At 36.5% G+C, this 114,372-nt stretch carries 134 protein-coding genes and 11 pseudogenes (2 of these 145 running past the window's edge); 111 read left to right on the top strand and 34 right to left on the bottom strand.

Annotation, left to right across the window (positions count from 1 at the left end):
* On the top strand, positions 1-121 hold the 3' portion of the coding sequence (locus CJ483_RS03550) for a hypothetical protein (RefSeq protein ID WP_120031992.1). 62 nt of this gene lie to the left of the window's left edge; 121 of the gene's 183 nt are visible here — the last part of the coding sequence; its start codon lies beyond the left edge, outside the window; its stop codon occupies positions 119-121.
* Positions 122-185: 64 nt separating this feature from the next.
* Here the strand turns inward: CJ483_RS03550 and CJ483_RS03545 are convergent, their stop codons facing one another.
* Entirely contained in the window at positions 186-1,004 is an 819-nt protein-coding gene (locus tag CJ483_RS03545) for an STAS domain-containing protein (RefSeq protein ID WP_120031990.1), read from the bottom strand.
* Between the two features lie 1,241 nt (positions 1,005-2,245).
* On the opposite strand from CJ483_RS03545, the gene CJ483_RS03540 reads away from it, so the two are divergent.
* Together CJ483_RS03540 and CJ483_RS03535 are read left to right on the top strand one after the other, a co-directional pair.
* Positions 2,246-3,814, top strand: coding sequence for an S-layer homology domain-containing protein (locus tag CJ483_RS03540; protein ID WP_120031988.1), 1,569 nt, complete (start codon positions 2,246-2,248; stop codon positions 3,812-3,814).
* Positions 3,811-4,059 carry a DUF3006 family protein gene (locus CJ483_RS03535; RefSeq protein ID WP_120031986.1) on the top strand — a complete coding sequence of 83 codons (249 nt, stop codon included), beginning with the start codon at positions 3,811-3,813 and terminating at the stop codon, positions 4,057-4,059. Before CJ483_RS03540 ends, CJ483_RS03535 begins: the two co-directional genes overlap by 4 nt.
* Positions 4,060-4,482: 423 nt before the next feature.
* Here CJ483_RS03535 and CJ483_RS03530 read toward each other — a convergent pair whose 3' ends face one another.
* Complete coding sequence (locus tag CJ483_RS03530) at positions 4,483-5,343, bottom strand: TetR/AcrR family transcriptional regulator (RefSeq protein WP_182916953.1); 861 nt, start codon at positions 5,341-5,343, stop codon at positions 4,483-4,485.
* Positions 5,344-5,466: 123 nt separating this feature from the next.
* Between CJ483_RS03530 and CJ483_RS03525 the strand changes: the two genes are divergently transcribed.
* The 6 genes from CJ483_RS03525 to CJ483_RS03500 all read left to right on the top strand — a co-directional run bounded on the left by CJ483_RS03525 (position 5,467) and on the right by CJ483_RS03500 (position 10,842).
* Positions 5,467-6,915: an MDR family MFS transporter gene (locus tag CJ483_RS03525; RefSeq protein ID WP_120031982.1), complete on the top strand. Its 1,449-nt coding sequence runs from the start codon at positions 5,467-5,469 to the stop codon at positions 6,913-6,915.
* A gap of 433 nt (positions 6,916-7,348) precedes the next feature.
* Positions 7,349-8,086 carry a hypothetical protein gene (locus tag CJ483_RS03520; RefSeq protein WP_120031980.1) on the top strand — a complete coding sequence of 246 codons (738 nt, stop codon included), beginning with the start codon at positions 7,349-7,351 and terminating at the stop codon, positions 8,084-8,086.
* Positions 8,087-8,484: 398 nt separating this feature from the next.
* Positions 8,485-9,753, top strand: a complete 1,269-nt coding sequence (locus tag CJ483_RS03515) for a hypothetical protein (protein WP_120037773.1) — start codon at positions 8,485-8,487, stop codon at positions 9,751-9,753.
* A 111-nt stretch (positions 9,754-9,864) separates the two neighbouring features.
* Positions 9,865-10,128, top strand: coding sequence for a hypothetical protein (locus tag CJ483_RS03510; RefSeq protein ID WP_120031978.1), 264 nt, complete (start codon positions 9,865-9,867; stop codon positions 10,126-10,128).
* Between the two features lie 150 nt (positions 10,129-10,278).
* Positions 10,279-10,572, top strand: coding sequence for a hypothetical protein (locus tag CJ483_RS03505; RefSeq protein WP_120031976.1), 294 nt, complete (start codon positions 10,279-10,281; stop codon positions 10,570-10,572).
* A gap of 54 nt (positions 10,573-10,626) precedes the next feature.
* Complete coding sequence (locus CJ483_RS03500) at positions 10,627-10,842, top strand: hypothetical protein (RefSeq protein ID WP_120031974.1); 216 nt, start codon at positions 10,627-10,629, stop codon at positions 10,840-10,842.
* A gap of 104 nt (positions 10,843-10,946) precedes the next feature.
* Here the strand turns inward: CJ483_RS03500 and CJ483_RS03495 are convergent, their stop codons facing one another.
* Positions 10,947-11,225, bottom strand: a complete 279-nt coding sequence (locus CJ483_RS03495) for a hypothetical protein (protein ID WP_120031972.1) — start codon at positions 11,223-11,225, stop codon at positions 10,947-10,949.
* A gap of 202 nt (positions 11,226-11,427) precedes the next feature.
* On the opposite strand from CJ483_RS03495, the gene CJ483_RS03490 reads away from it, so the two are divergent.
* From CJ483_RS03490 to CJ483_RS24360, 3 genes are all read left to right on the top strand, one after another.
* Positions 11,428-11,637: a hypothetical protein gene (locus CJ483_RS03490; protein ID WP_120031970.1), complete on the top strand. Its 210-nt coding sequence runs from the start codon at positions 11,428-11,430 to the stop codon at positions 11,635-11,637.
* Between the two features lie 230 nt (positions 11,638-11,867).
* On the top strand, positions 11,868-12,065 hold the full coding sequence (locus CJ483_RS03485) for a hypothetical protein (protein ID WP_120031968.1): 198 nt from the start codon (positions 11,868-11,870) through the stop codon (positions 12,063-12,065).
* Positions 12,066-12,413: 348 nt separating this feature from the next.
* Positions 12,414-12,578 (top strand): hypothetical protein, encoded by a 165-nt coding sequence (locus tag CJ483_RS24360; RefSeq protein WP_182916952.1) that lies wholly within the window; start codon positions 12,414-12,416, stop codon positions 12,576-12,578.
* A 229-nt stretch (positions 12,579-12,807) separates the two neighbouring features.
* Here CJ483_RS24360 and CJ483_RS03480 read toward each other — a convergent pair whose 3' ends face one another.
* Complete coding sequence (locus CJ483_RS03480) at positions 12,808-13,500, bottom strand: hypothetical protein (protein WP_120031966.1); 693 nt, start codon at positions 13,498-13,500, stop codon at positions 12,808-12,810.
* Between the two features lie 126 nt (positions 13,501-13,626).
* Here CJ483_RS03480 and CJ483_RS24920 point away from each other — a divergent pair.
* The 6 genes and pseudogenes from CJ483_RS24920 to CJ483_RS03455 all read left to right on the top strand — a co-directional run.
* A pseudogene (locus CJ483_RS24920) lies at positions 13,627-13,845 on the top strand (IS1595 family transposase); the annotation flags it as partial.
* Positions 13,846-13,871: 26 nt separating this feature from the next.
* Positions 13,872-14,324 carry a DUF5063 domain-containing protein gene (locus CJ483_RS03475; RefSeq protein ID WP_120031964.1) on the top strand — a complete coding sequence of 151 codons (453 nt, stop codon included), beginning with the start codon at positions 13,872-13,874 and terminating at the stop codon, positions 14,322-14,324.
* 159 nt (positions 14,325-14,483) lie between these two features.
* Positions 14,484-15,236 carry an alpha/beta fold hydrolase gene (locus CJ483_RS03470; RefSeq protein ID WP_120031962.1) on the top strand — a complete coding sequence of 251 codons (753 nt, stop codon included), beginning with the start codon at positions 14,484-14,486 and terminating at the stop codon, positions 15,234-15,236.
* A 7-nt stretch (positions 15,237-15,243) separates the two neighbouring features.
* Positions 15,244-15,828: a TetR/AcrR family transcriptional regulator gene (locus CJ483_RS03465; protein WP_120031959.1), complete on the top strand. Its 585-nt coding sequence runs from the start codon at positions 15,244-15,246 to the stop codon at positions 15,826-15,828.
* 179 nt (positions 15,829-16,007) lie between these two features.
* Positions 16,008-16,460, top strand: a complete 453-nt coding sequence (locus tag CJ483_RS03460; protein WP_120031957.1) for a hypothetical protein — start codon at positions 16,008-16,010, stop codon at positions 16,458-16,460.
* Positions 16,461-16,855: 395 nt separating this feature from the next.
* A complete protein-coding gene (locus CJ483_RS03455) occupies positions 16,856-17,038 on the top strand; it encodes a YfhD family protein (protein WP_120031955.1) in 183 nt (60 codons plus the stop codon).
* Between the two features lie 581 nt (positions 17,039-17,619).
* Here the strand turns inward: CJ483_RS03455 and CJ483_RS03450 are convergent.
* Positions 17,620-17,967: a hypothetical protein gene (locus CJ483_RS03450; protein ID WP_120031953.1), complete on the bottom strand. Its 348-nt coding sequence runs from the start codon at positions 17,965-17,967 to the stop codon at positions 17,620-17,622.
* A 510-nt stretch (positions 17,968-18,477) separates the two neighbouring features.
* Between CJ483_RS03450 and CJ483_RS03445 the strand changes: the two genes are divergently transcribed.
* The 3 genes and pseudogenes from CJ483_RS03445 to CJ483_RS25650 all read left to right on the top strand — a co-directional run bounded on the left by CJ483_RS03445 (position 18,478) and on the right by CJ483_RS25650 (position 20,200).
* The gene (locus CJ483_RS03445) at positions 18,478-19,266 is read left to right on the top strand and encodes a hypothetical protein (RefSeq protein WP_120031951.1); all 789 of its coding nucleotides are present in this window, start codon (positions 18,478-18,480) and stop codon (positions 19,264-19,266) included.
* Between the two features lie 5 nt (positions 19,267-19,271).
* A pseudogene (locus CJ483_RS03440) lies at positions 19,272-19,735 on the top strand (hypothetical protein).
* A 90-nt stretch (positions 19,736-19,825) separates the two neighbouring features.
* Positions 19,826-20,200, top strand: a complete 375-nt coding sequence (locus tag CJ483_RS25650) for a CBO0543 family protein (protein ID WP_481747732.1) — start codon at positions 19,826-19,828, stop codon at positions 20,198-20,200.
* Between the two features lie 290 nt (positions 20,201-20,490).
* Here CJ483_RS25650 and CJ483_RS03430 read toward each other — a convergent pair whose 3' ends face one another.
* Positions 20,491-20,763 (bottom strand): hypothetical protein, encoded by a 273-nt coding sequence (locus tag CJ483_RS03430; protein ID WP_120031947.1) that lies wholly within the window; start codon positions 20,761-20,763, stop codon positions 20,491-20,493.
* 1,284 nt (positions 20,764-22,047) lie between these two features.
* On the opposite strand from CJ483_RS03430, the gene CJ483_RS03420 reads away from it, so the two are divergent.
* From CJ483_RS03420 to CJ483_RS03405, 3 genes are all read left to right on the top strand, one after another.
* The gene (locus CJ483_RS03420; protein ID WP_120031945.1) at positions 22,048-23,583 is read left to right on the top strand and encodes a serine hydrolase domain-containing protein; all 1,536 of its coding nucleotides are present in this window, start codon (positions 22,048-22,050) and stop codon (positions 23,581-23,583) included.
* A 995-nt stretch (positions 23,584-24,578) separates the two neighbouring features.
* Positions 24,579-25,040: a CarD family transcriptional regulator gene (locus CJ483_RS03410; protein WP_120031941.1), complete on the top strand. Its 462-nt coding sequence runs from the start codon at positions 24,579-24,581 to the stop codon at positions 25,038-25,040.
* Positions 25,041-25,565: 525 nt separating this feature from the next.
* Positions 25,566-25,730, top strand: a complete 165-nt coding sequence (locus CJ483_RS03405; RefSeq protein WP_120031939.1) for a BC1881 family protein — start codon at positions 25,566-25,568, stop codon at positions 25,728-25,730.
* 420 nt (positions 25,731-26,150) lie between these two features.
* Here CJ483_RS03405 and cspC read toward each other — a convergent pair whose 3' ends face one another.
* A complete protein-coding gene (cspC, locus tag CJ483_RS03400) occupies positions 26,151-26,354 on the bottom strand; it encodes a cold shock protein CspC (RefSeq protein WP_120031937.1) in 204 nt (67 codons plus the stop codon).
* A gap of 1,303 nt (positions 26,355-27,657) precedes the next feature.
* Between cspC and CJ483_RS03385 the strand changes: the two genes are divergently transcribed.
* Positions 27,658-28,863 carry a DUF3221 domain-containing protein gene (locus CJ483_RS03385; RefSeq protein WP_120031931.1) on the top strand — a complete coding sequence of 402 codons (1,206 nt, stop codon included), beginning with the start codon at positions 27,658-27,660 and terminating at the stop codon, positions 28,861-28,863.
* Between the two features lie 105 nt (positions 28,864-28,968).
* Positions 28,969-29,490, top strand: coding sequence for a streptothricin N-acetyltransferase SatA (satA, locus tag CJ483_RS03380; RefSeq protein WP_120031929.1), 522 nt, complete (start codon positions 28,969-28,971; stop codon positions 29,488-29,490).
* Positions 29,491-30,119: 629 nt separating this feature from the next.
* On the opposite strand, the gene CJ483_RS03370 is transcribed toward satA, so the two are convergent.
* Both CJ483_RS03370 and CJ483_RS25645 read right to left on the bottom strand, forming a co-directional pair.
* The gene (locus CJ483_RS03370) at positions 30,120-31,598 is read right to left on the bottom strand and encodes an Lsa family ABC-F type ribosomal protection protein (protein ID WP_120031927.1); all 1,479 of its coding nucleotides are present in this window, start codon (positions 31,596-31,598) and stop codon (positions 30,120-30,122) included.
* 474 nt (positions 31,599-32,072) lie between these two features.
* Positions 32,073-32,219 (bottom strand): annotated as a pseudogene (locus CJ483_RS25645) (23S rRNA (adenine(2503)-C(8))-methyltransferase ClbB); the annotation flags it as partial.
* A 465-nt stretch (positions 32,220-32,684) separates the two neighbouring features.
* Here CJ483_RS25645 and CJ483_RS03360 point away from each other — a divergent pair.
* Together CJ483_RS03360 and CJ483_RS24355 are read left to right on the top strand one after the other, a co-directional pair.
* Positions 32,685-32,864: a DUF6440 family protein gene (locus tag CJ483_RS03360; protein WP_120031922.1), complete on the top strand. Its 180-nt coding sequence runs from the start codon at positions 32,685-32,687 to the stop codon at positions 32,862-32,864.
* 383 nt (positions 32,865-33,247) lie between these two features.
* Positions 33,248-33,469, top strand: coding sequence for a hypothetical protein (locus CJ483_RS24355; protein ID WP_120031920.1), 222 nt, complete (start codon positions 33,248-33,250; stop codon positions 33,467-33,469).
* 124 nt (positions 33,470-33,593) lie between these two features.
* Here the strand turns inward: CJ483_RS24355 and CJ483_RS03350 are convergent, their stop codons facing one another.
* Positions 33,594-34,058 carry a hypothetical protein gene (locus tag CJ483_RS03350; protein ID WP_120031918.1) on the bottom strand — a complete coding sequence of 155 codons (465 nt, stop codon included), beginning with the start codon at positions 34,056-34,058 and terminating at the stop codon, positions 33,594-33,596.
* A 283-nt stretch (positions 34,059-34,341) separates the two neighbouring features.
* Between CJ483_RS03350 and CJ483_RS03345 the strand changes: the two genes are divergently transcribed.
* From CJ483_RS03345 to CJ483_RS03320, 7 genes and pseudogenes are all read left to right on the top strand, one after another.
* Positions 34,342-34,554 (top strand): helix-turn-helix transcriptional regulator, encoded by a 213-nt coding sequence (locus CJ483_RS03345; RefSeq protein ID WP_220702323.1) that lies wholly within the window; start codon positions 34,342-34,344, stop codon positions 34,552-34,554.
* A 382-nt stretch (positions 34,555-34,936) separates the two neighbouring features.
* Positions 34,937-35,215: a DUF3784 domain-containing protein gene (locus CJ483_RS03335; RefSeq protein WP_120031914.1), complete on the top strand. Its 279-nt coding sequence runs from the start codon at positions 34,937-34,939 to the stop codon at positions 35,213-35,215.
* 117 nt (positions 35,216-35,332) lie between these two features.
* A pseudogene (locus CJ483_RS03330) lies at positions 35,333-35,568 on the top strand (IS1595 family transposase); the annotation flags it as partial.
* Between the two features lie 15 nt (positions 35,569-35,583).
* Entirely contained in the window at positions 35,584-35,871 is a 288-nt protein-coding gene (locus CJ483_RS24350) for a hypothetical protein (RefSeq protein ID WP_182917181.1), read from the top strand.
* A gap of 551 nt (positions 35,872-36,422) precedes the next feature.
* Positions 36,423-36,563 (top strand): hypothetical protein, encoded by a 141-nt coding sequence (locus CJ483_RS24910; protein ID WP_259455555.1) that lies wholly within the window; start codon positions 36,423-36,425, stop codon positions 36,561-36,563.
* Between the two features lie 8 nt (positions 36,564-36,571).
* Complete coding sequence (locus CJ483_RS24905; protein ID WP_342753629.1) at positions 36,572-36,892, top strand: GNAT family N-acetyltransferase; 321 nt, start codon at positions 36,572-36,574, stop codon at positions 36,890-36,892.
* A 58-nt stretch (positions 36,893-36,950) separates the two neighbouring features.
* Positions 36,951-37,850: a DMT family transporter gene (locus CJ483_RS03320; protein WP_120031912.1), complete on the top strand. Its 900-nt coding sequence runs from the start codon at positions 36,951-36,953 to the stop codon at positions 37,848-37,850.
* A gap of 527 nt (positions 37,851-38,377) precedes the next feature.
* Here CJ483_RS03320 and CJ483_RS03315 read toward each other — a convergent pair.
* A complete protein-coding gene (locus CJ483_RS03315) occupies positions 38,378-39,565 on the bottom strand; it encodes an MFS transporter (RefSeq protein WP_120031910.1) in 1,188 nt (395 codons plus the stop codon).
* A 3-nt stretch (positions 39,566-39,568) separates the two neighbouring features.
* Positions 39,569-40,057 (bottom strand): MarR family transcriptional regulator, encoded by a 489-nt coding sequence (locus CJ483_RS03310; protein WP_120031908.1) that lies wholly within the window; start codon positions 40,055-40,057, stop codon positions 39,569-39,571.
* A gap of 360 nt (positions 40,058-40,417) precedes the next feature.
* On the opposite strand from CJ483_RS03310, the gene CJ483_RS03305 reads away from it, so the two are divergent.
* Positions 40,418-40,876 carry a hypothetical protein gene (locus tag CJ483_RS03305; RefSeq protein ID WP_120031906.1) on the top strand — a complete coding sequence of 153 codons (459 nt, stop codon included), beginning with the start codon at positions 40,418-40,420 and terminating at the stop codon, positions 40,874-40,876.
* Between the two features lie 197 nt (positions 40,877-41,073).
* On the opposite strand, the gene CJ483_RS03300 is transcribed toward CJ483_RS03305, so the two are convergent.
* On the bottom strand, positions 41,074-41,685 hold the full coding sequence (locus CJ483_RS03300; RefSeq protein WP_120031904.1) for a hypothetical protein: 612 nt from the start codon (positions 41,683-41,685) through the stop codon (positions 41,074-41,076).
* Between the two features lie 941 nt (positions 41,686-42,626).
* On the opposite strand from CJ483_RS03300, the pseudogene CJ483_RS03295 reads away from it, so the two are divergent.
* The 10 genes and pseudogenes from CJ483_RS03295 to CJ483_RS03245 all read left to right on the top strand — a co-directional run.
* Positions 42,627-43,065 (top strand): annotated as a pseudogene (locus tag CJ483_RS03295) (ankyrin repeat domain-containing protein); the annotation flags it as partial.
* Positions 43,066-43,701 carry a hypothetical protein gene (locus CJ483_RS03290; protein WP_120031902.1) on the top strand — a complete coding sequence of 212 codons (636 nt, stop codon included), beginning with the start codon at positions 43,066-43,068 and terminating at the stop codon, positions 43,699-43,701. It abuts the pseudogene before it with no gap.
* Positions 43,702-43,889: 188 nt separating this feature from the next.
* Positions 43,890-44,345, top strand: coding sequence for a hypothetical protein (locus CJ483_RS03285; protein WP_120031900.1), 456 nt, complete (start codon positions 43,890-43,892; stop codon positions 44,343-44,345).
* Positions 44,346-44,384: 39 nt separating this feature from the next.
* Positions 44,385-44,615, top strand: a complete 231-nt coding sequence (locus CJ483_RS03280) for an aminoglycoside adenylyltransferase domain-containing protein (RefSeq protein WP_120031898.1) — start codon at positions 44,385-44,387, stop codon at positions 44,613-44,615.
* A gap of 727 nt (positions 44,616-45,342) precedes the next feature.
* A complete protein-coding gene (locus CJ483_RS03275; protein ID WP_120031896.1) occupies positions 45,343-45,846 on the top strand; it encodes a DinB family protein in 504 nt (167 codons plus the stop codon).
* Between the two features lie 68 nt (positions 45,847-45,914).
* Positions 45,915-46,100 carry a hypothetical protein gene (locus CJ483_RS03270; protein WP_120031894.1) on the top strand — a complete coding sequence of 62 codons (186 nt, stop codon included), beginning with the start codon at positions 45,915-45,917 and terminating at the stop codon, positions 46,098-46,100.
* A 748-nt stretch (positions 46,101-46,848) separates the two neighbouring features.
* Positions 46,849-47,376 carry a GNAT family N-acetyltransferase gene (locus CJ483_RS03265; protein WP_120031892.1) on the top strand — a complete coding sequence of 176 codons (528 nt, stop codon included), beginning with the start codon at positions 46,849-46,851 and terminating at the stop codon, positions 47,374-47,376.
* A gap of 502 nt (positions 47,377-47,878) precedes the next feature.
* Positions 47,879-48,490, top strand: a complete 612-nt coding sequence (locus CJ483_RS03260; protein WP_120031890.1) for a class I SAM-dependent methyltransferase — start codon at positions 47,879-47,881, stop codon at positions 48,488-48,490.
* Positions 48,491-49,046: 556 nt separating this feature from the next.
* Positions 49,047-49,112 (top strand): annotated as a pseudogene (locus CJ483_RS25640) (helix-turn-helix domain-containing protein); the annotation flags it as partial.
* A gap of 232 nt (positions 49,113-49,344) precedes the next feature.
* Positions 49,345-49,809 carry a GNAT family N-acetyltransferase gene (locus CJ483_RS03245; RefSeq protein WP_120031888.1) on the top strand — a complete coding sequence of 155 codons (465 nt, stop codon included), beginning with the start codon at positions 49,345-49,347 and terminating at the stop codon, positions 49,807-49,809.
* Positions 49,810-49,993: 184 nt separating this feature from the next.
* Here the strand turns inward: CJ483_RS03245 and CJ483_RS03240 are convergent, their stop codons facing one another.
* The gene (locus tag CJ483_RS03240) at positions 49,994-50,245 is read right to left on the bottom strand and encodes a hypothetical protein (RefSeq protein ID WP_142927208.1); all 252 of its coding nucleotides are present in this window, start codon (positions 50,243-50,245) and stop codon (positions 49,994-49,996) included.
* On the opposite strand from CJ483_RS03240, the pseudogene CJ483_RS24900 reads away from it, so the two are divergent.
* Positions 50,236-50,349: pseudogene (locus CJ483_RS24900) on the top strand (DUF1064 domain-containing protein); the annotation flags it as partial. The gene CJ483_RS03240 and the pseudogene CJ483_RS24900 sit on opposite strands and share 10 nt — an antisense overlap.
* Before the next feature lie 207 nt (positions 50,350-50,556).
* Here CJ483_RS24900 and CJ483_RS24895 read toward each other — a convergent pair.
* Positions 50,557-50,840: pseudogene (locus CJ483_RS24895) on the bottom strand (hypothetical protein).
* 131 nt (positions 50,841-50,971) lie between these two features.
* Positions 50,972-51,307: a L,D-transpeptidase gene (locus tag CJ483_RS03225; protein WP_120031882.1), complete on the bottom strand. Its 336-nt coding sequence runs from the start codon at positions 51,305-51,307 to the stop codon at positions 50,972-50,974.
* Between the two features lie 342 nt (positions 51,308-51,649).
* Between CJ483_RS03225 and CJ483_RS24890 the strand changes: the two genes are divergently transcribed.
* Positions 51,650-51,775 (top strand): hypothetical protein, encoded by a 126-nt coding sequence (locus CJ483_RS24890; protein WP_259455554.1) that lies wholly within the window; start codon positions 51,650-51,652, stop codon positions 51,773-51,775.
* 48 nt (positions 51,776-51,823) lie between these two features.
* On the opposite strand, the gene CJ483_RS03220 is transcribed toward CJ483_RS24890, so the two are convergent.
* Positions 51,824-52,015, bottom strand: a complete 192-nt coding sequence (locus tag CJ483_RS03220) for an aspartyl-phosphate phosphatase Spo0E family protein (RefSeq protein WP_120031880.1) — start codon at positions 52,013-52,015, stop codon at positions 51,824-51,826.
* A gap of 306 nt (positions 52,016-52,321) precedes the next feature.
* Here CJ483_RS03220 and CJ483_RS24345 point away from each other — a divergent pair, with 306 nt between their 5' ends.
* From CJ483_RS24345 to CJ483_RS03210, 3 genes are all read left to right on the top strand, one after another.
* Positions 52,322-52,462, top strand: coding sequence for a hypothetical protein (locus CJ483_RS24345; protein WP_182916951.1), 141 nt, complete (start codon positions 52,322-52,324; stop codon positions 52,460-52,462).
* 889 nt (positions 52,463-53,351) lie between these two features.
* Positions 53,352-53,648: a hypothetical protein gene (locus CJ483_RS03215; protein ID WP_120031878.1), complete on the top strand. Its 297-nt coding sequence runs from the start codon at positions 53,352-53,354 to the stop codon at positions 53,646-53,648.
* An 86-nt stretch (positions 53,649-53,734) separates the two neighbouring features.
* On the top strand, positions 53,735-54,052 hold the full coding sequence (locus CJ483_RS03210) for an SPOR domain-containing protein (RefSeq protein WP_120031876.1): 318 nt from the start codon (positions 53,735-53,737) through the stop codon (positions 54,050-54,052).
* 33 nt (positions 54,053-54,085) lie between these two features.
* Here the strand turns inward: CJ483_RS03210 and CJ483_RS03205 are convergent, their stop codons facing one another.
* Positions 54,086-54,766, bottom strand: a complete 681-nt coding sequence (locus tag CJ483_RS03205) for a hypothetical protein (protein ID WP_120031874.1) — start codon at positions 54,764-54,766, stop codon at positions 54,086-54,088.
* Positions 54,767-54,985: 219 nt separating this feature from the next.
* Between CJ483_RS03205 and CJ483_RS24885 the strand changes: the two genes are divergently transcribed.
* Positions 54,986-55,114, top strand: coding sequence for a hypothetical protein (locus tag CJ483_RS24885; protein WP_259455553.1), 129 nt, complete (start codon positions 54,986-54,988; stop codon positions 55,112-55,114).
* A gap of 256 nt (positions 55,115-55,370) precedes the next feature.
* On the opposite strand, the gene CJ483_RS03195 is transcribed toward CJ483_RS24885, so the two are convergent.
* Both CJ483_RS03195 and CJ483_RS03190 read right to left on the bottom strand, forming a co-directional pair.
* Complete coding sequence (locus tag CJ483_RS03195) at positions 55,371-56,606, bottom strand: tyrosine-type recombinase/integrase (protein WP_120031871.1); 1,236 nt, start codon at positions 56,604-56,606, stop codon at positions 55,371-55,373.
* A gap of 60 nt (positions 56,607-56,666) precedes the next feature.
* Positions 56,667-57,179: an ImmA/IrrE family metallo-endopeptidase gene (locus CJ483_RS03190; RefSeq protein ID WP_120031869.1), complete on the bottom strand. Its 513-nt coding sequence runs from the start codon at positions 57,177-57,179 to the stop codon at positions 56,667-56,669.
* A gap of 351 nt (positions 57,180-57,530) precedes the next feature.
* On the opposite strand from CJ483_RS03190, the gene CJ483_RS03185 reads away from it, so the two are divergent.
* Both CJ483_RS03185 and CJ483_RS03180 read left to right on the top strand, forming a co-directional pair.
* Entirely contained in the window at positions 57,531-57,989 is a 459-nt protein-coding gene (locus tag CJ483_RS03185) for a DUF2691 family protein (RefSeq protein ID WP_120031867.1), read from the top strand.
* A 115-nt stretch (positions 57,990-58,104) separates the two neighbouring features.
* A complete protein-coding gene (locus tag CJ483_RS03180) occupies positions 58,105-58,839 on the top strand; it encodes a hypothetical protein (RefSeq protein WP_120031865.1) in 735 nt (244 codons plus the stop codon).
* A gap of 283 nt (positions 58,840-59,122) precedes the next feature.
* Here CJ483_RS03180 and CJ483_RS03175 read toward each other — a convergent pair whose 3' ends face one another.
* Together CJ483_RS03175 and CJ483_RS03170 are read right to left on the bottom strand one after the other, a co-directional pair.
* Positions 59,123-59,785, bottom strand: a complete 663-nt coding sequence (locus CJ483_RS03175) for a GRAM domain-containing protein (RefSeq protein ID WP_120031863.1) — start codon at positions 59,783-59,785, stop codon at positions 59,123-59,125.
* Between the two features lie 15 nt (positions 59,786-59,800).
* The gene (locus CJ483_RS03170) at positions 59,801-60,868 is read right to left on the bottom strand and encodes a YHYH domain-containing protein (RefSeq protein WP_182916950.1); all 1,068 of its coding nucleotides are present in this window, start codon (positions 60,866-60,868) and stop codon (positions 59,801-59,803) included.
* A gap of 421 nt (positions 60,869-61,289) precedes the next feature.
* Here CJ483_RS03170 and CJ483_RS03165 point away from each other — a divergent pair, with 421 nt between their 5' ends.
* Complete coding sequence (locus CJ483_RS03165; protein ID WP_259455552.1) at positions 61,290-61,583, top strand: colicin immunity domain-containing protein; 294 nt, start codon at positions 61,290-61,292, stop codon at positions 61,581-61,583.
* A 450-nt stretch (positions 61,584-62,033) separates the two neighbouring features.
* Here the strand turns inward: CJ483_RS03165 and CJ483_RS03160 are convergent, their stop codons facing one another.
* Together CJ483_RS03160 and CJ483_RS03155 are read right to left on the bottom strand one after the other, a co-directional pair.
* Positions 62,034-62,237 (bottom strand): cold-shock protein, encoded by a 204-nt coding sequence (locus CJ483_RS03160; protein ID WP_041096439.1) that lies wholly within the window; start codon positions 62,235-62,237, stop codon positions 62,034-62,036.
* 446 nt (positions 62,238-62,683) lie between these two features.
* Positions 62,684-62,998: a hypothetical protein gene (locus tag CJ483_RS03155; protein WP_120031859.1), complete on the bottom strand. Its 315-nt coding sequence runs from the start codon at positions 62,996-62,998 to the stop codon at positions 62,684-62,686.
* 299 nt (positions 62,999-63,297) lie between these two features.
* Between CJ483_RS03155 and desA the strand changes: the two genes are divergently transcribed.
* The 3 genes from desA to CJ483_RS03140 all read left to right on the top strand — a co-directional run bounded on the left by desA (position 63,298) and on the right by CJ483_RS03140 (position 66,770).
* Positions 63,298-64,326: a Delta(5) desaturase DesA gene (gene desA / locus CJ483_RS03150; RefSeq protein WP_120031857.1), complete on the top strand. Its 1,029-nt coding sequence runs from the start codon at positions 63,298-63,300 to the stop codon at positions 64,324-64,326.
* 1,083 nt (positions 64,327-65,409) lie between these two features.
* Entirely contained in the window at positions 65,410-66,291 is an 882-nt protein-coding gene (locus CJ483_RS03145; protein WP_259455774.1) for a DNA/RNA non-specific endonuclease, read from the top strand.
* Between the two features lie 119 nt (positions 66,292-66,410).
* Positions 66,411-66,770 carry a DUF7674 family protein gene (locus CJ483_RS03140; protein ID WP_120031855.1) on the top strand — a complete coding sequence of 120 codons (360 nt, stop codon included), beginning with the start codon at positions 66,411-66,413 and terminating at the stop codon, positions 66,768-66,770.
* A 157-nt stretch (positions 66,771-66,927) separates the two neighbouring features.
* On the opposite strand, the gene CJ483_RS03135 is transcribed toward CJ483_RS03140, so the two are convergent.
* The 3 genes from CJ483_RS03135 to tcmP all read right to left on the bottom strand — a co-directional run bounded on the left by CJ483_RS03135 (position 66,928) and on the right by tcmP (position 69,377).
* On the bottom strand, positions 66,928-67,539 hold the full coding sequence (locus tag CJ483_RS03135) for a hypothetical protein (protein WP_120031853.1): 612 nt from the start codon (positions 67,537-67,539) through the stop codon (positions 66,928-66,930).
* 232 nt (positions 67,540-67,771) lie between these two features.
* Positions 67,772-68,497 (bottom strand): DUF5131 family protein, encoded by a 726-nt coding sequence (locus CJ483_RS03130; protein ID WP_120031851.1) that lies wholly within the window; start codon positions 68,495-68,497, stop codon positions 67,772-67,774.
* An 82-nt stretch (positions 68,498-68,579) separates the two neighbouring features.
* Positions 68,580-69,377, bottom strand: a complete 798-nt coding sequence (gene tcmP / locus CJ483_RS03125; protein WP_120031849.1) for a three-Cys-motif partner protein TcmP — start codon at positions 69,375-69,377, stop codon at positions 68,580-68,582.
* A gap of 435 nt (positions 69,378-69,812) precedes the next feature.
* Here tcmP and CJ483_RS03120 point away from each other — a divergent pair, with 435 nt between their 5' ends.
* The 4 genes from CJ483_RS03120 to CJ483_RS03105 all read left to right on the top strand — a co-directional run bounded on the left by CJ483_RS03120 (position 69,813) and on the right by CJ483_RS03105 (position 75,118).
* A complete protein-coding gene (locus CJ483_RS03120; RefSeq protein WP_120031847.1) occupies positions 69,813-70,316 on the top strand; it encodes an HAD family hydrolase in 504 nt (167 codons plus the stop codon).
* 26 nt (positions 70,317-70,342) lie between these two features.
* Positions 70,343-71,605, top strand: a complete 1,263-nt coding sequence (locus CJ483_RS03115) for a ComF family protein (RefSeq protein ID WP_120031845.1) — start codon at positions 70,343-70,345, stop codon at positions 71,603-71,605.
* Between the two features lie 69 nt (positions 71,606-71,674).
* Complete coding sequence (locus CJ483_RS03110) at positions 71,675-72,808, top strand: DNA-processing protein DprA (protein WP_120031843.1); 1,134 nt, start codon at positions 71,675-71,677, stop codon at positions 72,806-72,808.
* Positions 72,809-73,315: 507 nt separating this feature from the next.
* A complete protein-coding gene (locus CJ483_RS03105) occupies positions 73,316-75,118 on the top strand; it encodes a hypothetical protein (protein ID WP_120031841.1) in 1,803 nt (600 codons plus the stop codon).
* A 185-nt stretch (positions 75,119-75,303) separates the two neighbouring features.
* On the opposite strand, the gene CJ483_RS03100 is transcribed toward CJ483_RS03105, so the two are convergent.
* Positions 75,304-75,663: a helix-turn-helix domain-containing protein gene (locus tag CJ483_RS03100; protein ID WP_182916949.1), complete on the bottom strand. Its 360-nt coding sequence runs from the start codon at positions 75,661-75,663 to the stop codon at positions 75,304-75,306.
* A 144-nt stretch (positions 75,664-75,807) separates the two neighbouring features.
* Here CJ483_RS03100 and CJ483_RS03095 point away from each other — a divergent pair, with 144 nt between their 5' ends.
* The 12 genes from CJ483_RS03095 to CJ483_RS03045 all read left to right on the top strand — a co-directional run bounded on the left by CJ483_RS03095 (position 75,808) and on the right by CJ483_RS03045 (position 81,656).
* Positions 75,808-76,041 carry a helix-turn-helix transcriptional regulator gene (locus tag CJ483_RS03095; RefSeq protein WP_120031837.1) on the top strand — a complete coding sequence of 78 codons (234 nt, stop codon included), beginning with the start codon at positions 75,808-75,810 and terminating at the stop codon, positions 76,039-76,041.
* On the top strand, positions 76,041-76,223 hold the full coding sequence (locus CJ483_RS03090; RefSeq protein ID WP_065411224.1) for a helix-turn-helix domain-containing protein: 183 nt from the start codon (positions 76,041-76,043) through the stop codon (positions 76,221-76,223). Before CJ483_RS03095 ends, CJ483_RS03090 begins: the two co-directional genes overlap by 1 nt.
* A 64-nt stretch (positions 76,224-76,287) precedes the next feature.
* On the top strand, positions 76,288-76,821 hold the full coding sequence (locus CJ483_RS03085) for a helix-turn-helix domain-containing protein (protein WP_120031835.1): 534 nt from the start codon (positions 76,288-76,290) through the stop codon (positions 76,819-76,821).
* Positions 76,809-77,030: a hypothetical protein gene (locus tag CJ483_RS24220; protein ID WP_142927207.1), complete on the top strand. Its 222-nt coding sequence runs from the start codon at positions 76,809-76,811 to the stop codon at positions 77,028-77,030. Before CJ483_RS03085 ends, CJ483_RS24220 begins: the two co-directional genes overlap by 13 nt.
* Before the next feature lie 99 nt (positions 77,031-77,129).
* A complete protein-coding gene (locus CJ483_RS03080; RefSeq protein ID WP_120031833.1) occupies positions 77,130-77,342 on the top strand; it encodes a YqaI family protein in 213 nt (70 codons plus the stop codon).
* Between the two features lie 99 nt (positions 77,343-77,441).
* The gene (locus tag CJ483_RS03075; RefSeq protein ID WP_120031831.1) at positions 77,442-77,636 is read left to right on the top strand and encodes a hypothetical protein; all 195 of its coding nucleotides are present in this window, start codon (positions 77,442-77,444) and stop codon (positions 77,634-77,636) included.
* Positions 77,636-78,553, top strand: a complete 918-nt coding sequence (locus tag CJ483_RS03070) for a hypothetical protein (protein WP_259455551.1) — start codon at positions 77,636-77,638, stop codon at positions 78,551-78,553. The genes CJ483_RS03075 and CJ483_RS03070 overlap by 1 nt, the downstream gene beginning before the upstream one ends.
* On the top strand, positions 78,507-79,310 hold the full coding sequence (locus CJ483_RS03065; RefSeq protein WP_259455550.1) for a PD-(D/E)XK nuclease-like domain-containing protein: 804 nt from the start codon (positions 78,507-78,509) through the stop codon (positions 79,308-79,310). Before CJ483_RS03070 ends, CJ483_RS03065 begins: the two co-directional genes overlap by 47 nt.
* Before the next feature lie 163 nt (positions 79,311-79,473).
* Positions 79,474-80,241, top strand: a complete 768-nt coding sequence (locus tag CJ483_RS03060; protein ID WP_120031825.1) for a DnaD domain protein — start codon at positions 79,474-79,476, stop codon at positions 80,239-80,241.
* Entirely contained in the window at positions 80,126-81,031 is a 906-nt protein-coding gene (locus CJ483_RS03055) for an ATP-binding protein (RefSeq protein WP_259455549.1), read from the top strand. Before CJ483_RS03060 ends, CJ483_RS03055 begins: the two co-directional genes overlap by 116 nt.
* Positions 81,028-81,216: a hypothetical protein gene (locus CJ483_RS03050; protein ID WP_120031821.1), complete on the top strand. Its 189-nt coding sequence runs from the start codon at positions 81,028-81,030 to the stop codon at positions 81,214-81,216. Before CJ483_RS03055 ends, CJ483_RS03050 begins: the two co-directional genes overlap by 4 nt.
* On the top strand, positions 81,213-81,656 hold the full coding sequence (locus tag CJ483_RS03045; RefSeq protein WP_120031819.1) for a DUF1064 domain-containing protein: 444 nt from the start codon (positions 81,213-81,215) through the stop codon (positions 81,654-81,656). Before CJ483_RS03050 ends, CJ483_RS03045 begins: the two co-directional genes overlap by 4 nt.
* Before the next feature lie 290 nt (positions 81,657-81,946).
* Here the strand turns inward: CJ483_RS03045 and CJ483_RS03040 are convergent, their stop codons facing one another.
* From CJ483_RS03040 to CJ483_RS03025, 4 genes are all read right to left on the bottom strand, one after another.
* Positions 81,947-82,636 carry a hypothetical protein gene (locus CJ483_RS03040; RefSeq protein ID WP_120031818.1) on the bottom strand — a complete coding sequence of 230 codons (690 nt, stop codon included), beginning with the start codon at positions 82,634-82,636 and terminating at the stop codon, positions 81,947-81,949.
* 471 nt (positions 82,637-83,107) lie between these two features.
* Positions 83,108-83,683, bottom strand: a complete 576-nt coding sequence (locus tag CJ483_RS03035; RefSeq protein ID WP_120031816.1) for a hypothetical protein — start codon at positions 83,681-83,683, stop codon at positions 83,108-83,110.
* Positions 83,684-84,086: 403 nt separating this feature from the next.
* Positions 84,087-84,278, bottom strand: coding sequence for a hypothetical protein (locus tag CJ483_RS03030; RefSeq protein ID WP_120031814.1), 192 nt, complete (start codon positions 84,276-84,278; stop codon positions 84,087-84,089).
* Between the two features lie 242 nt (positions 84,279-84,520).
* A complete protein-coding gene (locus CJ483_RS03025; protein WP_120031812.1) occupies positions 84,521-84,688 on the bottom strand; it encodes an aspartyl-phosphate phosphatase Spo0E family protein in 168 nt (55 codons plus the stop codon).
* Between the two features lie 202 nt (positions 84,689-84,890).
* Here CJ483_RS03025 and CJ483_RS03020 point away from each other — a divergent pair, with 202 nt between their 5' ends.
* From CJ483_RS03020 to CJ483_RS03010, 3 genes are all read left to right on the top strand, one after another.
* The gene (locus CJ483_RS03020) at positions 84,891-85,085 is read left to right on the top strand and encodes a DUF3954 domain-containing protein (protein ID WP_182916948.1); all 195 of its coding nucleotides are present in this window, start codon (positions 84,891-84,893) and stop codon (positions 85,083-85,085) included.
* Positions 85,086-85,403: 318 nt separating this feature from the next.
* Complete coding sequence (locus CJ483_RS03015; protein WP_120037763.1) at positions 85,404-85,862, top strand: LuxR C-terminal-related transcriptional regulator; 459 nt, start codon at positions 85,404-85,406, stop codon at positions 85,860-85,862.
* Between the two features lie 104 nt (positions 85,863-85,966).
* Positions 85,967-86,158: a hypothetical protein gene (locus tag CJ483_RS03010; RefSeq protein WP_120031810.1), complete on the top strand. Its 192-nt coding sequence runs from the start codon at positions 85,967-85,969 to the stop codon at positions 86,156-86,158.
* Positions 86,159-86,520: 362 nt separating this feature from the next.
* On the opposite strand, the gene CJ483_RS25635 is transcribed toward CJ483_RS03010, so the two are convergent.
* The gene (locus CJ483_RS25635; RefSeq protein WP_481747731.1) at positions 86,521-86,673 is read right to left on the bottom strand and encodes a DUF8096 family protein; all 153 of its coding nucleotides are present in this window, start codon (positions 86,671-86,673) and stop codon (positions 86,521-86,523) included.
* Positions 86,674-86,983: 310 nt separating this feature from the next.
* Between CJ483_RS25635 and CJ483_RS03005 the strand changes: the two genes are divergently transcribed.
* The 34 genes and pseudogenes from CJ483_RS03005 to CJ483_RS02850 all read left to right on the top strand — a co-directional run bounded on the left by CJ483_RS03005 (position 86,984) and on the right by CJ483_RS02850 (position 114,006).
* On the top strand, positions 86,984-87,898 hold the full coding sequence (locus CJ483_RS03005) for a bifunctional helix-turn-helix transcriptional regulator/GNAT family N-acetyltransferase (RefSeq protein WP_120031808.1): 915 nt from the start codon (positions 86,984-86,986) through the stop codon (positions 87,896-87,898).
* Positions 87,899-87,927: 29 nt separating this feature from the next.
* Positions 87,928-89,177 (top strand): annotated as a pseudogene (locus CJ483_RS03000) (MFS transporter).
* Between the two features lie 154 nt (positions 89,178-89,331).
* A complete protein-coding gene (gene terS / locus CJ483_RS02995; RefSeq protein WP_120031806.1) occupies positions 89,332-90,042 on the top strand; it encodes a phage terminase small subunit in 711 nt (236 codons plus the stop codon).
* Positions 90,039-91,334, top strand: coding sequence for a PBSX family phage terminase large subunit (locus CJ483_RS02990; protein WP_120031804.1), 1,296 nt, complete (start codon positions 90,039-90,041; stop codon positions 91,332-91,334). Before terS ends, CJ483_RS02990 begins: the two co-directional genes overlap by 4 nt.
* A 3-nt stretch (positions 91,335-91,337) precedes the next feature.
* Entirely contained in the window at positions 91,338-92,882 is a 1,545-nt protein-coding gene (locus CJ483_RS02985; protein ID WP_120031802.1) for a phage portal protein, read from the top strand.
* Positions 92,879-93,778, top strand: coding sequence for a phage minor head protein (locus tag CJ483_RS02980; RefSeq protein ID WP_120031800.1), 900 nt, complete (start codon positions 92,879-92,881; stop codon positions 93,776-93,778). Before CJ483_RS02985 ends, CJ483_RS02980 begins: the two co-directional genes overlap by 4 nt.
* Positions 93,779-93,820: 42 nt before the next feature.
* A complete protein-coding gene (locus tag CJ483_RS02975; RefSeq protein ID WP_120031798.1) occupies positions 93,821-94,189 on the top strand; it encodes a nuclear transport factor 2 family protein in 369 nt (122 codons plus the stop codon).
* A 153-nt stretch (positions 94,190-94,342) separates the two neighbouring features.
* Positions 94,343-95,317, top strand: a complete 975-nt coding sequence (locus CJ483_RS02970; RefSeq protein ID WP_120031796.1) for an XkdF-like putative serine protease domain-containing protein — start codon at positions 94,343-94,345, stop codon at positions 95,315-95,317.
* A gap of 18 nt (positions 95,318-95,335) precedes the next feature.
* The gene (locus tag CJ483_RS02965) at positions 95,336-96,265 is read left to right on the top strand and encodes a phage major capsid protein, P2 family (protein WP_120031794.1); all 930 of its coding nucleotides are present in this window, start codon (positions 95,336-95,338) and stop codon (positions 96,263-96,265) included.
* A gap of 13 nt (positions 96,266-96,278) precedes the next feature.
* Entirely contained in the window at positions 96,279-96,440 is a 162-nt protein-coding gene (locus tag CJ483_RS24340; protein ID WP_182916947.1) for a hypothetical protein, read from the top strand.
* A 6-nt stretch (positions 96,441-96,446) separates the two neighbouring features.
* Positions 96,447-96,827 (top strand): protein YqbG, encoded by a 381-nt coding sequence (gene yqbG / locus CJ483_RS02960; RefSeq protein ID WP_120031792.1) that lies wholly within the window; start codon positions 96,447-96,449, stop codon positions 96,825-96,827.
* A complete protein-coding gene (locus tag CJ483_RS02955) occupies positions 96,824-97,177 on the top strand; it encodes a DUF3599 family protein (RefSeq protein WP_120031790.1) in 354 nt (117 codons plus the stop codon). The genes yqbG and CJ483_RS02955 overlap by 4 nt, the downstream gene beginning before the upstream one ends.
* A gap of 2 nt (positions 97,178-97,179) precedes the next feature.
* Positions 97,180-97,659, top strand: coding sequence for an HK97 gp10 family phage protein (locus CJ483_RS02950; protein WP_120037761.1), 480 nt, complete (start codon positions 97,180-97,182; stop codon positions 97,657-97,659).
* Between the two features lie 11 nt (positions 97,660-97,670).
* The gene (locus tag CJ483_RS02945; protein WP_120031788.1) at positions 97,671-98,114 is read left to right on the top strand and encodes a phage tail terminator family protein; all 444 of its coding nucleotides are present in this window, start codon (positions 97,671-97,673) and stop codon (positions 98,112-98,114) included.
* Positions 98,111-98,323: a YqzN/YkzM domain-containing protein gene (locus CJ483_RS02940; RefSeq protein WP_120031786.1), complete on the top strand. Its 213-nt coding sequence runs from the start codon at positions 98,111-98,113 to the stop codon at positions 98,321-98,323. The genes CJ483_RS02945 and CJ483_RS02940 overlap by 4 nt, the downstream gene beginning before the upstream one ends.
* Positions 98,320-99,663, top strand: coding sequence for a phage tail sheath family protein (locus CJ483_RS02935; protein WP_120031785.1), 1,344 nt, complete (start codon positions 98,320-98,322; stop codon positions 99,661-99,663). Before CJ483_RS02940 ends, CJ483_RS02935 begins: the two co-directional genes overlap by 4 nt.
* A 73-nt stretch (positions 99,664-99,736) precedes the next feature.
* Positions 99,737-100,180, top strand: a complete 444-nt coding sequence (locus CJ483_RS02930) for a phage tail tube protein (protein ID WP_120031783.1) — start codon at positions 99,737-99,739, stop codon at positions 100,178-100,180.
* Between the two features lie 160 nt (positions 100,181-100,340).
* Positions 100,341-100,841: a DinB family protein gene (locus CJ483_RS02925; protein WP_182916946.1), complete on the top strand. Its 501-nt coding sequence runs from the start codon at positions 100,341-100,343 to the stop codon at positions 100,839-100,841.
* A 145-nt stretch (positions 100,842-100,986) separates the two neighbouring features.
* Positions 100,987-101,417 (top strand): annotated as a pseudogene (locus CJ483_RS02920) (phage tail assembly chaperone).
* A 172-nt stretch (positions 101,418-101,589) separates the two neighbouring features.
* A complete protein-coding gene (locus CJ483_RS02915) occupies positions 101,590-105,390 on the top strand; it encodes a phage tail tape measure protein (protein WP_120031779.1) in 3,801 nt (1,266 codons plus the stop codon).
* A complete protein-coding gene (locus CJ483_RS02910; RefSeq protein ID WP_120031777.1) occupies positions 105,383-106,150 on the top strand; it encodes a LysM peptidoglycan-binding domain-containing protein in 768 nt (255 codons plus the stop codon). The genes CJ483_RS02915 and CJ483_RS02910 overlap by 8 nt, the downstream gene beginning before the upstream one ends.
* Positions 106,151-106,162: 12 nt before the next feature.
* Positions 106,163-107,043 (top strand): annotated as a pseudogene (locus CJ483_RS02905) (XkdQ/YqbQ family protein); the annotation flags it as partial.
* Positions 107,041-107,574: a C40 family peptidase gene (locus CJ483_RS02900; protein ID WP_481747730.1), complete on the top strand. Its 534-nt coding sequence runs from the start codon at positions 107,041-107,043 to the stop codon at positions 107,572-107,574. The pseudogene CJ483_RS02905 and the gene CJ483_RS02900, both read left to right, overlap by 3 nt.
* Positions 107,575-107,586: 12 nt before the next feature.
* Positions 107,587-107,901: a DUF2577 domain-containing protein gene (locus tag CJ483_RS02895; protein WP_120031771.1), complete on the top strand. Its 315-nt coding sequence runs from the start codon at positions 107,587-107,589 to the stop codon at positions 107,899-107,901.
* Positions 107,902-107,913: 12 nt separating this feature from the next.
* The gene (locus CJ483_RS02890) at positions 107,914-108,336 is read left to right on the top strand and encodes a DUF2634 domain-containing protein (protein WP_120031769.1); all 423 of its coding nucleotides are present in this window, start codon (positions 107,914-107,916) and stop codon (positions 108,334-108,336) included.
* Positions 108,336-109,385, top strand: coding sequence for a baseplate J/gp47 family protein (locus CJ483_RS02885; protein ID WP_120031767.1), 1,050 nt, complete (start codon positions 108,336-108,338; stop codon positions 109,383-109,385). The genes CJ483_RS02890 and CJ483_RS02885 overlap by 1 nt, the downstream gene beginning before the upstream one ends.
* Positions 109,378-109,920: a putative phage tail protein gene (locus CJ483_RS02880; RefSeq protein ID WP_120031765.1), complete on the top strand. Its 543-nt coding sequence runs from the start codon at positions 109,378-109,380 to the stop codon at positions 109,918-109,920. Before CJ483_RS02885 ends, CJ483_RS02880 begins: the two co-directional genes overlap by 8 nt.
* Before the next feature lies 1 nt (position 109,921).
* Positions 109,922-110,506: a tail fiber protein gene (locus CJ483_RS24750; RefSeq protein ID WP_220702322.1), complete on the top strand. Its 585-nt coding sequence runs from the start codon at positions 109,922-109,924 to the stop codon at positions 110,504-110,506.
* Positions 110,503-111,732 (top strand): lactonase family protein, encoded by a 1,230-nt coding sequence (locus tag CJ483_RS02870; RefSeq protein ID WP_120031763.1) that lies wholly within the window; start codon positions 110,503-110,505, stop codon positions 111,730-111,732. The genes CJ483_RS24750 and CJ483_RS02870 overlap by 4 nt, the downstream gene beginning before the upstream one ends.
* A 12-nt stretch (positions 111,733-111,744) precedes the next feature.
* Complete coding sequence (locus tag CJ483_RS02865) at positions 111,745-112,110, top strand: hypothetical protein (RefSeq protein ID WP_120031761.1); 366 nt, start codon at positions 111,745-111,747, stop codon at positions 112,108-112,110.
* A complete protein-coding gene (locus CJ483_RS24335; RefSeq protein WP_182916945.1) occupies positions 112,110-112,250 on the top strand; it encodes a hypothetical protein in 141 nt (46 codons plus the stop codon). Before CJ483_RS02865 ends, CJ483_RS24335 begins: the two co-directional genes overlap by 1 nt.
* A 76-nt stretch (positions 112,251-112,326) precedes the next feature.
* Positions 112,327-112,617, top strand: a complete 291-nt coding sequence (locus CJ483_RS02860) for a hypothetical protein (RefSeq protein ID WP_120031758.1) — start codon at positions 112,327-112,329, stop codon at positions 112,615-112,617.
* 127 nt (positions 112,618-112,744) lie between these two features.
* Positions 112,745-113,197 carry a phage holin family protein gene (locus CJ483_RS02855; protein WP_120031756.1) on the top strand — a complete coding sequence of 151 codons (453 nt, stop codon included), beginning with the start codon at positions 112,745-112,747 and terminating at the stop codon, positions 113,195-113,197.
* Complete coding sequence (locus CJ483_RS02850; RefSeq protein ID WP_120031754.1) at positions 113,197-114,006, top strand: glycoside hydrolase family 25 protein; 810 nt, start codon at positions 113,197-113,199, stop codon at positions 114,004-114,006. Before CJ483_RS02855 ends, CJ483_RS02850 begins: the two co-directional genes overlap by 1 nt.
* Positions 114,007-114,349: 343 nt before the next feature.
* On the opposite strand, the gene CJ483_RS02845 is transcribed toward CJ483_RS02850, so the two are convergent.
* On the bottom strand, positions 114,350-114,372 hold the 3' portion of the coding sequence (locus tag CJ483_RS02845) for a metallophosphoesterase (protein ID WP_120031752.1). It continues 844 nt past the right edge of the window; only the last 23 of its 867 coding nucleotides appear in the window; its start codon lies off the right edge, out of view — the gene reads right to left on this strand; it ends in the stop codon at positions 114,350-114,352.

Raw genomic sequence — 114,372 nt, 5'->3', positions numbered from 1 at the left:
GAATTTCAGATACAATACCGAAGAAAGCTTAAAGAGCGGAATGACAGAGTGGAATAAGATTCTGAATGGGGCTTTGAGGCAACAGACTGTTACTAGCACAGGTCAAGAAGCTGCAGATTAGGTAAAGAAAAAAGCCCCTTAAAGGGGGCTTTAGCAGCGCTATTGCTGATACATTTAGGGTCTCTTTAGCTTATTAAGTACTCTTTTAATGCTTGTTGCAACGTACCCAGTGTTTTGGTCGTATGATCAAATGAGAGGTCCTGATGTATCATTTTTCTCACGACTTCTGCTCTTAATCCGGTAATGACCGTTTTACATCCCATGAGGGCAGCGCCATTGATAACTTTCGTTAAATGGTCAATGACCTCAGGTTCCATATCGGCGATGCCTGACAAATCCATGATTAAAGTTTGGATGCGGGATACACCAATTTCAGTTAGAACCTTTTCCTCAAGGACTGACGTTCGAAAAGTATCAACCGAACCAATCAAAGGCAAAATACAGATCGAGGCATTGATCGGAATAATGGGAACCGATAGATTTTCGACCAACTCTCTCTGAGCAGTAAGCAGGGAATCCTTATATGTAGAATAATTAATAAAAAAAGTATTTAAAAATGTATCAACCCGGTTATTAATTTCCTTTTCCAGACGGAAAAAGTTCAACGTCGTCTGTTTATCTGCTAACTCGTTATACTGCTCTATAAAATTCCACAGAGTTCTCCGGATGGCTTGTACCCACTCCAATTTGAATGATAAGGTGAGGGAGTGAGTAGCCCACGCTATTCCTTCTTGTTTCGCAAATAATTGAAGTTCTCTTTCTTTCCCTTCAATAATATAAACAACTAGGTTATGGGCATTTTTTATAAGGTCAATATTTCCGATTGCCAGAATTTCATCGATTTTATCCTTTACATTGACAGCCTCAGATAGTAACTTCTCTTCAAATTCCTTAGTGTTACTTTCGAAAAATTCTTTCAATTCAAACGATTGTAGAGACGTCACTTTATACTCCCCCTTTATATCTAACTCCACGTAAACTTCTACCACTTTTCTTTATTTATTAAACCACATTATTTAAAAAATAAAATTTTAGAATTTAATCGATTGGACGGTGATAGGAGGTATTTTTCGTATTCACTTGCCTAGTTATTAGGAACTTCTTCCGCCACATTTTCAGTATGAGTAACAGACTTCTTTGTCTTGTTATATTCTTTTGCGCCAAAGTATGCGGTGCAGCGGTAACAACAAAATAATATAGCAGGCACTCAAGGCACCCTTTAAATCCGAACCGTCTGTTTAGCTAAACCGCCTAGCGTTATTAGTGAAAATGAAAAAGAAGGCATTACTCAAATGATGGGCGAGCTGCTTGAGGCCATGGTGTTCATCGATAGCTTGAATACCACGCTAGAGAGATTATCGGAAGGGAGGGGCAGTCAACATGTATTTTGATTTATCGGCAAGTCGTTTAATGAAGGATTCTGAAGTGAGAAATCTGTTAGAGAGGTGAGGGATAATCCGGTTTTACTTTTATCAGCGGAGTTTGAAGCTAAAAACGTTATTTCGCTTCAAAAGAAAAAGCGGCAAGCTAATCGGAGTAGCTCACCGCCATATAGGCGAATTAAAATTATTATAACATATTTTACCTTTTATGGGAAGTGATACATTATCCGTAAGGAAGAAGGGGAATAGCTGGATATTGAACACCCAGTAATTACTCGCATGATGAAAACGGTTATGCAAATATGATCAATCAGATGGAACATGTTGGGGGATACTTTATACAATGAAATCTTTATAAGAGATGACATTATTGAGATCAACACAATACAAAAAGACCCGCTTGGCAAAGTGAGTCACAAACTTTAAACATATAGGAGGGTTTATGTTGTAACGAATTTTGAAAACTAAGTCAAAATGAGTGGTTTGGTTAAACAATAAGGTGTATTTAAAACGAATCAAAAAACAGAGAAGCAAGCCAACTTAATTGGCGGCAAATTAGATTATAAACATTTGCTAAAAAGAAAAGAACCGGTATGTTTGACACTGTAAAACCTGCAATGATCACCCAATAGAATCCTTGGCTTTTTAAACCACAAATAAGACAAGAGCCATAAGAAAGGTCCCGCTCGTATGAGTAGGGCTTAATTTTAGATAGATAGGTTGTTTTTATGGAAATATTTCCCTGATTTTAACATGGCATATTATGCTATAATCGAACAGTTATTAAAAGAGGGGGAAATAATTTGAAAAAGGCTATCGTATTTTTTTTGAGCTTTCTTCTTGCATTGAGTGTCCTCATACCGAGTGCAAGTGCAGCATCTTTTAAAGATGTCTCAGTGAATTACCGATTTTTCAATGAGATTAACTATCTATCAGGAAAAAGCATCATTTCAGGTTATTCAGATGGACGGTTTGGACCTGATGATAAGGTAACCCGGGCACAGGCGGCCATTATGATTGGAAGGTCACTTAAACTTGATGGTACAAAACGACAAACAACGTTTTCAGACGTTGACGCAAATAATGTAGCCTCTGGTTACATCGATTCTGCTGTAAAAACCGGAATTATCACTGGCTTTCCAGATGGATCTTATCGTCCAAATGAAACAGTAACCCGTGGTCAATTAGCTATCTTCTTGGCACGTGCTTTTAAACTCAGTGACTCAGCTGCAGTTAATTTTAAAGATGTTTCAAAAAATTCAGCTGCCTATCCATTTATCGGAAAAATCATAGCAGCTGGTATTACAGCAGGGTATCCAGATCATACATATCGTCCTAACATTGCAGTAACCCGTGGCCAGTTTGCAGCATTTATGTCACGCTCGTTAAACCCGGTGTTCATTGATAACACAAAGCGTCCAACCCTTAAAGTTGATTTTTTAAATGTTGGACAGGGAGATGCGATTCTCATTAAATTTCCTAATGGAAAAGCCATGCTAGTCGATGCTGGTCGTTCCGATGATGAGGTGAAAAGAGAATTAGCTTCACTTAATATTTCAGCGATTGATACGTTTGTAGCTACACACCCTGATGCTGATCATATTGGCGGAGCAAATTACGTGATTGAAAACTATAAGGTTAAGAATGTTGTAGATTCTGGTCAGGAGCATACCACTCAAATCTATCTTGATTATTTAAACGCTGTAAAAGCAACTGGCGCATCATTTAAAGTGGCACAAGTAGGGCAAAACATTACATTAGATTCTAGTGTTTCTGTGAAAGTACTTTATGTTAATAGCCATGCAAGTGATTCAAATGAAGGATCAATTGTACTTATGGTTAGTTATGGAGAGTCTGATTATCTTCTTACAGGTGATACAGATACAAGAGTAGAAGCCTTGTTAGTGGATCAGTACGATTTGGATGCAGAGGTCTTAAAAGCTTCTCATCATGGGTCGGACACTGGTACATCCCAAGCGTTGGTAAATGAAGTTAAGCCGGATTATGGTGTTCTGTCATATGGAGAGAACAATCAATATGGCCATCCGAAATCTGTTGTCGTGAACCGTTTAAAAAACATTGGGGCACACATCGTATCAACACCGAATGGTCAAATTCAAACTTGGACAGATGGCAGTTATGTTTTTATGAAGCAAGTGCCATCAGCGCCTGTTCAGAATTCGGTCCCGGCACCCGAGCCAAAACCAACGCCAGAACCAGTTCCGGCTCCAACACCAGCTCCAACTCCAACAAAGTTCCAAAATTGTACGGAGATGAGAAAGGTCTATCCGGATGGAGTAAAGAAAGGTCATCCAGCATATGAATCTAAACACGACCGTGACAATGATGGATGGGCTTGTGAAAGATCATGAGAACTGGAAAATATACCATTGATTCCATTGAAAAAGGGGTAGCCAAACTGCTATATCGTGAAGATGAATCCATTGAGGAATTAATTACTATCGAGACATTCTCTTTTGATGTTAAAGAAGGAGACCTCATTTCAATTGAAGAAGAGAGTGGAAAATTAAAGCTAGAATGTTTGGAGGATGAAAAAGAAGATATTCTCAAACAAGTTCGTGCTCTAAAAAAAGAATTGTTAGACCGAGATAATTAGTTTAAAACAAGCCCACTCTATAGGGGGAATAGACCCCATAATTGAGACAGGGACCAAAACGCCTTTAAGAAGCCAGTTGCCGATAGTGTATCGGGTGACTGGCTGTTTAGTTTGGATTGAATACGAATATTTTCTGGCTTTAGTGAGGCGTAAAACGATTTGATTGGGGACTATCGGCGGTTGTTCTGTTTCGTTATCTCTTCGTTGAGGTTTTAATAACTGATCCGGTCCTTCTCGTCTCTGCTGCCTTTAACTGGACTTCTGCCAGATAACTCACTCTTTTATTCACAAAAAACACCTCCAAGTTGTATTTAGGTATCCGACATCCTCATTTCAACTTAAAGGTGTTTTTACTTGTCCCATTTTAAGGGGGAATTCCAACTCAATATCTAATGCTCAATCTTTATTTTAATTAAACAATTTTTAACTGTTTTTATTTTGTCTATTTATAATATTAAACACTTCATTAAATATTTGCTCATTATTTGAATGAGAGGAGGATATTATTTTTAATTGTCGAATAGCTCCTTCACAAACACTCCATCTTACATATGAGTTTTGGGACTCATCCAAAATAAAATCAATCAATTCTTTTTCTTCTTTAGACACCTCATAATCATTTATTACTTTTTTAAGTAACTTTTGTATTTTATCGATAGCTATTTCTGGATTTTCAACTGAATCAGGTGACTTATATGGAAAGAGAACTTGATTAGATTCCTTTGTTATTTCAATGTTTTTTTCTAATCGCAAAATATTGTAGTCCAATATATCGGAACTATTAAGATTCAGCTTCATTTGATCAGAATATCTAAATTGATAACCTAATCCTCCAATAAAATGGGTAGATAAATCCATTGCACTTTCTTCTATTTCTCTACCATAAACTTCTATTAACCGTTTTGCCAGCCAATCAAGCTCTTTATAATGACTTTCCGCCATATATTTTTTTAATGACTCATCATTTTCCCCCAATGAGATATTATATAGCTCTGCAATCTTCTCAGTCCCATAGATGGAGTGTTTTACTCGCAGCTGAGAATAAAAAATTTGCTTATCAAAAGGGTTTCCTTCCAATAATAACAAGTTTTGTTGTTCTTCAACTTTTGCATCAACTTTTTGAATAATATAAAGAATTAATTGTGATTTCGTAGCAAAGTAATTATAAAATGTGCCTTTAGAAACTTTGGAATGTTCCAAGATATCTTGAATTGAAGTATCATGATAACCTTTTGTTCGAAACAATTGTTTTGCTGCTTCAATGATTTGCTCTTTTTTACTCATGCCGCATTCCCTCCCTAAAACAATTATTGACATTAGTATTACTATACCATATTATAATAAAAATGAACTTAAGTATAAAAAAATATACGTTAGTTCAAAAAGGGGTAAAGGAGCATAAATATTATGGAAAACATTCACACACAACCAGTTGATATAAATGGAAAACACTTTAAAAGAGCTGGCTTTGTACTGGTTTTAATGGTTGGAACTTTTTTAACCATTATTAATCAAACCTTATTGGTTACTGCTTTGCCAAAAATCATGATCGATTTAGATATCAATGCTAATCATGCACAATGGCTTATCACAGCATTTATGTTAATCAGTGGTATCATGATTCCTATTTCAGCATTTTTGCTAAATTTAATTACTAATAGAGGCTTATTTTTTGGAGCGATGGGAAGTTTTGCCGTAGGTACTGTCATTTGTGCATTAAGTACTACATTTAGCACGCTGCTTGTAGGGCGTGTTATTCAAGCTATTGGTTCGGGATTAATGATACCTTTAATGCAAACGTTAATATTTTTGGTGTTTCCAGCTAATCGACGTGGGGAAGCAATGGGGTTAGTAGGAATAGTAATCGCTTTTTCTCCTGCAATTGGCCCAACTCTATCCGGTTGGATTGTTGATAATTATGATTGGCATTACTTATTTTATATAATCCTTCCAATCGTCGGAATGAATATATTGCTAGCATTCTTGTATATGAAAAACATTATTAATGTAACAAAAGCAAAAATAGATATCTTTTCCATTATTCTTAGTAGCCTAGGCTTAGGTTCACTTCTCTATGGAATAAGCACTGCTGGAAACAGAGGATGGGAAAATAATGTTGTATTCACTTCTTGTGTAATCGGCCTTGTAGTAATAGCAATATTTTCTCATCGTCAATTAAAATTAGCACAACCAGTTTTGGAGTTAAGGGTATTTAAGAGTAGAACCTTTACTTTGTCTACAGTCATTGTTTCTATTATTTTTATGACAATGATTGGCTCAGAGATTCTTTTACCGATTTATACACAATCAATACAAGGGTATTCAGCATTTCAATCAGGTCTAATATTACTTCCTGGTGCGCTAGTATTAGGGATTATTTCACCGATTGCAGGGAAAATATTCGATAAATATGGGATTAAAAAAATATCTATGCTAGGAATGTTTATCCTATCCCTGGCCACGTTCCCTTTCCTGCTGCTGACTAAGGATACACCTATTTGGTGGATTATTTGTCTCTATTCTTTAAGGATGTTAGGCATGGGATTAGTTATGATGCCTTTGGCTACAGCAGGGATCAATGCTTTGCCAAATCGTTTAATAAGTCATGGTTCGGCAATTAATAATACTGTTCGTCAAGTGTTTGCATCACTTGGTGCAGCCATAATGGTAGGGGTAATGTCGGCTACCGTTGCTGGGTATTCTAGCAATCATCCAGAAAAGTCCGAAGATGTTTCTCTACTCGCATTATTGGATGGACTGAACCATGGTTTCCTGTCTGCTTTTATTCTAATCATTCTTGCATTTGTTCTATCCTTTTTCATAAAGCCACCAACAGATACAAGAAAAGAGGAATGATAAAATCAGCACCTATTTAGCAAATTGAATTAAACCTGGACGGTGCAGGTGCGAAAAAGCTGTTTCCACTGAGGAAGTTTGGGAAAGGAAGAAGGAGAAAGAATCAGGGTGGGGCAATAGACCCTGAAAGTGATCGTAATGTATAGGTTGAGAGAATCCATTGCGGCTTCGAAATAAAGTTAAACCATTTATAAAAAAGACAAGCCGGAATTTCCTCTCTTTATAGAGAAGGGTTTCGGTTTTTCTTATGAGCTAGGTCCTGTTTAAGTGATAGCTCAATTAAAACCGCGTATCGAAAGGATAATTAACTACTAGAAATAATATTTCACGTTAAAAACAGTGAACTATTAAAATTCAATGCTTTTCCTAGTTATGTAGAGCATCAGTTATAATATCGATAGCTACACAAAGATAATCAATGAGAGGGGTCTTCATGGATAATTTCGACTTAAAATTAAAGGAAATCTTTACGTCCACTATGTTAACAAAAAGTCAAAAAATTTCACATGCAGAAAAAATGTTAACAGAAAAGATAGGCCAAGAGACTACTAATTCAGAGTTATATTTCAAATTAGCTGTAGTGGTATTAGAAGAACCGGAAGTAGATTTTATTAAGAGCATAAAATGTATGAGAAAAATCCTTCATTATGATAAAACAAACACAGAGGCAGCTATATTCCTGTCATGGCTTCAATACTTCCATCAAGGGTATATCCATCCAAGCACATTAATTTTATTGGATAATTTATTAGAGAATGCAGAGATGGATTCACTTTCTACATCTCTTATCTATTTAGCGAAATCTTGGAGCGACGAAATCGATGAACAACAACATTATTACTTTTTGGAACAGTCTGTTGAAAGCAATAACCAGTATGTTGATAATTGCCTTGAGCTGTCAAAATGCTATCGCCATAAAGGTGAGATGGACAAAGAACGATACTTCCTGCTTAAAGCTTTGAAGAATATAGAAGAGATCTATCTAATGGATGACTTGTTTAACTTAGCAGCTGCAGAACCGTACTTGAGTGATCGCTTTAGAGGAGTTATCAATATTCCTACTTACGAGGTGCCTGAGTATAATACACTTAAAAGAGAGTCTATATTAAGAACTGTAATTGACAGTCATACGGTGAGCAATATCTTAAAAATATTAAAAGCTTCTAATTAACTAATTTATACATAATTCTTTCTTATCAAGGGCTTCTTATTTGTAAGTAATAGGAGATCAAAGCGAAACCCAACTGAATTCACGTATCTTCAGTGGGAGTTATCCGTTTGCTCCTGATTCATTCTAACCTTATGACTATTTACACCACTCACCCCTCTATAGATATACTTTGTGTGCTGCTAAAAATTAAAGGTGATTAGTGTGTTATCTTATACTTGTTCGTAAATAGTTAATTAAGAACGATTGAAGGGCCTATTTTTTGATTTTCTTTTTAAACTAATGGGGCAGTAATGATGAAGAAGAATATAGTAAAATTGTGTTGGTTTACCATGAAAAGTATAATAACATTCTCAAATGGCAGACGTTATTCACAATACAAAAAGTATAAGGGGATGAAAATGGATAAGAGAATAAAAGAATTAGTTGATTATACAAGAGAAAAATACGGCTTACACGAATATCATTTACATACATTTCACATTAACCGTAGTACCACAATTTTCAATGAAACGGTTTATACACTAAGCATGGAATGGTTTCCCAATGATATTAAAGATTGGGGGGATGAGACTTGTAATCCGGAGGGAACAGCGTGTATCGAGATAGACCTCCATTCCAGGAAGGTCAGAAGTGTGATTTATGTTGGGGGAAGGTCCTACACTGATAGCATGACGTTTGATTTGAATAACAAGGACGGAATCATCAAGTGGATTGAAAAGGAAACAGGTCTGAATTACAAAAAGCAGTTTGAGTTCTGGAAGGAAGAAGAAAGAGAGCTTCATTTCAAGGAATGTATAGATGGTTTTGCCGTTTCTCCTTCAGGTTACATTGAATGTAAACTTGATGAGGAAGGAAAACTTATATTATTTTCTGTGATTGGACAGTTTCCTTCTAAGAAACTCGTAAAACAAGACATGTATACACTTTCATTTGAACAATTAGAAGAGTTGGTTAAGGAACAATTGAAGTTGGTCGAATTTCCAATCATGCAGCAGCACAAGCTCGTTCCTGCTTTCGCCATAGAGGAGATTTATATAAAAAATGATTGTTCATCTACTTTGCCTTTTGAGTTTTTGGTAGACGATAAATCTCGCTTGCAAATGGACAAAGTGGTAGAGTGGAATTATCAAATTCAACAACCTTTTCACAGGAAAATAATTTCTCTCATTGAGAATGTCACACCTGAACAAGCGTTTCGATGTGAACCACATCCAGATTTGCAGCCCATCACAGAGGAAGAAGTTAAAAAGTGTATCAGTGCTGTACAAAAATTTTTAAGTCAAGAGTACGCTAATGATTCAGGAAAATGGGTATTAAAGTCATTGCATCGGGATAAGGGATACATCCATGCAACTCTAAGGGCAAAAGAACAAGAAGAACGTGTATTTAAAAGAAAAATGAAGCTATTCATTGACTCGAAGACTTATGAAGTGTTGAATCTCATGGATAATAAGTCTTTTTTAGAAATGTATATAGAATTAAAAGAAGTCGATGAAATAAAAGTCACAAAAGAGAAAGCATTTGAGCAACTCAAAGACTTTATTCAGTTGACACCATATTATGTATATGATTTTGAGGAAGGCTACTATGTTTTATGTGGAAAGTTGGATTGTCAATATGCAGTAAAAGCGTGTAATGGGGAAATAGTTGAATTGAGTGAATTGTAATATAGACCGATGGTTTATTCATACTTCTAAGCCGTATGAGAGTTAAGGCGACATCTGTCCCTAGTTTTTATGCCAAAATCGTTGGGACACATCAAGAATGGAGGCTTAACAATGGGTATTGATGTGAGTTTGATTGCATCCCTAATTTTAAATGTGACATTTTTAATTATAATATTTGGACAATTTAAGAAAATCAATGTTTTAAGGGAAGAGAATAAAAGATTAACTCCTATTGAAAACAATGATGAATGGATGGCCTTAGCAAGTGAGAAAATGAAAACCCTAGGTGACATTAAAACCATAAAGTATCTAAGAGAAGAAGAAGGAATGTCAATGATAGATGCTAAACAATTGGTGAGTGCCTTAAAAGAATAAACTTGGTTTTTCATTAACAGGTGCTTTAGTGCGATAGGATTTATCAAACTTTTCTATAGAAATCCTAATAATAATTTGAAAAAATGCTTCAGCTCTTCTTACTAGGGTGGTCATCATCCATTGATACCAGGTAACTAAAGCAGAAACCCATTGAATTCAAGTACCTTCAGTGGGTTTCTTTCATTTATTCAATACATCTTCGCCAAAGCCCTATCCTCTTCGTTTACTGTCTTTTCTTTCTCATTGTCATACGAAATAGTAGAAGCGATGGAGGGGGCGAAATATGAGAAAGAGATTGTCTATATCAGTGGTCGGCTGGATAAAGCGGTGGAACAAAGGGAACAAGCGATGCTGGATTGTTGGCTGAACAGATATAGCGTAACAGCAGCAGAAAGGCAGTTAGGAATCCATAAGAGTGCGGCTTATGAGCTAGCTATATCATAATATTGTTGATAAACTAGCTGAGTAGATCGTTTGGCAAAGGAGAAATGAATAGAGATGATAAGAGCTATCTATACTGGTGATGTCAGATATAATGAATGTAATGTATTTGAATATGACAACGAAACAAAGATGTTTCATATGATAAACGATAAAGAAATTAGTTATCATTTTGATGTCGTAATGAATGATAAAGATTTTATCGTGTTTGTTACAGATGGAGAAACCGCCTATCAAGTTGAAATCAAAAATAGGAATTCAGCTACTGAGTAGGTTACAACACAGAAACAACCTTGAAGCATATGAATCGTGAATTTTGCCAGCTATAAAACGAAACACCCTGAATTTCTTCAAGGTGCTGTTTGGTTTTCTTATATTCAATTAGGTGACTCTTGACTATCGGTTGGCATTAAAATGGGGTTGTGCACAGGTTCGTTTGCTCGGTGCGGATGTGTCAGTCTCTCTTCATACCTACGATTAGCCGCATAAAATTGGTCTTCCAACCACCCGGCTTGTTCATGTGTTAGTTCCAATACAAATTCATTATTAGCGTTATCATATGCAGTTAGAAGTACATAGCTTTTATCGTCACGCGTAACATTAGCAACTCTCAGATAAAGGTTTTTGGCTTCCAATCTTAATCGTGTTCCATCCACGGATATACCTCCTTAAAGCATTTATGGTTCCTATTCCCTGTGGAAAAAAAGTATGCAGGTAAGTTAGAGTTTTCTAGCTTTAGACTGGATAATAATAGTATTTGTTATTAACGAGCTCATGCTCCTAACAAAGTAACAGGCGCTTTTTATTATTAATACCTCCTCTTTTTTGCCGATGTATAAGGTGAAAGAGGGTTGAGACATGGCTGAGGTTTATAAATTGATTTATCCTTTTAAAAATGAGGATGGTTTAGAAGAAGATACTCATAACATCGTGCTTTCAGCAGAGCAAATAGCATTTATTTTAAATGAACGGCACCAGCCTCCCAAATGCAATCAAAGAAACAATAGAGGAAACGTAAGTGAAACTAAAATAATTGAACACAGGTTTCCATTAAAAGAGCCTTCCTAAGGAGTGCTCTTTCTTTTTGTAATAAAATTATCCTTAAAGTAATATCAGCAGAGAAGAACAGAGGGACTGGTAGCAGCTAAATTGTCCACCGTGCCATATATTATTGAAAACCCTTGGTTAGTGCCTAGGTTATAAGGAAATATACTTACAAATGACTTCAAAAGAGAATATTTACGTTATTTGTATTAAAATGGGGAAGAGTAAGAATAGTTCTGAAAGGAGAGTCCTAAATGAACGAAGAAAAATTATATGATATAGAGATTATAACAGAGAGAGGGAAGTACGGGAGCGAAGTTAATCACGACGTTCTCCAACTAATGCTTCAGGCTGATATCGTTACAATTAAAGGTCAATCGGTAAGAGTTGCGGAAATTGAAGTAACAGGTGAAGGGATAACAAGGTTTCACGGGAATTTAGTTGATTTATAACGCTCATGTAAGCATCCAAACAATTGGGTGCTTTTTTCTTTTGAACGAAGTATTCACTGAGTGACACGAGCAGAGAAAAAATAAAGGGAGAGGAGCAATATGAGAAAAGGCCAAACAGGCTTACACGCTCACAGGCAAAGTGGTAAAGCCGTCATGTGTCCTTACCGGCACTGTGTAAAAACATAGGGGTGGCAGGCAAATTAAAGCAGGAAAAGCAAATGATAACAATTCTACAAAGATATAAATTGAAGAAGAAATGAAAAATAACTATAGATACATTCTTATTATTAGCGCTAGTATAAGAAAATTACGGGCAACAGATAATAAATGAAAAGGAGGTTACACATCATGTCACAAAAGGAAAACAATATACATGGAAAAATTTCAGGTGTATTAAAGGATGATATGGATAGAGAACCAATAGGAGATCGGCTAAATAGTGATAATGCATTTAGCGATAAAGGCTTAAATAATGCACGTTTAACTAGCGAAGCTGTGAAGAAAGAAAATTAATAAAATAAAGATAAGATCGGTTTTTATTTGGGTAGCTTTAGTGCACTAGGATTTATCAAACTTTGTTATAGAAATTATAATAGTAAAGCCATTTGCTAGGGAGAGAAGAATCTGGACAGGCATGTTTGATACTTTTAAATCCACTATGACTGTCCAACAGAACACCGTGATTTTAACCCACAAATAAGACAAGAACAATAAGCCCCGCTCGTACGAGTGGGGCTTATTTTCATTGCCAGTGCTTTTTCCAGTTGCGGAGAACAGCGCCAGGATGATTGTATTCTGGGAATGTACGGCTTTGCGTCGCTTTGGTCGGATTAACTGTAATGTTTGCGAAGTACCAACGGCGGTCATCAGGATCATACATAGCGGTCTGATATTTATTTTTGCCGATTACCTGTGGACGCTTTGAGTGTGGCAGCGTGTCGCCGTAAATAATCTGCGTCAGTATGCCATTTCTCATATAAAACCAATCTGCGCCTTCATAGCCGTCGCCCATAGAGTATGCAACCATCAACATGTCTGGTTGCCCTTTATATCGCGAAGGAACTGTATAAACCATTTTGCGAGTCGCGTTCAATAAGTAGCTTTTGTAGTAGAAATTCGACTTTTTAATGTGGCTTGTTTTTGGATTATGCGTATAGAGCGTGTAATTACCCGTATAGAGCAAGTCGCCCTTATCTGCCTCACTATTGTTAGCAGACGCCCAGTCGTTGCGGTCTGTTGACGCAATAGCCTTCTTTTCCCTCACGCCTGCGAAATAGATTTTGTACGGCACGCCATTCGCATCTTTTAATGTGTATGTAACTCGGCTTTGTTGTGGTGTAATCGGGTTCTTTGCTGCTTCTGCTGTTGGTTTTAAAGCTGTGAAGCCGACTAACAATAAAACCGTAGAAATAATTACTTTCCAATATCTTTTCATTTTTCATCCCCCTTTTTAGTTTCTAGGTATATTCTATCAGTTGAATTGGGAGATAAAAAGAATATTTAGAAGGTATTTCCAAGTGAAAAGGGAAGTAGTTCCGTGGGGAAGCTTTATCATGTTTAAAATGTCAATCACTATCATAGCCGTTTAACAGACTGGTTGGCCTGGTTTAATGATGCGGCAACAAAATACTTCGACCATTATTTGAGTTGGTTTTAGTTTTTGAATCTAATCAGATTCCGCAATAATTCAACAATCATAAGTAAGGCGGTTATTGATAGTTGCTTGTTATCCACTAATGCCACTTATAGAAAATTAAGATTAACAAAATATAGTGGCTAAATTGTTTGTCATTGGAGTGAGTAAATATGAAAAATGAGGATGTAAGGAGTTTCCTTTCCTCGGCTAATCATTATTGTACTTTAATTGATTCATTAACTTGTATTGAGGAAAGAAGTATAGAAAAACTTCTGGTTGCCCTTTTAGACTTATACTTAAAGGCACAGCAACTTCCTGATGTTGAACCTGATAATATAAAAGCACTACAAGTAGAAATTTCTTTACCCAAGATTGATTTCGGTAAATATGAATATTACTGGGAAGTATTTGACCTTTATAAATTAGATGAGCCAGAATGCGGAAGCTTATCAGATGATATTTTAGATATTTATAAAGACCTTAAAGAAGGGATCATATTGTTCGAGCAAGAAATGACTAACGAAGCAATTTGGCATTGGAAATTTCATTTTGAAGCTCACTGGGGTTCACACACAGTAAATGCTTTACGTGCTTTGCATTCAGTAAAGAACGATTTAATTTAAGCCAAAAGGGACTTTAAAATTATAAGTCCATTTAGCTTTACGAACAATTGATAATAGCATTTAACAGAGCCTAAAAATTAAATAACATTTATTATTGACTAAACGTTCATTCAATAATAAAATAAAACTGAAAATTCAGTATGGAAGAGAGGGATTGCATTGGATTTATATTTTGAGATCACTGGTAATGGTCATCCTGTTGTTCTTGTTCATAGTGGTGGGACTGATTTGAGGGAATGGACACTTTTAGTGTCTCTTTTGTCTAAGAATTACAAAGTGATTGCTTTTGATGGCCGCGGTGCTGGTAAATCACCATCTCCTATAAAACATGTAAACTATGTTGAAGACGTACTGGCACTAATGGATGACCTAGAACTGAATCAAGCAGCCATTATAGGCCATTCCATGGGAGGACAGATTGCAACCGATCTCGCTCTTAATTATCCTGAAAGGGTATCAAAACTCGTATTAATTGCTCCTTCCTTGACTGGTTTTTCCTATTCAAAAGAGTTTGAGCAATATCACAACGAAATATTGGAAGCTGCTCCTAATATTGATAAAATGTTAGAGCTTGCCCTTTGTTCATCAACATATCAGGTCGTTATCGATAGTCCGCTCAAAGATCTCATTGTCCGAATGCTCAGACATCATTTCGAGCGTATGCTTAAGTGGCCTGTTGACTTCTGCATGAAATGGCCTCAACCACCAGCAATGGAACGATTAGAAGAATTGAATCCCGAAACTTTGTTTTTTATTGGGAAAAAGGACTTGGCAGATAATTTTCGGGTTGCCGATTGTTTCCGTAGGGTTCCAAACATTCGTTTCGTCGAAATCGAGGATGCCGACCATATGCTGCCCCTCACTCATTCTGAAAATTTATATCAGGAAATCACTGCTTTTATGGAGGATTGAAGTTAAAATGCCACGTACCCCTCAAGAGAATGATCGTATTCGCCAAGCATCCAAAGAAAAAATTCGCGCTACAGCTATGGAGTTATTTATGAAACAGGGATATTACGCTACTTCTATAAGCGATATTGCTAAACAAGCGGGCATTTCGAAAGGGTTACTCTATAACTATTACAAAGGAAAAGAAGAGCTGCTTTCTGAAATGGTAGAGGTTAGAATCGGGGAAGTAGTTGAAGTAATGACGGAAGCAGTCTCCTTGGAGACACCTAGTGAACAACTTAAATTTATAATTAATGGAGCTATTGATAATATTCACAAAAATCCGGAAGTCCATAGATTCTACCTCCATCTACAAACTCAGCCAGAGTCTGATGAAGAGTTGATTAAATACAGTCGCCTTATTATCGAAGAAAATACTAGACAATTTGAACTCCAGTGTAAAATATTTGAAAGGATGGGAGAGAAGGAGCCAAGAAAACGGTCGTTATATTTTTCATCTGTTCTGCAAGGGATTATGTTGATGATATCTACCTATCCACAGAAATTTCCGATAGAGGAGATAAAGAAACAGATTACACGGGAGTTTTGTGTTTAGTTTACCGTTTAAATTATCAAACTTTATTGCAAAGATCATAAAAGTCATTTGAAAAATATCTCACTCTTGCTGGGTTATATGAATCAGACCTGTATAGAGCATACAAACTTGCAACGATCAAACACTATTGTTCCTTTACATGGTGAAAATGTTGTAAAAAAACACAAAGGTGATTTGAGATGAAAAAACAACGATTTAGTTTTTTGTTAGTGATGAGTGTGATTTTTATGCTTGCAGCATGTAATTCGAACAAAGATGAAGATCTATTATTTCGAGGAGAAGGAGAAAGCTGGGGAGCAGAGGTTTATACAGGACAAACGACAGAGTATTCAGATAAAGGGATCGCTCCGTCTATATATCTAAAGTTTAAAGGCAGCAATCCTAAAGTGGTAGAACATCTAGGGTACAAACTGGAGACGAAACAGGGTGGTTTGAGTGGAAGTGAATATACTCTGAACGAGCAAGGAGAGGCTACTCCAGATGCTGAAGAAATAAATAAAGTGGTCCCGTCAGAAACAAAAGAATTAACGATAACTGTTGATTGGTCAGAAAATGGAAGAGAAAAAACAGAAGTAATAGTCCTAAAGAAAAAGATAAATCTCACTAGAATGAATACCTATAGAACCAGGTAACTAAAGCAACACCCACTGAATTCCAATTTCTTCAGTGGGTGTTGTCATTTATTTCATTCATCTTCGCCAAAGCCTTATCCATCTGTTTAACCTCATGACTATTCACATCATCGACGCCTTGTTGTATTCTGTCAAAGATCAAAAACGAAGAGGGAGACCAGTGTGTTATCTTATCTCTGTTGATAAATGATAATCAAGTACGAGGGAAAGTCCTGTTTTTTATGATTTTCTCCTTAAATTAACGTGGCTGGTTAGTGGCTGGCTCATTAGAAGAGAAAAAAGTAAGGACTTTAGAGAAACAAGTGCTTCGAATAAAGCTAAGCAAAAAATGAATAAGGTGAATTAAAATTACACACTTTATGTGTATACTACAATTCAATCGGAGGGTTTTTAAGATGGTCCAAAGCAAAAATAATGAGGATAACGATCAAATTACGAATACAGCCGGGGCTTTTCAGTCAGACGGTAGAGATATTGAATTCTCACAAGAGCTTGCTGATAAGGATGATCTAGTTGCTCAACAACGTTCAAAAGCAGCAGATCAAAGAGCAAAAGCAAGAAAAAATAATACCCAATAATAGTCCTTCTACTAAAGGTTGCAGTTTATTTAAATTAGCTTCCATAGGATTAAAAGATGTAACTAACTGATACTCGGGATAAAGCTTGGAGGTGGTTACATGGTTTCGTTAACATTCTTTGGGAATCTAAAAGAAAAACGAAGAGAAAAATTTTTCAAAGGGGAATATGTCCCGATTGCACAGGTAGAGGATTTTTTCTTTAGGTGTTGAATCCGTTTATGTCCAAGATTGTAACACTTGTTTGGGAACAGGAAAGGCTATAACGGATGCTTAGTTAGTCATTTTCAGCTAACTGGTGTTTTAGTGCAATGGGATCTATTAAAGTGATGAATCCTTATTGTAAAAATCATGGGGGAATTTGAAAAAATACTTCGTCGATTCTAACTAGGATGATCATCATCCATTGCTACTGGATAACTAAAGCAAAAACTCACTGAATTCAAGCGTGTTCAGTGGGTTTTTTTCGTTTTATCTGAAGCGGCGACTCCTTGAATTTTGGATAACCAGCTTCCTTTTCCAGCAGCAAACTGTGACATAAAAAGAGAACCCTTCATAGGATTCCCTTCTATCAAATGACTTCATTATGATAATTTCCAAGCAGGGATTAAAGAGTGGAATTTAAAAAAGAAACTCATGATCACATGTATGACTGAGTATATAGCTAACGTGATTAAATATGTAAGAAACCATGTTTGTACAGGCTCATGTAAAAAGAGAAAAAGCAAAAGCATACCGACTGGGAAAGGGACTAGAATAATCAACCACATGGGAGCTTTGAGTGCCTCTGTAATAGCACCTAATAAGACTACGGAAATACCAATTATAAGAGCTTGCCAGGCTAATACCCCATTGCCAAGTGCAAGGCTGCCAATGAAATAAGATAAAGCTGTTAGTAAAATGGCTAAAAGAAAATCAATATAATACTTCACGAATGACCCACCTTTTCTAAAGATAGATTTCTAGTCATATAAATATTTTACCATCATTGCTGAATTAGGAAATAAGCAGTTTGTAAATAGTTAATGCATATTTCATGAAAAAATGCGAAGGAGTTTTTTTATGAGCATTTTAATGGAGTCACAGGTTAAGCATTTGCCGGTGCCGGGTTTGTTTCTTTAAGAAGAAAAGAGCGGCCATATATCGTCTTGCTACAGCGCTTGGAATCATCTGAGTGCTGTAGATTTGAAAGAAAGATTAATAATTTTCAGTAAAGTGTGTTCAAAATTCTGTGTTGAAACAGGATTTTTCCTTTTTATTGTTGATGTTCTAAAGCTCCGTTTATGTTACGCCATTAAAGGGCTATTTTGTTGATTAACATCTTTAGGTGATAAATATGACTATTCATATTTTTGACTGCTATTTAGATTCATTAGCAAAACAGGATAAAAATATAAAATTTGGGAAACCTATGAATATTCGTTGTCTAAGGGTGGCTTAATATGAATAACTATACAAATGATAATAGTGCAAGGAGATATTTAGCCCATGTAAGTATATTTGGAACTACTCAATTGCATTTAAGGAGTCCTTATATCATCGCATGGTGGTCAGCAGCCTTCCCGGGTTTCGGACATATGATTTTGTCTAAATACCTTAGAGGATATGCATTATTTATCTGGGAGGTTATCGTTAACATCCATGCAAATGTCAACCTTGCCATGATTTATTCTTTTCAAGGAAATATAGACATGGCTAAAGACGTGTTAGATACTAGGTGGCTTCTCATGTACATTCCTGTTTACCTTTTTGGTATTTGGGATAGTTATCGAACGACTGTAGATATGAATAGAATTTATCTTTTGGCGGAACATGAAGATCATCGCTTTAACACATTCGCTTTAGGAGCATTAGAAATTAACTACCTAGATAAAAGAAACCCGGCTCTTTCCGTCATTTGGTCGTTGTTTATCCCTGGTCTAGGACAACTATATATACACAGAATATTGACAGCTATATTTATCATCGTTGGATTAGTTACCTTTTTTTACTTTTCACATGCTCTAGAGGCAGTTTCTCTATTGTTTTTAGGTCAGGTGAAGGAAGCAACTTCTATATTGAAACCAGAGTGGTTATTATTTATTCCTTCCCATTATGGATATGCCATTTATGATGCTTACACTAATACAGTTGAAAATAATAAGCTTTTTGAAAAAGATTTAAGGAGGCACTTAAAAGAAAATTACCAATCTACCGGATTTAAAATACTTAAGGGGAAAAAAGTAAAATGAACAAAATACAAATTTTTTCGACCTTTGAAACCACCTCTTATTTGGAAATGGCTATATCAACATTGGAGAAAAAAGGGATTAATCAAGAATGTATATATGCAGTCCCACTAGATAATCGCATAGAAGAGCGGAAAATACTTGATTCTCTTCATCGCTCTGATGGTACATCATTGATTGATATAGGAATGGCACTTGCCACGGCCTTTTCCGTTATTGGTGCTAGTATCGGATTTGTCTTATCATGGGGGCCCATTTATTGGGGACTTATAGGAGCGTTTATCGGGTTTGTTTGTGGACTCGGAATCAGACTCTTTATCGAATTAGTTCTAAAAAAAAGAGAAGGCTATTAAGAGGAAAGCATTCTGAGGTTATTCTAATTGTTAATTGTGAAGAATCGCAAATGGAGTTTATAGAGAATGTTCTTTGGAGTCACTTTGCTTTAGGTATGGCAAAAATAAAGGAATTGTAAGAAAGGAAAATTAATTTGTGGATAATTATTTTTATTGTTTTTATCCTTTTTAATATAATTGCGTTTTTTGTTCCGAAAAGGATCGATAAAGTGGTGATTTATTCCACATGCTTTTTTGCTTACGCATACGGTTTGACGTTTGATATGATATTCGACTTACATTATGATTTTTATGGCTATTTTCAAAAAGGATTTCAATGGAAGGGATTTTTTGGAACCATTCTTTACTTTCCGTCAATTAGCTTATTATTTCTTAATTTTTTTCCTTTTGAACAAAAAATATCAATAAAATTACTATACACCTTATGCTGGTCTATTTTCTCCACTTTTTTTGAATGGGTTTCCATACAGACTGGATTTTTTTATCACAATGAGTGGAAGCTTTGGTATTCTGCATTGTTATACCCAATCATCTTTTTTACCCTTGTGATTAATATGAGGTTTGTCCAAAAGATTAACAGATAGTAGATGGAAGTGAGTAACCGGAGCCTAGCAGGATTGCGCACGATCGTCACGGGGATGGATACGGAGAACCTAAAAAAATATAAAAGCAAATAGCGCAAGGCGGTGCTTATTGAGAGGGAGATAAAATGAAAGAGGAATTATCTGCTGTTTCTGTTGATGAAGAGCTATCAGAAGAGAGGTGTTTTAGAGATTATGGGTACCAAACGGGATACATATAAGAGAGTGAGGGGGAAGCTCGAGGAGAAAATAAAAAAGCAAGCATCTTTAAAGATGCTTGCTAGCGAAAGTCTTTAAATTCTTTCATTGATCCAAGCCCATGTTGATTTTGGTAACCATCCCTGTGTCGGGTTGGTTATTTTTGTAATCAAGTAGTTGTCATTGGCATCAGCCAAACCGGCTGTTTTAATCTTTTCAGAAATCTGTGAAGTGGTTTCCGTGGTATTGATTAAAAAAGTGGATTTTAAAATATGATGATGATCAGGATAACGACGTAATACTTTTAATAAGTTATGGTATCTTTGCCCTGGACGATTTAAATCATAAGTAACTATATAGAGAGTCATACTTAACACCTCCTCTTTTTACCATATTCAACAAGATAAGAGGCGAAACCTCCCTATTTGTAGAAATATAAGGAAATGGAGTTGTTATGATGAAGCGGATTATCAAACTTAAAGATCATTTGATTTTTATTTAATCAGTAATCATGTTACCACGCTTGAAGTGCGGTAGTTTTAAGATAAAGCTTAATCAAAAATACCTCACAAACCCTATTTTCCGTTAAATAAAAAATCCATTTTGACAAAAGATTGATCAAAATGGATTCTTCTTCAGTAGATGTTAATTTGATTTTTATAAAAAAGTTTAATTATCTTCTACTCTTTGTTGTTTAACCATCGCTCCCTGTAATTAGGTGAAAACCTTTTCAATATCAAGCCCCTTTTAGATGAATAGTCTCCCCATAAATAATACAGAATATCTAAAAAGGGGGAGAAAGAATGATACCTAATTTAATTCGAATAGTATCCATAATTATTGCATGGACTTCTGTTATATTTTTACCCAAAAATGCATTTCGTAAATATTTGCCTGTTTCCATCTTTTGTTCGTCGCTTGTTATATGCGGATGTTTTTATCCTATAAGTATAAATGGTGGAGGGTTAAAGGAGGAATCAAAGAGCTCATTTTTCATGATTTAAGCTTTATTTTTGGTCCGTTTTTTGCTGGCACCCTATGGATTTTCCATTTATCGTTTGGAAAATTTAAACGTTATATTCTTTTGAATTTAATTTCGAATTTAAGCTTTTCCTACCCACTTACTTATTTTTTTGAAAAGTTTAACGTTTATAAATTAGTTAATTTTAAACGGATCCACCTTTTTTTATATTATTTTGTCTTTGCTTTTATCATTTACTGGTATCAGCTGCTAATAGAGCATTCTAGAAAATGGTTTACTGCTTAATTACAAAGAATATTGTAGTTCAAGAGGTACTCAACAATTTGGCCCTTTAACGGAACAACGTAGTGTCACTCAACAGTTCCCCAATGGGTCTTTCAATTCAGATGATCCACTATAAAAACACCCTGTTAGACGATAGGGATCAGTCCCCCTTTGATAGATGGGGGTTTTTATCCTAACGCACGCATTTACTTGTACATATTCCCGTTGTTTGAAACATGAATAGCTATTTGTCCTTCCATAGCGGCCATTAACTTTTTTACTTTGTAAAATCGTTGAATATCAGGGTTTTAAAGATGGATGACAGTTTTGTAAGATTAATGAAAGAAAGATCGATTAAACCAAATCATCCAATGCGGTAGTCTTAATTCACACAGGAGAGACAAAGATGAGGAATAGACTAAAAGCATTATTGATTTTATGTTTAATCATTTCGGTATTGACCGCAGATAAATTGTGGTTTACGAAAGCGGTAAAAGCAGAAACGGATATACATCCTAATGAAAGTGTGGAAGACTTCAAGAAAGAGATGGATGAACGAGTGCCAAAATGGCAGCAGACCTATGGTGTGCCGGGAGTTGCAATTGGAATTATACATGATGGACGTATTACGTATACTCTTACCTACGGTTATGTAGATAAGAAAAAAGAGATACCTATTGATGGGGATACCTTATTTCAGGCCGGCTCTGTATCTAAAAGTCTTACCTCATGGGGAATTCTACACCTTGCAGATGAAGGGCGTTTGTCACTGGATGCCCCTGTTGAAAAGTATTTGAAAGGTTGGAAACTGCCTAATTCAAAATTTAATAATAACGAAGTTACTATTAGAAAGTTATTGAGCCACACTGCAGGGTTATCTCCACATAAAGGATATCCCGGTGTGGCACCGGGAAAGCCTCTCTATTCGATAAAGGAGTCTTTGTCTGGAAAGGGATGGTTGAATGATCCTGTGCAAATTACTAATAAACCGGGTAAAGAGGCGCTTTACTCTGGCGTCGGTTATAGTATTTTGCAGCTTGTCATTGAAGAGGTGACAGAAATGCCTTTTGATCGATATATGGAAGAGCAAATTATGAAGCCTTTAGGAATGAAATCCAGTTCGTTTCGGCAAGATACAAAAGATCCTAATCTTTCGAAAGCATACGGCTATTTTGGGCAAGAGCTTCCAAATTATCAATTTACCGAACAAGCCGCTGCAGGTCTTAAAACAAATGTAACCGATATGATGACATTAATATTGGCAAGTATGGATACCACCAATCAGAAAAGCAAGGGGTATGGAATCATTAAGAAAGAACGCGTAGAGGAAATGCAGAGGCCGGTGTTAGGTGAGAATGGTTTGGGGATATTCGTAAAAAACGTACCTGATCAACAGAAGTTAATTTACCATTCCGGTGATAATCGAGGGTGGCATTCTTTTTATGGTATTAACCCGTCATCAAAAGATGGATTGGTTATCCTTACGAATAGCGAAGGGGGGATAGACTTAAGGCAGGATGTTTATCATTCTTGGATGGAATATGAGACTGGGGAAATGCCTGAAGGATATTCCTCTATTGCCAAGCTGAGAAAAAATAACTTAATTATATCTTGTGTACTCGGGGTCTTACTGGGAATATACTTGCTGTTATTTGCAGTTAAAGTGAAAAGCGGCAGAAGAGTCTTTATTATCAAACATGAGAAGAAACCGTACATCAAAGCAGGGATTAGGATATTCTTGCTCTTTATTATTGGCACGCTTCTGTTTTGTGCAGCCTATGTATGGAGTACTCTAAGGTTAGCTTCAGGCAATACGACCAATTTCTTGCTAATAATGTCCTGGCTTTTGATACTTTTAATTACTGTTTTTTTTCCAAAGAAATCAAAGCGGAATAAACATAATAATAAAAATTCAAGAAAGAATGTTTCAGCTTCATTGTAATAGTAATAAATAAATTTTCTGCACTAAATATGAAACAGCAAGTGATTTCAGACATTCATAAAAATTAATAGGAAAAGCTTTCTTTTTAGGAGTAACATGAAAACATGAAAAGCAGAGCAGGATGAGCTGTGCAAAAAATATCGCCTGTTTGGTGAATAAAGTATACCCCCGCTATTAGCAAGGGGGCTTTTTTAATGTATTATTCAACGGAATACTTTGTGATTTTTATGGAACTATACCTATGTACAATAAAAAAGGGAAGAGCAGAGTGATTTGCTCACTAGAAGGTGTAAGTACGCTTGGTGAACTAGAGGATTTGGTGTTTAAATAAGTTATGAAATCAGATGTAGGAATACCAGATTGATGGTAGCTGTCGCGCAGCCTGTGCAAATTAATAAATGACCCTTCATCTTTCGGATGGAACGTCTTATTTTTCTTCTATGTGATAAGTTACATGAAAGGTTTGGGCTTATGGAAGGGGGAAAAGCGTAAAGGGGAGGCACGTGTAGTTAGGATATAGATAGAAACTTGTACATTGGCCAAACGAAAACTAAAGAATATACGTATAATGCAAGCAACCAACTGAAGACAGCAGGTTCTCATACCTACACCTATGATGACGATGATAACCGGACACGGGACGGGCAGTATAAATCTATACATAATAAACTCAATGAGCTGGTAGAAATCCAGACTCTTAGTGAACAGCTGGCGGCCAAGTATACTTATAACGAAGACAATCGCCGTATTAGTAAGATGATCAACGGTTAAAGAAAAACTGATCTCTGTTAATTGGCCAAGGTTCAGGGTATGTACGGACGAATTGACCCTTCCTTTAGTGGGAATGTGACACCTTTCTTATTGTTTTCATTGAACTGGTTTTTAAAGAAAAAGTTATTGACAATAAAAAACATACCGTGTTATTATTAAATATTTGATAAAAAAACACATATATGATAACCTTAAGAAGGTTACCATATATGGAGGTGGATTATATGTTTCAAATTGGCGATAACATTGTTTATCCAATGCACGGAGCAGGTATAATTGAAGCCATAGAAGAAAGAGAATTCCTAGGGGAAAGACAGCAGTATTATGTCATAAAAATGTCAATCGGTAATATGCAAGTGATGATTCCAACGCATAAAATATTGAGTTCAAGTATACGGCCAGTTACTGATATTCTTGCATTGAAACACATCATACACATTTTTCAGCATGGAGAATCAGATAAGCTACTGCCGTGGAAGCAAAGGCATAAAATAAACACGAACAAAATAAAGACGGGTGAAATACAAGAAGGTGCGGAAGTTGTACGCGATTTAATGCGTATGAAGGAAAAAAAAGCACTTAATGCAAGCGAAAAAAAAATGTTGGATAATGCATATGGATTTTTAATTAGTGAACTGGAGGTAATTAAAGGAATCACTGAAAATCAAATCAAAATTTTTTATTAGGGTCAATTATAGATATGTATGGCATTCCCATGAGCATTCTGAATTTTCCGGGAACATAATGATTAAAAGTAAATCATTTCAAAGACATTCAACTTCTTCAATTACTTTTAGAACATTAACCTCTTTTATTATTTCTACAATCTAATCCATTTTTATTATTTAAATTTCTTCTATGAACATTTGAAGATTTATCAAAAAACTCGATAAAATAGTCACTTGATTTTTGTAATCCTGATTCACACTGGCACGGACAAGGAGCCGTAAGGATGAAAGAGAGGCAGGGCTTTCATTGTTTCAGGACTATCTTAGTGGTTATTTCTAGAAGAAAAAACAATCAATCTTATCTCTACCTTTAAAAACTTTTTACATCTATTGTGATAGTGAATAGAATTGTGTATCTTTTTTTCATAAATATCTAAATATATAGTCAACAATAGCAATTAACAGAATTTCTAGAACTAGAAACCATTTTATCATTCATTTAACATAATAAGATTAGATAAAACAATAAGAAGGAGTGGAGATATGAAACACATTCCAACGCAGGAATTAAGTAACGAGTTAAAGAAGCGAAAAGGGGTTACTTCTATTAAGATTGAGTCTTATGAAAAAATTGAAGTTGGTGGAATCCTTGTAGATGGTCCAGCTGTTATTCTAATTAATCAAGAATACCTAAAGATCGTTGAATGAACAAAGAAAAGGATAAGTCTTTACGAAAAGGGATGATCCTTTTTGTTTGCTGCTGATCATAATAGGATATACATAAATTTCATCTGATGTGACGGGATGAAAAGGAAAGGGAGGGTAGGAGTTATCATGGATTACTCCTATAAAATAAAATAGCGCCAACTTCTATTTAATAGAAATTGATATTTCGTGTAGCGTGACGCTTTTGGCGGTTGGCACACGTCACATTTATGTTGGCTATTCCGCATATTGTCAATCCAGTATGTTATACTGTAAACAAACCTTTGAAGCTTTATATCTTTTTCTATTACCTGTACCATCTCCCTGCTCGAACGTTGAGCAGGGTTTTTTATTGGGTATGATATAGAGGGCATAAAAAAACAGGCTCTCTATAAAGAACCTGTTTGTATAATCGATTTGAGATTAAGCAACTTTTTGAACGTTAGCAGCTTGAGCTCCACGAGGACCTTGCTCAACGTCAAACGTTACTTTTTGACCTTCGTCTAAAGATTTGAATCCGTCACTTTGGATTGCAGAGAAGTGTACGAATACATCGTCTCCATTTTCACGTTCGATAAAGCCAAAACCTTTTTCTGCATTAAACCATTTCACTGTACCTTGTTCCATTTTTATTGCCTCCTAGTGCGTTGCCACACATTATATTACTATCCTTGCCCAAAGTATCATCAAGACGAAAAGTCGATATTCATACTATCCTTTACACCGAACAAAAATAATTCTTCTCTATCATAACAGGAAACGGAAAAAATTGCAAATTAATACTATTGTTTTAGTCGTGTGGTTATTTGTTAAACGCAGGAGTACCAGTGCAGAGGCGGTAAGCAAAATCGATGATTAGAGGAAGTGTATCTTACAGAACACATGTGAAGACTCACGCAACGATTTTGTGCAGAGGTCAGCACTTTTTAATGCCAAATACACTTATGGACTTTCCAATGAGGTGCATTTGTAAAAAGTAAGGGGGAAATGTTATATAAAATTGAAAAAGATAATCCATATGTTCCTGATTTTATTATTAGTTTGAGAATATTCTTCAAGCAACAACGAATGTATTTCTTCAAAAATAATCTCCGATTTCGCTGTGCTAATGTTTAATAACAATAAAGTTGTTTAATTCTTATTGAACGATAGGTGCAGGTTAGTTCTATAACAAATTTATGCTTTTAAGGTAAAATGAGTATATATGGTTGTCAATGGAGGGAATAGAGAGTGGATTTATTACTTTGGATAACTCTTGGTTTCATCTTAATTGGATTTATTGTTATCGTTTTTATAAAAAGGAATATGGTTAATAAGAAAAATCCAACCACCCCATTCATAGTTTGGTGGATAGTTGGCACCACAGTTTGGGGCGTAGTAAGTATATTTCTTATTACAGGGCTGTTTAACAAATTTTACTAATTTGTTGGTAATGATTCTAGAGGGAAGTATCTTGCTTTTACGAATAAGTGTACTTAAACTATCAGGTGCGATGGTTCAACAAAAATTAAACAACTTTAATACCCTTTTAAGCAACACAATTCTTTTAGCTCAATTTAGTTTTAAACAACTTTTAAAAGCCTTATTACATATCAAATGTAGTAAGGCTCTTATTTATCATGGAGAAATCAAACAACTTTATTATCGTTCTACAGCTAGCATACATCTAAAATAAAGACACGCCGCAGCGTGTATAAGTTGAAAGCAATTTCCTATGGTATCCTACAAATCAATTGGGAATTCTATATTCTCGGTTTGTCAAAAAACGACAAGAGCCCATGGAGTGAGCAGCTATAATCAGTATATTGACCTGGTGACTCTAATAAAAGTTTATAATGAGGAAAAAAGTTGTGGTGTGATGTCAACAAAGGGCGTATAGGATATTCATTCATCTGTTTGTGATATAGTGGAAATAAAGGAGGCAATTTCCATGAAAAAACTCATGTTGAGTTTGATAGTAGGTACATTGCTCGCTGGCTGTGGAGATGAAAAGTCACCGATGCCAAAAGAGCAGAAACAATCATCAGAACAGGAGAAAAACGTGTTTGTGGAGTTGGAACAAACAGCAGATGATACAGCGATTCGCGACGCGGCGTATGAAAAGGCATTGCACGACGAGACATTGACGGGCGGCTATTTGGGCAAAGTGACGCCAGAGTTGAAAGAAGATTATGGTGTTCAGTCCATTGAGTTTCAAGCGGTAACTAATGCGATTCAAAACATTTACGGGAGTTTTCATGAGTACGGCATTCTGTACTTGAAAAACCAGGAATCTGGTGCTGAAGAATCCGGTGTCTGGATTGGCATAAAAGATCCGGATGATAAAGCAAAGGAACTCGCTCGCCGCCTACAAAAACAAGTCGATGAAGGAAAAATTCTGGCTAAATACATTCACTTGTTTGAGAGCGAATACAGTGAATGGGACAACCAGGATTTGATGTATAAAGTGTCAAAAGCCATCAAGCCGATGAAAGACGCCATGCCGGAACCAGAGAGGGTCGAACTCAATATGAGTGTAGATACAATCACGAGGACCATTGAAATTGGTCATGACTTTTTAACAGGCGAGCAGATTAACAAACTGAAGGACCAATTTACAGATTATAAAATGAACTTTAAACAGGAAGGAAGAATGCTTCCGCTTCCTGGAGATCGCGATGTTGAATATCCGGAAGAACCCGTCTCGTATAAACAAACAAATGAAGGAGGCTGGGTAATGAAGGTATCGGCGGACAGGATGCTTGTGGTTCAGGCGAGACCGGATAATTTCTCCGCAACCGGCGGAGTATCGGAGCATTATGGAGCTGTGAATTACAGCTTTCCAAAAGCAAACGAAAAGCTGAAGATCGGCCAGCGTGTTGATGTGGAAGCATCAGGAGCGATCGCTGAATCATATCCGGGACAAGGCAGGGCCAAATTTGTTACCGTTTTGCCGACCTATCAGCCAAAAGGAGCGGATTTAACTGAAGAAGATATTGTTCGAAAAGCTATCGAACAACGAGAAGAAAAACCAGATGTAGAAGGCATTCGTGAAATTGCCTATAACAAAAAAACGGACAAATGGTTCGTCACATTTGCCAGTTCAATGGGATCAGATCCAGCTGCCACAACTATTACAATTGAAGACCAAAAATAAAAGCCATTTCAGGCGTACTGCACTAAAGGAGCAGTTTGGTTCCATAAGGATAAAGTAAAACTGACGATTGAATACGTATAATTTCGTTTTGATGGAGAGGTTGATATGATAATTAAAATGAATCAATTTAATATGAAGGATTTTTGTAAACCAAACGAAGGTTTCGTTGTTTCAGGAAGAATTATACCTGCATTTAAAAACAATGTATGGAAATATACAGTGGAAAAGTTTTCTGAACCTTATTTTAAACAATACGAAGATGATGAAATTGACATCAGTTATATTGAAGAAGAAGAGAAGGCTGTCTTTTTCTATTACGTTGAAAAAAATTGTATTGGGCGGATAAAACTTCGTTCGAATTGGAATGGATATGCATTAATTGAGGACATTGCTGTTGCAAAAGAGTATAGAAAAGATGGTGTAGGAACAGCATTATTAAATAAACCTATTGAGTGGGCAAAGGAGAATAACTTTTGCGGCCTTATGCTTGAAACACAAGATATTAATGTATCAGCTTGTAATTTTTATGCCAAAAATCAATTTGTAATAGGGGCAGTTGATACTATGCTTTACTCAAACTTCCCAACAGCAAACGAAATAGCGATTTTTTGGTACTATAAATTTTAAGATAAAAAATGTAATTTAATATAATATATAGTAGAGTTGGTTATTTGAAGTTTCTTTTTATTAAACAAATGGGTGCTTTAGCACAATAGAGCTTACTAAAATGATCAATAATCATAAGAGCAGTTTGAAAAAATCCTTCATCTGCTTGCACTGGAATGGATACTAGATAATCCGAACAAACTTCCCACTGAATTCATGTAGCTTCAGTGGGAAGTTTGTTCTATTCATCAGTACATCTTCCCAAAGCCTTATCCATCTGTCCCTCATTCGCCTTAACCTCATGATGATTGCATACTTTGTGTTCTGCCAAAAATCAAAAGAGAAGAGAGTGATTGGCGTATTGTCTTGTCCTGTTCTTTTGCGCCGAAGTATGCAGTGCATCCACCAACTACAAGAGATAGTGTTGCTTTAAAATAAAGTTTGTTCCTAAACAACTCATAAACCATTATTTTACGGTAAATAAAAGAATCCATTTTGAAAAAAGATTGATCAAAATGGATTCTTCTCTTGCAGATTTATGTTTAGTTTTTATAAAAAAGTTTGTTCATTTTAGCTATGTTCTTCAACTAAAGAACCATATAGTTTACTAACCTGATTTACTGATTATATCTTGAGTTCTTCATATTTAACTACATAGATATAATTTTTGTTGCAACTGTTTGTTGAAATGCCTGATCATGCTCAACAATAACCATTGTGGGATTAAATCTTTGGATAAGCTCTTCAATCTGCATGCGTGAATAAATATCAATAAAATTTAACGGCTCATCCCAAATATATAAATGAGCTTTTTCACATAAACTTTTGGCTATAAGCAGCTTTTTCTTTTGTCCACCAGAATAATGAGATATATCTTTCTCAAATTGAATTCGGTCAAAATCCATCTTACGTAGGATGGATTTAAATAACGTTTCGTCAATCTCATGCTCTTCAATAAAGTCTGATAACAGTCCCTTCAAATGAGAAGTGTCTTGTTGGACATAGGAAATAATGAGGCCTGAACCTAAATTCATTGAGCCTGTATGCTGTATCGGATTTCCTAGAATTAGTTTTAGGATACTACTTTTTCCGCTTCCGTTCTTTCCATCAAGTACAATTCGGTCACCTTGTTCAACTTTAAAGCTAATTGGCTTATTCACTATTTGGTTACCGTACTTAACAGACACATCAGTTAAAACAATCAATTCACTCGACTGAAATTCCAATGGTTCTAATTTTAATGACTCAGTTTTTTCCACATTTTTTAGCAGCTTTGATTTTTCCTCAATGGCTTTTTGTTGCCTTGATTCAAGGTTCTTTGCTCTCTTCATCATCTTTGCCGCTTTATGGCCTACAAAACCCTTGTCCAACTTAGAGCCCGAATTCGTTGTTCCATTTTTGGAAGCTTCCACTTGATTAGACCAACCTGCTGAACGCTTTGAAGACTGTTTTAATCTCCCAATGTCTTTTTGTAGACGCTGATTTGTTGCCTCTTCGTGTTCCTGCTGTCTATCAAAATTTAACTTCCAAGAAGAATAGTTACCACTTTGAACTTCAATATTTGCCCTATTTATAGATAAGATATGGTCAACGCATCCGTCTAAAAAGATTCTGTCATGTGAAATTAAAATAAACCCTTTTTTCTTCCTTAGATAATCAGAGACCATCTTTCGTGCATCAGTGTCTAGATGATTGGTAGGCTCATCAATTAATAGAAATTGACCCTCAGTCAAAAAAAGTGCAGCAAGCAACACCTTTGTTTGTTCCCCATTTGATAATGTTTTAAATGGTCGGTACATGACCTCGGCATCAACATTTAGATAGGATATTTCACGAAGAAATTCCCAATCTTCTGCATTGGGGCAAATTTCTTCAAAGATTTCATAAGTATACTTGTTTTTATCCGAAACTGGATAAGGGAAATAATTAAATTCTACCGAAGAAATGATTTTCCCGCTATACTCATAATTCCCTAATAATAAATTAAAGAATGTTGTTTTACCTCGTCCATTTCTACCGATAAACCCAAGTTTCCAATCCGTATCTATTTGAAAGTTTACACCTTCAAAAATATTGTCAAAGCTATCTGGATAAGAAAAAGTTAAATCTTGAACTTGTATCATTGACATGATAATTCCTCCTTTGTATATCAACAATTCTTGCTTCTTATACAAAGTCGGCACATCCATCTATTCTGAATTTCTCCGCATAAGTTTGATGGATATTAACGACTTATACGGAGTATTACATGCGTAACAATAGTGTCTGAATTGCTCATTTCTCTCTCCTTTATTAGATTAAAGTTACAGGTTAAAAAATATCAATCTTAACTATGAGAGAATAAGAAATCCTCCCAATTTATAATTGGAAGGATTAGCCTTTCACTTATATTACATAAGTTCTTTTTTTGCCATTGGGACCATGACGAATAAAGTGTAGACTGATTTGTAAAAATGGATAGACTAACCCTATATTTTGCAGTTTGAAGTTATTCATTTCAAATAAAAATATAGATTAGTTAATCATTGTCCATCCATCAGTCCTCTCATAATTGTATTTTTATATTAACAAATTTTTTTATGGAATACAATTCAGCCCCATCTTTACCTCAAATTACTGCTTGTTGCTCTTTTGATCATTCCATACAATTGACCACAAGCAGCATCTATATCAATTCTAAATTGACTTCTGATGGTCACATTAATACCTGGTGATTTTAATTTTTTGTAAGAGTCAACAACATGACCTTCTGTACGTGAGCAGGGTCGGCTCAATGAATTAAAATTGAAGCAAATTGAACGTGCATTAGAGAACAGCTTGGACTTTACTGAGCGGAGAATTATTGAAATAAAGTATTTTATTCTCAAGAGACAAAGGACATCAAAATTTATCTGAAATGGGCCTGAAGAAAGGAAAATACTATAAAAAGAAAAGAGCAGCCATATATTGACTTGCTACAATACTTGGAATCATCTGAGCGCTGTAGTTTTGAAACAAAGAGTGATAATTTTAATAAAGTTTAATCAAAATTCAATGATAAAACAGGGTTTTTCTTTTTATTATTGATGTTGTAAAACTCTGTTTATGTTCCTCCATTAAAGGGCCATATTCTGGAGGAATAGTTATGATGAGAATGGTGCATATGCTAAAATTAAGGAGATTATCTAAAATTAATGAATCATTTTAACAATTATTGGGTTAAGGGGAGTGGGATAATGGATAGCAAACGTTTTGAAATTATTTATACCCAAGGGAAATTAGAGATTTTTAAGGTTATTCGTGATAATCAGACCGGGGTTCTATACATGTTGAATCAGACGGGTGCTGGAAGTGGATTAACTGTTATGGTTGATCAAGAAGGAAAACCTTTGTTAGATGAGAATTTTAAAAAGTAGAGGACGTGTTTAAGTGCCCATTCAATAGAGCTCCGTTAACCGCTTGTTTCTGAAACGGGCGCGATTGTTGAATAACATAGGGTAGAAAATGATCAAACTTTTTTTCAAATGGGTGCTTTAGCGCAATTGACCCTGCTAAAGCTATCAATAATCATAAGAGTAATTTGAAAAAAACTTCATCTGTTTGCACTAGAAGGGATACCAGGTAAACAAAGCGAAACTCGCACTGAATTTAAGTATCTTTAGTGCGAGTTTTCATTTATTCTATACATCTTCACTAAAGCCTTATTCACATCATCAATGCCACTATACATATATTTTTTTGTTTTATCAGAAATCCAAAGTGAGGAAGGTGATCAGGGAACAAACGGCCATCATGGTTTTTGAATAAGGAAGAGACAAAGATAGCTGCTGTTATAAAGGAAAAGTATCGCATCTATACTGGTGTTTTTAAAAAGAACACAGAAGCGGAGAAGCAAGCCAAACTAGTCGGCGCTAAGTTGGGATATCAACCATTTGCTAAGGAGAAAACAATTTGGATAGGCGTGTCTAACACGCTGGGATCAGCTACGATAGCTCAACAGAATATCAGCCGAGAGTTTTGAGTTCAATCCGCAAATCAGGCAAGAATAATAACAGACGAAAGCCCCTATCCTTAATGGATAGGGGCTTTTTTATTTACCTTGTTGAACTAAAGCGTTTGCTACTCCAACAACAGGCGTGTTTTAATCACTGAATTAGAACATTTCCTAAATACTGAGCACTCCCTGCCGAATTTATAAATGTCACTTCCAGAACGTAATTACCTTTATTAGTTGGGAATTGAAATTCTCCTGAATCACCCAATGGGAGTTCGATTCGTTGGTCATCTTTTAATAGGAAAACTGTTATTTTGGGATCTGTCCAAATATCTCCCCCATTTTCTTCGTTTTCTTTAAAATCTAAAGAGGCTTTCTGATTTGAAAAAACCTTTATTTCATCCAGTGATGATGCAAATTTTTCAGTATCCTCTATCTTTTGTTGTACATCTTCACTTGCTGTAACCCAGCTAATATTTGCTTCTGTTAATTGTACAGATGCAATATCCAAATTTAAATGAGCAGTTGGCACTCCCACATCATAATCTTCACCAAAACACCCTGTTAATGCAAAAACTAAATACAGCCCTATAAATAATTTCAGAAATCTATTCATATTCGACCTGCCCTATTTTTATCTATCGAAATATATATCATAAATTGTAACATTAGTTGCACAGTCCTGTCTCGTTAGTTTAAGTATGATCGTTTTACGTTAATGAATTTTTTATTCTTTTTCTGTAACTTTTTATAAAAACATCACTATTTGAAGTATTGTTTTGGGCTTATTTTTATAATTGAATGTCATATATATATGACATAGTTAAATTATATGTTACAATGTGTTTGGAGACATTTAAGCCGAATTACTGAATTGCCTTCAGAAAGGTGGTTTATTTTTGAAAGATATTGAAGTGAAAAATTCTGTGAAGCTGAAGCGAATTGAAAAAGGAAACTTAACACAAAGTGATTTAGCAAAAATTGTAGGTGTAACAAGACAAACGATGAATTTAATTGAAGCACAAAAGTATAATCCAACAATTAAAGTTTGTTTATTAATCGCAAATGCTTTAGAAGTATCAGTAGACCAACTATTTTGGATGGAGGAGTAGTAAGGATGAAAACAATCTTCACATACATACCAATTATTAGTTTGTTACTTGTTTTATATGCTTTAGAAGATTCCATATTAAAATGGATGCTGCTAATAATATGTGCGCTCCTTGTTGTTTTAGCTAAATATATTCGGACTAAAATGAAAGCAGATGAAATCGAATTTGATGATCGAGTAAATGCTAATATATCAAAATGGTCTTTAAGAAGTGTGTATCTATTAAATGCGTTCTTGGTTTTATTATTAGTGTTGGATGCTAGGCGATTACTAACAATCAATTTGAATAACGAAATGCTGCTATTGTATCTCTTATTAACGCTTTACGTGCCTTTCTATATTGTACCGTTAATTGTAAAGAAATTTTAAAGGGGGATTGAGAAGTGGATATTAATTTAATTGTGATTGGTATTATTTTTTTAGTGTTAGGTTATTTGGTTGGAGTCAAAAAAATGACGTGGTTATTATCAGGATTTAATGAAAAACGCGTAAAAGATAAAACAAAACTTGCAAAGATTGTTGGGAGAACTGAGGTTATTCTTGGATGTATAATGATTCTTGGCGGATTGGTAGGTGTTAAACCTCCAGGATATTTAGTTACTTTTTGCGTGCTTGTAATCCTAGGACTAGTAGTATATGTGAATGCAAAAATGGTAGAGTAACCATTTAGAGAGGTTCATATGTAATAAACAGCACAGGTTCAGTTCTTGGGCAGAACCTGTGCTGTTTTGCTTGTACTAATAATAAAATACTGGCAATGTACTGTAACAGACGCTTGAAGAGCTTATAAAACATATGCAAAAGAAAAAGGATTAGAACATTATCTAATTGAATCAAATCAAATGATGGTAAGTACGTTATCAAAGGTTTATACCATATTTAAAACGCCAACGGTCTCCATTTCTGCATAAAACAATGGATAGACCGTTTCAAAGGTTCTTCAACAAAATGCCTTGACAATTACCTTGATTGGTTTTTGTTTATAGGTAGTCGCAGTAACGAAAGTACAGGACATAGGGAGGGTTGGTTTATGAATATAGTGTTTTTTATTATCATAATTTCTCTATTTGCTTCTATGATAAGTTCCTTATGGTGGTTAAAGAGAAAGGAGAGCAAATGGTTGGGATTGTTAGTTGCCTTTATAGTTAATTCAGTTATTTTATCAATAGCAACAATTGCTCTCTATAAAATAGATGTTCAAACATTCCATAAACAGACAGATGGATTATTTGGCAGTTTAGGTATAGTAGTGTTAGTGCTTTTTATCCCAATAATCACATTCATCAACTATTGGATTGTGGAATTTAAAAAAAGATAAGCCCTCATAATTAAGGGAAACCCATATACAAAAGGGTTTCCCTTAGATAGTATTCAGTTATCATCAATAAAGTTTGACAGAGATTTAATTTAAATACTTTATTTTATGCTTATAATGTTTTCAATTTGTGTGGCTATTTTATACTCACTGTAGGATCACTGGGAAAAGAAAGATAAAAACCTTACTTGAAATAAATCGAGAAAAAGAACAAACTTCTTGTTGAATTTCCTGTATCGAATTTTATGTTAGATAAAAGGGCTTCCCTGATTTGGGGAGCTCTTTTGTTTGTCTAGTAAATTTATTTTTCTCTTTTTGTTGTCAGCTTCTTATTAAAAATTGAATAAATTATTCCTTTTTAAATAAAAAATGTAAAAAATGAGCTTTAAAAGAATAAATAAGTCTAATTCTTAATGCGCTCAAAATGTTTATGTTTGTTGACGATCCTGGTTTATTTTCGAGTTGAATATTGGCTTTTCCGATAATTCAGTTAATTAGGCATAAAACTTGCAAGTATAAAATGTCTAAAATATAAAATAAAGGTGGGAGTTTTTATGAGTACAGCGAACTTAAAGACAATTCAAATCAGAAAGTTAGAGAAGAAAGATGTGACACAGCTATTGCCTCTTATGTATGAATACATTGTAGATTTTTATCAATGTCCTCGTCCAAGTGAGGATTCACTAAAAAATTAGTCAACCATTTGCTTGATAATCCTTCGGAAGGTATTCAGTTTGTTGCAGAGACCGAGACAAATCAATTGGTTGGGTTTGCTACACTGTATTTTATGTTTAATACACTAGAGGCAAAAAGAATGGCTTTTTTATATGATTTATTTGTCTCGCCTACTATAAGAGGCCAAAAGGTCGGTGAGAGGCTATTTGAAACTTGTCTCTCTCACATGAGAGAAAATGATTATTCCCATATGGCTTGGGAAACTGCACATGATAATGTAGTGGCTCAAGCATTATACGATAAAATGGGAGCGAAAAAAGCCGTTTGGTTAAATTACGAAATTAAATAGTGAAAGAATTAAAAGAGGTTTCTCCGATGAATCCTATCATTGAGATTGGGGGTATGTGATGCTCAAAGGATATATGTATTCTTTTTTATCAACGATTTTTTTCGCTCTTCCTACTGTATTTCTTGTTCTAGCTTACAAGGACAATCTAACACCTAACAGCCTTATTCTTAATCAAAGCTTAATTGCAGCCATATTGATTTTTATTTATATAAAAGCAACTGGCCAAAAGTTACCTAAACTTACACGTTCTAACCTCATCGATTTCATTCTAACTGGTGCAATTGGTAAAGCTGGAACAACAATTGCTCTATTTTATGCGATTAACTATATGAGTGTCTCGCTAGTTATGACAATTGTTTTTATGTACCCAGCAATAATTATTGTTTTAGAATACGTATTTGACAAACAAAAAATATCGCTTTTGCAACTTTGGGGTCTTTTGATTATCTTTTTGGGCGAAACATTAGTCATGAAGGTGTTTCAGGGAGAGTTTTATTCATTGTCTCTTAAAGGAGTAGCACTTAGCTTAACGGCAAGTATTGCTTTTGGATGGATGCTGTACTGGACCAACAAAAAACTTAATACGTTTGAACCAGTGATTGTAACAGGATACACAACCTTTTTTTGTACAATATGTCTTTTGGTTTTGATGCCTCCTGTATATCTATTTACTGATAAAATGACTTTACCTTTGATTATGTGGTCTCTGTTTTTTGCTATAACAACTTCTGTTTTGGCCAACCTTTTTTTGTTTGCTTCGGTAAAATATATCGGAGCAGCACGTTCTTCTATTATTAGCATTCTTGAATTACCGTTGACAGTATTATTTGCGTTTTTATTGTTAAAGGAACACATGGATATAGTTCAGATTTTAGGAACAACACTTATCTTTTTAGGGATTTGTTTTTTTAATTGGAAAAACTCCAGCTATTTTAAACCTGAAAGCCACTCTATATAACGGGAATTATGTTAATGAAAAGAAAACTTAGAATTTCTAAATGAAAAGCTTTTATTACTATCATTGTTTCAGCAACTGTATCATTGAAAACAAAGGTCTACTCTCACTAGGATGAACATCCATTGATATTAGGCAAACAAAGCAAAACTCCCACTGCATGTTTCTTCAGTGGGAGTTTTCATTTATTCAATTATTCAATACATCTTCGCTAAAGCTTTATCCATCTGTTCCTCATTCGCTTTAACCTCATGACTATTCACATCACCAACGCCCCTGTACGTATATTTTGTGTTCTGCCAAAAGGTAAAAGTGGGGAGGGTGATTAATGTGTTATCTTATACTCGTTAATAAATCATAACCAAGTACGATTGAAAGTCCTATTTCTATGGCTTTCTTCCTGAGCTAATGGACAGATTAGTTGAAAAGCGTTGTTTATACCTTGTATTCTACAAGATGGCCAGGTTGTGAAGTAAAAACCAACATACACTGGATATTAGACTCCTCCCCATACCCGTTGCCTATTTATTTTAAGAAACATTCCTGCCTTGAAAGTTTTTGCGCGGCAATACGGAAACTAAAAGCAGCAAAATACCAAGCAGTACAAATAAAACAGGTCCGGGCAGGATATGATATAAGGCTGGAGCCATTCCTCCAAGTGCCATCCCTGAATAACGCACAAAATTAAATAATCCTAAAGCTGTTCCTCTATGCTCAATGTATTCGTTACCAACAAGCGTTGAAAAAAGAGGTGCAGAAAATCCCACTGCGACTCCATATCCAAATAAAATCATACTTAATCCAATAAGTGATTGTGTATGAAATACACCAAACAGTATGATTAACAAGGGCATGGTGATCAAAAGGGGTATCAATAATCTGTTTAACGATATATTTTCCTGTAACTTTTTGAACATGATGCTCCCCATAATCATGCTGACAGGGAGTGGTAAATATAACAACCCAATGAGCTGTAAAGTTAGCTGATAATGATCATGGAGCAGGACGGGCAGATAAACGAGAATCGCAAAATAAGTGAAAAATACTATAAAGCTAACCATGATGATACTGACGCCATTGTGATGAGAAAAAACTGCTTTATACGCCCCTATGAATCCTTTACGCTGGTTTTTAATCGTTTTAGTCTGTCTCTCGTCTGGCAGGAGATAAGCAATGAAAATAAGCAGCACAACTGCGATCATCAAAAGGCAAAGGAAGGCACCCTCATAGCCAAAATACTCTCCAATAACCCCTCCGAGGACAGGCGACACGGCAGGGGCAAGGATAAGCAGGACTTGATAGGTTCCCATAGCACTGCCCCTTGCCTCACCTTCAAACTGTTGTGCCACAATACTGATGACAACCAAAGGGATGATGCCAGCCCCGACAGCCTGAATCATCCGGAACAACAGAAATAACACAAAACTGTCCGTATAAGCGCAAATGGCGGCTGAGACACCTATCAACACAAGGCTGACCAATAACAATCTTTTTTTATCTTTGTGATCAACCACTGTTCCTAGGAGGATTTGTATCACCACAATAATAAAGATAAAGCTGCTGACTGTGAAATTCACCCAGCTGATGGGCACATGAAAGGAATCTCGGATGATGGGAATAATCGGTGTATAGATGTTCTGGCTTAAAGAAGCAAAAAATGCGCTAATACTCAAGACATATAAGACAAACAATTTTCCCTGCGCCATATCTTTTGCCATGTGTTACTCTCCAAATGATATGTCATTATGTTTGAGGTTGTCGGTTATCATTTTTAAAAATGCGATAATGGTATCCAACTCGTCTGTGTTAAAGCCGTCCAGCAAACTCAAATATCGACTTTTTGCCTGCTCATGCAGCCTTGCATGAATAGAAGCAAGTTGTTCTCCAAACTCAGTAAGGCGGTAGTGAACTTCCTTTTGATTATCTTCTTGTCTGGTTTTAACAATTACGTGTTTCTCTAACATTTTTCGAATAGCCTTCGTGATAGCTGGCTTGGACACATGCAACGTTTCGGCAAGTGATGTGTTATTCGCAGATCCTTGTTCCTTGATGGTGGAAACGATGTGTAATTGAGTAAGTGTCCAATCCATCATCATAGAGTCTTCTGTCTCTTTTTTATTGAAACTCCTTCTTTTTTGAACAGCTTCTCTCTCTTTAATTAACTGCTGCAAAGCATTTAATACTTCCGTTTTTTTATCCATATGATTCATCGTATATCACCTGTTTTTTAATTTTATTAACCGGTTAATAATTATAGTTTACCAGTTAATAAAAAGTAATATCAAGTGTTAGTAATGATGTAATCTGTGAAAATAGCACTGCAATGCAAAAAAATAAAAAAGCATGCCGTAGCATGTAAAGGGTAAGAAGTAATTTCCTGTATTATCCTAAAAATTAATAAATCAAAAGTGAGGAGGATGATCAGTGTGTTATCTTATAATCGTTGGAAAATCATAACTAAGTATGATTGAAAGTCCTATTTTTTATGATTTTCTTCTTAAACTAACGGGCCCGTTAGTTTGAGAAGAAATCGAATACTTAAATAATGGTTTCTCTAGATAGGGGGGGATATGTTCGATAAATTCAGAAGGTTATTTAAGAAGAGTGAACAGAATAAACTTGATGACAAATACATTCTGATCCCAAAAAGTGTAATAAACGAAGAGTTAAAAAGAAAGATAATTGAATTAGAAAAATTAGGAGAAGAATGTAGTAAAGTTCTCCAAAGAAAGTATGGAAATGCATTCGAAATCCAAGGGAAACATCATCTAAGAATTTGGATTTGCAGGGATATTGATGGAGATGAAATAAAGGACTTAACTTTCGAAAAATGTCTAGAAAAAGAGTATCGTTCTCAAATAGCGATAGATTATGATGGCCCAAAATTTGATGATGATTTTTATGCACATACGATTCAATTATGGTACTACTTTAGTGGTTACTTTGAAGGTTCAGGTACACTATATGATTTATCAAAAAGTGACCTAGAAATAGATATTGAGGAAGCTTTAAAAACGCTGCTGGAATGATTGATTTAAAGAGATTCCTTGTTCAACTAACGGGGCAGTTTAGTTGAATAGGGACTTCAAGGTTTTTACATTGAATTACATCTGTACATATAAAAATTGGGAGAAATAATGAATAAAATTTGTATTGTATCTGGCCAGCAGGAGTAGGGAAAGGGCAGGAAAGCCACACGGGGGCTTTCCCGCTAGAAATTTTATTTTTATGGATGTGCGTATTCTAGATGCCATCTTAATGTATGTTTTAGATAACATAGATACCCATATCTTTTGAATGTAATCTTATTTTTCTGGATAATTTGGCTACCGTCAAAAAACATTTCAAAGTATTCATTTTGAGAGTCCCGTGGATTATTAGAGCATAACCTTTCAAACCCGATAATATAAAACATTTCTTTTTCGTTATCATATTCCACAGTATCTAGCACAAAATGTTCAGTCTCAAAGTATCTGCATTTTTCCTCAAGGGTTACATCATCATGAACAACAACAGAACTAAGCAAAGTTTTTGGGTTATATTCTAGGTTCAGAAAACTACCTTGTGGGCCAAAGCAAAAGTCTCCATCTTGCGGAGAGCGTATACCCCGTTTTTTATATTTGGATATTAATGTCATACTGTCTAAAGAGTAAATTGCAAGCGCTCCGTCATTACTTTTTGCAACAAAAGTATTTTTGTTTGGATTGAGCATACCACGGTATGCAAATTTCAAGTCCTTAAATTTGGCAGTCATTTCATTAGTGTCTAAATCAATAATATTGATAGCAGAGCCATTAAAAATAATCTGATAACTAGGTGTAGAGAGTTTAAAGCCCATAGATATATTACTCCTTTCTGCCATGTATAATATTTGTTGTTTTAAAGTTACTTTACTTGATGAACAAGAAAAAACAAGAGCGAATTGAATTTTTATCTTCTGGTGAGTAAGATATAAAGGAATAAGCATTTCTGATAAAGTATGTGAATAATTGTGCTTAAACAAACGGGTGCTTTAGTGCAATAGGATTTATTAAAATTAGTAAACTTTGTAATAGTAATTTGGAAAAACGCTTCATTGATTCTCATAGATACCAGGTAAACAAAGCGAAACTCCCACTGCATATTTCTTTAGTGGGCATTATCCATTGTTAGGAGTTGCTTCTTCAACCTTTTCAGTAACAGATTCCTCTGGCTCGTCATATTCTTTTGCGCTGAAGTATGCAATACATCCACCAACTACAAGAGGTAACAATATGAATAGGTCTAAACAGCCTAGACAACCTTTAAGTGTATAGCCCATTGTTTTGTTACTCAGTTTTTAATTGAAATAAAATTTGCAAATTCGTTTCCTAAATCATCATAAAATAAATAATCTCCATCTGAGGCAAGAGTGTTTTCAATAAAATAGAATAATAGATTTTGGTCAAAGTTTGTTGAGGTGGGTGTGTAATTCCCCTTTTCGGAAATGATTAAGTTCAATGATGCATATGGCTCCAAGACACCTAAAAAAGAATTTATGTATCCTAATCATTTTGTATCTTTAAACAACTTTTTGTCAGTATAGTGGGTGCTCGTAGCGACTGTAAACTTGTCCTTTAGTTTTTCTGCAATCTACACCAGGGAAGAACATTAATTTTAGCTGTATTTTGGTATAGCTATAATTAGCTGTGGGAAATCCTTGCATTCCATTTATAACTATGAATATTAATGATGGATCGGAGCTGGTGGCAGATTCTTGCTCGAGTGTCAAACCAAATAGTGCTCTTTAGATTAATGCACGGTTATTTGGTCATGGTCAAATTTTTGATTGAACAAAGCGTGGGCGTTACTTTAGCGTAAAAAGGGCGGCGAGCGGCCTTATACAACTGCAATCAATAATAAAAATACAGTTTTGGCCGACTATTTAAAATCGCTGGAGCCATTTGCTATACATAATATGGAAAACAAAAAGTATGAGCTGAAAAAATATAAATTAACCGATGAACTGGTCACATTGACCAATACGATTAAGAGGGAATTTGGCAGGCAAAAGCTGCTGCGTTTATCAGCTGATATCGGCCATTACTCCGATCTGCAGCTAGTTTGGAATTCGAAGAAAAAAGGTCAGATAGGCTGTTATGACGTGGAGTATCAGACTTATGCGGATTTATGCAGCTTTACAGAGTTCCTCGTGCAGCCTGAAATGCACCTCATTCATTTTCTTGAGGGAGAGTTGTAAATGAAGAACCGTATGAATAGTTTAGTTGAGAGGACAGACTGTATTCTCTATTATGCGGAGCCAGGCCTATCGAACGAGCATGGTACAGGCTGGATCGGCGGGAATGCACCTGACTTCTTTGATGGTCAAGCAGATCTTATCCACGAAAGTAACCAAAAATATTATTTTTACTTGAGCCTCGTCCATCCCTTTAAACCTGAGAGCATGATTTCAATCTTCATCCCAGAGGACTATGAGGAATATTTGGACAACAATGTTTATCCGAATTGCTCGATAAAGGTGATTGAGCATCCAATTTCAACGGAAAGCGTCAAAGATATGTTTACTAATCTAGGTCTTATAAAACATGTAATTTCAGACGGAGAAATAAGCAATGACGAAAAATCCATGGATCAGTCTTTTTTGATCAAACTCGGTGGAAACCCGAGGCTTATTCAAAATAAAGACTATTATTTTACGAAACTAAAGGAGGAATCATTTTCTTTTTTATTTCAAGTAGATGAAGATGGTTACCCCGAAACGCTGCTTCATCCCGATTACAATTATCCTTTTGGTTTTGGATCACTATATATTTTCGCCAAAATAGGGGTAACTGAGGTCCAACATCCAGTAGCAGGTTTTTGGCAATTTTCTTGATTTAACGCAGAGAGCGTAAAGTAATTGAACTGATTCTGGAGGGTTGCTGGAAACAAAGTAAGGATAAAGATGTGCCTTGCTTTGATTCACTACATAGTGTCTTAAACCATCTAAGACAGAAAAAGAAGGAATGATATACTCAGGGTTATAATTTAGATAATTTATTTTATATCGAAGGAGCAGTTGAGATGTTATCGGAAAAGGTGATCGATTATTGCAAAAGCAAAAACTGGTGGTTTGAAGACGTTACAGAGGAGTATGAACATGCAATGGTAAAGTTAGGCGTCGATTTGAGTTCAGACTTTGCTACATTTTATTTGCATGCAGAGGATGGGCCGACCTTCCTTAGCAAACGACGTGAAATCTATCAGATTTGTTGGTTTATGATCAATTCTTCTGATTATATATTAGGTATGGAGAGAACTCATGCTGTGTTAAACCTGCCTGAAGAATATATTCCGTTGGATAACTTCGAAGGGGAGTTTGGCTTTTTTTATAATAAGAACACAGACGAAGTGTTAGGTTTAGGGTTGGGCCAGCAGATGGAGGATTTTTTTGCCGGTAAATTGAATTCGCAATGGAAAAGCTTTAACTCCTTCCTAGAGTGGTATTTTGAACTGACAGATTCGTGTGTGACTATATAGAAAAAGGCCGTCAGCTATCGCTGCACTGGAGCTAACCTGATGGTGGAATGCTCCGGAGGAGACATGACGGCCTTTTATGAAATCATTTCAAAAATAGATACAGGCAAATATGCAATCAATTACATGCCAGAAAGATGGCATAACATTATTAGAGAAGCGATAAGTATCCAAGAAGGGTTAGGTGTACGTTACTATAATTCTAAGAAACGCCGGATTAATGACGCCCTGCAATGTATGGACTACATGCTTAATTGTTGTAATAGGATGTAGAACATCTAATCATTATGTAAATGCGTCCTCAAGAAAAAAGAACGATTGTAGAGAAATACTGCTAGAGAGTGATTAAACTTTTTTTATAAAAACTAAACTTAATATGTCGGAAAAGAATTCATTTTGATCAATCTTTTTTAGAATGGATTCTTTTTATTTATCGTAGAATACTAGTTTGTGAGGTGTTTTTAATCAAGCTTTATTTTAAAGCAACAACTAAGCAGGTTAAAGAAAATAGAAAAAGGGACTGAAGTGGTCCCTTTCTTAATAGGTAACTTGAAGCATACTTGTTTTCCACAAGCCCATCCATCTTCATCACGGTCATGCTTTGGATCATAAGCGAGTGTCCTTTGTCAGCGCTATTGGATATTTCTAAGTTCCGTACAGTTTTTAAATGCTTCTTTTTTAGGAGCTGGTTCCGTAGTTAGCGGAGTTGGTTTGGTTGGCGCAGTTGTTTGGACATAGTTGTTTTCTTTTTTACTCCCTTTTCTTTTAGTATTTAAATATCGATGAAGAAAAAACTTTGTGCATAAGTTCGGTAATTGCTTTTGAAATTAATATGGGCGAACCATACTATAAATGAAAGCTAAAAAAACAAAAATTCTATTAGATGTACTTAGTGACAATAAAGTCATTTGAAAAATATATCCGTTTTTTGTGGTATTAATAGGAAATCTTGAGAGGATATAGAATATATTTATGGAGTATTTAAGTAAGGAGGATAAATATGTTTCAAACACTAAATAGTTTTTTTAAAGTATGGGATGTTGAAGCAGGAGCTACCCAAAAAATTCTCAATCAACTTACAGATGAATCCTTACTCCAGAAAGTAACATCTCAAAATTGGACATTAGGAAGGATAGCTTGGCATACTGTAACAGCAATTGGCGTTATAGCATCTCGAACAGACCTTTCTTTTGACTCTCCCAATCAAGATTATCCTGTTCCGACTTCAGCAAAGTTCATATCTGACTCCTATCGACAAGCAAGTAGCGCTTTGTCTCAAGCTGTAAAAAACCAATGGAATGATAAGAGTCTTGGGGAAATACAGGAGTTTTTTGGACAGAGAATGTCAAATTCAGACCTTTTATTTTTTATGATTCAACATCAAATTCATCATCGAGGACAAATGACAATCCTTATGCGCCAAGCAGGTTTAACAGTTCCTGGTTTATATGGTCCTTCAAAAGAGGAATGGGCTGTGATAGGTATGGACGCCCCTAAAATGTAATTCAGAAAAAGTAAAAAATGTAATTTGATTGCTAAACTTCTTTAAATAACTTTGGGGAGGGTATTACTTTGGAAAAAAATGAAAAAAAGGATATTTATACAGTTGAATATGAACTCTCTGGTGTAATTTTCTATAAGAATGTAACGGCATTTAATTTTGAAGAAGCCAAACAACAAATAAAGTCTAACTTTTTAGATGCTAAAATTCGTGCTGTTACAATTTTAGAAAATGAAGAATATGATCATATACATTAGAATTTCTAAGACAGCCTGTTTTATTTAATACACTTAGGCTAATGGGTACTCTAGTTAAAGAAGAATTAAATAACTTTATTATCACAATGAGAAGAAAACTTATAACTTCTAACCGAAAAGCTTTAATTACTATTATTTGAGCAACTTTATCATTTCAAAAAAAGTCTATTCTCATGAGGATGAACATTCATAGATATCTGGTAATTAAAGCGAAACTCCCGCTAAATTTTCATGTCTTTAGTGGGAGTTTTCCGTTTATTCAATTCATCTTCGCCAAAGATTTATCCACCTGTTCTTCATTCGCTTTAACCTCACGGCTATTCACAACACCAATGCCTCTGTACATATATTTTGTGTTCTGCCAAAAATCAAAAGCGAAGAGGGTGAGCAGTGTTTTATCTTTTACTCATTGATAAATCATAATTAAGTACGATTGAAAATCCTATTTTTTATGATTTTCTTCTTAAACTAAAGGGCAGTTTAGTGGAAGAAGGATTTTAATTTACTATGGTGAAATAGGTAATCAAGATAAAATCTAAGAAGGAAGTGTAGATACTATGAAAAAATGTTTTTAGGTCAATCATTCTTTTATGTGAAACAATAGGATTGATTTTCCATTATTGCACTTTCAGTAAACAACCCTTAGGATTATAATGGCATTACTGGTATTTATGTTTTTTTACTTGATCCTCAAACATTATAGGTTTTTGTTTGGTTTGTAGAATGAATGTAAGGGAGGGGAGCTAACTTGGAAATCACAACAGAAAGATTAATAATTAGACCTTTTAAGAGTACTGATTTACAGGATGTATTTGCTATTTATAATAATGATGATACATGTAAATTCCTATTACATGATAAGTGGACTCATGAAGATATGCAGAAAAGATTTAATAAGAAGCTGGCAAACGGTGTACTCACTAAAGAATCAATGTTAAGTTTGGCAGTTATATACAAGACTAAAGTAGTTGGTGATTTATCCGTATGGTATACAGACATGAAGGATACTGTTGAGATTGGTTATAGTTTTTCAAATGAAGTAGCTGGGAGAGGTTTGGCAACAGAAGCAGTAAGTAGTTTGGTCTATAAATTATTTGATGAATTTAATGTACATCGCATACAAGCTAATCTTGATGCACGGAATACAGCTTCACAAAAATTGTGTGAACGAATAGGCATGAGAAAGGAAGCCCATTTCATACAAAATTTTTGGAATAAAAATGAATGGACAGATAGTATTGTATATGGAATGTTACCCTCTGATTTGCAGCAATAGACTTAGTTATCTTATTGTGCTAACGGGAGCTTTAGTACAATAGGATTTATTAAGCTTATCGAACTTTGTTATAGAAATCGTAATAGTAATTTAAAAAATCCTTTACCTGTTTGCGCTAGAAGGGCTATCAGCCAAACAAAGTGAAACTCCCACTGAATTCAATGTCTTCAGTGGGAGTTTTCAATTATTCAATTCAGCTTCTCCAAAGCCTTATCCATCTGTTCGTCGTTGGCTTTAACCTCATGGCTATTCACATCATCAATGCCTCGATATGTATACTTTTGTGTTCTGCCAAAAATCAAAAGCGAAGAGGGAGGTCAGTGTGTTATCCTATCCTTATTGAAAAATTATAATCAAGTACAATTGAACGTCCTATTTTTATGATTTTCTTCTTAAACTAATGGGCAAGTTAGTTGTATTATTATATACAGAGTGGTATGTTGAAAAATGACATTTTTTGAGTGTTTAGGTTTGTTTTTTATGCCTGATTGGAGAGATCATAATGGGAAATACTGATAAGTTTGAAATGATAGCTAATAAATATGACACTCCTGAAAGAATCGAAATTGCAAAGGTATGCTCAGATGCCATCCGTAATTATTTAGTTGACGCTAAAAGTAAGAATGCGATTGATTTTGGATGTGGAACTGGTCTTGTCGGAGTGAATTTGTTAAACGAGTTTCATTCTATACTTTTTCTGGATACGTCACAAAATATGATAAATCAAATAAAACAAAAAATAACGGATTTTAATATTCAGAATGCAGATACACTATGCTTTGATATTGAAAAGGAAAGACCGTCGGATTTACATGCCGACTATATTTTTATGGCTCAAGTTCTACTCCATATTCCTGATGTTGAATTCGTTTTATCAAGACTATTTGATGTTCTTAATGAAGGGGGACATCTATTAATAGTGGATTTTAATATAAATGAAAAAGTAGTTTCAGATATTGTTCATAACGGATTTAATCCAGAAGAGTTAACCGACATGATGACTAAAATCGGGTATAGGGACATTCAATTCAAAACTTTTTATACTGGAAATAAACTATTCATGGGACAGGATGCATCTATGTTTATTCTGGATTCAAAAAAGGGACATCGGTAAAGAATGGACTTAAAACTTGCAGTTACAAAAACACGGAGAACCGTTAAAAGAGTTTGTTGTTGAATTAACAGGTGCTTTAGTTCAATAGGATTTATTAAGTTTATCAAGCTTTGTTATAGAAATTATAATAGTAATTTGAAAAAACACTTCATTGATTCTCATAGATACCCGGCAAACAAAGCAAAACTCCCACTGGATTCAATTTCTTCAGTGGGAGTTGTCATTTATTCAATACATCTTCGCCAAAGCCTTATCCATCTGTTCCTCATTCGCTTTAACCTCATGACTATTTACATCATCAACAACTATAGGGGCAGGTTAGTTGAAGAAGGATTTACAACTTAAATTATAGAATTGTAAAAATGAATACCGACAACAAATTAATCAAAAATGGTTATTCTGTATTCCTATAATAATTCAATCTAACTCTGTACCATTAAAAGACTCTGATATGAATATTCATAAAATAGACGAAGAAGCATACTTGCTCATAGAAGCAGATAAAAATGATAATGGCAATTCAATAAAAGTCTATATGAAAATATTCAAATAAGCAGATCTAGCTAAAGCTGTTGGTATTACACGCCAAACTATAGGTATGATTGAATCTGGACTTTCATAAACATTGTATCGAATATTCCAAAAGAGAGATTATCGAATCTTTGTGATATAGGAAATAATCAGCAAAAAACATTAGAGCGGCTCGTAAAAGATTACCCCAATAACCAAATCCTTATTAAAAGTAATGCCTAATAGTGATACTGCTTTTTTAACTAACGGGGACTTTTGCTTAATATCTCAACTATCATTAATGGAATAAAACTTATCATGGTTACATTGGAGAGGAAATTTTAATGAATACAAATCAAGTTACATTTAGAGAAGCAACAATACAAGACCTGGACAGGATTGTGTATATGCTTTCGGATGACGTTTTAGGAAACAAAAGAGAGCTTTATAAACAGCCTTTGCCAGAAAGTTATATAAAGGCATTTCAATCCATCAACTCTGACCCAAACAATGAATTGATTGTGGCTTGTTATGGTGAAGAAATAGTAGGTGTTCAACAGATTACATATACTCCATTCATTACTCACCAAGGAGGATGGAGGGCCACAATTGAAGGTGTGCGTACTGCATCTTTAGAACGTGGGAAAGGTGTAGGATCTATGTTAATTCGATGGGCGATTCAGCGTGCCAAAGAGCGTGGATGTCATATGGTTCAATTAACAACAGATAAAAAGAGACCCGAAGCACTTCATTTCTATAAAAAGTTAGGTTTCAAGGCATCGCATGAGGGATTAAAATTGTACCTTTAGAAGAAATGGTTATCGAACTAAAGGGGGCTTTAGTTTAATAGGATTTATTAAGCTTATCAAGCTTTGTTATAAAAACTATAATAGTTATTCGAAAAAACGCTTCATCGATTCTCATAGATACTAGGCAAACAAAGCAAAACGAAACTCCCACTGCATGTGTCTTCAGTGGGAGTTTCCGTTTTATTCAATACATCTTCGCCAAAGCCTTATCCATTTGTTCATCATTGGCTTTAACCTCGTGACTATTCACGTCATCCACGTCTCGATACGTATACTTTGTGTTCTGCCAAAAATCAAAAGCGAAGAGGGAGAGTGGTATATTGTCCTGTCCTCGGTGGTCATAGTAAGTATCAATAACTTCGGCTTTAAAGGTATTCGTCAACATATACTCGTCATTTTCTATATCTGATAGATACTTACCAGTCTGTGAGGTCAAAATACGGCTCTAGGAAAGCAGTGGTGGACGGCATCACGTTCGATAGCAAGGCTGAAGCCAAGTATTGTGAGCATTTGAAACGGCTGCAGACGAATGATCAAATGTTGCTTACCTATAGTCCGGATCATGAGGGGGTTTTTACCAATGGAAGAGTATCGGGCTTATGTGAGAGAGAAAAAGAAGATGGGGGGAGCAGACAGAGGCGCCATTAGGAAAGTAGAGTGATCTGGGAAAAAGAAAGAGGAGTGAGGGGATAACTGATTAGATGCAGACAATGACAGCTACCAAAGAAGAGGGACGTTAAATTAACATCATTCACGTCTCACTTTCTTTAAATAAGCAAAGATGCTGGTCTTTAAAGAAGCATAAGAACCTATGGCTGCATAGCCATAAAACCAGCCCATAAATAGCCCAGTTATAAGATGGCCTCTATGGCTGATAAAGACGGATATGAGTACTCCAAGCAAAAGAGCTACTAGAGGGACAAACGTTTTAGGGGGGTGAAAAAGACTTTTATCAACTGGGGTAGGATCATCACTACAGGAACAGCAATAACAGCATCCCAAAAGTTTGTGTGTATTGTAGGGAAATCCATTTATTAATTCACCACCTTTTAAGAGTAGTATGGTGGCATTCTAATTTATTTATCCAAAAGAAGCAAAATTGCTCAATTAACGATGCGCTTTAGTTACAAACTATATGGTAAAGGTGTTGAGATTAACAGAGCTATTTATGAATAGAAACCATGGTGCCGATTGGAACCCTAGATGATAATTCTAAAGCATCGTGATTAAACATTCTAATACACCCATGCGAGACATTCTTACCAATAGAAGCTGGGTTATTTGTTCCGTGTATACCATAATGAGGTTTGGATAATCCCATCCAAAGCACTCCAAATGGTCCACCGGGATTATGTTGTTTATTGATAATTGTGTATGTCCCAGAAGGTGTTGGCGACAATATTTTTCCAACAGCTATTGGATAAGTTTTTATGAGCTTGTTCCCATCCAACAGTCTCAATTGATGTTTTGATGTTGATACATCAATCCATCTCACCATGAGGATCAACTCCATTTTTTTGATTATTGTATGAAGTAGTTCAAGAATTTGTTAATTAACAGGAGTTGATCAAACAGTGAGTCGAAAAGCAAAGAAGGAAACCAATTGGACCTTTAATAAAATCATAAATTAAAAATTTTTAATAAGAGAAGTTGTGAAAATTAATCTCAGATGTAGAAAGGTGTATTGGCTCTCATGTTGCCAATGAAAATTCAGTGGGAGAATATGTGAATCATCAAAAATACATCTTGGATTTAGTTCAGCAATTGGAAAGAAGAAAATAAAAAAGCCAGGGAAGCCCTGACACAATGATTAGCCTATATATTCTAAGGAGGATTACAGATGAGTACTACTTTAAACAGTATTTCCAACTTCTACAGAAATATACAAATAAGCCTGGCTTTTGCCTGGCTTATCAACGACCGTATCCAATTAAGTGAAAGCTGGGTGCCATTGAATACAAAATAGTTTATTCGAAGGTGTAAGAAAGGTGCAAAAGGCCAGGAAAGCTTCTGACTACGATTTATAAGGAAAGGATAAGTGTATTAACTGATATTTATTGAGTAATTTGTCTAATTCCTCGCTGTATTTTAACGTTTGGAGATCGGTAAAACCTTTACGCATTCCTGTTGAGATCATGAGGCTTCGAATGTTATTGATTTGATTTATTAACTCATCGGCTTCTTTAATTTCTTTTTGTAAGCTCATTTTCACCACCCCTAAACCTTTAGTATTATATATATCGGCAGGTGTTAAAGGTAATATTATACTTTTATTTTACATTAAAAGTAATATTTTTCTTAAGTTTTACAAAAAAATGAATAAAAAAGCCGGGGAAGCTCCCGGCCTTTGGAATAAATAGTGTTGGTACCTATTCACTACAGTTTGAATAAAACGCAAGAGCAGCTGCATTAAGAAGGGTATTTAGTAGAGGAGATAGCTGATTTTCCCGATAAAGAAGGGAAATATAAAGTTAAATATGGAACTAACAATTGCACTTGGGGGAAATGCGTAATGTTTACAGCAAACAGCGCATTAGTAGAAATTCGGGTAAGAAATGTATTGAATGGAAATTACCAAAAGGAGCAGGTTCCAAAGCTGTCGAACTTAAAAGAGATCGTATATCAAGTATTAGATGTCAGCGCTGATCTATAGCAGGTGTTATTTTTTAGATATGAGCGGAATGATAAAACGTAAACAGTGTAGGCTTTCTTGTTTTATAAGACTTATGAACTGTAATTTATCCGGGGAAATAAGTTTTAAGATCTATCGCTGACGGATCGCCGTGTGCGGCGAAAGCCGCCTGCATGGTGAAGGCTCGTTATAAACTGAGAGATAGAGAAGGATAAGACGAGAATAGCGCACAAAAAATTAAAAATATCTCAAGTGACAATATCAGTATTACCAACAAAGATTTTACCCTAACGTCTGATTTAGTAGTCGGGAATACTAGCTGGTCGGATACGGGTTTGCAAGTTGATTTCACTTCAGGAAGTGCTCAAAATATTGCTGGTCAATTACTTATTACTGTCGGAGCAGAGACTGCTGCTCTCTCGATCAATAATATGCATCTTTACTACTTACAGGAAGGCAGGTATATACTGCCCTACGGTTATGAATATCAAAATTCATCGTATTCTTTAGTTCAACAAAAGAAAATTTTATAAGCGAATTAACTCTAGGGGCTACTGTAACTGTAAAAGTAAAAGACAGTCAAGGAAATGTATCAACCGGGGTAACAATTAATGTAGTTAATCCAGCGCCTTGAGTGCATCTTTTCACACCTCACCTTTTTAGGTGGGGGTTTTTCTTACACACCCGGACGATAATACGACACAAAACACTTAACAGAATAGGTGTATTTTTATGAAAAGGAAAGGTGCAGACACTACTGTATAGTAGGTGTTATTACCAAAAATATTTTTAAAAGTTATTAAAGAAAGTCTTTCACAATGACGATAAATAACGCAGGAGAAATAAGTTTTAACTTTTTCCAGTATTGATTTTCTATATTACAACTAGCATAAAAACAAGGGTGGGGAAAATGGGAGACATAGAACACGAAGCTAAAATTGAAGTTTCTCTGTCCGATTACGAACAATTAAAAAAGACTGCTGATCAGTATGCCAATCTTCATAAAGCTCTATTAGAGTATATGGGATATGAAGAGGAGTTTCTCATTACGAGACCAGGGTTCAAAAGGATGACTAAAGAGGAATTAATAACAATTATTTTTGAGCAAAGGAGCGTAATTAGAAAATTAATAGGTGATCTAGAGGCATCGAAGCGAGAAGAACACATTCGGTTTCTAGACACTCTTTACATGAATCGAATTTATTAATAAAGCAAAAGGCACCTGAAAAAGGTGTCTTTTTTTATGTAAAGAAAGGGGATATGTGAAGGGAACTTACGAAAGGAGTTGCCCAGATGGGGGGAAAACAAGGAAATGTAGACTTGAATCAATTAGTAGGAAACAAACGGCTGTCATGGTTTTTGAATAAGGAAGAGACAAAGGCCGCTGTTGTCCCAAAGGGAAAGTATCGTATCTATACAGGCGCATTTAGGACTGAAGAAGAAGCGAGGAAGCAAGCCGAATTAATTGGCGAGAAGCTAGGGTACAAGCCATTTGCTAAGGAAAAAAGAATCTGGACAGGCGTGTTTAATACGATGGAATCAGCTACGATAGCTCAACAGAATATTAGCCGAGAGTTTGGTTTCAATGCGCAAATTAGGCAAGAACAATGAGAAAAGCCCCGCTCGTTTGAGTGGGGCTTATTTTTATTGCCAATGCTTTTTCCAGTTTCTAATCACTGCTCCTGGATTATTATAGATAGGATCATATTGATCAAAAATATTTTTAGATGGATCTAAGTATAATTCACTAAAGTACCATTCCCCTTCAGCATTATCATAGCCTGCAATGAGGAATGAATTCTTTCCAAGAACTTGAGCTCTTAGTGTATAACCGGCGTCTACAATTTTAGTTAAAACACCGTTTTTCATATAGTACCATGAAGCAGTTTCAGAATTAGAACTTTCTATTTCTGCAACCGCTAAAATATCTGGTTGCCCTTTATATTTAGAGGGGTACATATGAACAGTTCTCTTTGTTGAATTCAATGTGTAGTCTTTAAAATAATGACGAGACTGTTTAATTTGCCCTGTTCCAACCTTTTGTGTGTAGAGTGTGTAATTCCCTTTGTAAAGCAAATCTCCCGGATTGGCTCCGGCCCAAACACCTGCCCAGTCACCACGGTTGTATGAGGCAATTGCCTTTTTCTCTCTAACCCCGGCAAAATACACTTTATAAGCCACACCATTTGCATCTTTCAATGTGTATGTAATCCGGCTTTGTTTAGGGCTGATCGGATTTTTTGCTGCTTCTGCAGTTGAATGAAAGGCTGTAAAACCGATAAGTAATAAGACCATAGATATAAGTACCTTTAAAAATTTTTTCATTTTTTTCTCCTTTTTATTTATAAGTATATTTTATCAGGTAAAATAGGGTTGGGAAGAAATAATTAGAAAGTTTTTCTAGTTATTTGAATAAAAAGTTCTATATATCACATGAAGGGAAGGATATTATTGTCATTGAATAGTATTAAAGGCTTTAAAGAGTTGGATAAGTTCAGGTGTGAAAACAATGTAAATCTTCGATGCAGAAAGACAGGGCTCTTTTTGAGACATTCGGAGCCAATAGAAGGAGCCATGCTTTTTCTTGTATTAGAAGACGGATCATTAGTAGAAATGGCAGCGCATCAATTAGAGGAAACATTTGAGATAGTACCATCAGCAAAGAGGAAATAAAGAATAAAGCCACCTCTTTTCACGGTCACCATGGTGACCAATTAGGGACCAAATTCATCAAAAATCTTCTTTTTTGACTCGAATTAATCATAATGGGAAGATTAAAAATCTTGACACAATCGTATTCCTAGAGTGTTAATAAGAATTAACTTGAATAGTGTATCCTTCGGGGCGGGGTGAATATAATCACCTTTGCCCCGTTTTTATTATGCCTATAAACGTTGATATATCAACGTTTTTTAGTTATCAACTTTTATCATTTCTGCGAGTTGGGGACCAATTGGGGACCATTTGCAGAAATTGATAAGTTATCAGGAGAAAAACGATCAAATTTCTCAGCAGCACTTTGAGCGGCCTTTTGGCTAACGTGGCCATAAATATCATTCGTCACTCGTGAGGAGGAGTGTCTAGCTCTTTCCTGAATGATTCTCATATTTACACCTTCTTCAATAAGTAAGGTGACCATCGTATGTCGCAAATCATGAAGTCGAATGTTAAAACCATGTTCTTTTCTGATCTTCCACCATTTTTGAGTGATAGACTGCGGATGAAATCTTTCTCCAACCCCGTTATGGAATAGGTACTGGTTGTTTCCACCTTTCCATTGATCGTCAATAAGTTCACGTTCCTTCTCCCAGTTATCTACATATTCTCTAAGTTCGTCCATATACCATTGTGGCATAGTTAATTCATCGGATCGTCCTGTCTTTGTTTCCTTGAGTGTTGCTTTCCCATTTACAGAAATGACACTTTTATTAATGGACAGAGCATTTCGTTCCCAAATAATATCGGTGAGCTCCAAGGGGACTACTTCGCCGCGTCTAAGTCCACCGATTAAAGCGGTCAGGAAAATCATTCGCCAGGTAGGGGAGAGATTTTCATATAACCATATGATTAATTGAGAAGCTTGATCTTGATCAAGAAAACTCATTTCTTTCTTCTGGATTGGTGGTCGTTCAATTTCCTTCATCGGGTTGTCCTTAATGACTCGCCATTCTTTAGCAGTTGAAAAGACATTTCTCAACGTTTTGTCTATCTCATAAATAGTATTAGGGGAGAGGCCACCTGGTTTGCCATCTTTTCGAGCACCTTCCCTTGATAAATCATCATAGAAAGTAACGATCTGCATAGGATTGATTTGATCTATTTTCTTATCCTGGAAATAGGGGATAATATGGTTCTTCAAAAGGTTTAATCGCTCAGTTAGCGTTTTGATCCCTAGTTTTTTCTTTCCTTTTTTCTCTTTCCATTCTTCTATAAAGTCTGCAAAGTACATTTTTTCAGGCGATATATACTCGCCAGCTTCTACTTCTGCTTTAAATTTATAGAGCTCTCCTTGAAGAAAGTCATTTAGTTTTTTCTTCTTTTTAAGAAGGGATTCATCCTCTACTTTAATAGTTCTTTTCTTTCTTATTCTTCTTCCATTTCCGTCATAACCGAGTTCTACAAGAAGACGAAAAGAGTTCTTTCCACGTCGTTCAATACTCGCCATGTTCTCACTCCTTTATTACTATCATTCCGTTTGCTTATGTATTATTCCATTAACACGCGGCTACAAATAGTGTTCTTGAGCTTCGGCCATAGCCTGCCAAAAATACAAACTTTCTTTTTGTTGCAGCCATCTTTCTAGTCGATGAGCAGCAAAAGAAAATTCAACCGTAAAAGTTCGGGCCAGTAAGTAAATTACTTCTTGTTTCCGCCAAGGAAATTCTAATTGTTCCATCATAAAAGTAGGAATACAAAAGTGTAGAGCAAAGTTATTAGCCTGCCACTCTTGTAATTCGATAAAGGGAAGAGGGAGGCACCTTTGGTTGCCGCAGTGTCGCAATAAATGCCCTAATTCGTGGCCGAAATCTTGCCATTGGGCTTCTGGAGTTAAGTGCCGATTGATAAGGATGAGAGGATGTTCCGGCATATGAATAGTTTTACTGACACCACTTATGTATTCCACATCTACACCTAGCCGACTTGAAACAAGTTCAATACTTAGTTGTTCAGGTTCATAGATGTGAATGGATTGATATAAAGAAAAAATGTAGTCCTCCAATCTTGTAGAATAGGCCATTGACTTCACCTCGACATTTTTAGAACGTATGTTCCTTTTTATAGCATAATAAAACCCCAATCGGTAGAAAGGGGAGTGCGAGGAAATCAAACATTTCCTCAGTAAGAAAATAGTACCACTTTCATGATAGAATGAAAAGATATTAAGGGAGAATGTCTACTTTTATAGAGGTAAGGAGCAAAACTCATTGTGGTTGAAGAACGAGGGAAATATTTTAAGTTAATTGTCCTTTTAGATAAAGTAGCGATGCAAAATGATTGTAGAATGCTTCTTGTTGTCAACGGCTGAAACCATGTAAAGACTTAGAGTCAGATAGTCCAAGCAAACGATTAAGTTTTGGAGGTATGCTTAATGAAGAGAGGGATTACTTTTGAAATACCAAATGAATACGGAAGTTTACTTGGGGATCTATTAGAGCCAATTGATATTACTACATTTAATTGGCGAGTAGGCGATGGAGAGTCATATCTAGTAGGTGATGACAGTTCTGAGGAAGCACTTTTCTCAAAAGACGTTATTAAGGGGAATGAACTCAAAATTCTAATAGAAGATAATAGATATTACCTCATTTTTGTTGACTTACAAGCATATCCAAAAGGAGAAGTATCCGAAGTTAAAACCTACACTGAATTTATTGAAAGTAAATGTGAGCTTGTTCTGCTAGTGGTCGATTCTTGTTATGGTACCATCTACTGTAAAAATAAGAGGAAGATAGAGTTATTATATCGGAATGCGAAAGAACGTGGATTTGTAGGTGTTGAGTATATTACTAGTGAAAATGATATAAGAACAAGGTTGTCGGTATGGTAACATCCAAAAAGCTTGATGTGTGAAGGTTTTCTTTCTTCAAGAAAGCAGAGGACGGGCTTTTTTAATAACGGTGAAATAGGTTAATGCATATGAAAAACTTAGAGGTGAAACAGGTATGAAAAAAAGGTTAATATTCTTTTTGGTGGGAACAATTTTACTTATCACTTCTCTGCCATTAAGCACAGAAATGGTAATGGAACTCATTTATAATCAGAAAATGAATACAGAGTATAAAATTGCAAACGTAAGCGAAGGTTTTCCTCCTACTAAATCCACATTCCGTTTTAAAGGACATATTGTAGAGATTAAGGAAGCAATAAAAAATGAGGATAGTTATGTAGACCCTTGGGGTAATAAAATCGGCATTGCAGATTTATCCTTAAAATTAGATGGAGAGAAAATAGATACATTAAAAGATTATCCAATAAGGGTAGAGGAAAAAGGTTTAAATAGATACTATGGAGAAATTGCTTATTTACTCTTAGAAGATAAAAAAAGTGGCAAAACCCAATTCATTGTACTTTTGAAAAAAACAAGAGAATTGGAAAAAGAGATGCCTAATGGAGATATAGTTGGTGGAGTTCCCTCAGAGAAATTAAAGTACACACTACACACATTGGATGAAGAAGGGAATTTGAACAATCAATCTTTTAGTTTCACCGAGCGTGATGCTTTACAAACAAAACTACTTAATGCTGGTGTTATGGTTCCTTATTCGATTGGATATTATACAGATGCTTGGGAATTTTACCCTACAATATTTTTTCCCCTTCTCTTTCCATTCGCAACTTTCGTAGTCGGATTCGTATTAATAGTTGTCTTTTTTCCTATTAGAAAAGTAAAGAAATAAAAGTTTGCGAACCTACTTCAGCTAAACGAGTGCGTTAGTTGAAGAAGAAGTTTTGAAAAAAAGCCTGTATCAATGATTACTTGGTAATCCATGATACAGGCTTTATCTATGGGTAACTAATTGTCCTTATATATTTTCAACTCAGTATTTCCTTTTTTAATGGACCAACTTAAAGCAGCTTAAGCTCATCTATCTTTATCACGATCATGCTTTGGATCACAAGCGGGGTGTCATTTGTCAACGCTATTTGGATATTTTTTTAGTATTTTAATATCTTTGAATGTTAACGAGAGGAACGATTAAGAATAATATTAGCAACACGTTGCATTTGATCTTTATCAAATATCTCATCGAATTCAAGTCGACGTTTGCCGTATTGAATGTAAAGTCCTTTTTCCATTAATCCATCCTTAAACCATTTCACATCATGTATGGTTTGGTATCGGAATTTCTCAACGATAGATAAATTGTTTGCAACAAACCAAACACGCTTATCTGTGACAAATAAATAACCTTTATATTCTTTTGTTTTAGACTTATCAAACTCGCAATTCAAAAAGGTAATGCCACGTTCGTTCGCTTCAAATACTCGATCTTTTACCGATTTAAAAAAGGCTGCATGTTTGTCCACAGCTCGGTATTCATACTCAGTGTATCTATGGATTTCTTCAGCGACAAAGTTTGAAAGAAGGGAGAGGGTTTCTTGGTGCTTTTGTTGAGCTTTTTCTCTAGCAATCCGTTCTTTTTCTTGTCTCTTAGCCTGTTGAGCTCTCTTTCTTTCATCCGATTGAGCTTGAGCTTGCCTCTTTTTCTCCATTTTTATGGCTTCTTTTTGAGTGCGAAACTCCATTACTTTTTGATTGATTGCGTTTGAGTCTTTTCCTTTTGAAAGCAGTTTAATAAAGACGTCTTCTACCTTGTAGCAAACTTGTCTATAAATGCCCATTCTTATTCACTCTCCTTAGCTGATTGATTTCTTAGCTACATAAAAGCGGCGGGCTAGCCAAGCAAGTCCAACGAATCCTACACCAGCAGCCGTTTGAGCATTATCTTCCTTGTGTTTTTCTAATCCTTTATCATAGTAGTGTTTAAAAACAACTTCAGCGTGCTCATACTCTTCAGGAAGCACATAGTCTTCTCCACTGTCTCCAAGTTCGAATCCAGCTTCCTGTATCTCCTGGACTTCTTCATTAGATTCGAATCCTTCTTTGTACCACTTAATATATTTGGGATTATCAATCTTTGGCGCCTGGTATTTAAGATTAGTAAATGCAGCATTATATCCCTTTTGAACGTACTTTTCTTTAAATTCAGCCAGTCCTTTTTTAAATCCATCCTCGTAGGCTTGATAATAACTTTCTTTCATATTATCTAAGGTTTGGCGCATATCTTCTAATCCATCTTCATAGCCCATCTTTGAGTATTTAGCGATGAATTTTTCATCACGAGCTTTTACCACTTCATTAAAGCTTTCAGTGAAAGCATCTTTTAACACAGTATTTTCCTTGTATTTGTCTGGAACAGAGAGAGTATCTGTTTTTTGACCAAGAGCAGCTCCTTCTTTTTGGGCTGTTATTTTCTCGGCTTCGAGTTTCTTCTGACCTTCAACATAGCCTTTCTCATATCCACTTTCATAACCTTCATTGTATGATTCAGAGCCAGATCCTTCAGCGTTCTTAGTTGCAGCTACGTATCCATCTTCATAACCAGAATCATAACCTTCTTTTTCTCCTTTAGAACGATCCGCTGCTTCTTGCTGTGCTGCAATTTCAGCGGGGGACGGTTCATTGGACGGGGAGGCGGAAGAGCTACCACCACTACTTGAACTATCACTACTGCTACCACCACCTGAACTGTTTCCACCGCCTCCATTATGATAGTGATACTGTCCGTCTTGAAGGCCCCATTTCGCACAATTTGTGCGGCATGTGTGGCCTCCATTACTATCTGTTCTTCCTGGATGTGCAAAAGACGACGTAGCAATACTAAAAGTTAGAAGGGGAACTAGTACAGCGACTTTCTTTTTCACTTTCTCAACTCCTAATCGTATTAGTGGTTTTTAATTAACTAAATTTTTCTATTTGATGAGCAATATTTAATAAGTCTATATAACTAATAATCGAGCAAAATAAAGACACGCCGCAGCGTGTGTAAATGGAAAGTAATTTCCTATATTATCCTACAAATCAATTTAAAATTCTATATCCTCCGTTCGTCAAATAACGACAAGAACTCATGAAGTAAGCAACTATAATCAGTATATTGACCTAGTGGCTGTGATAAAAGTTTATAAAGGAGGAAAGTTAGTTGGTTAGAAGACTCACATAATATGAAACATACAACTGAGAACAGTGTATGATTTAAGTAAGGGATTTTTTGTAAACTTCCTTCTTTCGGTATTATGTTAATCATGAACAGATGGGTGACTGGTTTTGAAAGGAGAACATCTAGTGAAATATAAAGTGCTTGATAAGTATATAAAGCTAATTGAATCTTTTTTAAAGAATGAAATAGGTGTTGCAGAATTTGAAAAAAAATATTTTAAAACCTTTTTAAATGATCCTGACGAAAAAGAGCTAGATGAAGAGTCGTTTACTATTTTGAATGACTTATTTGAATCAGTAGACTGTTATTGGCACGAATGTAAACCAGGAGAAGAAACAGATTTTGAAATATCAGAAGAACAGTTAAGAGTTGATACACAAAAAGCTTTGCAAGGATTATATTTTTTAAAAAGATCATAGATATCATTTATTTCCTATTTCGAGGATTATATTAACCAAAGAAAGGGCCATAGTTTCTAACTGAAAAGCTTTAAATACGCTTATGCTTTCAGCAACTGTATCATTTAAAACAAAGTTCGGTTATTTGAAATAAAGATTGATAAATTATGAGTAAGTTTAATTGAAAGTCCTATTTTTATGATTTTCTTCTTAAACTAACGGGGCAGATTAGTGAAAAAAGAAAGAATAGAATATACTTGTATTCGAAAAAATAAATAACTTTTATATATTCCGCATATTGCCAATCTAGTATGTTATACTGTAAACAACCTTTGAAGCTTTAAACCTTTTTCAATTACCTGTACCATCTCCCTACTCGAACGTTGAGTAGGGTTTTTTATTAAGTATGATATAGAGGGCATAAAAAAACAGGCCCTATATAAAGAGCCTGTTTGTCTAATCGATTTAAGATTAAGCAACTTTTTGAACGTTAGCAGCTTGAGCTCCACGAGGACCTTGCTCAACGTCAAACGTTACTTTTTGACCTTCGTCTAAAGATTTGAATCCGTCACTTTGGATTGCAGAGAAGTGTACGAATACATCGTCTCCATTTGCACGTTCGATAAAGCCAAAACCTTTATCTGCATTAAACCATTTCACTGTACCTTGTTCCATTTTTGTTGCCTCCTAGTGCGTTACCACACATTATATTACTATCCTTGCCCAAAGTATCATCAAGACGAAAAGTCAATATTCATACTATCCTTTACACCGAACAAAAATAATTCTTCTTTATCATAACAGGAAACGGAAAAAATTGCAAATTAATATTATTATTTTAATCATGAAATTATTTGTTAAACGTGTGGATACAAGTGCAGAAGCGGTAAGCAAAATAGAAAGTATCAATAATTCTTCACCGAATTTGTAACATGGTCTAAGATGCCTGTTAATAATTATGGTTTGAAACCCCCGTGAAAATGAATCACGAGTGTCTTCAAACCTTTTTCTTTGCTTAAGAGTACTTCAAAGATAATTTCTACGGTTATTGATTGTTAAAGATTTCTTTAAAAAGCTCAACTGTTTATTGTTCAAGTGCAAGATATTCTCTTAAAAGCAGTTCACCATCTAAATAAACCGATTCCTATAGGGGAAGCAGGGAGAGAGTTTGGCCCGGTAAAGAGCTGGGTATAATCTTCGTACGCCCTTTGTATCCCGGTTGGCTCTGCTAATAAAGATTTAATTGAGCCTGAAATTCGTTTCGTATTTCCATTAATTTCACAGAGAGATTGGAAAAACGATTCACTTAACAACTTTTGAAAAGGATCCTTAGCTAGAGGGCGAGATAAACCAAAACGAATGACGTCATTCACAACCAAACTTGTATGAAAAAGCGATTCAAAAGAGGGCGATTCTAATTCTTCTAGGGCAGCCATATCCATTTCCCTTTTTGATTTTCTTTTCTTTCCTGAGTTAAAAACAGTCCATAAAAATTGTTATCAAAAGAATTTCTTTAATAAAAACAGGTGTCAAATAAAATTATAAAATATGTTAATAAATTATGGATGATGGGATCAGGTTCCACTTTGGTGAAATGAGGAAATAAAAGTTTTTTATGAAAATGGGATAAATATGACAGTTACCATATATGGTGTATGGCAGCTGGGACTTCAAAGGCAATAAAACGTTTTTTATACTTAGATTAACAACATCAGGGAAGGTGAAACTCTAAGAAATGAATGAACAGAACCCAAGGGCTTTGAGAAAACTGGTTACTCCTTATGAAAAGTCCGATTTACAAAAAAGTATTTGGCAAATCATTAACACATTGGTACCATTCTTCCTGTTATGGTGGTTGGCATATAAGAGCTTGTCGATTTCTTATTTCCTTACATTAGCGATTTCTGTCGTTGCGGCAGGTTTTTTAGTAAGAACCTTCATCATCTTTCATGATTGTTGCCACTATTCCTTTTTCAAGAACAGAAAGGCGAATCGGATCCTTGGAACAATAACAGGAATTCTGACTCTTCATCCTTTTGACCATTGGGCACACGACCATTCTGTCCATCATGCGACAAGCAGCAACCTAGACAAACGGGGTACAGGTGATATTTGGGTACTGACCGTTGAGGAATATAAAGAAGCTTCAACTAAGACAAAAATAATGTACCGTTTGTACAGAAATCCTTTTGTTATGTTTATTATTGGTCCGATTTACGTCTTCGCGATTACCAATCGTTTTAATCGTAAAGGGGCAAAACGCAAAGAGCGGATGAATACGTATGTAACGAACCTAGGGATCGTCGCTTTGGCAGCACTTTTATGTTGGGCTATTGGCTGGCAAAATTTCCTGCTGGTTCAGATGCCAACTTTTATGATATCGGGATCCCTCGGAATTTGGCTGTTTTATATTCAGCATACGTTTGAGGATTCTTATTTTGAAGAAGATGAGCATTGGGAATATGTGAAAGCAGCAGTTGAAGGGAGCTCTTTTTATAAGCTTCCAAAATTCATGCAATGGCTAACAGGCAATATCGGTTTCCATCATGTTCATCATTTAAGCCCGAGAGTTCCAAACTATAAGCTTGAAGAGGTTCATAATAACACTGAACCATTGCAAAATGTTCCGACCATTACACTGGCAACAAGCCTTAAGTCATTAAAGTTCCGCTTATGGGATGAAGAAGGCAAAAAATTTGTTGGTTTTAACCACTTAAAAAAAGCTTCTAAAAGCCAAGTATCAGCGCGACTAACAACAGATTAAATAAACTCCCCTTAATCGATGATTAAGGGGAGTTTATTTTGCAGAATAAAAGTGCAGACTCACGCAACAGTTTTGTGCAGAGGTCAGCACTTTTTTAGTGCCAAATATACTTATGGACTCCACAATGAGGTACAGTTGTAAAAAATAAGGGGAAATGTTATATAAAATTGAAAAAGATAATCGGTATATTGTTAATTTTAATTATTAATTTCCTATAACGAGTACTTTAGCGCAATAGAGCCTATTAAAATTATCAGTAATCAAAAGAGTAATTTGCAAAAACACTTCATCTGTTCTTATTATGGTAGTCATCATTCATAGATACCGGGTAAACAAAGTGAAACTCCCACTGAATTCATGTTTCTTCAGTGGGGGTTTTCATTTATTCAATACATCTTCGCCAAAGCCTTTTCCATCTGTTCTTCATTCGCCTTAACCTCATGGCTATTCACATCATCAACGCCTCGGTATGTATACTTTGTGTTCTACCAAAAGTCAAAAGCAAAGAGGAAAGTCAGTGTGTTATCCTATCCTTATTGAAAAATTATAATCAAGTACGATTGAAAGTCCTATTTTTATGCTTTTCTTATTAAGCTAAAGGGGCATTTCTGTAATAAGCAGGAATGCTTTTTCGTATTGTGCTAACAAGTGCAGTTTAATGGAATAAGGAGTTTTACCATAACTAGGTTAATAACATTAAGAATTATCATGTGGTGAATATAATTTGTTAGAGTTAAGATAAAAAAGATTTCAGCTTGAGCTTGGAATCCTTTCTAAATTATATAAATTTATTCGCTTTTTTGAAGTATTTTAGCAGTATAATAGTATTGGTAATTATACAATGACAGATTTTTTTCTTTGCTATTATTCAAAAATTCTTCAAAGATTTTTGTTGATATAGATAAAAATTGTAAAATAGTTCTAATTTTATTATAAAAAGAGGTGCAATATGCAACAAAAATGGTATCAAAAGTCATGGGGGATTATTTTATTACTCCTTGCACTACTTATTTTATTAACTAGTTGTTCGCAACAAAATAATACGGAAATCCAAAAAATACAACTCAAGAAGTAAGCAAAAAGATAGCAACCACTGTTGAAAGCAAGAAAAGTATACCTGACGATGAAACTGAAAAAACGACTAGTGAAAGCGTAGTCAATCCAAGCGTTTCTGCCACTAGTACACCAACGATAACAAGTGTTAATGGTGACTTTGACTACAATAAATATACACTAATTGTAGTAGATGGCGGTGATATGTCAGGTTATAGAAAGCCGAATGTCAGAGTTGATGTCGGATTTGGTGACAGGGAATATTGGGCTTTTACAAATGAATACGGTCAGCTAATTCGTGTTGAGGCGAAAAATATCACACTTCAAAATCCGACTACTGATCATGTATTGTCATCAGGAAGATATTACTCTGATGAAGCGAATGTTCCTGGTACAGAGAGTCCAACCTTGGATCAAGGGCATGTGATTGCTGACTCGCTTGGGGGAGTATCAAACGCATATAACATTACACCTCAGGACAGCATTCTCAATAGGCATGGCGATCAAGCTTATATGGAAAAAGTGATTCGAGATGCAGGAGGTTGTACTGATTTCGTAGCAGTGATTCAATATCCAAATACTCAGACGCAAATTCCGAGCCATTATAAATTCACATACAAAATTCAGGGCAGAACCATTACAGATGAATTTGACAATGTAAACCCAGATGAAGTGAACAAAAATTTAGGGGAAACGACAGGTACGATCAGTACGCCACCGAAAACAGATAATGTACCTGCAGCCGAAACGAAAAATAGTAATGAAGATGTTAGTAAAGTGGATACCAATCATAACGGAAGTGTTACTATCGCTGAAGCCAAAGCTGCTGGCTTTAAAATGCCAATTACGCGAGATTCATGGCTCTATAAATATATGGATGATCGAGATGGTGATGGTTTAGTAGGTGAATAAATGGGGGTATGCGGCGATTCTTTTCTTCTTAAGCTAACTAGGCAGGGGAGTTGACGAAGGGGAGCCAATCCACTTCATAGAATAATAATTATTAAACACGTTTTAGAACAGGAGGAAAAATGAATTACAATGACTTAACAAAGCATTTTACTGAAAACTTCAAGGAGTATAAGCCTTTATTACAGGAACATATTGACTTTAATGGTGAAGTTTTAAATCATGTATTCTTTGGTGAGTGTAACGATTATTTTATTGAATTAATTGGTAAAGAGAAGGATATAGCCAAGATTAAAGATTTATTTAATTTTTTTGAACGGATGGCAACTCAAGGTGATAATGATGTTAAAGACTTATTAAGTGTTACGATTCTTGCACGACTTGGCGACTCCAAGAAATTGCTACAAACTGCATATAAATATATGGGTGCTGAAACAAGAAAAGCTTCAGATGAAATTGAAAAGTTTTGGGGTAGATATTGAACCATTGTGTGCTTTAGTACAATAGTGTCTATTAAAATTATCAATAATCATAAGAATAATTTGAAAAAATCCTTCATATGTTTGCACTGGGAGGGATACCAGATAACTAAAGCAAACACCCACTGAATTCAATTTCTTCAGTGGGTGTTTTGTTTATTCAATACATCTTCGCCAAAGCCTTATCCATCTGTTCTTCATTCGCCTTAACCTCATGACTATTCACATCATCAACGCCTCTGTATGTATACTTTGCGTTCTGCCAAAAATCAAAAGCAAAGAGGGCGATCGGCGTATTGTCCTGTCCTCGGTGATCATAGTAAGTATCGACAACCTCAGCTTTAAAGATATTCATCAACATATACTCGTCATTTTCTATATCTGCTAGGTACTTACCGGTTTTATATTCATTAACGATATAATTCTCAAACCCCGTACGCTCGCTGTCACTAGCATTATAATCTTGAGCATACAAGCTGACTTCATCAAACTTTTCTGTTTTCGTTTTATCTGAAGCCGCTACTTCTTGAATTTTAGATAACCAGCTTCCTTTTTCTGCTGTCTCTTTGTTTTCGTTTACTGTCTCTTCCTTCTTGCTGATTGTTTCATTGTCCTCACTATTAGGGGGCTTTTCTGCAGGCGCTTCGGTAACAGATTCCCCTGTCTTGTCATATTCTTTTGCGCCGAAATAAGCGCTGCATCCACCGATTACAAGAGACAACAGAATGATTAGACCCAAACAGCCTAGACAACCTTTAAATAAATTCCCCATTTACATTCTCCCTTTCTAGATGTTTAAATGTGAAAATTATTCTCTTCTATTATTCTATAAATCGATTTGAAATTCTATATCCAGCATTCGAAAAGTATGACTTGAGTACATATTAAGTTAGGAAAGCTGAATGGTGTCTTATTTATCCTTTACAGATCTAATTAACTTAAAAGTGTCTGTCCCTTTTTGTTTTACAATAAAACCCCATCTCGTAGAAGATGGGGGGAGATATTTATCTTTCGCAAGCCAAACTTGCTTCGGGATATTCATCATATGTTTGTCCGTCTAAGACTCTTCCATGACGATGTTTTTGTACGCCTCCCCATTGTTTAAAAAAGAAGGCAACATTTTGCTCTTGGCATTGATCTCGAATAGAAAGTGCCCAATCAGCCTCCATAGGACGAGCACCAGGCCCTGATTCTCCACCGACGATTACCCAGTGAATTCCTTCAAGCTCCAAGTAGAGAGGACCTAAGAGGGGTTCACAGGATAAGAAACGGATATGGGCAGGAATTTGTTTTAGATAATCGATTCTTTCTATAACACGTTGATTTTCCACACTAGTACCTAACCAAATGTTGGGGGTAAAAGTTAAATAAGAAGCTAACTCAGCAGCTCTTTCAGGACGTTTTGTTAATACCTGATAAGAATGCTGAGGAGTTTCATTCATTGTGAGAAATACTCTTTGAATAAATTCTAATGGTATATCTTTGTGAAAAAGGTCAGACATAGAATTCACAAAAATTTTTCTTGGTTTAACCCACTTCCGAGGAGCGTCAATTAAATCAGGATGTAAAGTTACGTTAAATCCATCTATGTATCGTGGGTTACCCATGGCATGTAGTCGCTTTGCCATACGTTCAGCATAACAGTGTTTACATCCTTCTGAAACCTTCGTGCAGCCTGTTACCGGGTTCCAAGTGGCTTCGGTCCATTCAATACTACTATTTCCAGCCATCTTTATCCCTCCTATTACCAAGAGTATAACGTATTAAAAGAGCGATTGAAACAAAAATAGGAACATTCGTTCCTGGAAGTTCCTAAAATAAAGATAATTGATCACTTTGTTTATCGTATACACTTTTCATAATTTTGTTCCCTATCGGATGTTTCCCCACCCATATCATCATATATAATTCAGGGCCATTTTTAACTTGGAATATTTCAGATTCATGTACATAGCAGTATCCTAGCTTCTTTAAATTTCCGATATAGAAATTTAAGAGATTGCTTAACAAGTAGTCTCTGTGAGAATTTAGGTAGATATCTAACCAATCTTTTGATCCAAAGAAACTATTGAGCCGTTCTTTCTGCCAATCACCCAACTTCGAATGATCCCTAGGTAAATATCTTCTAAGTGTCATTTGGTAAGGAAAAAGTATAAATAGTTCCGTTTGCCATTGGGACAATAACTGCATCGTTGAAAATTGGACTTGATCAGCCGAAGGATCGACAAATACAAAGGAGGGAGCTCGTTTGTGAATTCTCTGAAGAACACTTTTTATTTTATCGTTACAATCACCTTGAACGACTTCAGCGTTTGTACATTGTTGTTCTTTGATTAATTCGTTTAAGGAATTACATCTTTCTGAATTCATTTCGATGAAAAACATTTTTGTGAAGTCATTTTTATATTTCATACTAATAGCGGGTGATCCGTCTACAATTTCTTTAGTATCTTTATGAATCCATTTCCCCTTACCTGCAAAACAATCAATATAATAGCGATGCATGGCTTTTTTGGTGGCTCTTATGTAATGGGGCAAATAATCTTCTATGAACTTCAATTTAGCTAATGACCAGCTACCAATCTCATCATAATTTCCGCCGTAAGCCATCTTTATTCCTCCTTAATTATCCATTTGTTCTAATAATTTAATTCTTTATATAGATCACTGCTGTTGAGTGATAAGTTGAACGTATTATAAATGAGCGTACTTATAATATCCTTAAATAATTGAAAGTCTTAGATAGGAACAGTGAAAATGGACTTTTAAAGCAAATAAAAAATAAGAGTTATTTTCCTATATTATCCTACAAATTAATCTAAAGTTCTATATCTAACATTCGACATGTAACGACAAAAGATCTAGTTGAAGTTTGTTAAAATAGGTCTATGGACCTTTGGGGATCATTTAGAGGGGGAGTGTAGTTATAAGAATCAATTAGAAGATAACCATATTAATATTGAGCAGGCTTTATGAAGAAGTATTATTACGATACTCAGTACATTCTGATCCTATGGTAGGTACTATTTTGGGAGGGGACCTAATTTGAATCATATTCAGGGAGTTGTTTTTGACTTAGATGAAACTCTTTTAGATACTAGTTCATTAAAACCTATGAGAGACAAAAGAGATTGGAAAACATGTTATAGAAGTGTAAATTTAACTCAACATTATAACGGGGGAAAGGAAGTTATTGAAACTTTGCAACTGAAAGGAATAAAGATAGGAATTGTAACGAATTCACCTCGTAAATATGCAGAGTCAGTTTTAAATTATCATGGTATAAAACCCGATTATTTAGTGGCATACCATGATTGTAAATATAAGAAACCTCATCCTGGGCCTATAGAAATGTGTATTCAAGGATTAGAGTTATCGAAGAAAGCATTTTTAGGTATAGGTGATGATATCAGGGATATAAAAGCGTATAAAAGTGCAGGAATAGAGGCTGTTGGAGTAGTATGGGGAGTTCATACAGAAAAAGAATTAATCACAGCTGGCGCCGATATAATAATTAATTCATTTAATGAACTTTTAACTTTAATCTAATATATCGTAAACTAGGGGGTATTCAATTGCTTATTTATAACCAAGGTATAGAACATATTTTCTTTGATTTAGATCATATCAGTAGGGATTATTTTCAAAAATCTGATTACTTCGTTCCGTTTAATAATTATTTACAGCATACTCAATTTTACGCTTTATATAGCCAAGAGGAAATATGGGATATTTTTACCGATGGCCTCAATGGAGAATTTTTGTCGTATATTCAACCAATAAAATATCGCTTTCCGAAGTCTATCTTTTCAGTCATAAAGGAATTGGAAGTGAATGCACTTCAATCTCTACTTGTGACAGGGAATCTCGATAACATTTATTCAGCCCATACTTTTCACTTAAATTCCATGTATTTTAGAAATAAAGATGTGAGAGCAGAAAGGACAAAGCTTCCGGATTGTGTAGTAGATTCCGTTTCGGATCTAGAGGGGTATTTAAATGGAAGAAGCGATGGATATTTAAACGAAAATAAAGCATGCGATTCAGAAATTAATAGCGGGAAAATCTATCTGGAAAATTTGTATCATCCTTTGGATAATGGAATCTCTTCTAAACTTTATACAGCGGGTAGATATTTTACTTCGGCTGATCCTAGATCTTATCTTCACCCGTTAACGGGAAAAATACTGAATTTTAAAGAGGGAGATAAAGTAAATATAGGAAAAAATTTAGCGGGAATTGTTAAAATAAATTTAGATTATATATCGAAAAAAGCTGGGAGAATTAATTTTATTACTTCTGTACCCGCAAAACCTGGAAAAACGGATAGAATTAAATTAATTTTAGAAAACGATGAAGTAGCTAACTATGCTTCAGAAATTGATTGTGATATATTATCAGTTCTTAGAGACTATAAACCACAAAAAGAAGCTAAAGGGTGGGATAAGAGAGCTGAAAATGTAAATGGAGTTTTTTCTACTAATAAAAAGGTAAGCGGACATGTAGTATTAGTCGATGACATAATTACTAGCGGTTCTACCGCTATGGAATGTGTGAAAATGTTGCTGAAAGCTGGAGCAGAAAAGGTTTCTATACTTGCATTAGCTGCTATGCAGACAAAAATTAATACAAGATCTAAATTATTAATCCCATGTCAGTGTTGTGATGGCCTTTATAAACTAAGATTCAATGGTAATGATGCAAGGCCTTTTTGGGGATGTTCAAATTTCTCAAGTTCTAATTGCAGAAGTAGTCTAGAATTTTATGAGGGCTGTAACAACTTAACTATGGAAGAGGAAACGCCAATTTTCGAAAGAGAAGACGTTGATTTATTTTAAGGTCTATCTTTATAATTATAAAAGTTGGAATTTTTATTAAATCGTTCGTACCTTAAGGGGTGACTTACATTGTCATTGATTTGGATAGCTTTAAGTAAAGTTAAAGGTCTTGGTTCTAAAAGGCTAATAAGCTTATATAACAGTTTCCCAGATTTATCTTTTGAGTTTTTGATAAACTCACAAAATTTCCCTTTGTTGGAAAAGCATATTAAGACAAATTCAATTCTAGAACAAGTTACAGATAGGTTTTATATGAAAAGTCTTATGCAAAAAGCTGAGGATATGGTGAATCAACATTATGCGCAAGGAGTAAAAGTTGTCACTATTAATGATGAATTTTATCCTAAAAATCTCAAACGAATTGATGACCCTCCGATGTACTTATTTTGCAAGGGTAATTTAGATTTGTTAAAAGAAGATAATACAATTGCAGTTGTTGGAACAAGAAAACCTACAGAAATTGGAGTTAGATCAGCAAAGCGTGTTTCCTCTATTTTTTCAAAAATGGGGTATGTTATTGTTAGCGGATTGGCACTCGGCATTGATACTGCTGGACACGAAGGTGCTCTGAGAGTAAATGGAAAAACAATAGCTGTTCTGGCTGGAGGTCTAGATAAAATATATCCTAAAGAAAATACTGGTCTTGCTCAAGACATTCTAAATAAGAACGGACTTCTTATTTCTGAAACACCAATTGGTGGAAGAACATTTAAGCAGTCTTTTGTTTTAAGAGATAGAATTCAAAGTGGATTAAGTCTAGGGGTCTGTCCTGTTCAAACAGATGTAATAGGAGGAACTCAACATACTATAAAGTTTTCGAAACAACAAAAAAGGTTGTTGTTTTGTCCAATTCCTACAGAAGAGGAGAAGCCACAAAATAGAGGGATATATAAACTTCTTAATGATAAAGAAGCAGAGGTTTTGAAGGCAGAGGATGACTATGCTCGACTTGATAAACTGATGCAAGAAGTTAAAAGGAGTCTACATAGTAGAGCAGAATCCAATAAAGAAAAGAGTAAAACCTATTTAGAAGAGACGAACATTTTTCATAATCATTTTGAAGGAGCAACAGAAGAACTCAAAGCTTCTTCAACTGAAAAGTTAGATGAAGCTTTAGATAAAGTTTGTGAAATAGCTATAGAACTTAAAGTTGAACTAAATGTTCTGATTCGCAAACTTGAAGATCGTTATTTTAAATTATGATTCCAAAATTTGAAGTACTTGTGGATAATCGACATAAAAAACACCTGCTAGTATTACAACTGAACAACTTACGCGGAGAATTAGCATCGTTATTATTCAAAATAGAGATAACCGCATTTTCTGCCGAGAATGCGGTTTTTAATCGTATAAAGTTAAAACAAAAAACACGCCATGATCTTATAACAGAATTATAGGGCTAAATTGTAACGGAAGTTATCAAAAAGAAGATTTAAGGGTAGCATAGAGAAGAGTGTAAAATTGAAGTTACTTAAAAACAAATAAGAGTGCTAACATCTTCCGGGGGAATCACCAGGGTGACCCATTTCGAAAGAGAGAAGCACTCATTGTTCTTATATTAGAGTATGTACCGATTTTAACATGTATTCTTTTCTTAGTCAATAAATTTAAAAATACCATTTGTTTATTACACAAGTGAACTAAGAGGGACAGTTATATTCTAAGATTGATTAGTTTAAAGCAAATTTATCTATTTTGAGGAGAAACAAAATGGGGGAAAAGGAAAAAATATACAATGCAAAAAAATATTTTATACATGGGTTTAAAAGTTATATAAAGAATGAACATAAGTCTTTGTCTAAAATTTACACCCCAAGTGTTAGGGAGTTACTTATAGATTATGTTGAGATCCATGAAGATATTACGACAAATCTCGAATTAGACAAACTCGGAAAGTCAAGAAATGAACTTATTGATGCAATGAAATACTATATAAAAAACTCTATTTTATACGATGAGAGCCTGTATAGAAAAGAATTTCATTTATTAATACAACAACTAGAGGGTTTAGATCATAAGGAAGGTCAGCAAAAGTTAATACAATATTCTCATATCTACATTATTTGTGATTCGCTGGTAAAAAAGATTGACACAGAAAATATTTACTCTCAAATAATTAATTTTGTTAAAAATTATAAGAGTTACGATCAAGTAGAAAAAGCTATTCAACTTATTATTAATGAATTATTGTACGATGGATACTCTTTAAAGTACTTAGGAACATGGTTTAATGGGCACTTTGGTGGTGTGAAAATTGATGAAAGTAATATTGATGAATTTCTAGATAAATTTGGGGAATTAAAACGTACAGCTGATGAATTTGTATATTATATGAATGTATTACAGAGTAGTTATTTTAATAATGATGAATTGTATATTGATTTTAATCTTTCGTTAGTGAAAGAGGATTTTTCCAAAGTAACTCTAGTTGATGCAGTTAGTGGAAAAGAGACAAAGCAATACTTACAAGTACCTAACGGTTATGATCTTTGCAGTATAAAAATAAAATCAATGGATTATTTTAAAGGTCTTGATTATATAGTAAATTCAATTACATCTTATTTTCAAATGATCAATTACGTCTCTGCACAAAGTGAAAATCTAATTTTAGATAAGATAATTTGTAAACTTCCTAACGGCAATTGTAAGAAAATAAGATATACAGAAAACGAAGACGTAAATATTCTATTTTCTAATGTCGAAAACAGGGAACGACAGGATGTTGAAGACTTTATATTGTATAGGAACAGGGTTTTTTCCGAAAGTATTAGATCACAAGAAGTGTTTAATATTCAACGAGCTTTGAATATTGTCAAAAATCAACTTAACCAATCTCAAGAGAATAAAATTATAAATCTTTGGGCAGTATTAGAATATATTTTGACCTTTAAAGAATCTGGAGGGAGTATTATTGCTAAGGTTAAAGATATTATTCCTAAAATTGTATGCTTATATATAGTTAAGGATAAAATAAATGTTTTTTGGGGGAGGATTTTTGAGCAAAAGGATCGAGGAATTTCTATTATAGAAGAATTTCTGGAATGTAAAAAAAATGGTGAAGATTATCAGTATGATTTAAAGAAGCTTCTTAATTTTATTGAGAATAAAGGGAGTTCTTTAATATCAGAATTAGAATTTAATGATAATCTAGCCAGGGGTATCGCAGAGATAGGAAGTTTTTTATCTAATCCAAAGGTTCTGCATCAATATCTTAGTACGAAGAGAAAAGAAATAGAGTATGATCTTGTTAGAACTTATAGAGCAAGGAATGTATTAATACATTCTGGTAAAGAAACAAAAGTAGACTTGAACTGCAAGTCTCTACGGCTTTATAGTTATAACAATAACTTGCTTGGATTAATAATCTATTACATGTGCAAAAATCCACATTTGAGAATTACTGAGATATTAAACTCTATAGATTACACGTATGAGGATTATATGAAAAGATTAGAGAATGGTACAGTAGGGAAAGAAGAAATTAGTAAACCGAAGTATTTATTTATAGGGTAAACAAATTAAGAAAATATAATTAAACCATTTTAATGAAGAAAAGAAGTTTTTCGTTAAAATGGTTCTTTCTATTAATTTGTTTTTCTATGATAACTATTTTCTCACTAACGTTAACAAAACAAGTAATTGTATCGAAAAAACAACAACACGCCAGTCGCAGCGTGTTGTTCATTAACCTATGTATATCATTTCTCTTTTTTTCTCTTCTTGATAACTTCCCAAATTTCTCGTAGCTCCTCTAGCTGCTCTTCTGGAGACTCTTTCATTTCTTTAAAGAATAAATTCAATTTAGGATTACTGAAGAATTCCTTCATTTCTTTTTCGTCGTTAGTTTGAGTATTGGTATTGTCTGATCTGCCCAGAATGAAATCAATTGTGACAGAATAATAATCGGCTATTTTCTGGAGGGTTTCAAAATCAGGCTGTGTTTTACCTAGCTCATACCGCGCATAAGTGGAGCGATTAATCTTTAATCTATCTGCAAATTCTTGCTGAGATATACCTCTTTCATTTCTTAGCTTTTTTAAGCGCTCTCCATATTCCATAGAAACCTCTCCTATTAGCATTTCTTATATTATAAGTGAAAAAAATGCACATTAAAATGTTTGTGCAAAAAATGAACAAAAGTGTTGACAGTGCAAAAAATGCACTATACAATTAGTGTAGAAACTGCACAAGGTGGTGAAATAATGAAAAATACATGGTTAGTTGAAAAAAGAAATGAAAAAGAATTATCACATCAGGAAATAGCAGACTTAGTTGGTATTGACCGTTCTTATTATACTAAGATCGAAAATGGCTTGAGGCCAAGTGTTAAAGTAGCAAAATCAATTGCTAATCATTTGGATTTTGATTGGACGCTTTTTTTTAATGATTTTTGTGCAAAAAATGCACAAAAGGAACTAACTAAGGAGGTAAGCTAATGACCCGCCAAACAATGACCGTCCAGGAAGCTGCTGATTATCTCGGCGTATGTACGGACACAATTTACAACATGGTCCGAGAAAAAGAAATCCCGCACTTTCGGGTACGTCGCCGAATCTTTTTTACTACAGCAGCTATTGATGACTGGATTCGTCAGCAAGAGCAACAAGTAGTTTCTTGAATCTACCATACTACTAATTTATGTATTTAAAAATTGAAAGCCAAATACAAAAGGAGGAAGGGTTATGACGATCAAACCGTCAGCAGAAGTCGGAGAGGCTGTAAGAAACCTGCTGATAGAAGAGGACATGACAAACGAACAAATGGCACTAGATCTCAATATTTCGAAACAGTTGGTTAGCCACTACAAGAATGACCGCAGGAAGATGCAGCGGGACATTGCTAAACAATCAATTCGAGTATATGAAGACAGCCCAGAATACATAGGGGAACTGCTCTATGAGTTTTCCGACGGTTACACTTCACCGGTTTTAAAAGGACCAGCTATAGAAAGGCATAGGTTGGCACTAGAAGCAAATGCAGAAAGAGAGATAACTGAGGCTCTTAATAAGATACAAACAGTCTGTTTAGCTAAACCGCCTAACATTATTGATGAGCATGAAAAAGAAGGCATTGCACAAATGATGGACGAGTTGCTTGAAGCCAGGGCATTCATCGACAACTTGAATATGATGCTAGAAAAAGAATATGGCATTCCAATTAAAAAGCGGATTAAGAAGTTGCTGCCTCAATGGAAGGCAAAAGGGTGGCTGTTATAAGTAGACTTATCAATCAGATGAGAGAAAGAGAATCATTCAAATGGGGGACGACCAAAATGTATTTCACTTTATCAGCAAGTCGTTTAATGAAGGCTTCTGAAGTAAGAAAGCTTTGTCAGGAAATGAGGGATAATCCAGTTTTACTTTTATCAGTAGAGTTTGAAGCTAAAAAACGTTATTTCGCCTCAAAAGGAAAAGCGGCAAGCTAGTTGGAGTTGCTCACCGCCATATGGGCTAACAAGAATATTGTAACATATTTTACCTTTAATGGGAATATTCACATTATTAGTAAAAAGGAGGCGATCCGAATGAACATCGAACATCCAGTAATTACTCGTACGATGGAAACAGGTTATGCAAACATGATGAGTCAGCCAGAACATGTTGGTATGGATGCTTTCGGTGATGAAATCTTAGTAGGGGATGACATTATTGAGATTAATGGTGAAGTGATCCTAGAAAAGAATTTGGAGGATTATTTAATTGAGTATCTTGGGGCAACCTTTAAAACAGCGGAATGAAAAAGACTCGCTCTGCCAAGCGAGTCAAATGTTTAGAAAATATAGGATTGTTTCTATTGTAACGGATTTTGAAAACTGAATCAAGAGGAGCGGATTGGAATGGATATTTGTTTAGAGAGTCACTTTAATCGAACAAAACAGACTTTTCCGGATATGGACGATAAGAGAGCTTTAGATTCTGTGTATATAGGAGTCAGTCAAGCCGTTGCTGGAGTAGGTACACATGCAGATTTAAAGGAACTCGTTAAGCAATATAACAATTTATTATCAGTCATTATGAAGGAGGCCGTTTAATGAGCCAGTTAACTGAACAATTTAATCAGCAACAGCAGCAACCAGGAGTACTTGGACAAGTTTCCGCTTCCCGTGAAATGGAAGAGGTAAAAGGAGCAATCTTTCTGGCAAAGCAATTTCCACGAAACGTTTTCCAGTCAGAACAGCGCATTTTAGATTCTTGCAAGCGACCTGCCTTAGCGCAGGTTGCCATGTATCAATATCCACGTGGAGGAACAAAGGTGACTGGACCTTCTATTCGCTTAGCGGAAGTACTTGCCCAAAACTGGGGAAACATTTCATTCGGTGTAAAGGAACTGGAGCAGCGTCCCGGAGAATCGGTTGCTATGGCGTATGCTTGGGATCTTGAAACGAATGTCAGACAAGAAAAAACATTCACTGTGAAACACAGCATTGGAACGAAAAAAGGATTGAAGCAGCTAACTGATCCACGGGATATCTATGAAAAAGTAGCGAATGACGGTTCTCGCCGATTACGTGCCTGCATCTTGGGCATTATTCCAGGAGACATTGTCGATAAAGCAATTGCTGAATGTGAAGAAACACTTCGAGGAAATAACAAGGGACCGTTAAAAGACAGGGTAGCCAGTGCGTTAAAAGCTTTTAAAGAGCAACACCGTGTCACACAAGACATGATTGAAGAAAGATTCGGCTACAATGCGGAAGCTTTTACAGAGTATGACTACTTAGAACTTATCAAGATCTTTAACTCACTGAAAGACGGAATGTCTAAAGTGGAAGATTGGTTTGATAAGAGTGCTTCGAAGAAAAAGAAACAAAGCCAACTAGCTAAGTCTTTCGAAAATGAACAGCAAGAAGACGCTGAACCTCAAAAGAAACATGAAGAGAAGAAAGAAGAGGTGAAGCCAAGTGCTGCAGACATGGACTTTGACCAAGGAGAACTATCATTCGATTGAAGCAGATCAACAATTCTTCTCTGTTTCACAGTTTAAAAGTTTTATTGAGTGTGAGACAAAAACAATGGCGGAGTTAAAAGGGGCTTATCAAGAGCCCCACTCCAACACCTTGTTAGTCGGTTCCTACGTTCATGCAGCGTTTGAAAGTAACGAGACATTTGAACAGTTTATTGAAGAAAACAACGGAGCAATCTTCAAATCACGTGGCGGTAAGTATTCAGACTTTGAAACAGCGGATCGAATGATCGAAACATTAAAAGCAGATCCTTTCGCTATGTTTGCGTTAGAAGGGGAGAAAGAAGAAATTTACACAGCTCACTTATTCGGAGCAGATTGGAAGATTAAAGTGGACAGCATTCATCATGGCCGCCGGACATTTAGTGATTTGAAAACAACACAAGACCTCTATAAACGGTACTGGTCAGTTAAGTATGATAACTGGGTTTCCTTCGTGGAAGCTTGGGATTATGTGCTTCAAATGGCTTTGTATCGAAGAGTGTTACAGGAGGCTACAGGAAGTACATATACACCTTATATCGTTGCAGTAACAAAGGAAAACCCACCGAATAAAGCGGTGCTGCATTTCGATGAAACTCGCTTCGACTTCGAGTATGAATACATTGAAATGAAAATGGAGCGACTGATCGAAGTGAAAGCTGGAAAAGTAGACCCTATTCGTTGTGAGAAATGTGATTACTGCCGAATGACCAAACAGTTAAATGACACGATAGAGGTTGGCGAGTTGATCTGGCAATGATCATACAAATCCGCGTTCTTCTTCCTCAGCGGCTATGGGAGGAAGCTCAAAGTAAAGAACAATTGAAACAGCTAATCTTGCAGTATATGAACAAGTGTTATCCAGACTACGTGATTAAAAGAGTGAAGAATGGATTCGCTATATGTGAAAGGAGGGGATAGGCGTGAACTACATTAAAGAAATAAACGCATTCTATGATTGGCTCGAAATAAATGAACTGTCACCATCAGCAATTAATTTATGGTACGCACTCATGCACATAAATAATAAGGCTGGATGGACAGAAACATTTACGGTGGCTGAATCGGTGTTATGCGTTAAAACAGGATTAACAGATCGCACCCTCCGAAAAGTGAGAAATGAGTTAAAGCAAAAAGGACGAATCGATTTTATTTCTAGAAAAGGAAAAGCACCTATTTACAAGATGATCTCTTTTGAGAGAACGGAAAATAATTCCGAACTTCCTCAAAGGTCGGAAAATATTTCCGCACTTCGTTCCGCAGTTAGTGCCGAGGTTCGTTCCGTACCTAGTTCCGGAGTTAGTTCCGCATTAATTAAACTAAATAAAACTAAACAAAAAGATAAAGAAGATGAAGAAGATAAGCGCGCATTGGTTAATCCTTTTCAGTTTTATGAACAAGAAGGGTTTGGACAGCTTAGTGGCTTTGTAGCGGATAAGTTAGGGAGCCTAGTTGACGATTATGGAGAAAGCTTAGTCTTACATGCTATGGGTGAAGCGGTCTTATATGGGGCTCGCAACTTAAAATACGTGGAATCTATCTTGAAAAATCCTAACAAAAAACGAGGTGAAGAGAGTGGCCAGAAGGTTTATCAGCATCGCAGAAGTTATGGCCGACCTACAAGCAAAGGCAAATCAACGGATGACGTATACCGAGAACTGGAAGAAGCCAGAAGAGCGTGGGGCGGTTAAATATGAGTGTGCAATTTGCAAGGATACAGAGCTAGTTTATTACCAAGAAGCAGCCACTAACGGCCTGATGTATGAATTTGCTAAGCCTTGTGAATGTCGTGAGAGAAAAGCCTGGAGAAGACGATTTAAACAATCCATGATTCCAGAGGAGTTTACTCAAGCGAACTTTGAAAACTATGAAACCTCATCACCGGTTCAAAAAGACATGCTGGAATTAACAAAAAGATACAGGTCCTTGTTTAAGGTCGTTAAGCAAGGTGATGAGAAAAAGAAAATCATTCCGGCTTATAATTTTGGCCTGATTGCCGTTTTTGGAGAACAACGGCTGAAAGAAATGCCTGCTTCGGAAAGAGCAGCATTGAAACAAAAGCATAACAATTTCGGAATTGGCAAAACACATTTGCAGATAGCTTTGTCTAAACAGTTGATCAAAGAGGGATTTAATGTGCTCGTTGTCTCGGATGTGTCGTTCATGGAAGAGCTTATGCAAGCCAAGAAGATGGATGATGAGGGAGAAACCTATCATCGCCTCTTAAACGGGGCTTTATCGGCAGATGTACTCATTTGGGATGACATCGGGAAAGTAAGCTGGACAGAAGCGCGTGAACGAATGTACTACACGATCATTAACGAGAGATACCGTAAGCAAAAGCCGATTGTTTTTAACAGTAATGAAGATCGAGGGACGCTGGCTGACAAGATTGGATATGCAGCGGCGAGTCGACTAATTGGAGAATGCGGAGAATACCTATTAGAGACAGAAGGAATAGATTGGAGGTTAAAACGATGACATGCAATTTATGCAACGGTACTTATGTAGTCACAAATGACATTGGCTTTGGGTGGATCAAGCAGCCTTGTCCAAAGTGTGGACCGATGCCAGAAGAGGTTTGGGAGAAAAAACATGCAGACTTTAAAAAGAGGTTGCGAGAAGCTATGCGGCAAACTGAACTCATTGGGAAGGATGCAAGTTGAGGAAAGCGAGGTCAAAATATGGTTCTAAGAAAGTGGTGGTGGATGGCATCACGTTCGATAGCAAAGCCGAAGCAAGGTATTATGCGCATCTGAAACGGCTGCAGGCGAATGAGCAAATTCTTTTCTTCCGCACCCAGCCGCGGTACTTGCTCCAAGAAGCTTTCACGAAGAATGGGGTAACGCATCGGAAAATTGAGTATGTGGCCGATTTTGAAGTGCATAAGAAGGACGGCAGCATTGAAGTGATAGACATCAAGGGAGTGGAAACAGAGGCTTTTAAGATTAAGCGGAAGCTGTTTGAGTTTAAATATCCTCACATATTGAGCTTGCTTGCATATAGTCCGGATCATGAGGGGTTTTTGCCGACGGAAGAGTATCAGGATTATGTGAGTAAGAAACAGAAGATGAGGAGGAGAAAGCCTGTTAAGGATATACAGTGATAACAGGAAGGGGAACAAACGCGGCTAAGAGTCGTAATAGATACAAAATGAGCAATAGAAACGAGCAAAAAAGAGATAAATCCAAATAGGACTTATCTATCCCTAATCTCTTCATAAAGAATAATTTTGCCGGTTAGTATGTTCAAGTATTAAAAGTCTATTAGATAGCGTAATTATTATCCATTTGTAGGTGGTACAGGAAGGCTAAGGGTTAAAGGTATTGGCGCCTCACAACGAGATGGATTAATATCAGTCAAGCAACCATCTTTGGATTTAATAATTGTTTCAATTTAATTTGTGTGCTTTTCTGGGGGAGGCGAATTTTTTAATGTTTCATTTCTCATCGGTAAAATTGTATTCTTAGCCGAAAAGCTTGAAAGCAATGATGTTGCACCTCCAAACAGTACAGGAGGTTGGATAGTCGAAGGAAATGGAATTTCACAACGATCTCTATTTACGTCAATAAAGCAGCCATCTTTAGATTTAATAACTGGACGGGTAGCTGTAATGGTCGTTCGTAAAATAATTTTGATGATAAATCTAAAGTTCCGAAATCCCGGGTCGGCGTTGTTGTATTGGATAATCTGGGCAATAGCCGCTTCTACCTGAAGAGGGGCCTCGGTTACCACATCCCCTGGACAGACTCCCGGACACTCTGTTTCTTCCTGAAATGGTATCCCTTCTTGGATATCAAGGGAGCCGGCTGTGTCACTAATAGTTATAGTTGTGGGGACAACTCCAATGTTTACGATCTTATCTCTGATTACAACGATATTTTGGGAAATACGCTCTTCATGCACTACCACTTCTATATTTAAATTCCCTTCAAATTCAGAAGTCGGAAGAGTTTGGAAAAATTCCACCCCAGCTATTTTTTGTACTTCTTTCGAGCATATTACGCTATCTATTATGAAGGAATCTTTTGGACAGTATTTTTGATTTTGAGAGGAATGATCAGTATTTTGAGTTTTCTTACTCACACAAGCACCTCCTTTTTTACATGAAAAGTACTTTATATATTGTATTAACTTGTTTTACTTAAAGTTTGGATAAATGCCTCTAATGCTTAAAACATTCTAAGACTGAAATCTAGAGAACTTCATAGCAATGGCGTTGCGATTGAATGTTGGATGGCAGAGGATTATCAAATATGCAAGGAAGCCACTGGATCGTCTTTCATGAAAAGGTATTATGAGAATCTGAAGCGGTGAGGAGAGGAGGAGGAAAGCCTGTTAAGGATATACAGTGACAACAGGAAGGGGAACAAACGCGGTTCAGAGTCGTGATAGACACAAACTACGTAATAGAATGAGAAAGAAGAAAGATAAATCCAACTAGGATTTATCTGCATTTAATGTCTGCATCCGGGAAACCAACTTTTTAACGTTTCATTTCCCACCAGTAAAATTGCATTCTTAGCCGAAAAACTCGACGAAGATAATACTTAGTCTCTAAGGATTGATTGTAGGAAGCTGGATAACCGAAGAGGGCAGAGGAGCACAACGATCTTTATTTACGTCAATAAAGCAGCCATCTTTAGATTTAATAACTGGCCGAGTAACTGTAATTGTGGTTTGTAAGATGATCTTGACGATAATGCTAAAGAACGGAGGATCGTCGAATTCGGTTTGAATAGCTTGAGCAATGATAGCTTCTATCTGAAGAGGGGCTTCGGTTACCGTATCACCCGGACAGGCTCCCGGACATTCTGTCTCTTCTTGAAATGATAAGATTCTTGAGAACTCAGCGGAGCCGGGGCCCGATGGGGGAGTAGCAGTTACAGTTACAGGGACAGCACCGATGTTTATGACTTTATCTTTAATTACAAGGATGTTTTGAGCAATGCGATCCTCTTGCACTGTCACGTCTATATTTATATCCTCTGCACCCGCAAAACTCACACCAATGTTATCAAACTCAGCGATTTTTTGTACTTTCTTTGAGCATATTACGCTATCTATTATGAGAGAGTCATTAAGGCAGTGATTTTGAGAAGGAAGAGAATTACTTTTATTTTTATTATTCATACAAATACCTCCTTTTTTACGTAAAAAGATCTCTTATATATTGTATTGATTTATTTTACTTAAAGTTTGGACAAATGCCTCTAATGCTTAAAACATTCTAAGACTGAAATCTAGAGAGCTTCATAGCAATGGCGTTGTAATTGAATGTTGAATAGCAGAGGATTATCAAATATGCAAGGAAGCCACTGGATCGTATTTCATGAAAAGGTATTATGAGAATCTGAAGCGGTGAGGAGAGGAGGAGGAAAGCCTGTTAAGGATATACAGTGATAACAGGAAGGGGAACAAACGCGGCTAAGAGTCGTAATAGACTCATACTATGACGTAGAGAAATAAAAATAGTCTGCCAACTCGTCGCACCTTCTTCGGCACATTGATGTTGACAGACCCAAGTTTATTTTTGTTAATTCAAAAACTTATAACCAAACAAACAATAAAGAATTGCTGAAGCCCCCATAAAGAAAGCAAAAAATAAAACTTGTTGAGGTTTAGAACGACCTTTTAACCATTTCCATCTTTTGTTTTCTATATCAAGCCAGAAGAAGTCAACAATTAATGCGGCTAGTACAACTGCAATGAATGTAACAAAGCCCAAGAATCTATTCACTCCTTTCTTGTTTATATTAATTATACCACAATATGGAAGATAAAATGTAATGTCGCAGTTTGTGAAAGAAGCGAAATAAAGCAGTGTATTTATTTCATAAGGATAGCTCTTAGTGTTCATACTACAAGAAATAGCAAATGATCGAGGTGACTTTATGTTCTTAGATTCATGTGACTCTCTAAACAATATCTCTAATTTAAACACTTTTTAATGGCTGTGATTTTATAGGCTCAGGACAAGGCTGTTAATTGATATTCATTAATAAGCTTGTCCAGTTCTTCGCTGTATTTTAAGGTTTCATAATCATTGAGACCTTTACTCATGCCAGTTGAAATCATTAAACTACGTACATTGTTAATCCTAGTGATTAATTCTTCAGGCGATTCTTGCGTAATCACTTTTCATCTCTCCTAATAATGTATATAAAAAACTACAAGCTTGTACATTATACAACTAAAAAAGTAAGGAAAAAGGAATTCGACAAAACATTTCAAAAATTTACCTTATTTAATTTAGTAGATGAAAAAAGCCGAGAAAGCTCCCGGCCTTTCGAATAAATAGTGTTGGTACCTTTATTTTAACAGATCGGGAGGAGTTTTAGTGAAAAATTCTAACCTTAAAATCACAGCAGAAATCGACTTAATGGAAAATGCAGCGTATGTAGTTATCGACGGACAATTGACGAAAGTGACGCCTAAACAATTTGGAGAAGACACAATCATCTGGAAGGATGGTAAGGTGTTTGATGTGATAAGAAGCCAGCGGGTTCGAATGTCTGGTCAGGAGGTTATTTAGAGGAGGGTGCAAAATGAGTGAAGAAGCGGTAATTATTAATATACCCCCCATCGAAAAGTAGACCATTAAGGAACTAAAATATGTGTGTAAGCATAATAAAATCAAAGGCTACACAATAATGACAAGAGAGCAACTAATAGAGCAAGTAAAAACTATTTTGAGTCATATAAAATAAAGAATATATAGCCTAACGGAAAAACCGAGGGCACCAAAACTTTAAGGCAGGTTGCAGCTGCTTTATTGTTTGGTGTCCTCTTTTATTTTATTAATTTAATCGCCATTTTAATTGATGAAAGACAAGGGAGGAACTTGAAAGTGATGAATAAGAAAGAAATAGAGAAGATTTTAAAAGATTATCACTGGATGATGAATTCGATAAGAATACTCCGTGAGTCCTTAAACGATGCTGGTGAACGCGTGGTCCGTCAATATGGCCCCGACAGTGATATGCCGAAAGCAAAAGGAAGAACTTCTGATCCTGTTTACCAGGAATATCTTAGACGAGAAAAGCGATGGAAGAAGGTCCATGAATATGAGAGAAAGATTCAGCTTCTTCAACAGCGGCTATATGCTATTAAGAATGAGCGAGAAATTGAAGTACTGCATTGGCTTCTGGAAGGAAAGAGCTATCGCTGGATTGCGATGCATCTGGGACTCTCTCATTCTCATATCAGACGGTTGAGAGAGAAAATTATAGAGCAACTTGCAGAATATGTTCCGAATGTTCCAGACGTTCCAAAGGATACGATTTTGCCAGAGCATCATTCGGCTTGTTAGAATGGGAGGCAGGAACGGAGCGGTAAGATGGTCCGTTGGCGTTATTTGTCGAATGAATATTGTAGGTAAATATTCCCTTCTATCGAACTGTGTAGATAGAGGGGGTGTGTAAAATAAAAAAATATTCAATTGATTTTCATTTAATCAATAATCATGTGATCACGCTTGAGGCAGAGAGGAATTCCGAAAAGGAACTTAAAGATGAGCTTGAAAAGACAAAAGGGTTTTATGTAGTAGAAAATGGGGCCGTCAATTTGGCTAATGTAAAGAAGTATAAAATTAAGGATACTATTTAAAGAGAAATACAGGATTTGTTTAGAACGTCACTCAAAAGAGTAACACTGTATTATTTTAATTTTTAATAAAGGTCCTATCTGGTTAATACATAACCAGATAGGACCTCTTTGCTTATAAAAATTTCTATATCGAAACTATCTATTTCTTCTTAAATAGATAAATACGTAATTCAAAAGTTTTTTCAGAAGTTTTTACTTTCCTATTTTTATTATTTTGCATATATTCTTTGGTTTTTCGAATTAATTTGAAAATCATTGAAAGCCTCCTAATTATTTATTAGAGGCCCTATGTTATACGGTTATAATCCATAGTCTATAACATTACTGTTAAATTTTAAAGAGTTGATAAAATAAATTCTCTATTAATTGACAGGTGTAAATCTTTTTTCTCGTCTCATAATTCCAGCCTTTCTAATAAAAACATTATCTTTCGCGGAACTCTTGAATTGAGCATCCCTAAAGTTACCACAACGGCCGAAAATAATGTCTGGATGATCATTGTGGCGATAGACAATAGTTAAATCATATTTTTATTCTCTTCCATGCTGATCACCTTTCTGGTGAAGTCCAGTGATTATTTTATCGTGGAAGGGTAGAGGAAAAAGCTTTTTTATCAAAATATAATTTAAAAAGATATGGTGAAGTTAAAGTAACGAGTAGCACAAAAGAAAAAATAATTTTGATGGCAGAAAACTAAGATATCTTATATATTGGAAAAATCTTCTTATTTTTTGAATTGCTAGAATAAGTTGACAAAGTCAACTAACCGGTTTATATTTTTTATATGATTGACAAAGTCAACTAATATAAAAAGGGGAGTTTCTAATGAAAAATGTTGAAGATAAAACGGTGAAAGAGTTCAGAAGATTTAATCGTTTCTATACAAACGTTCTTGGTTTTCTGAATGAACATATATATGACAGTCCTTTTTCTCTAACAGAAACGCGTATTTTATACGAAATTTACAACAGTCATAATTGTACTGCTAAAAAGCTGCAAGAACATTTAGGGTTAGATCGGGGATATGTAAGTAGAATTATAAAAAAATTTGAAAAAGAAAATATTATTTACAAACAAAAATGTAAAGAGGACGGTCGCAACTATTTAGTGTATTTAACAACATCGGGAGTAGATATTTACAAGAATTTAGAGAAAAAAGCTAATCAACAAGTGGAATATATTTTGAAAGGCATAGATGATAAAACTAGAGGGGAACTTATAGATTCGATGCAAGTCATTGAATGCATTTTATCCCAAAACCTTAATTCTAAAGGGTCAACAATCTTTATAAAAGACTCTTATACTCCTGAAGATATAAAAATTATGATTGAAAAACAACGAGCTTTTTTCATGGATACATATGGATGGGATGACACGTTCTTAGATTATCTTTATAAGACGTTTGAGGGGGATATTGAAAAAATTTGGATAGCTGAAAGTGATGGAGACTTTGTAGGTTGTGTTGGATTGGTCAAACATGATGAGAAAACAGCACAACTGCGCTGGTTTCTTGTAGAGACCGCTTTTCGAAAAGGAGGAACCGGAACTAAACTGATTCATAATTTAATTGATTATTGTAAAGAAAAAAGGTATGAACGTGTATTTCTCTGGACTGTGAGTAACATAACTGCAGCTCGCGCCTTATATGAAAAATTTGGATTCAAAATTACGGAGGTTAAGGAAGAGCAAATGTTATGGGGGCAAAAGCTTGTAGAAGAACGATGGGATTTAATGTTATAAATTGCTTCATGTTTAGTTGAGGAGGAATTATGAATATAAAGGCTCATTATGCTTGGATCATTGTTTTTTTGACATTTCTATCTCTTTTGACTGTTCAAGGTGTTCGTCTTTCTTTTGGTGCATTTGTTGAGCCTTGGGAAAAAGAATTTTCGTTGAATAGAGGAACAGTATCGCTTATTTCAACATTAAGCTTTCTTGTTTATGGATTTTCACAGCCAGTTATAGGAAGGTTAGTTGATAAATTCGGTCCTCGTTTAGTGCTTTCTCTAAGCACCTTTTTAGTAGGGGCTAGTATACTATTAACTGCTTTTGTTCACCAGCCATGGCAATTATTTATTTTATATGGAGTATTTGTATCTATTGGAGTTGGTGGAGCTTCAAATGTGGCTGCAGCAGTAATGATAACAAATTGGTTTAATGAAAAAAGAGGGATTGCTTTAGGGATTGTGGAAGCCGGATTTGGTGCCGGACAAATGTTACTTGTGCCCGGATCTTTGTTATTAATTCAGTGGATAGATTGGAAAGGGACTGTTATAGTTTTTGGAATTCTTTTAATAGTATTGGTATTCCCGGTTATATTTGTATTTTTAAGGAACCATCCTATAGAAAAAGGATTAACGCCTGTTGGGGATATGGAAAAGAAGGCAATACAATTAAACGAAAAGATACAAATATAGACTTTTCAATTTGGACAATTTTTCGTATGAAACAGTTTTGGTTTCTGATTCTCCCATTTTTTGTTTGCGGCTTTACAACTACAGGTTTAATGGATACGCATCTTATCTCATTTGCTCAGTTGTGTGGATTCACAACGAGTTTGACTAGTGTTACAGTTAGCGTACTGGCCGGCTTTAACATTATAGGAATATTAATTTCTGGTATTTTAGCAGACCACTATAGTAGTAGAAAGATGCTTTTCGTCTTGTATATTATACGAGCATTATCACTGGTTATCCTACTATATAGTTATAATCCTATTTTATTGATTATTTTTGCTGTGATATTTGGATTAGTGGATTTTGCAACTGTGGCTCCTACACAATTGTTAGCAACACAATACTTTAGGCATTATTCTGTCGGTTTTATCATTGGGTGGTTATTTCTTAGTCACCAAATGGGATCAGCACTTGGAGCCTATCTGCCTGGTTTAGTATTCAGTTATCAAGGTAACTACGATTTTTCCATTTATTTTTCCATTGTTATTTTAGTGATATCGGCAGTTCTCACCCTTTTACTTCCTGAGTTTCATAAAAAAAGAGGGAACTCAATAACAGTTTAGATTCAGTAATAATAAGACAACACTAGTAAGATACAGGTGGTTCAATCCTGTTACAGAAGAGTTTGAAAATAAGAAACTGTTTTTGCACCTTAACGGGTGCTTTTTTCTTTGCTCCAAAACAAACATAAATATCGGAGGTGGCAGGTGATGTAGAATGGCTGAAAGGTATGTATTAGCGGAGAAAGATTATGTCAAAGGCATGAAATACAAAGACATTGCCGAAAAATACGAGGTATCTATCAACACGGTAAAGTCTTGGAAAAAGCGTTATGGATGGAATCGTAACCGGGGTGCACCCTCTGAAAAAAGTGTGCACACAAAAAAGAGAGGTGCACCCAAAGGGAATATCAATGCCAAAGGCAATAAAGGCGGGGCTGCTCCTAAAGGAAATCAGAATGCTGTGACCCACGGCTTCTTTTCTAAATTCCTTCCAGAAGAAACATTGGAGATCATGGAAAGCCTCAATGAACGATCACCAGCTGATTTGATCTGGGATCAGATTCAAATTCAATATGCTGCTATTATCCGGGCCCAAAAGATTATGTTTGTTGAAAGTAAAGAAGAAATGATTAAGGAGCTTAAAAAGAAAAAGGATGCTGATTTTTCGGAAGAGCGAGAATGGGAGTTTCAGTTCGCCTGGGATCGTCAAGCGACTTTCTTAAATGCGCAATCAAGAGCCATGGCAGAGCTTCGCAATTTGATTAGGCAATTTGATGAACTGGCCCATGTTGATGATGAACGCCGCTTGAAGCTTGAACAAATGACTCTTAATATCCAAAAAACGAAGGCTGAAGTTGATAAGTTGGCCAGTGATGATGACGGGCCAATTGAAATTCTCATCAAGCGAAAGAGTGAGGATTCATGAGCGAAAAAGAAGTAAATCCTCACTTCGAAGACTTTCTATTTGATTGGTCAACAAAGTTCCAATTTCTTGTCGGCGGTTATGGCAGCAGCAAAAGTTATCATGTGGCTTTGAAAATTGTATTAAAGCTACTTGAAGAAAAGCGGACCGCTCTCGTTGTCCGGGAAGTGTACGACACACATAGGGACTCTACCTTTTCATTACTGGAAGAGATCGTTACTGATCTAGGGCTGGATCATAAAATCAAATGTGTTAGTTCCCCTATGCAAATCCGCTTTCCAAACGGCAGCAAGATCATCTTCAAAGGGATGGATAAGCCAGCGAAATTAAAGTCAATCAACAATGTTTCGCTTATATGGGTAGAGGAATGCTCAGAGGTCAAATATGCGGGTTTTAAAGAGTTACTTGGTCGTTTAAGACATCCCACGTTGAAGCTGCACATGATTCTCTCTACCAATCCAGTGGGAGAAGATAACTGGACTTATTTGCACTTCTTCAAAGATGAGCAGAATAACCGCTTTGTTCTTGATGACCAAGAGTTGTACAAACAGAAAACTATTATCACGAATGACACATACTATCATCACTCAACGGCTGATGACAATTTGTTTCTGCCTGAAAGCTATATCGAACAGTTAGAAGAATTAAAGGAGTACGATCCAGACCTTTACCGCGTTGCTCGGAAAGGTCATTTTGGCGTGAACGGAAAAAGGGTGCTGCCACAGTTCGAAGAAGCTCCTCACAGTACGGTTATAGAAGCAATAAACAACATTGAAAAGCCACTCTTCCGCACTGGAATGGACTTTGGATTTGTGGATTCCTTCAACGCTGCTTTACGTATGGCGGTTGATACAGAAAAGTTGTATCTGTACATCTACTGGGAGTATTACAAAAACAATCAAACGGATGATGAGACAGCGGAAGATTTAAAGGAACTTAGGGAAAGTGGTGAGCGGATTATTGCTGATAGCGCAGAACCGAAAACCATTCGATATTTCCGCAAACAAGGCTTTAACATGGTTGGTGCTCATAAGTTTCCGGGTTCTCGCTTACAAAACACCAAGAAGATGAAACGATTCCGCAAAATTATTTGTTCCGATGAATGTCCAAACACAATCCGTGAATGGAAAAACCTTGTGTACAAGGTAGACCGGAACGGCCACATCATACCGGATGAATTCAATATCGATAGTCATTCATTTTCAGCCGCTTGGTACGGGTTAGATGGATATGAGGTAGCCGATCTAAAGGAAAAGAAAAAAGAGAGAAAACGGCCAAAGCGCGAAAGGAGGTAAACAATGAGCCAGCAGAAATTAAATGTGCGTGTGTTTAAGACAGAGGGGCCTTCTGTTAATAGCAAACAGATATACGACGATCCCTTTCAAGCATCATATGGAGATGACATCATTCAACCGCCTTACAATTTGAAAGAGTTAAAAGCAATCGGTGAGTATTCAACGATCATTCAACAATGCATAGATGCTTACAAAACAAACATTGTTGGATTTGGCTTTCAGCCTGAATATGTATTTGATGTGAATGATGACACTCTTTCTTCAGAGAAAAAGAAAGCGGCAGAAGAAGAATGGGTTCGGCTCGAAGAGTTTATTCGTTATCTGAACTATGATGAGGAAGCTGAAACCATTTTAGGGTATGCGCTTGAAGACCGTGAGAAGATGGGAAACGGATATATCGAGGTTTTGCGAGACTCATTAAATCAGCCGGCCGGTATTGAATATGTGGATGGTCAATACATGAGAATTGGCGCCAGAACTGTTCCAGAGGAAGTAGAGTATTTCATTACAGAGAATGGTGAGAGGAAACAGATTAAGCGGTGGCGTACATTCCGGAAGTTTGTCCAGATGATTAACGGAAAGAAAGTGTATTTCAAAGAATACGGAGATCCGCGAATCATGAATCTGACCAATGGGAAGTTTGATGAAAATACGCCGGAAAACTTACGCGCAACAGAGATTATTCATTTTAAAATTGGCAGCGGTACATATGGCGTTCCTCGCTGGATTGGCCACATTGTCCATTTATACGGTGCCCGGAAAGCGGAAGAGCTCAACTATCTGTATTTTAAGCAGGGACGTCATGTACCAGCCGTTATTACAGTGGAAAACGGCATGTTGTCGGAAGACTCTTACACAGCTATCCAAGAGTATATGAATGGTATCGAAGGTGTAGAGAATGCTCATAAATTCTTGTTGCTAGAGGCAGAGGGAATAGAACAGGAAGGCTTGTCAGTAGGGGATGAGAAGATTACTCCAGTGAAGGTAGAGATTAAACCACTTGCTGAAATTCTTCAGCAGGACGCCCTCTTCTTGGAATACGATCAAAAAAGCCGCGATAAAATCCGATCTGCTTTCCGGCTGCCACCATTATATACGGGTGAATCTCAAGACTATAATAAAGCCACCGCAGATACGGCTCGAAAAGTAACAGAAGAGCAAGTCTTCCAACCTGAGAGAAATAATATTGTAGGTAAGCTTAATACGCTGTTCCTGCCAGATTTGAATATTTTCAATGTCAGGCTATCTTTAAAGGGGCCGAGTTTTGGTGATCCCCTTGAAACAGCTAACGCATTAACACCATTTATTAATGCTGGTGCAGCTGTCCCTAATGATTTAAGAGACCTACTAGGACAATTACTTGGAAAAGAACTCGAAACGCTTCCTGATGAATATAATGTGCCGTTCCCAGTGGTCTTAAATAGTCTGCAACAGCAACAAAACAATCCGCTAGCCATGTTAACGAAATCAAATATGGCACCAGGACAAACGGAGTTGATTAATATTTTAAAAGACTTACGAGATGTACTAGAGGAAGTTCGATCATGAGAAAAGTAGATAAATTACTAATAAGCCTAAACGCATACATTGCTAAAGCCGGGGAAGGTGATGAGAAGCTGACAGAAGTTATTCCTGATTTCCCCGGTTTAGAAAGTATACCCAACTATGTTGAAGATTATGAGAAAAAGATAGCTAAACTTTTAAGAAAACAGAGGAAATATTATTTAGATGGTGTTAAATCCTACATAGGGAAAGATATCACTTTGCAGGCCTTGTTAATCTATTTGACAAGCAACCTATTTGCAGAGGATGAATTTGCAGAAGAGATGGAGGAAGAGACATCCGCTTTTCTTCAGTTAACAGTAGCAGGATTAGCCGCTGAGCTAATGGATTCTATAGATAAAGATGTACCTTTTAAAACATTATCCAATCGAAGCATTACTTGGATTGAGGAGTGGTCTAAGGAGCTTAGTAAATTGATGAAATTGAACACCCATGAAGCACTTGAAAGAGAATTAAAGAAAGTCATTGAGGAAGGCGGCTCTATTCAAGATGCAGAGATGGCCATAAAGGACTTGCCTGAGTTTGACCGGAAACGTGCTCGCACAACGGCTATCACAGAAGTCTTAACGGCGTCATCTGTAGCTCAAGTTGAAGCCTATCGCCAAAGCCCGGCCGTAGAGAAAAAGCGTTGGCGGCATTCTGGATCGAAGAAAAATAAACCACGCAAAGAGCATCAAGAGCTAGACGGTAAAGAGATTCCTGTTGATGAAAAGTTTAATGTAAATGGGCATGCAGCGGATTATCCGAGAGATCCGTCTTTGCCAGCCAGTGAGCGGGTGAATTGTCATTGTGTGCTTTCTCCAGTAGTTAATGAATCTATTCTCGGTCTAAGTAAGGAAGAAAAAGAAGAGATCAGACGGCAGGTGCTGGAGGAAAAATAATCTGCTATGATTTTATAAAAAATAGTTGAGGGAGGAGACAGGATGGAAAGCCAACAAGCATTAGAAGAACACTTGCGTAATTTGGAAGAAAGTTTATTAAACTCTGAGGTGCGTTCCTCTCCTGCAAAGCTTAGGGAGATACTTAGTGAAGACTTTTTTGAATTTGGTAGTTCGGGGAACGTTTGGCGTGTAAAGGATGGAATAGATCCAACCGGAATAGGTACGGTTGAGATGACTCTAAGCAACTTTAAAATTCATCTATTGTCTGATGACAGTGTGTTGGCTACCTATCAAATATTCAACGAAGTGAAACAACAGCATACATTGCGTAGTTCTATATGGAGACTTAGAGATGGGAAATGGCAAATGTTTTTTCATCAAGGTACACCAGTAGATTCTCCTACCAAGTAATGTATTAATTACCCTCATTAAGGGCCGATGACATCGGCTTTTATTTGTTATCCACTTATAGATTAAAAATAATAGTCCAGGGGTGTGTAATATGTGTCTTACCTATAAAAACATTGTACTTCTAGATAAAAAATGAAGGGAGGTGAGTGATAAATGCCAAGAGAATTAATTAACGCTAACATCACACACGTTTCTTATGTGGACAAAGGGGCCAACCGGAAGCAGTTTTTCTTCACCAAGTCAGACAACCAGCCGGACTTTCAAAAAGAAGTGAAGCTATTCATTAACAAAGCAGAGGAAGAGCAGCAGCTAGTATATGGAATTGTTTATGAGCCAGATGTGGAAGATTCACATGGGGATTATATGACCGCTCCGGAAATTGAAAAAGCGGCTCATGGCTTTATGAGAGATGCTCGAAACATTGATAAGCAGCATGACTTCCATGCAGGAGTCGGTGAAGTGGTTGAATCTTATATTGCGCCGGCCGACTTTACGATTGGTGAAGAGATAATTAAAAAGGGTTCTTGGGTGCTTGTTACAAAAGCATCTGATGAAATTTGGGAAGAAATTAAGAAGGGAGCTATTACTGGATATTCAATGGCCGGTACTGCTGAGACAATTGAAAAGCAAAGTGAAAAGCCTGTTACTAAGTCGTATGAAAACGATGAAGTGAAAGGCTTTTTTAATTTGATTAAAAACTTCTTCTCTGGCAAAGAAGAGAGTCAAAAAGCTTCAGAGAAGGAGTTAGGAAGCATTGAAAAGGCCGGAAAGAAAATTTCAGCCGCTCGTATGGATAAAATCAATGCGGCATTTGAAGCTTTGAATGAGCTGAAATCAGAAGTTGAAGAGGAGGAAGAAGTGGTGAAAAAAGAAGATATTGAAAAGGCTGTACAAGCGGCACTGGAACCACTTGTTAAACGTTTGGACTCTATTGAAAAGAATGAGCAGCAATCAGAACAGGCTCAAGATGATGTTAGCAAGCAATTAGAGGAGACCATTGCAAAAGCATTAGAGCCGCTAAATCAACGTTTAGAAGCAGTAGAGAAAGCCCGCAGTGTTTCTAAGCAAACGCAAGAAGAGCCACAAAACCAAGAGATTCAAAAACATTATTTAAGCGGAATTCTTTAATTGAAGGGAGTAGAGTCTATGACTATCACTAATAATCAGATCTTGAAAGACGGGGCAATTACAACGGGTTCGATTACTTCAGGTCTTTTAAACCCTGAACAATCCAAACAATTTATTCAGCAGACCTTTGAAGCGACAGCCCTTGGTGGATTAATCCGCAAAGAAATGCGGCGTGCAAAAGCTGGTGAAATCGATAAGATCGGTATCGATTCTCGTATTCTACGTAAGAAAACGGAAGATACAGACGATGGGTACCGCCAAAAACCAAAGTTCGATAAGATCGAATACTCAACAACAGCCGTGCGGTTGCCATGGGAAATTACAGAAGAGTCTCTACGTGAAAATATTGAGGGCCAAAGCTTTGAGGACATCGTAACAAAACTTATGACGACTCAACTAGGGATCGATCTAGAAGATCTATATTTAAATGGCGATGAAGCGACTCTTGATACAGATCCTGACTATGACTTTTTGAAAATCAATGACGGTTGGCTAAAGCAACTGACTACCGGTTCACATGTAGAAGATCGTTCTGCAAAAGATGCAGGAGCCATTTCTCTTAATGTATTCTATGATGCCCTATCGCAATTACCAGATAAATATAACGATGGCTCATTACGCTGGTTAGTGGCTCCCTCTTTAAAACAAAAGTGGGAGCATTATTTATTAAACGAAAATATTAAAAATGGTGGCGGTCTTTCAGAGTCCATTATGAATGCACCGGCTAGTATTCCTTTCGTGACTGTCCCACGTATGCCTAAAGATAGAATGGTGCTGATCAATCCGAAAAACTTAATTGTCGTGAATACGTACGACGTGAAAATCCGTAAAACAGTTGAGGGCAAAGAAGCCATTATGCAAGATAAGCGCTTCTATGTAGTTCACCTCGATTTTGATCCGATTATTGAAGAGAAAGATGCCGCTGTCCTAGTAAAAGGTTTGGCATAGGGAGTGTTTTTATATGACTAAATTAAAGTTGATCAAGGCTTTATCATACAGCGGAATTGTAAGTGCTGACGCTCGCAATCCTTTTGTTGAAGTGAAAACAAAGAAAGAAGCCGAAGAAGCGGTAAAAACCGGGTACTTTGAAATCATCAATGATGAAGAAAAAGAAAAGGAGTGATAGACGTTGCTCATCACTCCCGCAGATGTCATTGCGTATTCTGTATTTGATGCAGTAAAAGAGAGGCCAGTATCGTTGCTTGAGCAGGATATTCTGGAGGCGGAAATTGAGATCGAGAGTATTGTCGGTCATAACTTTGCAGAAATTGCTCCACTCCCTGATAAAGCAAGACTAGCCTTGTTAAAAATGGCTCAATTCTATGCACTCATTAATAGCGATGAATCAATTGTCAAGGGCTATACCTCGGAAAAAATAGGGGATTACTCTTATACATTGGCCAATGGACAAACCATTCGAAAGCCAGACGTTAAGAGTTTGTTGAAAGAATTTATTAAAACAGAACCGACAGATAGGTTCGGTGTTCAAATGAGGTTGAGAGTATTATGAGTTACCGTAATCTTTTAACTCATCGATGTGATGTCTACCATTTAATAAAGAATAAGGATGAGGGAGCATGGGGAATACCGGGAAGTGACTTGGAGGAGGAGTTTTCCTATGGGAAGGTTCCGGACCTTACCGCTGTTCCTTGCTACTTCACGGAAAAGAATCAGTCCATTCTTCAAGGAGAACCTAATCCAACGGCGGTTCAATCGTTTCTTGTTCATTTCTTGCCGTCTGCAGACATTAGGGTAAACGACAAAGTGGTCTGGAATGGCATCGAATTGACATTGCAAATTCCAAAAAAGATCAAGAATCATCATATTGAAGTCACGGCTACTCGGAGTGAACGCCTATGAGCCTGAAAATACGCGGCTTAAAACAGTTTATGAAACAAGTGGAAAAAGCTGCTGATGGAGGACTGAAAAGGGAGTTCGGTTCATGGCTTGAAGGTCTTGGAATGGATTTTCTCGGTCTTATTCAAGATGAAATTATTCGCACAGAAACAGTGGATACTCGAAGGCTGCTAAATTCTTTTAATCGAGGGGATTCTGAGGGTATTTGGTCCATTAATAAAGGTGGATTGACGCTAGAAATAGGAACCCGGTTGACCTATGCCAGTTACGCAAATGACGGTCACTTTCAGCGGAAACGTTTTGTACCTGGATATTGGAGAGGTGATCGGTTTGTTTATGAGCCAGGAGCGAGTACTGGCATGATGTTAAGAGAGAAGTGGGTAGAAGGCTCGCATTATTGGGACAATGCGCTCGCTATTTTTGAAAGGATTTTTCAAAGGAGCCTAGAGCGTCGTATGCAGCGGTGGTTAGATACAGAGTTTTAGGAGGTGGAGCGTTGAATCCGGAAGTAGCAGCTATTATGAGTTATTTTTACAAGTTGTTTCCCTGTAAGGTTTATACGAAAGAAGTGCCGGAAAGCTTTGTGATCCCGAGCATGTATTTTCCTCCTCCTTTTGCTTTTAATAGCAATGATACGCTCTCTACCTTTATGAAAACATATAGTTTGTCAGTGCAGTTGTTTCATAAGGATTCGCAGCAGGCAAATAATGAGGCCGAGCGGATTGCAGACATTGTGAACAGCAAGCGAGGACTTATACCTCTCGTTGATCAAACAGGAGTTCCAACAGGTGAATACGTAAGAATCAACCGTATCGAAACAAGAATAGCAGACAGTGGAGTAGCGATTATCCAAGTAACGTGGGATAGTCGTTATTTTTATGAGAAAGAAGATTATGCGTCGTTTGAGAACTTTGAGGTGGATGGTGAGGTGAAATCATGACGAGCAAAGCAGAACAAACTTTATCCAAAACAGCTACTTCGGAACCAAAGTTTTATTTACATGAATTGCGTGAGCACTCTCCGAAGCTTTTTGATGTGAAGCCGGAAGTTTTTGACGGGGCTGTTTTAGGCATGAAAGATATTCAAGCAACAAAGGCGGAAGTGAAGAAGCGTATTGACGCTTTCTTAAAGAAGGAGGTTAAACAATGAATGGTGGTGCATTTGTCCCTGGGGAGGAAAAGGCACGCGCAGGCTTTTATTTTCGTTTTACCTCAGCTCCTAATGAGCGTTTATCTGTGGGAGACAGAGGGCGTGCAGCTCTTCCACTCGTTTTAAACTGGGGAGAACCAAAGAAGTTTATTGAGATTACGAAGTCAGAAGATGTGGAGAAGAAACTTGGATTGGATATTAACGACCCGGCACTTTTGCTTTTGCGTGAGGCGAAAAAGAAGGCTAAAACAGTCCTTGCTTATCGAGTAAATGAAGGTACAAAAGCATCTGCCGAAGTAGCAACCGGAGTTATTGCAACAGCCGTATATGGCGGTACAAAAGGCAATGATATCATGATCAAAATCACTTCTAATGTGGTGGATGAAACAAAGAAAGATGTCACAACTTTTATGGGAAGCAAAGCTGTTGATAAGCAAATTGTAGAGAATGCAAGCGAGTTAAAAGCAAATGCCTGGGTTACATTCGAAGGTACTGGAGAGTTGACTAACTCCGCAGGTATCAAGTTAACTGGTGGAGCCGACGGCACGCCAACGAATCTTGAGTATATGGAGTTTCTAGCTGCTTCAGAAACCGAGTATTTCGATACCATTGCTTTACCGGTCTCGGAGGATGAACAGTTAAAAGCGGCCTTTATCTCGTTTATTCGTCGTGTGCGTGATCAGCAAGGATTGAAGGTTCAAGGCGTGCTTGCTAATGCTCCAGCAGATTTTGAAGGGATTATCAATGTGACAAATGGAGCGGTACTCCCTGAGAGAACACTTACTCCAGCTGAAACAACGGCTTGGGTTGCTGGAGCTTCTGCCGGTGCAACGATCAATCAGTCTTTGACGTTTGTTGAATACGAAGGGGCTATTGATGTTTTTCCTCGTTATGACAACGATGAAATCATTGAGCGACTGGCTAAAGGTGAATTCATGCTAACGTTCGATGCTCGTGATAAAACGGTAACGGTTGAGAAGGATATCAACTCATTTGTGTCCTTCACGAAAGAAAAAGATAAGAAGTTTCAAAAGAACAAGATCATCCGCATTATGGACGCAATCAACAACGATATCACTCGCGAGTTAAAACGAGAGATTAAGATTCGAAAAGAAAAAGGACAGGATATCCCGGTGAATGGGGATGGAATTCAAATTCTCAGCACTTTAGTAACCATTTATATGAACACTTTGCAAGAAGGCGGAGCTATCAAGAACTTTAATTCGCAGAATGACGTTCAGATTACCATTAATGATGACGGAGATGGTTTCTATATCAACACCGGTGTGCAACCAGTAGACAGCGGGGAGAAATTTTATTTCGGGATGGAAATTAGATGATTGAGCAAATGGAGTACAGTAGGAGAGTCTAAATAAGGCTCTCTTTTCTAGTGGAGAAAAGGAGTGAGATTGTATGGCGTTTCGCTCAGGTAATACGATTTCAGGTAAAGAAGGCCGCTTGTTCTTAGATGGAGAAGAAATGGCCTATGTTAAAAGCTTTGAAGCAAATATAGAAAAAGAAAAAACAGAAGTGAAAGTTTTAGGACGACGAATGACAGGACATAAGACTGTCGGAGCCAGTGGCACTGGTACATTGACTGTTTATAAGGTCACTTCTAAGTTTGTTCGACTAATGATTAACTATGTAAAAACAGGTGAAGATCCGTATTTCACATTCCAGGAAGTATTGGATGATAAATCATCTGGTCGCGGAACAGAACGAGTGACTATTTATGATGTTAATTTCGATAGTGCCAAGGTAGCTGGCTTAAATGCAGAGGGAGAAATCCTAGAAGAAGAATTACCTTTTACATTTGAAGATATCGATATGCCAGAGGAATTACGAGAGGGTTTTTAACTTTAAGAGCAATTAAAATTTCTCTTTTTCTTTTAAAAATGGCGTCTTAACAAAGTATCTTCAATATTACTTGGCTTGGTTCTGCTACGTTGACAACAAGGAATATGAGAATACAACGTTGAATAAGAAAACAGGACCAGACCAAAATGGAGGGATGCTTATGTCGAGTCAAGTCATTCAGTTGTACGAGTACCATGTTTGGGCTAATAAAACCGTTTTTGAACATTTACGAAAGTTGCCTGAAGAGGTATGGAATAAAGAAATAACAAGTGTGTTTCCATCTGTTTGTCAATTAATGTCGCACATCTATGCAATGGATACGATGTGGCTTAGTGTAATGCGTGAACGCCCGTTCAACGAGGCTAGAGAACTGTTAATGCGACTGCTTGAAGAATCAAAGACGGAGAGCTTGGAAGGTGTGGAGAAGCGATTCATTGAAACTGAAAATAAGTATAGGGACTTCTTGAATACGTGTGACTTTGAGAAGACTATTCCCCTGGCACATCCTGTATACGGTTCTGTTAGCACACCATTGTCAGGCTTAGTACAGCATGTCGTCAATCATGGAACATATCACCGTGGCAACTTGACCGCTATGTTGCATCAGCTTGGTCACAGTGGTGTTCCGACTGATTACGTCTTTTATTTGTATACGGTATAAAACCATTGGTCTTAAAATTTGTTAAATGGTAGTTAAGTAAACCGCCCTCTTTGGAAGGCGGTTTAATTTTGGCAATAAATCAACATTGAGATCTAACGCATCCCTAAAATAAAAAATCACATGATCAATTGGGAGGAATTTAATAATGACAAAGCGTGATATGAGTTTCTTTATGGCAGGGAAAGCTCAGGCAGTAACAGAGGAAGAAGTTTATGTTTCAAAGCGATACAAAGATAACGAGGGAAAAGTGATCCCATTTCTAATGAAGCCTATTACAACGGAGCGAATTGAAGAGCTAGAAAAGGAATGCATTGAGCCGGTAAAGGAGAATGGTAAAAAGTAGGCGAGCAATTAAATAGAGCCCGCTGGATTGCCCGCATGGGAATTGAGTCAACGGTTTATCCAGACTTTAAAGATAAAGAACTTCTTAAATCCTACGGTGTAGTAGATCCAGTAGATGCTGTGAAAAAGGTGTTGTCAGTAGGTGGAGAATTTGCAGAGTGGATGAATGCCACACAGCGTATTAATGGCTATGATGAAGATTTTGAGGAGCTAGTTGAAGAAGCAAAAAACTAATCGAGGATGGAGATCGTGATGCGGTCTACATCCATTTTTTGATTCATGAGAGAAATTATAAGCCGCGCGATTTGCAAGATTTGTGGGAGATGCCAAAAGAGAGAAAGGCATTCCTATATGCGTCTCTTGAAAAATATCTAAAAGATCATAAGCCGAAAGGAGGGTGATCGCTTTGGCAAGATTAACAGCTGTCTTTGAAATGAAAGATAATATTTCGAGAAGGTTAAGAGGACTACATCGCAGTTTGGAAAGCATTGAATCCGTTACTGAAGCTACCAATACTGCCATTCGTAGACTTGATAGAGCCAGAGCGAATCCCCGGCTAGAGGTGATTGACAGTGCAACGGGTACTATCCGTGTTATAGAGAGAAGGATTTCGTCATTGGATAATGCGACTGCTTCTCCAACTGTTGAGGCGATTGATCGTTTAACCGGTACTCTGGATCAAATAGATCGAAGGCTGGATAGTGTTGATAGCGCGAGAGCCACCGCCGAAATTGCGGCGATAGACAATTTAAGCAGTATTTTAGAACGGATAGAACAACGGTTAGACAGCGTTGACAGTGAACAGGCTACAGCAGAAATTACAGCAGATGACCAAGCTTCCTCTGTAATTGAAAATATACAGGGGCGTTTAGATCAATTAAAAGGCACTGTGTTAACCATTGGAGCCGCTGGAGGTATTACCGGCTCTGGCCTCATCGGAGCTGGTTCTTCGGCTATGGAACAAGATGCTAGGACGAGTGCCGCTACAGGTATTGCCAGCGCAGAAGTTAGAAAAATGGTTAATGATATTTTTTATAAAAAAATGGCCGGAAATTCAAGAGAAGAAGTCGCCTTATCTCTTCGTAATATGGCCCAGCAGACCGGCCTAAGAGGAAACCAATTAAAAGCTGCTTCTGAAATCTCTAATAAGATTGCAATGATTCATGAAAAAGATGTTCCGGAAGTAGACCGTTCGTTATCCAGCATGATGAAGAATTTTAAGATCGACTCAAAAAGGGCAGGTGATAACCTTGCCTATGTGTTCAAGCATGCAGGGGATCAATATGATGATCTTTTAGATACGTTTAATGAGTATAGCTCAAGCTTTGTAGATATGGCATTGAAACCGGAACAGGTTTCTGCAGCATTTGTAGCTGGAACCAAAAGCGGTGCCCGAAATTTTGATGACATGGCTGATGCGATGCGCGAGTTTAACATCAAGCGCCGAGAAATGACTGACGATCAGATAGCGGCTTTCAAGAAAGTACTGGGAGCCGATGAAGCCAAGAAAATGTTTAAGGGCTTTGAAAAGGGCTCTTATACTGGTCAAGAAGCGATGTACAGATTGGCTCATGGCCTCTCAAAGATTAAGGATGAAAACAAACGTGCAGCTATTGCGACAGAACTTATAGGAACCAAATATGAAGATTTAAAACAACCTATTCTAGATATGGCCAGTGCTATAGATAATCCTATAAAAGCTACAGGTGAGCTCAATAAGCAGTTCAATGACATGCGAAATAATAATCCCATGACACCGATTAATGATGCAGGCCGAAAGCTAAATCAAACTATGACGGAGATCGGCCGCGGAATCATTACCAATGTAGCTCCAGCTTTCGAAAAGTTAAATAAGTGGTTAGATTCTAAAGAAGGTCAAACGGCGGTTAAGGAAATGGTTAAGGATATAAACCGTTTAGCTTCAGCGATTTCAAGTATATTAGTACCGGTGGCTAAAGGAATTGTTACTCATTGGAATCTTATACAAACGCCACTTGAGATTTTAATAGGCGGATTGATTGTTATTAAAGCTACTTCTTGGTTGATTATTAAGCCAATTAAGCTGATTGGAAAGGCTTTTGATTTTACTTTTAGAAGAAACAGATCAAGAGACATGGATGATATTACCGAGAGCATGAGCCGTATGGATCGACGTTCAAGAAGAGGCGCACGTAGCGTTCGAAGTTTAACAGACAGATTAAAAGACTTATTTAAAATCCGTCCGCCGGCTGATAATCCAATCTTCGGTGAGGATACCCGTACTGGCAGACGCAGAAATACGCGGTCTGGCCGACGTGGAGGACGAAGTGGATTAAGAGGTGCTGGTAAAGGTGTGGGTATTCTAGGCACACTTTCTGCTTTTCTAGCTGTAGACCAAGTAGGAACTGGATTAGGTGATTGGCTTTTCGGCCATAAAGCCGGGCAAGAAAGGTTTAATGGCTTGCTTAGTAATCCTTTTAAAGATCCGGGAACTTACACAGAAGATCGGCAAGGAGCTTTATCAAAGCTCTTTTTTGGTTCTAAAGAGAATAAGGCTGCAGCAAACAATGAAGGGAAAGCTCAAGGACAGGCCTTTGCTAAAAACTTCATGACCGGACTAAACTCGGCACCGATGAATGTCTATAGTTGGTTAAATGAGAAAGTCTATAAACCTGTAGGAAGTGCCTCTACCAATGCTAAGAACTTAGGTTACGCCTTCTCTGCTGGATTTGTTATGGGCTTGAACAGTGCTCCTGTGAGTGTCTATACATGGATTAACGAAAAGATTTACAAGCCATTTGGAAGTGTTGCAAAAAGCTCCAAACACCTAGGTTACGCATTCAGTTATGGATTTGTAACAGGTCTTGGCAGTGCTCCTGTTGATGTTTATTCTTGGATCAATCAAAACATTTATATTCCAGTGGGAAGTGCAGTAAAGAGCGCCAAGCATTTTGGCTATGCATTTAGTTATGGCTTTGTTGCAGGTATGAGAAAGAGCCCTCTATCTGTGAATTCTTGGGTTAGAACAAATATATATCAGCCTTTTAATCAAGCCGCCTTGGGGGCAAAGACATACGGAGCAGCACTCGTATACAACTTTAAAAATGGAATTAAATCAGTACCAGTTGGCATGAAAACTTGGCTGAATAATCATGTTGGACAGCCGATGCTAAAGTATATTGTAAGCGGAAAAGGATTTGGCCAAGGGCTTGTTGGTTATTTTATTAGCGGTATGAGAAGTAAGAAAGGTGATGTATCAGCTGAAGCGAAAGTGCTTGCGAAGGCGGTAGAATCTGCGTTCAGAAAAGAGCTTGGAATCCATTCACCTTCTCGTGTTATGGCTGATCTTGGTTATTGGTCAGCTATGGGAGTGGTAAAAGGATTCAGTAGTGTGGATATCTCTAAAATCGCTAAAAGTAAGGCCAATGAGTTAATGAGCTCGTTTGGTAATTATAGTGGTGGTGGGGCTGCAATGGCCCATAGTGCTATTATACAAGCGTTGCAGATCACAGGTATGCCCATGAGTTGGTTAGAACCACTTATGTGGATAGCACAAAAAGAGTCTGGATTTAACCCAAATGCTATTAACTTATGGGACATTAATGCAAGACGAGGAGACCCATCTGTTGGTCTGTTTCAAATCATTGAAGAAACATTTAGAAGATGGACTTTACCAGGTTTCAATGATCGGAGAAATCCTCTTCATTCAGCCGTTGCCGCTATTCGTTATATCAATGGTCGTTACGGTGGAATTCACAATCACCCGGGAGTAAAATCACGGGCCCGCGGCGGTGGGTATAAACCGTATGAGCGTGGCGGTATCATCACACATGATCATATTGCCCGTGTCGGTGAAGGGAATAAGAAAGAAGTAATCATTCCTCTTGAACAACATCGGAATCGGGCACTTGGACTGCTAGATTATGCACAAAGAGCACTTGGAGTGTCGCCTCGGGTATCTATAGCAAGAGTAGGAGCTAAAAACGAAAAAGAATCAGCTCCAGTGATTCTGCCGGAAGAGCAAACACAAACAGTCCGAAATATTATGAGCCGTTCCGTTCAAACGGTTCAGCAGGGAATGCGTGACATTATCATCCAGATCACAGGTGCTAATCATTATCATAACGATATGGATGCTGAAAAAGTTGGTAGAATCGCTTATAACTATATCGAACAAAAATTAGAGGAAGAGTACTTTGAGAGAGGAGCAGTGGTGGCCGATGACTAAAAACGTGTATGAAATCTGGCTGTCTTGGCAGAATGGGAAAGAAAAATTCCAGTTGCCTATTCTCCCTCCAACTATTGAAATTAACAGTCCTTCTAAAAATGAAAATATTGACCTTGCCGATTTCGGTGAAATCACTATCTTGCAGGAACCTGGGGCGAAAACATTTAAGTTTTCGTCTTTTTTTCCGGCTAAATGGAGTCCGCTTTGTGAGGTGAGGCCAACCAAGTTGTCTATGCCATGGAACTATGTAAAACGCTTAGAAGCTTGGAGAGAAAGTAAATTACCGATTCGCTTGATTATGACAGGCACTCCTATTAATTTTGCAGTTTCTATCGATGAATTTTTCTATAAAGAGGGGGACAAAGACATTGGCGATATTGATTATGACCTCACATTGAAAGAATACATCTTTGTTACCTCTCGAAAGATCGATACGAAGAAGAAAACAAATGCGCACGGGGGCAATAAGCAACGACCTGATACAAAGCCTGTTCCCAAAACTTATAAGGTGAAAAAAGGAGATACTCTGACAGGAATTGCAAAGGTAATTTATAAAAATAGCGCGGAGTGGAAAACCATCTGGGAAGCCAATAAACAAATGCTTATCAAGCGAGACAAAAGAAATGTTAAGCAACCTGGCCGTTTTATTTATCCCGGTCAGGTTCTCACTATTCCTCAAAAAACAACAGGTACAGGCATGACAGCGGTTCAGCTTAAAAAAGTACAAACCGGTGTGGCGTCTGTAACTCCTCGTAAGTGAGGAAGCATAAGCATGATTGAATTATTTTTAGTTAAACCTGATTATATGATGGCGATTCCTGTTTCAACAGTTACGTGGTCTGGGCAAAGGTATCAGGCGGCACGAAAGATTGAAGCGAATATCTTATATACTGACGTGGGTCTCCACTTTTACCAACAGGTGATTGAGGGAGATACACTGCTGTTTAAGTGGAAGGGAAATGAATTATTTCGCGGTACTGTATTTAACCGGTCCCGCAATAAGAGTGGCCAGCTTACATTAACAGCGTATGATATGCTGCAATATTTTTTAATGAACAAGGACATATATAACTTTTCAGGAAAGCGTCTTGATGAAATTTTGTTGAAGATGTGCAAGGACTTCGAAGTCCCACATGGCTCTTTTGTGAACACGAAAGAAAGGGTAGGAAAGATAATTGATCAGGAAACGTCTCTTTACGATATTGCACTTCGAGCAATGATCGATACACATAAGGCTTCCAAGAGAAAGTTTCATATCTATTCCCGTCTTGGAAAAGTACATTTAACAGAATTGAAAAAGCAGGATATTCAATGGGTTCTTGAAGTAGGTAATAACATCATTGATTATACTTATGATACATCAATTGAGGAGACAGCTACACGAGTCAAATTAACATCTGGTGAAGGAAATAAGACTGTCACAGCGGTTGTCACAGACAGTGAAGGCAAAAAACAGTTTGGAGTGATTCAACACTTCGAAAAGGTATCGGAAACCTTAAATAAATCAGCCTTAACGAAAAAGGAAAAGAGATTTTGGACAAGAAAAAAGGAGTCAAAAAGAAGTTAGATGTAGAGGCGCTCGGTATTGAGTCTGCCACAAGCGGAAATGCCATTTATGCAATTATTGATGATATTCGTCTCAAACGTACAATGTACATTGACACGGACGTCCATACGTTTGTTGGAAACAAACATACGATGAGCCTGCATTTAATTGAGACGAATGACTTCCCTGAAATGGAAGAGCTATCTTCATCGTCAACTTCATCAACTTCAAGTTCAGGATCAACAGGAGGATCTTCCAAGGCCCAGGAAGTGGTCACTCTCGCGAGAAGTTATATTGGTCGTCTCAAATATGACTTTGGAGGAAAAAACATTGCTAGAGGTAGTGGTGATTGTTCCGGATTCACAAAGTTCATTTACAAGAAGGTTGGTATAAATCTTGGTGATGGCACAGCTAACCAAATTAAAAAAGGAAGAAAAGTCGGAGACAACGAAGGGCAACCGGGTGATTTAGTTTTCTTTAAGGGAACTTATCGGTCGGGTGTTTCGCATGTCGGTATTATCACAAAACCGGGTTATTGTGTGAGCTTAGGAAACAGTGGCTGTAAAGAGCACGGGTATTTAAGAAGTAACAACTCATACTGGGGCCCTAAATTCATGCAAATTAATCGAGTTCTGTAGAGGTGAGGGAAAGTGGCATTGAGTGACAAAATTAAAAAGCACTCATTAAAAGCAGGAGAGATAGAAAACCCAGTCAGAATCTTTGACGCCGATGTAGTGTCAACCAATCCTGTGAGCATCCGTTTAATGAATAATAATAAGCTCATTCTCTCAGAAGAGTCATTTATTATCCCGAAATCCTTAACAGATTATACTGTACAAGTTCAAACGCCTCGGGGAATAGAGACACATACAGTTCTTAATGCATTAAGGATAGGAGATAATCTCAAAGTCGCTGCCATCCAGGGTGGTGGCTTTTATTATGTCTTAGATCGAGTAAGCAACTAGGGGGTGGCAACGTTGGCTCTATCGCCGGAACTTGATATTCCTCAAACAGGAGAAGTGTCAGTGAATGAACTTCTGAGATTAAAAACCTATCGATTTGATTTTGAAAATAACCGGCTTACGAGTGAACTGATCAGCGGTTTGGAGGCCGTTAAGCAATTTATTTTATTTGCCCTGTATATTCCGCGCTATGCTTATCCGATTTACTCCTCAGACACTGGAAATGAGCTTGCTGAAATGTTGGCTGACAATGAAACGAGTGTTGCTTTTAAAATTATGGAGATTGAGCGTCTTGTTACTGAAGCGCTTATGTATGATCCAAGAATTGAACAAGTCTATGACTTTGTGATCAAGCATATTGAGGATGCTTTCCATGTGAATTTTAAAGTGGATACGACACTCGGGGGAATACAAATAGAGGAGGTGTTATCGGCCTAATGTTTGAGGAGTATACATTCGAAAACATTTTACAAGAAATGATTGACGAGACCGATCCGTCATTTGATGTAAGTGAAATCTCTCCTCTATATGCCTCCTATGCGAAAAGCGCTGCCCAAGTGGCTAAGCTCTATCGATTTTTAGATCGAGTATTAGAGCTATCCTTTGCATCAACAAGTGAAGGTGAATACTTAGAGAAACGGACATCTGAAATGGGTGTCTATTATAAAGATGCCGTTGCAGCTATACGTAGAGGAGAGTTTAATATTCCGGTTCCCATAGGGAGTCGTTTTTTCGTAGAAGACGTTTATTTTGTAGTAATCGAAAATGAAAATGGAATCCAATTACAGTGTGAAACGGAGGGAACAATCGGCAACAAGTTTCCTGTAGGCACTGAACTCATGCCTTCAGAAACGATTAATGGGTTAGAAACCGCCTTGCTTGGTGAGATCATTATTCCAGGGAGAGAGAAAGAGGATGAGGAATCCCTATTTGTTCGGTATCAAGACAAAGTAGCTGAGCCAGCTACAAGTGGAAATATCGGTCACTACAAAGAATGGGTGAGAGAGTTTGAGGGGGTAGGAGCAGTTAAAGTATTTCCTAACTGGGACGGTCCCGACACAGTAAAAGTAGTTATTGTGAACTCTGAGTTTATGCCAGCTTCTGAAGAGTTGGTTCAAAGTATTCAAGTAGCATTAGATCCGGTTCCAGGCCAAGGTGAAGGGTTAGCTCCAATCGGTTCGTTTGTGACAGTTGAAAGCGCAAAGCCGGTGTTCATAAATGTAGTTGCTACCATTGAAATTAACTCTTCAACCACAATAGAGGTTGTAAAGGAGCAATTTCAACAAGCACTTGCAGATCATTTAAAATCCATAGCTTTTAAAGAAGAGACAGAGCCAATTGTCCGGCAACGGGTGATCGGTTCGTTATTTTTGATTATTCCAGGGGTTATTGATTATTCAACTCTATTAATCAATGGACAGGCTACTAATATCATTCTAAGGGAAAGTGAAGTGCCCGTTGTTGGGCAGGTGACACTTAATGTCTAGTCGAGAGGAGATGCTAGCGGATTTACCACCTGTTTTACGTAAATGCCCAGAGTTTCAAGAAATGGCGAGAGTAGAGGGAAAGGTCTTTGATCGTCTAGAGCGCCATATAGAGGAGGTCCTTGATAACGTGTTCATTGACAGTGCAACATGGGGACTGACACTTATGGAAAAGGAATTTAAGATCCCAACTGATGTTAACAAACCACTTGAACATCGTAGGTCAGTTTTAAAGTCTAAGAAGCGTGGTATCGGCAGGGTCAGTGTAGGGATGATTAAAAATGTAGCTGAATCCTTCCAAAATGGTTCGGTTGAAGTAAAAGCTATAAAGGGAGAATCAAAAATCCTTGTTACGTTTAACGATGTCTATGGCATTCCGCCCAATTTGGAAGATATAAAAACAGCTATCCGAAAAATATTGCCAGCACATCGAGTGATAGATTTTGAGTTCAAATATCTATTGATTAAGGATGTAGAAGCTATGACATTAGCTGAGATGGAAGCTACTCCATTAAATAAGTTTGCAGGAGGTGTATAGGATGGCTGAACATACTCCGCGTTTAAATCTATATATGAAAGATCCAATCGTTGATAAGGAAGATACATTCAATATTGAAACAATGCTCAATCAAAATTTCCGCAAGATCGATGAAAAGGTTGCGACACTAGGACCGAATGGAAAGCTGGCAGAAGATCAATGTCCTCCAATTCCAGAAGTAAAAGAGGCCTCCACTACACAAAAAGGAATTGTTCAATTAAGCAACTCAACCACCAGTGATAGCGAAGAGTTTGCAGCTACATCCAAAGCAGTAAAAACAGCCGAAACAAATGCCAAAGCCTACACAGACACAGCCCCAGAAGCCATGCTGCAGCATATGGAAAGGTTTGTTACCAAACGTTCTTCCAAGAATGCAAACGGAATTTTTCTTACAGTAGAGAAGAAGAGAAAAGACGGAACGTTATTTATGAGGGCTGAATTTAGTGAACCGAATGCTGACGGAAATCCAACAGTCCGCACAGTGACAACTTACGCTGCAGATGGAATAACAGTCGTAGGGGCACCGGTTATATATGATGTGATTTATGATGCAGACGGGGATTATGTTGAGGAGGTACCTCGATGATTGATATTCGTGAACATGGTGGGGTTTTTAGCGGGGGGAGCAGTACAAAAATAAAAGGACAGGTATCAGAGAAAGTTACTTTTGCTGAAGACATTAAATACGGTGAGCCTGTTTCTGTGAAGTATGAAACCAAGCAATTACCTAAACCGATTGGTTTTTTTACAGATCATATTGATACAGCTATATCAGAAGACGGTAATTATGTAGCTGTTGTTCAACGAATGGGAGAAACCAGCCGTTATGGATCGATTGCTTTTTTTAAAAGAATTGGGGATGAACTAGTTAAGTTGCCGAATCCAGATATTATGCCTGAAAAGAATTGTGCCAGTGTTGCTTTCTATAAAAATAATTTAGTTGCTTTTGCTCATGCAGGAGAAAACTCCACTACAGGGGCGGGGGTTACTTTATATAAAAGAATAGGGGACTCTTTCGTTAAAGTAGCTAATACCATTACAGGAATTCAAGGCGGCAGAAAGACAATGTTCTCTCCTGATGGAAATTATTTATTTGTGCGCAGGTGGATAGGATCTTCGCAAACATCAGGAATTTTAGTTTATAGAATTCTGAATGCAAACACTCCAGACTTAGTAGAGTTCCATTATTTAACGTTATTAACAACGGGTCCAGTTCCTCGAGATATTGCTATATCTAATGACTCAAGATACATTGTTATTTCTGAGTGGAACAGCACTTTAGTATATGAAAATCTGGGTGATAACACGTTTCGAAGGGCTACTGAAATCGAAAGTTCTTTAGTGATTACTACAGAAGGAGTGACATTTTCTTCGAATGACGAGCTGTTGATTTTCAATAAGGGCACAAATAACAATCAAATTGTTGTGTACCAATGGAATAATGGTAATCCAGTAGAAATCGATAATGCAATTGACAAACAACCTTCAGTAAATATCGGATCAGCCGGCGCCAACCTTCTCCGTTTTCATCCTAATGGAAAAATTTTGTTTGTTAATGGTGGGAGAAATAGATACAAAAGAAACGGAGATAAGTTTCATCTTCTTCAAAGCATCAATATGGGGGGAACAGGCGACTGGAATATTACTATCTCTCCTGATGGAGAACATCTTATTGGAGCTAATTACTATAAAAATGAACTAAAAGCGTATAAAAACAATACTGTTCCTTTAGAAGGAGATTATTCTCTTGGTTATGCTCTACAAAACGGCAGCATTGGTGAAGAGAGAAAAGTAATGAATATATTTAATTGAAGGAGGATAAAAATGAAATTCTACATTAAAACGGACAAAAGCAATGTCGTTCGTGACATTCTAACTTATTCATATGAAGGGTTTGAAGAAATTGAATATGATGATCACGTTCTTCCACGTAATATTTTATCTGGATATTATAAATGGGATGCTGCTAACAATGACTTCATCGTAGATGAACAGCTTAAAGAAGAAATCGTCCGCGAAAACGGCGGGTATTTGCAGGAAAAATTTGATCAGTTAAAGAAAAAGAATGACGAGCTTGAAACATCGCTTCTCGAGATGACCGTGCTAGCTGCAAAACAAGAACTGCGAAACATTCAAAACGAACAGGCAATCATGGAGCTAACTACAATCATTGCAGGAGGTAATGCGTGATGTTTTCCATAAATAGTGCTTTAGTGGCGATCTGGGCTAGAAATGTACAAAATGGTAACTATGAGAGAGAACAGGTACCGAAATTATCGAATCTGCAAGAAATGGTATATCAAGTATTGGACGCAAACGCTACTGGATAGTAGGCGTTATTTTTTTATTGTCAAAAGTCTCTCTCTTTAGCCGATAATTACTGTAAAGGCAAAAGGAGAGGGTAAAATGTATGAGTATAATTTTCATTTAGGATATCAAAAGAAAACGGGTGAATTTCCTAGATTAGGTAAAATAAAATATCCATATCCTTTACAAAAAGGTGATGTTATTATTGTTTCTAATCAAATATTCAAAGAGATTGGAAAAGCAGCGAAGGAAGTTTCTAAAAGTACTTTAGAACACAATCAACAATACAGAATAGGTTCCATTCATCATACGATTGATTCTCATGTTAATTTGATTCCAGAAATTTATCTAGTCACTGAAGCGGACTATCTAGCAAAACATAAAGATTAGATACTCAGTATCAGGAATATAACCCGGCAAAAAAACACCTAACAGAATAGGTGTCTTTTTTATGAAAAGAAAAGGGATATGTGAGGGGAAACTTACGAAAGAAGTTGCCCTGAATAGGAGGAAAAAGATGCAGCATAACACAGATACATTATGGAACACAGTGACGGGCGGTGCTTTTATGAGCGCTGCCTATTTATTTGGAGGCGTTGATCAGTTTGTAATTGCTTTAATGGTACTAATGGCAACGGACTATATAAGCGGTTTATCTGTTGCTTATTTTTTTAAAAAGAATGTAGAATCTAAAAAAGCATTTAAAGGACTGATGAAGAAGGCAGCCATGCTGCTAGCAGTAATTGTAGCTAACCAGCTGGATATTGTGGCTGGCAGCGGTGGCCACTTTATGAGAAATGCCATGATTCTTTTTTTAATTGGTATGGAGGGAATTTCTTTCATTGAAAATCTTGGTCACATGGGTGTCCAGGTTCCAGCACAAATTAGCCATGCATTTGCTCAGTTGAAAGAAGACAATAAAGAGACAAATAAAGCAGACATTAAGTATAAAAAAGAGGTGGGCGAATAATGAGTAAAATTGCAGACTTGTCTCATCATCAAGGGGATATTGACTGGAGTAAAGCATCGAAAGAATTGTCTCTTGCTATCCTTCGAGTGCAAGACGGGTCCCGAGTGCGGGACCGACAATATAAAAACTATGTAGCCGGAGCTAAAAAATATGGAGTGCCATTTGGCAACTATGCTTTTTGTCGGTTTGTTTCTATCAATGATGCTAAAAAGGAAGCACGGGATTTCTGGGAGAGAGGCGATAAAGAAGCCTTATTCTGGGTAGCTGATGTGGAAGTTAAAACGATGAACGATATGAGAGCCGGTACACAGGCTTTCATTGATGAGTTGCGGAGATTGGGAGCGAAAAAAGTGGGACTGTATGTTGGTCATCATACGTACAAGCTGTTTCAAGCAGACAAAATCAAAGCAGACTTCGTTTGGATTCCACGATATGGCGAAAAAAAGCCAGACTATCCTTGTGATCTACACCAATATACTGATACTGGTCGTTTATCTGGTATAAAAGGAAATGTAGACTTAAATCAACTGATAGGAAACAAACAGCTGTCATGGTTTTTGAATAAGGAAGAGACAAAGGCCGCTGTTGTCACAAAGGGAAAGTATCGTATCTATACAGGCTCATTTAAAACTGAAGAAGAGGCGGGGAAGCAAGCTAAATTAATTGGCGAGAAGCTAGGGTACAAGCCATTTGCTAAGGAAAAAAGAATTTGGACAGGCGTATTCGATACGTTGGAATCGGCTATGACTGCTCAACAGAACATCAGTCGAGAATTTGGTTTCAATCCGCAAATTAGAGAGGAGATGTGATATCTTTTTCATCTTAGAAAGAAATTTCATTCTAAAAAGACGCACTAAACCAGTAGCTGTTTAATATATTAATATAAGGCAACCATTTCTCCTTTTCATTAAAATGAAACACCTGTGATTGAGGCTCAAATACTACCTCTCTTATGGGGCTCCAATCCCCTATTAATTGAACACTCAAAGTGAAAAACCCCTATTCCTAATGAGTAGGGGCTATTTTTGTTTTGAGAGAAGGCACCTTTGATTTTCCGTTACTTTAAATAGATCTTCTATGTCTAAATTCAGCTGGTTTTTGAAAATAGAATTAAGCTTAAGCTTGACACTAACCAAAGAAAAGACTCTAACGTTAAACCACTATTAGAGTCTTTT

Origin of the sequence: Bacillus sp. PK3_68, assembly GCF_003600835.1 — a bacterium.
Classification (GTDB): domain Bacteria; phylum Bacillota; class Bacilli; order Bacillales; family Domibacillaceae; genus Pseudobacillus.
This window is presented reverse-complemented; position numbering and strand designations above follow the sequence as displayed.

Coding starts and splice junctions, on each gene's coding strand:
- CJ483_RS03535 (WP_120031986.1), top strand. CDS start 3,811: ATGAGAACTGGAAAATATACCATTGATTCCATTGAAAAAGGGGTAGCC.
- CJ483_RS03530 (WP_182916953.1), bottom strand. CDS start 5,343: ATGAGTAAAAAAGAGCAAATCATTGAAGCAGCAAAACAATTGTTTCGA.
- CJ483_RS03525 (WP_120031982.1), top strand. CDS start 5,467: ATGGAAAACATTCACACACAACCAGTTGATATAAATGGAAAACACTTT.
- CJ483_RS03520 (WP_120031980.1), top strand. CDS start 7,349: ATGGATAATTTCGACTTAAAATTAAAGGAAATCTTTACGTCCACTATG.
- CJ483_RS03515 (WP_120037773.1), top strand. CDS start 8,485: ATGGATAAGAGAATAAAAGAATTAGTTGATTATACAAGAGAAAAATAC.
- CJ483_RS03510 (WP_120031978.1), top strand. CDS start 9,865: ATGGGTATTGATGTGAGTTTGATTGCATCCCTAATTTTAAATGTGACA.
- CJ483_RS03500 (WP_120031974.1), top strand. CDS start 10,627: ATGATAAGAGCTATCTATACTGGTGATGTCAGATATAATGAATGTAAT.
- CJ483_RS03490 (WP_120031970.1), top strand. CDS start 11,428: ATGGCTGAGGTTTATAAATTGATTTATCCTTTTAAAAATGAGGATGGT.
- CJ483_RS03485 (WP_120031968.1), top strand. CDS start 11,868: ATGAACGAAGAAAAATTATATGATATAGAGATTATAACAGAGAGAGGG.
- CJ483_RS24360 (WP_182916952.1), top strand. CDS start 12,414: ATGTCACAAAAGGAAAACAATATACATGGAAAAATTTCAGGTGTATTA.
- CJ483_RS03480 (WP_120031966.1), bottom strand. CDS start 13,500: ATGAAAAGATATTGGAAAGTAATTATTTCTACGGTTTTATTGTTAGTC.
- CJ483_RS03475 (WP_120031964.1), top strand. CDS start 13,872: ATGAAAAATGAGGATGTAAGGAGTTTCCTTTCCTCGGCTAATCATTAT.
- CJ483_RS03465 (WP_120031959.1), top strand. CDS start 15,244: ATGCCACGTACCCCTCAAGAGAATGATCGTATTCGCCAAGCATCCAAA.
- CJ483_RS03460 (WP_120031957.1), top strand. CDS start 16,008: ATGAAAAAACAACGATTTAGTTTTTTGTTAGTGATGAGTGTGATTTTT.
- CJ483_RS03455 (WP_120031955.1), top strand. CDS start 16,856: ATGGTCCAAAGCAAAAATAATGAGGATAACGATCAAATTACGAATACA.
- CJ483_RS03445 (WP_120031951.1), top strand. CDS start 18,478: ATGAATAACTATACAAATGATAATAGTGCAAGGAGATATTTAGCCCAT.
- CJ483_RS03430 (WP_120031947.1), bottom strand. CDS start 20,763: ATGACTCTCTATATAGTTACTTATGATTTAAATCGTCCAGGGCAAAGA.
- CJ483_RS03420 (WP_120031945.1), top strand. CDS start 22,048: ATGAGGAATAGACTAAAAGCATTATTGATTTTATGTTTAATCATTTCG.
- CJ483_RS03410 (WP_120031941.1), top strand. CDS start 24,579: ATGTTTCAAATTGGCGATAACATTGTTTATCCAATGCACGGAGCAGGT.
- CJ483_RS03405 (WP_120031939.1), top strand. CDS start 25,566: ATGAAACACATTCCAACGCAGGAATTAAGTAACGAGTTAAAGAAGCGA.
- cspC (WP_120031937.1), bottom strand. CDS start 26,354: ATGGAACAAGGTACAGTGAAATGGTTTAATGCAGAAAAAGGTTTTGGC.
- CJ483_RS03385 (WP_120031931.1), top strand. CDS start 27,658: ATGAAAAAACTCATGTTGAGTTTGATAGTAGGTACATTGCTCGCTGGC.
- satA (WP_120031929.1), top strand. CDS start 28,969: ATGATAATTAAAATGAATCAATTTAATATGAAGGATTTTTGTAAACCA.
- CJ483_RS03370 (WP_120031927.1), bottom strand. CDS start 31,598: ATGTCAATGATACAAGTTCAAGATTTAACTTTTTCTTATCCAGATAGC.
- CJ483_RS03360 (WP_120031922.1), top strand. CDS start 32,685: ATGGATAGCAAACGTTTTGAAATTATTTATACCCAAGGGAAATTAGAG.
- CJ483_RS03350 (WP_120031918.1), bottom strand. CDS start 34,058: ATGAATAGATTTCTGAAATTATTTATAGGGCTGTATTTAGTTTTTGCA.
- CJ483_RS24350 (WP_182917181.1), top strand. CDS start 35,584: ATGAATATAGTGTTTTTTATTATCATAATTTCTCTATTTGCTTCTATG.
- CJ483_RS24910 (WP_259455555.1), top strand. CDS start 36,423: ATGAGTACAGCGAACTTAAAGACAATTCAAATCAGAAAGTTAGAGAAG.
- CJ483_RS03320 (WP_120031912.1), top strand. CDS start 36,951: ATGCTCAAAGGATATATGTATTCTTTTTTATCAACGATTTTTTTCGCT.
- CJ483_RS03315 (WP_120031910.1), bottom strand. CDS start 39,565: ATGGCAAAAGATATGGCGCAGGGAAAATTGTTTGTCTTATATGTCTTG.
- CJ483_RS03310 (WP_120031908.1), bottom strand. CDS start 40,057: ATGAATCATATGGATAAAAAAACGGAAGTATTAAATGCTTTGCAGCAG.
- CJ483_RS03305 (WP_120031906.1), top strand. CDS start 40,418: ATGTTCGATAAATTCAGAAGGTTATTTAAGAAGAGTGAACAGAATAAA.
- CJ483_RS03300 (WP_120031904.1), bottom strand. CDS start 41,685: ATGGGCTTTAAACTCTCTACACCTAGTTATCAGATTATTTTTAATGGC.
- CJ483_RS03290 (WP_120031902.1), top strand. CDS start 43,066: ATGAAGAACCGTATGAATAGTTTAGTTGAGAGGACAGACTGTATTCTC.
- CJ483_RS03285 (WP_120031900.1), top strand. CDS start 43,890: ATGTTATCGGAAAAGGTGATCGATTATTGCAAAAGCAAAAACTGGTGG.
- CJ483_RS03280 (WP_120031898.1), top strand. CDS start 44,385: ATGGTGGAATGCTCCGGAGGAGACATGACGGCCTTTTATGAAATCATT.
- CJ483_RS03275 (WP_120031896.1), top strand. CDS start 45,343: ATGTTTCAAACACTAAATAGTTTTTTTAAAGTATGGGATGTTGAAGCA.
- CJ483_RS03260 (WP_120031890.1), top strand. CDS start 47,879: ATGGGAAATACTGATAAGTTTGAAATGATAGCTAATAAATATGACACT.
- CJ483_RS03245 (WP_120031888.1), top strand. CDS start 49,345: ATGAATACAAATCAAGTTACATTTAGAGAAGCAACAATACAAGACCTG.
- CJ483_RS03225 (WP_120031882.1), bottom strand. CDS start 51,307: ATGGTGAGATGGATTGATGTATCAACATCAAAACATCAATTGAGACTG.
- CJ483_RS24890 (WP_259455554.1), top strand. CDS start 51,650: ATGAGTACTACTTTAAACAGTATTTCCAACTTCTACAGAAATATACAA.
- CJ483_RS03220 (WP_120031880.1), bottom strand. CDS start 52,015: ATGAGCTTACAAAAAGAAATTAAAGAAGCCGATGAGTTAATAAATCAA.
- CJ483_RS24345 (WP_182916951.1), top strand. CDS start 52,322: ATGTTTACAGCAAACAGCGCATTAGTAGAAATTCGGGTAAGAAATGTA.
- CJ483_RS03215 (WP_120031878.1), top strand. CDS start 53,352: ATGGGAGACATAGAACACGAAGCTAAAATTGAAGTTTCTCTGTCCGAT.
- CJ483_RS03210 (WP_120031876.1), top strand. CDS start 53,735: ATGGGGGGAAAACAAGGAAATGTAGACTTGAATCAATTAGTAGGAAAC.
- CJ483_RS03205 (WP_120031874.1), bottom strand. CDS start 54,766: ATGAAAAAATTTTTAAAGGTACTTATATCTATGGTCTTATTACTTATC.
- CJ483_RS03195 (WP_120031871.1), bottom strand. CDS start 56,606: ATGGCGAGTATTGAACGACGTGGAAAGAACTCTTTTCGTCTTCTTGTA.
- CJ483_RS03190 (WP_120031869.1), bottom strand. CDS start 57,179: ATGGCCTATTCTACAAGATTGGAGGACTACATTTTTTCTTTATATCAA.
- CJ483_RS03185 (WP_120031867.1), top strand. CDS start 57,531: ATGAAGAGAGGGATTACTTTTGAAATACCAAATGAATACGGAAGTTTA.
- CJ483_RS03180 (WP_120031865.1), top strand. CDS start 58,105: ATGAAAAAAAGGTTAATATTCTTTTTGGTGGGAACAATTTTACTTATC.
- CJ483_RS03175 (WP_120031863.1), bottom strand. CDS start 59,785: ATGGGCATTTATAGACAAGTTTGCTACAAGGTAGAAGACGTCTTTATT.
- CJ483_RS03160 (WP_041096439.1), bottom strand. CDS start 62,237: ATGGAACAAGGTACAGTGAAATGGTTTAATGCAGATAAAGGTTTTGGC.
- CJ483_RS03155 (WP_120031859.1), bottom strand. CDS start 62,998: ATGGCTGCCCTAGAAGAATTAGAATCGCCCTCTTTTGAATCGCTTTTT.
- desA (WP_120031857.1), top strand. CDS start 63,298: ATGAATGAACAGAACCCAAGGGCTTTGAGAAAACTGGTTACTCCTTAT.
- CJ483_RS03140 (WP_120031855.1), top strand. CDS start 66,411: ATGAATTACAATGACTTAACAAAGCATTTTACTGAAAACTTCAAGGAG.
- CJ483_RS03135 (WP_120031853.1), bottom strand. CDS start 67,539: ATGGGGAATTTATTTAAAGGTTGTCTAGGCTGTTTGGGTCTAATCATT.
- CJ483_RS03130 (WP_120031851.1), bottom strand. CDS start 68,497: ATGGCTGGAAATAGTAGTATTGAATGGACCGAAGCCACTTGGAACCCG.
- tcmP (WP_120031849.1), bottom strand. CDS start 69,377: ATGGCTTACGGCGGAAATTATGATGAGATTGGTAGCTGGTCATTAGCT.
- CJ483_RS03105 (WP_120031841.1), top strand. CDS start 73,316: ATGGGGGAAAAGGAAAAAATATACAATGCAAAAAAATATTTTATACAT.
- CJ483_RS03100 (WP_182916949.1), bottom strand. CDS start 75,663: ATGGAATATGGAGAGCGCTTAAAAAAGCTAAGAAATGAAAGAGGTATA.
- CJ483_RS03095 (WP_120031837.1), top strand. CDS start 75,808: ATGAAAAATACATGGTTAGTTGAAAAAAGAAATGAAAAAGAATTATCA.
- CJ483_RS03090 (WP_065411224.1), top strand. CDS start 76,041: ATGACCCGCCAAACAATGACCGTCCAGGAAGCTGCTGATTATCTCGGC.
- CJ483_RS03085 (WP_120031835.1), top strand. CDS start 76,288: ATGACGATCAAACCGTCAGCAGAAGTCGGAGAGGCTGTAAGAAACCTG.
- CJ483_RS03080 (WP_120031833.1), top strand. CDS start 77,130: ATGAACATCGAACATCCAGTAATTACTCGTACGATGGAAACAGGTTAT.
- CJ483_RS03075 (WP_120031831.1), top strand. CDS start 77,442: ATGGATATTTGTTTAGAGAGTCACTTTAATCGAACAAAACAGACTTTT.
- CJ483_RS03070 (WP_259455551.1), top strand. CDS start 77,636: ATGAGCCAGTTAACTGAACAATTTAATCAGCAACAGCAGCAACCAGGA.
- CJ483_RS03050 (WP_120031821.1), top strand. CDS start 81,028: ATGACATGCAATTTATGCAACGGTACTTATGTAGTCACAAATGACATT.
- CJ483_RS03035 (WP_120031816.1), bottom strand. CDS start 83,683: ATGAATAATAAAAATAAAAGTAATTCTCTTCCTTCTCAAAATCACTGC.
- CJ483_RS03015 (WP_120037763.1), top strand. CDS start 85,404: ATGAATAAGAAAGAAATAGAGAAGATTTTAAAAGATTATCACTGGATG.
- CJ483_RS03005 (WP_120031808.1), top strand. CDS start 86,984: ATGAAAAATGTTGAAGATAAAACGGTGAAAGAGTTCAGAAGATTTAAT.
- terS (WP_120031806.1), top strand. CDS start 89,332: ATGGCTGAAAGGTATGTATTAGCGGAGAAAGATTATGTCAAAGGCATG.
- CJ483_RS02990 (WP_120031804.1), top strand. CDS start 90,039: ATGAGCGAAAAAGAAGTAAATCCTCACTTCGAAGACTTTCTATTTGAT.
- CJ483_RS02985 (WP_120031802.1), top strand. CDS start 91,338: ATGAGCCAGCAGAAATTAAATGTGCGTGTGTTTAAGACAGAGGGGCCT.
- CJ483_RS02980 (WP_120031800.1), top strand. CDS start 92,879: ATGAGAAAAGTAGATAAATTACTAATAAGCCTAAACGCATACATTGCT.
- CJ483_RS02975 (WP_120031798.1), top strand. CDS start 93,821: ATGGAAAGCCAACAAGCATTAGAAGAACACTTGCGTAATTTGGAAGAA.
- CJ483_RS02970 (WP_120031796.1), top strand. CDS start 94,343: ATGCCAAGAGAATTAATTAACGCTAACATCACACACGTTTCTTATGTG.
- CJ483_RS02965 (WP_120031794.1), top strand. CDS start 95,336: ATGACTATCACTAATAATCAGATCTTGAAAGACGGGGCAATTACAACG.
- CJ483_RS24340 (WP_182916947.1), top strand. CDS start 96,279: ATGACTAAATTAAAGTTGATCAAGGCTTTATCATACAGCGGAATTGTA.
- CJ483_RS02955 (WP_120031790.1), top strand. CDS start 96,824: ATGAGTTACCGTAATCTTTTAACTCATCGATGTGATGTCTACCATTTA.
- CJ483_RS02940 (WP_120031786.1), top strand. CDS start 98,111: ATGACGAGCAAAGCAGAACAAACTTTATCCAAAACAGCTACTTCGGAA.
- CJ483_RS02935 (WP_120031785.1), top strand. CDS start 98,320: ATGAATGGTGGTGCATTTGTCCCTGGGGAGGAAAAGGCACGCGCAGGC.
- CJ483_RS02930 (WP_120031783.1), top strand. CDS start 99,737: ATGGCGTTTCGCTCAGGTAATACGATTTCAGGTAAAGAAGGCCGCTTG.
- CJ483_RS02925 (WP_182916946.1), top strand. CDS start 100,341: ATGTCGAGTCAAGTCATTCAGTTGTACGAGTACCATGTTTGGGCTAAT.
- CJ483_RS02910 (WP_120031777.1), top strand. CDS start 105,383: ATGACTAAAAACGTGTATGAAATCTGGCTGTCTTGGCAGAATGGGAAA.
- CJ483_RS02900 (WP_481747730.1), top strand. CDS start 107,041: ATGTACATTGACACGGACGTCCATACGTTTGTTGGAAACAAACATACG.
- CJ483_RS02885 (WP_120031767.1), top strand. CDS start 108,336: ATGTTTGAGGAGTATACATTCGAAAACATTTTACAAGAAATGATTGAC.
- CJ483_RS02880 (WP_120031765.1), top strand. CDS start 109,378: ATGTCTAGTCGAGAGGAGATGCTAGCGGATTTACCACCTGTTTTACGT.
- CJ483_RS24750 (WP_220702322.1), top strand. CDS start 109,922: ATGGCTGAACATACTCCGCGTTTAAATCTATATATGAAAGATCCAATC.
- CJ483_RS02870 (WP_120031763.1), top strand. CDS start 110,503: ATGATTGATATTCGTGAACATGGTGGGGTTTTTAGCGGGGGGAGCAGT.
- CJ483_RS02865 (WP_120031761.1), top strand. CDS start 111,745: ATGAAATTCTACATTAAAACGGACAAAAGCAATGTCGTTCGTGACATT.
- CJ483_RS24335 (WP_182916945.1), top strand. CDS start 112,110: ATGTTTTCCATAAATAGTGCTTTAGTGGCGATCTGGGCTAGAAATGTA.
- CJ483_RS02860 (WP_120031758.1), top strand. CDS start 112,327: ATGTATGAGTATAATTTTCATTTAGGATATCAAAAGAAAACGGGTGAA.
- CJ483_RS02855 (WP_120031756.1), top strand. CDS start 112,745: ATGCAGCATAACACAGATACATTATGGAACACAGTGACGGGCGGTGCT.
- CJ483_RS02850 (WP_120031754.1), top strand. CDS start 113,197: ATGAGTAAAATTGCAGACTTGTCTCATCATCAAGGGGATATTGACTGG.